Annotated in this window: 90 protein-coding genes, 2 pseudogenes and 1 riboswitch (2 of these 93 running past the window's edge); of the genes and pseudogenes, 44 read left to right on the top strand and 48 right to left on the bottom strand. The window is 66.4% G+C overall.

Features of this window, described 5'->3' with window-relative positions; genetic code table 11:
• Positions 1–562, top strand: partial view of an ABC transporter ATP-binding protein gene (locus LK459_RS11160; RefSeq protein WP_227923388.1) — the 3' portion only. The gene continues 1,358 nt to the left of window position 1, outside the view; the window shows 562 of its 1,920 coding nt (coding positions 1,359–1,920); its start codon lies off the left edge, out of view; it ends in the stop codon at positions 560–562.
• 66 nt (positions 563–628) lie between these two features.
• Here the strand turns inward: LK459_RS11160 and LK459_RS11155 are convergent, their stop codons facing one another.
• The 3 genes from LK459_RS11155 to LK459_RS11145 form a co-directional block, all read right to left on the bottom strand.
• Positions 629–871: a hypothetical protein gene (locus LK459_RS11155; protein WP_007239887.1), complete on the bottom strand. Its 243-nt coding sequence runs from the start codon at positions 869–871 to the stop codon at positions 629–631.
• Positions 868–2,055, bottom strand: a complete 1,188-nt coding sequence (locus LK459_RS11150; RefSeq protein ID WP_007239886.1) for an acyl-CoA dehydrogenase family protein — start codon at positions 2,053–2,055, stop codon at positions 868–870. Before LK459_RS11150 ends, LK459_RS11155 begins: the two co-directional genes overlap by 4 nt.
• A 105-nt stretch (positions 2,056–2,160) precedes the next feature.
• Complete coding sequence (locus LK459_RS11145; RefSeq protein ID WP_007239885.1) at positions 2,161–3,135, bottom strand: alpha/beta hydrolase; 975 nt, start codon at positions 3,133–3,135, stop codon at positions 2,161–2,163.
• 370 nt (positions 3,136–3,505) lie between these two features.
• Between LK459_RS11145 and LK459_RS11140 the strand changes: the two genes are divergently transcribed.
• Positions 3,506–7,438 carry a Pls/PosA family non-ribosomal peptide synthetase gene (locus LK459_RS11140; RefSeq protein ID WP_407648777.1) on the top strand — a complete coding sequence of 1,311 codons (3,933 nt, stop codon included), beginning with the start codon at positions 3,506–3,508 and terminating at the stop codon, positions 7,436–7,438.
• Positions 7,439–7,556: 118 nt separating this feature from the next.
• On the opposite strand, the gene LK459_RS11135 is transcribed toward LK459_RS11140, so the two are convergent.
• Entirely contained in the window at positions 7,557–8,132 is a 576-nt protein-coding gene (locus LK459_RS11135; protein WP_007239882.1) for an HdeD family acid-resistance protein, read from the bottom strand.
• A gap of 117 nt (positions 8,133–8,249) precedes the next feature.
• Between LK459_RS11135 and LK459_RS11130 the strand changes: the two genes are divergently transcribed.
• Together LK459_RS11130 and LK459_RS11125 are read left to right on the top strand one after the other, a co-directional pair.
• Positions 8,250–9,152 (top strand): thioesterase family protein, encoded by a 903-nt coding sequence (locus LK459_RS11130; protein ID WP_227923387.1) that lies wholly within the window; start codon positions 8,250–8,252, stop codon positions 9,150–9,152.
• 70 nt (positions 9,153–9,222) lie between these two features.
• A complete protein-coding gene (locus LK459_RS11125; RefSeq protein ID WP_227923385.1) occupies positions 9,223–10,323 on the top strand; it encodes a DUF4185 domain-containing protein in 1,101 nt (366 codons plus the stop codon).
• Positions 10,324–10,426: 103 nt separating this feature from the next.
• Here LK459_RS11125 and LK459_RS11120 read toward each other — a convergent pair whose 3' ends face one another.
• From LK459_RS11120 to LK459_RS11110, 3 genes are all read right to left on the bottom strand, one after another.
• Entirely contained in the window at positions 10,427–11,116 is a 690-nt protein-coding gene (locus LK459_RS11120) for a DUF305 domain-containing protein (RefSeq protein ID WP_227923383.1), read from the bottom strand.
• 124 nt (positions 11,117–11,240) lie between these two features.
• On the bottom strand, positions 11,241–11,672 hold the full coding sequence (locus tag LK459_RS11115) for a hypothetical protein (protein ID WP_227923381.1): 432 nt from the start codon (positions 11,670–11,672) through the stop codon (positions 11,241–11,243).
• 70 nt (positions 11,673–11,742) lie between these two features.
• Positions 11,743–12,855 carry a phosphatase PAP2 family protein gene (locus LK459_RS11110; protein ID WP_007239877.1) on the bottom strand — a complete coding sequence of 371 codons (1,113 nt, stop codon included), beginning with the start codon at positions 12,853–12,855 and terminating at the stop codon, positions 11,743–11,745.
• Positions 12,856–13,141: 286 nt separating this feature from the next.
• Here LK459_RS11110 and LK459_RS11105 point away from each other — a divergent pair, with 286 nt between their 5' ends.
• The 4 genes from LK459_RS11105 (at position 13,142) to LK459_RS11090 (ending at position 18,262) form a co-directional block, all read left to right on the top strand.
• Complete coding sequence (locus LK459_RS11105) at positions 13,142–13,354, top strand: hypothetical protein (protein ID WP_007239876.1); 213 nt, start codon at positions 13,142–13,144, stop codon at positions 13,352–13,354.
• Positions 13,355–13,426: 72 nt separating this feature from the next.
• Complete coding sequence (locus LK459_RS11100) at positions 13,427–14,197, top strand: deoxyribonuclease IV (protein WP_227923379.1); 771 nt, start codon at positions 13,427–13,429, stop codon at positions 14,195–14,197.
• 310 nt (positions 14,198–14,507) lie between these two features.
• Positions 14,508–16,337, top strand: a complete 1,830-nt coding sequence (locus LK459_RS11095; RefSeq protein WP_227923377.1) for an acyl-CoA dehydrogenase — start codon at positions 14,508–14,510, stop codon at positions 16,335–16,337.
• Between the two features lie 230 nt (positions 16,338–16,567).
• The gene (locus LK459_RS11090) at positions 16,568–18,262 is read left to right on the top strand and encodes a hypothetical protein (protein WP_227923376.1); all 1,695 of its coding nucleotides are present in this window, start codon (positions 16,568–16,570) and stop codon (positions 18,260–18,262) included.
• A 42-nt stretch (positions 18,263–18,304) separates the two neighbouring features.
• On the opposite strand, the gene LK459_RS11085 is transcribed toward LK459_RS11090, so the two are convergent.
• From LK459_RS11085 to LK459_RS11070, 4 genes are all read right to left on the bottom strand, one after another.
• Entirely contained in the window at positions 18,305–19,516 is a 1,212-nt protein-coding gene (locus tag LK459_RS11085) for a cobalamin-independent methionine synthase II family protein (protein WP_227923374.1), read from the bottom strand.
• A gap of 151 nt (positions 19,517–19,667) precedes the next feature.
• A riboswitch (cobalamin riboswitch) is annotated at positions 19,668–19,808 on the bottom strand.
• Between the two features lie 132 nt (positions 19,809–19,940).
• Positions 19,941–20,717 carry an SDR family NAD(P)-dependent oxidoreductase gene (locus tag LK459_RS11080; RefSeq protein WP_005178341.1) on the bottom strand — a complete coding sequence of 259 codons (777 nt, stop codon included), beginning with the start codon at positions 20,715–20,717 and terminating at the stop codon, positions 19,941–19,943.
• A gap of 76 nt (positions 20,718–20,793) precedes the next feature.
• On the bottom strand, positions 20,794–22,497 hold the full coding sequence (locus LK459_RS11075) for a VanW family protein (protein ID WP_227923373.1): 1,704 nt from the start codon (positions 22,495–22,497) through the stop codon (positions 20,794–20,796).
• A gap of 236 nt (positions 22,498–22,733) precedes the next feature.
• Positions 22,734–24,029, bottom strand: a complete 1,296-nt coding sequence (locus LK459_RS11070) for an acetyl-CoA C-acetyltransferase (RefSeq protein WP_227923372.1) — start codon at positions 24,027–24,029, stop codon at positions 22,734–22,736.
• 175 nt (positions 24,030–24,204) lie between these two features.
• On the opposite strand from LK459_RS11070, the gene LK459_RS11065 reads away from it, so the two are divergent.
• Entirely contained in the window at positions 24,205–25,569 is a 1,365-nt protein-coding gene (locus tag LK459_RS11065) for a 3-oxoacyl-ACP reductase (RefSeq protein ID WP_227923370.1), read from the top strand.
• A complete protein-coding gene (locus tag LK459_RS11060; protein WP_007236907.1) occupies positions 25,569–26,471 on the top strand; it encodes a MaoC family dehydratase in 903 nt (300 codons plus the stop codon). The genes LK459_RS11065 and LK459_RS11060 overlap by 1 nt, the downstream gene beginning before the upstream one ends.
• A gap of 118 nt (positions 26,472–26,589) precedes the next feature.
• Here the strand turns inward: LK459_RS11060 and LK459_RS11055 are convergent, their stop codons facing one another.
• Together LK459_RS11055 and LK459_RS11050 are read right to left on the bottom strand one after the other, a co-directional pair.
• On the bottom strand, positions 26,590–27,219 hold the full coding sequence (locus tag LK459_RS11055) for a TetR/AcrR family transcriptional regulator (protein WP_007236908.1): 630 nt from the start codon (positions 27,217–27,219) through the stop codon (positions 26,590–26,592).
• A gap of 132 nt (positions 27,220–27,351) precedes the next feature.
• Complete coding sequence (locus LK459_RS11050; protein ID WP_227923368.1) at positions 27,352–28,557, bottom strand: glycoside hydrolase family 3 N-terminal domain-containing protein; 1,206 nt, start codon at positions 28,555–28,557, stop codon at positions 27,352–27,354.
• 14 nt (positions 28,558–28,571) lie between these two features.
• Here LK459_RS11050 and LK459_RS11045 point away from each other — a divergent pair, with 14 nt between their 5' ends.
• The 3 genes from LK459_RS11045 to LK459_RS11035 all read left to right on the top strand — a co-directional run bounded on the left by LK459_RS11045 (position 28,572) and on the right by LK459_RS11035 (position 34,014).
• Complete coding sequence (locus LK459_RS11045) at positions 28,572–29,177, top strand: universal stress protein (RefSeq protein WP_007236910.1); 606 nt, start codon at positions 28,572–28,574, stop codon at positions 29,175–29,177.
• A gap of 93 nt (positions 29,178–29,270) precedes the next feature.
• Complete coding sequence (locus tag LK459_RS11040; protein ID WP_007236911.1) at positions 29,271–29,468, top strand: DUF2613 domain-containing protein; 198 nt, start codon at positions 29,271–29,273, stop codon at positions 29,466–29,468.
• Positions 29,469–29,613: 145 nt separating this feature from the next.
• Positions 29,614–34,014 (top strand): alpha-(1->3)-arabinofuranosyltransferase, encoded by a 4,401-nt coding sequence (locus LK459_RS11035; RefSeq protein WP_227923364.1) that lies wholly within the window; start codon positions 29,614–29,616, stop codon positions 34,012–34,014.
• Positions 34,015–34,076: 62 nt separating this feature from the next.
• Here LK459_RS11035 and LK459_RS11030 read toward each other — a convergent pair.
• Positions 34,077–35,102: pseudogene (locus LK459_RS11030) on the bottom strand (acyltransferase family protein); the annotation flags it as partial.
• Positions 35,103–35,224: 122 nt separating this feature from the next.
• Here LK459_RS11030 and LK459_RS11025 point away from each other — a divergent pair.
• Positions 35,225–36,556, top strand: coding sequence for a DUF3068 domain-containing protein (locus LK459_RS11025; RefSeq protein ID WP_227923363.1), 1,332 nt, complete (start codon positions 35,225–35,227; stop codon positions 36,554–36,556).
• Here the strand turns inward: LK459_RS11025 and LK459_RS11020 are convergent.
• Complete coding sequence (locus LK459_RS11020) at positions 36,444–37,658, bottom strand: lipopolysaccharide biosynthesis protein (RefSeq protein ID WP_227923698.1); 1,215 nt, start codon at positions 37,656–37,658, stop codon at positions 36,444–36,446. The two genes, LK459_RS11025 and LK459_RS11020, sit on opposite strands and share 113 nt — an antisense overlap.
• Positions 37,659–37,819: 161 nt before the next feature.
• Here LK459_RS11020 and LK459_RS11015 point away from each other — a divergent pair, with 161 nt between their 5' ends.
• On the top strand, positions 37,820–38,782 hold the full coding sequence (locus LK459_RS11015) for an HpcH/HpaI aldolase/citrate lyase family protein (protein WP_227923361.1): 963 nt from the start codon (positions 37,820–37,822) through the stop codon (positions 38,780–38,782).
• A 35-nt stretch (positions 38,783–38,817) separates the two neighbouring features.
• The gene (locus LK459_RS11010) at positions 38,818–40,575 is read left to right on the top strand and encodes a hypothetical protein (protein ID WP_227923359.1); all 1,758 of its coding nucleotides are present in this window, start codon (positions 38,818–38,820) and stop codon (positions 40,573–40,575) included.
• Here LK459_RS11010 and LK459_RS11005 read toward each other — a convergent pair.
• Entirely contained in the window at positions 40,557–41,699 is a 1,143-nt protein-coding gene (locus LK459_RS11005; RefSeq protein ID WP_227923358.1) for a glycosyltransferase family 4 protein, read from the bottom strand. The genes LK459_RS11010 and LK459_RS11005 overlap by 19 nt on opposite strands.
• Positions 41,700–41,798: 99 nt before the next feature.
• Here LK459_RS11005 and LK459_RS11000 point away from each other — a divergent pair, with 99 nt between their 5' ends.
• Positions 41,799–42,527, top strand: coding sequence for a class I SAM-dependent methyltransferase (locus LK459_RS11000; protein WP_227923696.1), 729 nt, complete (start codon positions 41,799–41,801; stop codon positions 42,525–42,527).
• 38 nt (positions 42,528–42,565) lie between these two features.
• Here the strand turns inward: LK459_RS11000 and LK459_RS10995 are convergent, their stop codons facing one another.
• From LK459_RS10995 to LK459_RS10960, 8 genes are all read right to left on the bottom strand, one after another.
• Positions 42,566–43,411 carry a hypothetical protein gene (locus tag LK459_RS10995; RefSeq protein WP_227923356.1) on the bottom strand — a complete coding sequence of 282 codons (846 nt, stop codon included), beginning with the start codon at positions 43,409–43,411 and terminating at the stop codon, positions 42,566–42,568.
• A gap of 70 nt (positions 43,412–43,481) precedes the next feature.
• Positions 43,482–46,022 (bottom strand): ABC transporter permease, encoded by a 2,541-nt coding sequence (locus LK459_RS10990; RefSeq protein WP_407648794.1) that lies wholly within the window; start codon positions 46,020–46,022, stop codon positions 43,482–43,484.
• 15 nt (positions 46,023–46,037) lie between these two features.
• On the bottom strand, positions 46,038–46,925 hold the full coding sequence (locus LK459_RS10985; protein WP_007238436.1) for an ABC transporter ATP-binding protein: 888 nt from the start codon (positions 46,923–46,925) through the stop codon (positions 46,038–46,040).
• Between the two features lie 72 nt (positions 46,926–46,997).
• The gene (locus LK459_RS10980) at positions 46,998–48,029 is read right to left on the bottom strand and encodes an esterase-like activity of phytase family protein (RefSeq protein ID WP_227923352.1); all 1,032 of its coding nucleotides are present in this window, start codon (positions 48,027–48,029) and stop codon (positions 46,998–47,000) included.
• 44 nt (positions 48,030–48,073) lie between these two features.
• On the bottom strand, positions 48,074–49,900 hold the full coding sequence (locus LK459_RS10975) for a phosphoenolpyruvate carboxykinase (GTP) (protein ID WP_007238434.1): 1,827 nt from the start codon (positions 49,898–49,900) through the stop codon (positions 48,074–48,076).
• A 217-nt stretch (positions 49,901–50,117) separates the two neighbouring features.
• Entirely contained in the window at positions 50,118–50,456 is a 339-nt protein-coding gene (locus LK459_RS10970; RefSeq protein WP_007238433.1) for a DUF6802 family protein, read from the bottom strand.
• Positions 50,453–51,817, bottom strand: a complete 1,365-nt coding sequence (locus tag LK459_RS10965; RefSeq protein ID WP_227923351.1) for a hypothetical protein — start codon at positions 51,815–51,817, stop codon at positions 50,453–50,455. The genes LK459_RS10970 and LK459_RS10965 overlap by 4 nt, the downstream gene beginning before the upstream one ends.
• Positions 51,818–51,854: 37 nt before the next feature.
• Complete coding sequence (locus LK459_RS10960) at positions 51,855–52,700, bottom strand: hypothetical protein (protein ID WP_227923349.1); 846 nt, start codon at positions 52,698–52,700, stop codon at positions 51,855–51,857.
• A gap of 107 nt (positions 52,701–52,807) precedes the next feature.
• Between LK459_RS10960 and trmB the strand changes: the two genes are divergently transcribed.
• The 3 genes from trmB to LK459_RS10945 all read left to right on the top strand — a co-directional run bounded on the left by trmB (position 52,808) and on the right by LK459_RS10945 (position 57,907).
• A complete protein-coding gene (gene trmB, locus LK459_RS10955; protein ID WP_227923347.1) occupies positions 52,808–53,626 on the top strand; it encodes a tRNA (guanosine(46)-N7)-methyltransferase TrmB in 819 nt (272 codons plus the stop codon).
• Complete coding sequence (locus LK459_RS10950) at positions 53,623–54,384, top strand: NYN domain-containing protein (RefSeq protein WP_227923346.1); 762 nt, start codon at positions 53,623–53,625, stop codon at positions 54,382–54,384. The genes trmB and LK459_RS10950 overlap by 4 nt, the downstream gene beginning before the upstream one ends.
• Before the next feature lie 211 nt (positions 54,385–54,595).
• A complete protein-coding gene (locus tag LK459_RS10945; protein WP_227923344.1) occupies positions 54,596–57,907 on the top strand; it encodes an MMPL family transporter in 3,312 nt (1,103 codons plus the stop codon).
• Between the two features lie 90 nt (positions 57,908–57,997).
• Here the strand turns inward: LK459_RS10945 and LK459_RS10940 are convergent, their stop codons facing one another.
• From LK459_RS10940 to LK459_RS10930, 3 genes are read right to left on the bottom strand one after another with little or no spacing between them, the layout of a single operon-like run.
• On the bottom strand, positions 57,998–58,660 hold the full coding sequence (locus tag LK459_RS10940) for a response regulator (RefSeq protein WP_227923342.1): 663 nt from the start codon (positions 58,658–58,660) through the stop codon (positions 57,998–58,000).
• Positions 58,657–59,805, bottom strand: coding sequence for a MacS family sensor histidine kinase (macS, locus tag LK459_RS10935; RefSeq protein WP_227923340.1), 1,149 nt, complete (start codon positions 59,803–59,805; stop codon positions 58,657–58,659). The genes LK459_RS10940 and macS overlap by 4 nt, the downstream gene beginning before the upstream one ends.
• Positions 59,802–61,166 (bottom strand): AI-2E family transporter, encoded by a 1,365-nt coding sequence (locus LK459_RS10930; RefSeq protein ID WP_227923695.1) that lies wholly within the window; start codon positions 61,164–61,166, stop codon positions 59,802–59,804. Before LK459_RS10930 ends, macS begins: the two co-directional genes overlap by 4 nt.
• Positions 61,167–61,269: 103 nt before the next feature.
• Here LK459_RS10930 and LK459_RS10925 point away from each other — a divergent pair, with 103 nt between their 5' ends.
• Both LK459_RS10925 and LK459_RS10920 read left to right on the top strand, forming a co-directional pair.
• Positions 61,270–62,400, top strand: a complete 1,131-nt coding sequence (locus LK459_RS10925; RefSeq protein WP_007238424.1) for a lysylphosphatidylglycerol synthase transmembrane domain-containing protein — start codon at positions 61,270–61,272, stop codon at positions 62,398–62,400.
• 53 nt (positions 62,401–62,453) lie between these two features.
• Positions 62,454–62,897, top strand: a complete 444-nt coding sequence (locus LK459_RS10920) for a DUF3054 domain-containing protein (RefSeq protein ID WP_007238423.1) — start codon at positions 62,454–62,456, stop codon at positions 62,895–62,897.
• Here the strand turns inward: LK459_RS10920 and LK459_RS10915 are convergent.
• A complete protein-coding gene (locus LK459_RS10915) occupies positions 62,873–64,528 on the bottom strand; it encodes an NTF2-like N-terminal transpeptidase domain-containing protein (protein WP_227923339.1) in 1,656 nt (551 codons plus the stop codon). The two genes, LK459_RS10920 and LK459_RS10915, sit on opposite strands and share 25 nt — an antisense overlap.
• Positions 64,529–64,987: 459 nt before the next feature.
• Between LK459_RS10915 and LK459_RS10910 the strand changes: the two genes are divergently transcribed.
• The 7 genes from LK459_RS10910 (at position 64,988) to LK459_RS10880 (ending at position 74,112) form a co-directional block, all read left to right on the top strand.
• Entirely contained in the window at positions 64,988–65,806 is an 819-nt protein-coding gene (locus tag LK459_RS10910; RefSeq protein WP_227923337.1) for a pirin family protein, read from the top strand.
• Entirely contained in the window at positions 65,794–67,788 is a 1,995-nt protein-coding gene (locus LK459_RS10905; RefSeq protein ID WP_227923336.1) for a M13 family metallopeptidase, read from the top strand. Before LK459_RS10910 ends, LK459_RS10905 begins: the two co-directional genes overlap by 13 nt.
• The gene (locus LK459_RS10900; RefSeq protein WP_227923334.1) at positions 67,772–68,314 is read left to right on the top strand and encodes a potassium channel family protein; all 543 of its coding nucleotides are present in this window, start codon (positions 67,772–67,774) and stop codon (positions 68,312–68,314) included. Before LK459_RS10905 ends, LK459_RS10900 begins: the two co-directional genes overlap by 17 nt.
• A 135-nt stretch (positions 68,315–68,449) precedes the next feature.
• Entirely contained in the window at positions 68,450–70,672 is a 2,223-nt protein-coding gene (locus LK459_RS10895) for an MMPL family transporter (RefSeq protein WP_227923332.1), read from the top strand.
• Between the two features lie 89 nt (positions 70,673–70,761).
• Entirely contained in the window at positions 70,762–71,718 is a 957-nt protein-coding gene (locus tag LK459_RS10890; protein WP_007238417.1) for a R2-like ligand-binding oxidase, read from the top strand.
• Positions 71,719–72,161: 443 nt separating this feature from the next.
• Positions 72,162–73,019, top strand: a complete 858-nt coding sequence (locus LK459_RS10885; RefSeq protein ID WP_227923325.1) for an alpha/beta fold hydrolase — start codon at positions 72,162–72,164, stop codon at positions 73,017–73,019.
• Positions 73,020–73,392: 373 nt separating this feature from the next.
• Positions 73,393–74,112: a slipin family protein gene (locus tag LK459_RS10880; protein ID WP_227923324.1), complete on the top strand. Its 720-nt coding sequence runs from the start codon at positions 73,393–73,395 to the stop codon at positions 74,110–74,112.
• A gap of 217 nt (positions 74,113–74,329) precedes the next feature.
• Here LK459_RS10880 and LK459_RS10875 read toward each other — a convergent pair whose 3' ends face one another.
• A complete protein-coding gene (locus LK459_RS10875) occupies positions 74,330–76,501 on the bottom strand; it encodes a 3-hydroxyacyl-CoA dehydrogenase NAD-binding domain-containing protein (protein ID WP_039993856.1) in 2,172 nt (723 codons plus the stop codon).
• A 31-nt stretch (positions 76,502–76,532) separates the two neighbouring features.
• Positions 76,533–77,744, bottom strand: coding sequence for an acetyl-CoA C-acetyltransferase (locus LK459_RS10870; protein ID WP_007238413.1), 1,212 nt, complete (start codon positions 77,742–77,744; stop codon positions 76,533–76,535).
• A gap of 128 nt (positions 77,745–77,872) precedes the next feature.
• Between LK459_RS10870 and LK459_RS10865 the strand changes: the two genes are divergently transcribed.
• Both LK459_RS10865 and LK459_RS10860 read left to right on the top strand, forming a co-directional pair.
• Positions 77,873–79,090 (top strand): TetR/AcrR family transcriptional regulator, encoded by a 1,218-nt coding sequence (locus LK459_RS10865; RefSeq protein WP_227923323.1) that lies wholly within the window; start codon positions 77,873–77,875, stop codon positions 79,088–79,090.
• A 61-nt stretch (positions 79,091–79,151) separates the two neighbouring features.
• Positions 79,152–80,117 carry an adenylate/guanylate cyclase domain-containing protein gene (locus LK459_RS10860; RefSeq protein WP_227923321.1) on the top strand — a complete coding sequence of 322 codons (966 nt, stop codon included), beginning with the start codon at positions 79,152–79,154 and terminating at the stop codon, positions 80,115–80,117.
• Here LK459_RS10860 and LK459_RS10855 read toward each other — a convergent pair.
• The 4 genes from LK459_RS10855 to LK459_RS10840 form a co-directional block, all read right to left on the bottom strand.
• A complete protein-coding gene (locus LK459_RS10855) occupies positions 80,066–81,166 on the bottom strand; it encodes a sulfate/molybdate ABC transporter ATP-binding protein (RefSeq protein WP_007238410.1) in 1,101 nt (366 codons plus the stop codon). The two genes, LK459_RS10860 and LK459_RS10855, sit on opposite strands and share 52 nt — an antisense overlap.
• On the bottom strand, positions 81,163–81,945 hold the full coding sequence (locus tag LK459_RS10850) for an ABC transporter permease (protein WP_227923320.1): 783 nt from the start codon (positions 81,943–81,945) through the stop codon (positions 81,163–81,165). The genes LK459_RS10855 and LK459_RS10850 overlap by 4 nt, the downstream gene beginning before the upstream one ends.
• A 14-nt stretch (positions 81,946–81,959) precedes the next feature.
• Positions 81,960–82,757: a molybdate ABC transporter substrate-binding protein gene (modA, locus tag LK459_RS10845; RefSeq protein WP_227923318.1), complete on the bottom strand. Its 798-nt coding sequence runs from the start codon at positions 82,755–82,757 to the stop codon at positions 81,960–81,962.
• 65 nt (positions 82,758–82,822) lie between these two features.
• Positions 82,823–83,227, bottom strand: coding sequence for a TOBE domain-containing protein (locus tag LK459_RS10840; RefSeq protein ID WP_227923316.1), 405 nt, complete (start codon positions 83,225–83,227; stop codon positions 82,823–82,825).
• A 186-nt stretch (positions 83,228–83,413) separates the two neighbouring features.
• On the opposite strand from LK459_RS10840, the pseudogene LK459_RS10835 reads away from it, so the two are divergent.
• Positions 83,414–84,454, top strand: a pseudogene (locus LK459_RS10835) (ATP-binding cassette domain-containing protein); the annotation flags it as partial.
• 335 nt (positions 84,455–84,789) lie between these two features.
• Positions 84,790–85,638 carry an ABC transporter permease gene (locus tag LK459_RS10825; RefSeq protein WP_007238405.1) on the top strand — a complete coding sequence of 283 codons (849 nt, stop codon included), beginning with the start codon at positions 84,790–84,792 and terminating at the stop codon, positions 85,636–85,638.
• A 105-nt stretch (positions 85,639–85,743) separates the two neighbouring features.
• On the opposite strand, the gene LK459_RS10820 is transcribed toward LK459_RS10825, so the two are convergent.
• Entirely contained in the window at positions 85,744–87,060 is a 1,317-nt protein-coding gene (locus tag LK459_RS10820) for an ROK family transcriptional regulator (protein ID WP_227923314.1), read from the bottom strand.
• 515 nt (positions 87,061–87,575) lie between these two features.
• Here LK459_RS10820 and LK459_RS10815 point away from each other — a divergent pair.
• Positions 87,576–88,649, top strand: coding sequence for a sigma-70 family RNA polymerase sigma factor (locus tag LK459_RS10815; protein ID WP_227923312.1), 1,074 nt, complete (start codon positions 87,576–87,578; stop codon positions 88,647–88,649).
• Between the two features lie 106 nt (positions 88,650–88,755).
• Here LK459_RS10815 and LK459_RS10810 read toward each other — a convergent pair whose 3' ends face one another.
• Positions 88,756–89,184, bottom strand: a complete 429-nt coding sequence (locus tag LK459_RS10810) for a VOC family protein (protein WP_007238402.1) — start codon at positions 89,182–89,184, stop codon at positions 88,756–88,758.
• Positions 89,185–89,275: 91 nt separating this feature from the next.
• On the opposite strand from LK459_RS10810, the gene LK459_RS10805 reads away from it, so the two are divergent.
• The gene (locus LK459_RS10805) at positions 89,276–89,989 is read left to right on the top strand and encodes a histidine phosphatase family protein (protein WP_227923311.1); all 714 of its coding nucleotides are present in this window, start codon (positions 89,276–89,278) and stop codon (positions 89,987–89,989) included.
• A gap of 220 nt (positions 89,990–90,209) precedes the next feature.
• Complete coding sequence (locus LK459_RS10800) at positions 90,210–92,477, top strand: DUF222 domain-containing protein (protein WP_227923309.1); 2,268 nt, start codon at positions 90,210–90,212, stop codon at positions 92,475–92,477.
• A gap of 51 nt (positions 92,478–92,528) precedes the next feature.
• Here LK459_RS10800 and LK459_RS10795 read toward each other — a convergent pair whose 3' ends face one another.
• The 4 genes from LK459_RS10795 to LK459_RS10780 form a co-directional block, all read right to left on the bottom strand.
• Positions 92,529–93,542: a phosphotransferase family protein gene (locus tag LK459_RS10795; RefSeq protein WP_227923307.1), complete on the bottom strand. Its 1,014-nt coding sequence runs from the start codon at positions 93,540–93,542 to the stop codon at positions 92,529–92,531.
• The gene (locus tag LK459_RS10790) at positions 93,539–94,762 is read right to left on the bottom strand and encodes an acyl-CoA dehydrogenase family protein (protein WP_227923304.1); all 1,224 of its coding nucleotides are present in this window, start codon (positions 94,760–94,762) and stop codon (positions 93,539–93,541) included. Before LK459_RS10790 ends, LK459_RS10795 begins: the two co-directional genes overlap by 4 nt.
• 141 nt (positions 94,763–94,903) lie before the next feature.
• Positions 94,904–95,554, bottom strand: a complete 651-nt coding sequence (locus LK459_RS10785) for a TetR/AcrR family transcriptional regulator (protein WP_227923303.1) — start codon at positions 95,552–95,554, stop codon at positions 94,904–94,906.
• A 4-nt stretch (positions 95,555–95,558) separates the two neighbouring features.
• Positions 95,559–96,200: a TetR/AcrR family transcriptional regulator gene (locus LK459_RS10780; RefSeq protein ID WP_227923302.1), complete on the bottom strand. Its 642-nt coding sequence runs from the start codon at positions 96,198–96,200 to the stop codon at positions 95,559–95,561.
• Between the two features lie 66 nt (positions 96,201–96,266).
• Here LK459_RS10780 and LK459_RS10775 point away from each other — a divergent pair, with 66 nt between their 5' ends.
• A complete protein-coding gene (locus LK459_RS10775) occupies positions 96,267–97,151 on the top strand; it encodes an oxygenase MpaB family protein (RefSeq protein ID WP_227923301.1) in 885 nt (294 codons plus the stop codon).
• 15 nt (positions 97,152–97,166) lie between these two features.
• Here LK459_RS10775 and LK459_RS10770 read toward each other — a convergent pair whose 3' ends face one another.
• Positions 97,167–98,453 (bottom strand): alpha-hydroxy-acid oxidizing protein, encoded by a 1,287-nt coding sequence (locus LK459_RS10770; protein WP_227923300.1) that lies wholly within the window; start codon positions 98,451–98,453, stop codon positions 97,167–97,169.
• A gap of 124 nt (positions 98,454–98,577) precedes the next feature.
• Between LK459_RS10770 and LK459_RS10765 the strand changes: the two genes are divergently transcribed.
• Positions 98,578–100,806, top strand: coding sequence for an MMPL family transporter (locus tag LK459_RS10765; protein ID WP_227923299.1), 2,229 nt, complete (start codon positions 98,578–98,580; stop codon positions 100,804–100,806).
• Between the two features lie 7 nt (positions 100,807–100,813).
• Here LK459_RS10765 and LK459_RS10760 read toward each other — a convergent pair whose 3' ends face one another.
• Positions 100,814–101,323, bottom strand: coding sequence for a hypothetical protein (locus LK459_RS10760; RefSeq protein WP_227923297.1), 510 nt, complete (start codon positions 101,321–101,323; stop codon positions 100,814–100,816).
• A gap of 123 nt (positions 101,324–101,446) precedes the next feature.
• On the opposite strand from LK459_RS10760, the gene LK459_RS10755 reads away from it, so the two are divergent.
• Together LK459_RS10755 and LK459_RS10750 are read left to right on the top strand one after the other, a co-directional pair.
• Positions 101,447–102,637: a sensor histidine kinase gene (locus LK459_RS10755; RefSeq protein ID WP_227923296.1), complete on the top strand. Its 1,191-nt coding sequence runs from the start codon at positions 101,447–101,449 to the stop codon at positions 102,635–102,637.
• On the top strand, positions 102,634–103,281 hold the full coding sequence (locus LK459_RS10750; RefSeq protein WP_227923295.1) for a response regulator: 648 nt from the start codon (positions 102,634–102,636) through the stop codon (positions 103,279–103,281). Before LK459_RS10755 ends, LK459_RS10750 begins: the two co-directional genes overlap by 4 nt.
• A 25-nt stretch (positions 103,282–103,306) precedes the next feature.
• On the opposite strand, the gene LK459_RS10745 is transcribed toward LK459_RS10750, so the two are convergent.
• Positions 103,307–103,927, bottom strand: a complete 621-nt coding sequence (locus tag LK459_RS10745) for a LysE/ArgO family amino acid transporter (RefSeq protein ID WP_039994602.1) — start codon at positions 103,925–103,927, stop codon at positions 103,307–103,309.
• 70 nt (positions 103,928–103,997) lie between these two features.
• Here LK459_RS10745 and LK459_RS10740 point away from each other — a divergent pair, with 70 nt between their 5' ends.
• A complete protein-coding gene (locus LK459_RS10740; RefSeq protein WP_227923294.1) occupies positions 103,998–104,936 on the top strand; it encodes a LysR family transcriptional regulator ArgP in 939 nt (312 codons plus the stop codon).
• Between the two features lie 19 nt (positions 104,937–104,955).
• Here the strand turns inward: LK459_RS10740 and LK459_RS10735 are convergent, their stop codons facing one another.
• On the bottom strand, positions 104,956–106,272 hold the full coding sequence (locus LK459_RS10735; RefSeq protein ID WP_227923292.1) for a metal-dependent hydrolase family protein: 1,317 nt from the start codon (positions 106,270–106,272) through the stop codon (positions 104,956–104,958).
• Between the two features lie 220 nt (positions 106,273–106,492).
• Here LK459_RS10735 and LK459_RS10730 point away from each other — a divergent pair, with 220 nt between their 5' ends.
• Positions 106,493–107,164, top strand: coding sequence for a GAP family protein (locus LK459_RS10730; RefSeq protein ID WP_005177982.1), 672 nt, complete (start codon positions 106,493–106,495; stop codon positions 107,162–107,164).
• A 52-nt stretch (positions 107,165–107,216) separates the two neighbouring features.
• Positions 107,217–108,779 (top strand): SLC13 family permease, encoded by a 1,563-nt coding sequence (locus LK459_RS10725; RefSeq protein ID WP_007240995.1) that lies wholly within the window; start codon positions 107,217–107,219, stop codon positions 108,777–108,779.
• A 91-nt stretch (positions 108,780–108,870) separates the two neighbouring features.
• Here the strand turns inward: LK459_RS10725 and LK459_RS10720 are convergent, their stop codons facing one another.
• The 4 genes from LK459_RS10720 to ku are packed head-to-tail and all read right to left on the bottom strand — an operon-like array spanning position 108,871 to position 113,449.
• The gene (locus LK459_RS10720) at positions 108,871–109,617 is read right to left on the bottom strand and encodes an SGNH/GDSL hydrolase family protein (protein WP_227923291.1); all 747 of its coding nucleotides are present in this window, start codon (positions 109,615–109,617) and stop codon (positions 108,871–108,873) included.
• Between the two features lie 21 nt (positions 109,618–109,638).
• Positions 109,639–110,937, bottom strand: coding sequence for an MFS transporter (locus LK459_RS10715; RefSeq protein ID WP_227923290.1), 1,299 nt, complete (start codon positions 110,935–110,937; stop codon positions 109,639–109,641).
• 29 nt (positions 110,938–110,966) lie between these two features.
• Entirely contained in the window at positions 110,967–112,490 is a 1,524-nt protein-coding gene (locus LK459_RS10710) for a flavin-containing monooxygenase (protein ID WP_227923288.1), read from the bottom strand.
• Positions 112,487–113,449: a non-homologous end joining protein Ku gene (gene ku, locus LK459_RS10705; RefSeq protein ID WP_456071401.1), complete on the bottom strand. Its 963-nt coding sequence runs from the start codon at positions 113,447–113,449 to the stop codon at positions 112,487–112,489. The genes LK459_RS10710 and ku overlap by 4 nt, the downstream gene beginning before the upstream one ends.
• A 58-nt stretch (positions 113,450–113,507) precedes the next feature.
• Between ku and LK459_RS10700 the strand changes: the two genes are divergently transcribed.
• Positions 113,508–115,343: the 5' portion of an ATP-dependent DNA ligase gene (locus LK459_RS10700; protein WP_227923286.1), read on the top strand. 624 nt of this gene lie beyond the right edge of the window; the window shows 1,836 of its 2,460 coding nt (coding positions 1–1,836); its start codon is at positions 113,508–113,510; its stop codon lies off the right edge, out of view.

Below are 115,343 nucleotides of genomic sequence, written 5' to 3'. Positions count from 1 at the left end.
CAGCGAATCGGTGCACCGCACCGTCGGCCTGGTGACCCAGGACGGCCACCTCTTCCACGACACCGTCCGCGCCAATCTCGTTCTAGCCCAACCCGACGCCTCGGACGACCAGATCTGGGACGCACTGCGGCGGGCCCGCCTCGACCAACTCGTCGAGAGCCTGCCCGACGGGTTGGACACCATCGTCGGCGAACGCGGCTACCGACTCTCTGGCGGCGAACGCCAACGCATGACCATCGCGCGGTTGCTACTCGCCCACCCCGCCGTGGTGATCCTCGACGAGGCCACGGCACACCTGGATTCGACGTCGGAGGCCGCCGTCCAGGAGGCGCTGGGCGAAGCACTGCACGGGCGGACGTCGATCGTCATCGCACACCGCTTGTCGACGATCCGCGCGGCCGACGAGATCGTGGTCATCGAAGCCGGGCGCGTCGTCGAACGCGGTGATCACCGAGCACTGCTGGCGGCCAACGGTCGTTACGCACAGCTCTACCGCACGCAGTTCGCGGACGAGAGCTCCGAGAAGCAGTCGGAGTGTTGCCCGGAGACATTGAGCGCGTAGTGGTTTCGACACGGCTGCTCGCTGCGCTCGCGGCCTGCTCAACCAGCGGGACGGGCTGACCGGCGACTAGTCCTCGTCGTCGCGGCGATCCGGAATCGGCGGGGCGAGTTTGGCTTTGCGGAACGTCAACGCCACCATGGCGATGTTCACGACGATGATCACGATTCCGAGCACCACCCAGAGCCACTGCTGATTGTTCCACCAGTTGACGACGAGCAACCCGACGCACACCATCAGCACGACGGACCCGAAGATCACCATGCCGCGCGAGAAACCCTGTGCGGCGCGCTGGAATTGGGGATTGGTCACCGGAAGGCGTCCTGCCCGGTGAGTGCCTTGCCGATCATGAGCTGGTGCATCTCGCTCGTGCCCTCGTAGGTCAGCACCGACTCGAGGTTGTTGGCGTGACGCATGACCGGATACTCCAGCGTGATGCCGTTGGCGCCCAGCAGGGTTCGGCACTCACGAGCGATCGCGATGGCCTCCCGGACGTTGTTGAGTTTGCCGAGGCTGATCTGCTCCGGGGCTATCTTGCCCTCGTCCTTGATGCGTCCGAGCTGGATGGCGAGCAGAAAGGCCTTGCCGACCTCGAGCGCCATGTCGGCGAGCTTGGTCTGACTGATCTGGTACCCCGACAGCGGTTTGTCGAAGACCTCGCGATCGGCGGTGTACGACAGCGCACACTCCAGGCTGTCACGAGCAGCACCGACCGCACCGAACACGATGCCGAAGCGTGCCTCGTTCAGACAGCTCAACGGCCCCTTGAGCCCGGTCACGCCCGGAAGCATCGCCGACGCAGGCAGTCGCATGTCCTCGAAGGAGAGCTCGGCGGTGATCGATGCACGCAGCGAGAGCTTGTGCTTGACGACCATCGAGCGGAAACCCTTGGTGTCGGTCGGGACGACGAAACCGCGCACGCCCCGCGATCCCTCCTCCAGGTCGGTGCGCGCCCAGACGATCGCGACGTCGGCGACGCTGCCGTTGGTGATCCACATCTTGGAGCCGTTGATCACCCAATCGTCACCGTCGCGTTTCGCGACGGTCCGCATGCCCGCCGGGTTGGACCCGAAGTCGGGCTCGGTCAGACCGAAGCAGCCGATGGCGTCGCCCGCTGCCATCCTGGGCAGCCATTCCTCGCGCTGCTCGTCGCTGCCGAATGCGCGGAGCGCGAACATCGCGAGCGACCCCTGCACCGACATGAAGCTGCGCAGACCGGAGTCGACGGCCTCGATCTCGAGGCAGGCCAAGCCGTACTCGGTGGCCGAGGTGCCGGCACACCCGTAGCCCTCCAGGTGCATGCCGAAGAGTCCGAGAGCGCCGAACTCGCGTGCGAGGTCGCGGACGGGCAGTGTGCCGTTCTCGAACCACTCGCCGACGTGCGGACGCAAGCGCTTGGCGCCGAAATCGCGAACGGTGTCGACGATCGCCCGCTCCTGGTCGTTGATCAACCTGTCGAAGCCGAAGAGCTCTCCGACCGTCTTCGTCGCACTCACCGTTGTCCACCACCTGTTTCTCGACGCTGCGCGTGACGTCTCGCGCTTTCATCCACTATGGCAGTTCGCGGATGCGCGCATGTCGACGACCGCGAGTTGGGACCGTCAGCCGACCGCCTTGATGTCGCGATCGGCGTCGGCCTTCGCCTCGCGGACCGCCTGGGTGGTGAATGCGGCGGTCACCTCGACGGCGTGCAGCGTCTCAGCGTGACGCGCGTTCATGATCGGGAAGGCGTGGATCTGCCAGGCGTAGCTGTGTGCGACTGCCTCGACGCCCGCCTCGTCGAGGCGCTCGATGAGTTCGACGACGTCAGCTTCGAGCATCTCGTTCTCGGCCGTGATGATCACCGTCGGCGGGAAGGCGTCGGAGTCGACGTCGGCAGCCTTACGCGCACCCCGTAGCGGAACCGGTCCCCTGTTCAGCAGTGGGACGAGGCGCGCCATCTTCCTCATCGGCAGGTAGGCGTCTGAACGACTGCAGCGGTCGGGGTTGGTGCCGAGATCGAGGTCGAGCAGCGGGGAGAACCCCACTAGAGCAGCGGGCGCGGGCAGTCCTGCTGCTGCCGCGAGCTCGACGACCTTCATCGCCAGGAAGCCACCCGCCGAGTCTCCAGCGACCACCAGCCGCCGGTAGCCGCGGTCGGTGAGCAGTTCTCGGTAGGCGGACAGTGCGTCGTCGGCCGAGGTTCCGACGCCCACCTTCGGCAGCTGTCGGTACTCGAGCGAGAAGACGGGCAGTGCACACGCCTGGGCCAGGCGGGCCACGATCGACCTGTGGGTACCGAGGCCGCCGACGACGAAGGCGCCGCCGTGGAGGTAGAGGATGGCGGTGTCGGAGTCTCGACGAGACGGTCCGCTGGGCATCACGACCTCCGTGGGACGCCCGGCGAGCACCATCTGGTCGCGTACGACGCGCCGCGGTTCCGGCGCACTCGCGAACAGACGGTCGATCAGGAAGAGCCCGGCCATTCCGGGCTTGTTGAGCGGCCACAACGCGAGGGTGGGCTTCAAGAAGACGCGAGTCGCAAACCACAACGGGTACGAGAGCGCGCTGGCCTTTCGGTGATGCACAATTGGCATGCTGTTCCTCCTCACCCCAACCCAACCGCGAGAAAGTGATGCGCGATCAGAATCGTGTGGCGGCGTCGACGGCAACCACGGCCCCAGTCCCCCTGGCTAGTATTCCTGCCGAGAGCCCTCCAACGAGGAGGCTTCCTACAACGTGTTCGGAACCGATGACTGTGAAGCTACACCCGTTTCGGAAGACTTTCGGTCTCGTACCGGGAATTCCGAGCGCGAACTCACCGCTCGCGCGAATCAGAGAGCTAGGACACTCAACACCAGCCATGTCAGCGACACCATGCGATTCGTGTGATCTGTGTGACTCGTGTGCCTCCGATTCTGCTGCGCCCCCGCGCACGCTGGAGTCGTTCCCGCTGCGGCGGTCGGCGTGACCGACACACATCCGGCCACACAGTCGGCCGACACAGGGCTGCCCCATTCCATCCCCGCGGAGTTCCTCCTGTCGGCGCAGGCGGCCCCTCCCCGCACACTGTGCGACATCCTCGACGCCACCACGCAGCGCTATCCCGACGCTCCCGCCATCGACGACGGCGACCAGATCCTGACGTACGCACAGCTCAGCGCGGTGGTTCGTCGGGGTGCCGCCCGGCTGGCACACCTCGGTGTGCGTCGCGGTTCTCGGGTGGGCATCCGGATGCCGTCCGGTTCGCGTGATCTCTACACCGCGATCCTGTCGGTGCTCTACGCCGGCGCGGCGTATGTTCCGGTCGACGCCGACGACCCCGAGGAACGCGCGACGCTGGTGTTCGGCGAGGCGAAGGTCGACGCGATCGCCGACGCCGACGGCATACACGTCACGGCGGAAGCAGACGGCGCCACCTCTTCCGACGACTCCGCGGACGCGAACCGACCCACGCCCGGCGACGACGCGTGGATCATCTTCACGTCGGGGTCGACGGGCACACCCAAGGGCGTCGCGGTGACGCACCGCAATGCTGCGGCCTTCGTCGACGCCGAGGCGTCGATGTTCTGTCGCGACGCACCGCTGGGACCCGGTGACCGGGTCCTCGCGGGATTGTCGGTCGCCTTCGACGCGTCGTGCGAGGAGATGTGGCTGGCATGGCGACATGGGGCATGCCTCGTGCCTGCCCCACGCTCACTGGTCCGCAGTGGCATGGACCTCGGACCGTGGCTCGTCCAGCGCGACATCACCGCCGTCTCGACGGTGCCGACCCTCGCGTCACTGTGGCCACCGGAGGCGCTGGAGGCGGTGCGACTGTTGATCTTCGGCGGCGAAGCGTGCCCACCGGAACTCGCTGATCGACTCGCCGTCGACGGGCGCGAGGTGTGGAACACCTACGGCCCCACCGAGGCAACGGTCGTCGCCTGTGCGTCGCTACTGGGTGGGCCGGGTCCGGTGCGCATCGGATTTCCCCTGCCCGGTTGGGATCTCGCCGTGGTCGGCGCCGATGGAATGCCTGTCGCCGAGGGTGAGACCGGTGAGTTGATCATCGGCGGTGTGGGCCTCGCGCACTATCTGGATCCCGCCAAGGACGCCGAAAAGTACGCGCCCATGCCGACTCTCGGCTGGGAGCGCGCCTACCGCAGTGGCGATCTGGTCCGCCTCGATCGCGACGGCCTGGTGTTCGGCGGTCGCGCCGACGATCAGGTCAAGGTCGGCGGCCGACGGATCGAATTGGGCGAGATCGACAACGCGCTCCAGCACCTGCCCGGCGTGAGCGGCGCCGCCACGGCGGTACGGAAGACGGCAGCGGGCAACAGCGTGCTCGTCGGCTACCTCGTCTCCACCGATGACGACTTCGACGTCGCGAATGCGCACCGACTTCTCGCAGAACAACTTCCCGCACCGATGGTGCCCCGCCTCGCGCTCGTCGAGGAACTGCCCACCAGGACGTCCGGCAAGGTCGACCGCGACGCGCTGCCGTGGCCCCTACCCGGTACCGACAGCTCCGACGACGGCGACGTCGACGACCTCAGCGCCACCGAGGCGTGGTTGGCGGCACGGTGGACGGACGTGCTCGGCGCGACGGTGACGAGCGCCGCGACCGACTTCTTCGCCGAGGGCGGCGGCTCGCTGGCCGCGGCTCAACTGGTGACCGCGCTTCGCGAGCGCTATCCGGAGATCACCGTCGCCGACCTCTACGACCACCCGCGGCTCGGATCGCTCGCGGAGTACCTCGACGGCACCGTCCCCGCGCAGGCCGTCGATCCGCGCGTGGTGAAGCCGACACCTGCCGCGACCGGAATCGCACAGTTGCTGCTGTCGGTGCCGCTGTCGACGCTGACCGGGCTGCAGTGGGCGACCTGGCTCGGGGTGGTCAACAACATCGGCGCGTGGGCCGCATGCCGCCTCGATGTCTCCGTGCCCTGGCTCGTCGAGGTGAACTGGTGGGTCCTGCTCGCCGCGTTCGTCGTCTTCATCACGCCGCCAGGCCGGATGATCGTCGCGGCGCTCGGATCACGCATCCTGCTCGGGGGTGTCGCGTCGGGCACCTACCCGCGCGGCGGCAGCGTGCACATCCGTCTCTGGGTCGCCGAACGTCTCCTCGTCGCCAGCGGCGCCGCCAATCTGTCGGGCGCCCCGTGGATGATCTATCTGGCCCGCGCACTCGGCGCAAAGGTCGGGCGGGGCGTCGACCTGCACACCATTCCCCCGGTCACCGGCAAACTGACGATCGGCGAGGGAGCCTCCGTCGAACCCGAGGTCGACGTCGCGGGCTGGTGGATCGACGGCGACCTCGTGCACATCGGCGAGGTCGTCATCAAACGCGGCGCGACGGTCGGAGCACGATCGACGCTTGCCCCAGGCGCCGTGGTCGGCAAGGACGCCGAGGTCGGTCCCGGCTCGGCCGTGTTCGGTCGCGTCAAGGCCGGACAACACTGGGCCGGTTCGCCCGCCGTCAAGATCGGTAAGGCGACGCACTCGTGGCCCGACCACCGGCCCCGTCGTGCGAGTATCTGGGTGCCGGTCTACGGACTGTCGTCGATGGTGCTCGCAGCGATACCACTGATCTCGCTGGGCGTCGGACTACTCGTCATCGGGACGTGGGCGTTGCATGCCGATCGGTTGCGCGACGTCGCGGTGCGCTCGTTGATCCTGCTCCCCGTCGCTGCCATCGTCAGCCTCGCCGTGTTCGCGGCGATCACCGCGATCCTGGTGCGGGCTATGTCGATCGGCTTGACGAAGGGCTATCACCCGGTTCGTTCCCGTGTGGGGTGGCAGGTCTGGATGACCGAACGTCTGCTGGATTCGGCCCGGACCTACCTGTTTCCGCTCTACGCCGGACTCCTGACGCCGTGGTGGTTCCGCGTCCTGGGCGCGAAGGTCGGCAAGGGAACCGAGATCTCCACCGCCCTCGTGCTCCCCAAGTTCACGTCGATCGCCGACGGCGCCTTCCTCGCCGACGACACGATGGTCGCGTCCTACGAACTCGGCGGCGGGTGGATGCACATCGACGACGTCAAGATCGGCAAGCGCTCGTTCCTGGGCAACTCCGGGATGGCTGCGCCCGGTCGCAAGGTGCCCAAGAACGGTCTGGTCGCCGTGCTGTCGGCTGCACCCGACCGCGCGAAGTCGGGATCGAGTTGGCTCGGCAGCCCACCTATCCGGCTTCGGCGCACAGCAGCCGAGACCGACACGTCTCGGACGTTCGATCCGCCGACGCGTCTCAAGGTCGCCCGAGCGGTGATCGAAACGCTCCGACTGATCCCGGTGATGATCTCGTTCGGCCTGGGAATCTTCATGCTCCTGAGCCTGCAGTACATTGCGCAGCAGGCGAACTACGTGATTGCCGGACTGGTCAGCGGCCTCCTGTTGCTCTTGTGCGGAGCCATCGCGTGTTGCATTGCCGCAGCGGCGAAGTGGGCTGTCGTCGGCCGCATCAAGGTGTCGGAGCATCCGCTCTGGAGTTCGTTCGTCTGGCGCAACGAACTCTCCGACGCTTTCGTGGAAACCGTTGCGGCGCCCTGGTTCGCCAACGCGGCAACCGGAACCCCGATACTCAACGTGTGGCTTCGTCTGCTCGGCGCCCGGATCGGCAAGGGGGTCTGGTGCGAAACCTACTGGCTCCCCGAGGCCGACCTGGTGACTCTCGGTGCCGGTGCGACAGTCGAACGCGGTTGCGTCGTACAGACACACCTCTTCCATGACCGTGTGATGGCCATCGACCGCGTGGTCCTCGCCGACGGTGCGACGCTCGGCCCGCACTGTGTCGCGCTCCCCGCGTCGGGTCTCGGCGAATCAGCAACCGTGGGTCCGGCGTCGCTGGTCATGCGCGGCGATGTCGTTCCCGCGCACACCAGGTGGCAGGGCAATCCGATCGCGCCCTGGCACGACTGAACGGACGCCACCGAGCGAACAGCAACGTCCGACGCCCCGCCCGGCGCTCCGTCCAGCCACGAAAAAGGCGGTGGCCCCCGTATCGGGGAGCCACCGCCTCACGACGGAACGGGCGGGGTCAGACCGCCGGCTGGTCGGAGACCTTCTTGGGCAGATTGAACAGTGTGACGACCGAGATCACGATGAGCATGATTCCCGCGACCCAGACAAGCACGCTCAGCGCCCACATCGACGAGCCGATCAACAGCACGAGTCCTGCAAGGATCGAGATGACGCCGGTCAGGATCAGGTACCAGGTGGGTGCGTGCGCGGTCTTGGAGAAAGCCGTGACCAGATCACCGATGCCGTCGAAGAGCCATGCGAAACCGATGAACAACGCGAGGAACCACACGGCGTTCGCCGGACTGAACAGGGCGATGATGCCCATGATCAGCACCAGCAGGCCGAGTATGCCGGTGAGGACCCGCCAACCCGTGCCGAGCATCTTGGCCGAGAACGCCACGTAGATGCGGAACAGGCCCGCGACGATGAGCGCGATACCGAAGAGAACTGCGAGCACCACCACCGTCGCCGACGGCCAGACGACCGCGATGATGCCGAGCACGATGCCGATGATCGATGTCACGATCATCGCTGTCCGAATGGAGCCGATCAATTCGTCGGGAATCTGTTTCGCATACGGCGCAAAGGTCATGCGCTCAGACTATCCCCGCGATGGGCACTTTGACGGGATTAAGACACAACTGCGCACAAAACGCGTTGTCGGGGGCCGGTTCCGAGGACTCGTACGCTTCCGGGTAAGAGTTGGTTCGTGTCGAAAACCAGTGCATTCTTCACCCCGGGCGGTTCCGATTCGGTCTCCGACGAGGGATCTGCGATTCCCACCGGATACGCGGAGAGTCTCTGGGCGCCCGGCACACTCAACGGTCCGGCGGTGTGCGCGCTCGCAGCACATCGGGTCGAGCGACGATTCGGCGAGGACGGCTTCCGCCCCGCGCGATTCACGATCGACATGTTCAAGGTCGCCCGCGAGGTGCCGACGTTCACCCGAGGCAGACTCGTCCGCGCGGGTGGACGGATACGCGCCGCGGAGATCGACGTGGTGCAGCGGACCGACCCCGACCCCGGATCCGGTTCGCAGGACGAAGTTCTCGTCGCCCGCGCGACGGCGGTCTTCCTGCGGCCATCGCAGAATCCGCCGGGCGACCGTTGGCAACGACCGGCGGACGCCGTGACGTTTCGACCTCCCACCGAGGACATCGGCGATTCCGACGTCATGTCCCGATTCTCGTCGGAGGTCGCAGGGCCGGAGTCGGAACCCGTGTGGAACACCGACATGGGCGAGCACCAGAACGGCAGACGAAAACGCCTGTGGTCCCACCCGCTACCCACGATCGACGGTGAGACGACGACGCCGTTCGTGAGGGCCGTGACCGGAGCCGAGTCGACCAGCCTCATCACGAACTGGGGGTCGACGGGCATCGGTTTCATCAACTGCGACCTGACCGTCGAGCTCGCACGGCTGCCCGTGGGCGAGTGGGTCGGCGTCGAGGCGGACAGCCACATCGAACATGGCGGACTCTCCGTCGGCACCGCCGGATTGTTTGATTCGCACGGAATGTTCGGCATGGGAATTGTGACCGCGGTGAACAATGCTGCCGCAGAGATCGATTTCACGAGCGTCGACCTCACCGATCGGTATCGCGAGGCATAGCCGCGAATCAATTCGCACAATCGTCGAATAACGCCGCGAGATAACCATCAGGTGTTGATAGGGTCACGGCATGCCGTGGTCCTGGCGGGGGCGAAAGGCGAGCGTGGGGGCGCGTCGAAAACTCACGTCGTCACTCGTCGGTGTGGCCGCCACGGCACTCGTACTCGGCACCGTGACCTCGCCGCACGCCTCTGCACAGACATACGCGGCGGGCGCTGCTTCGATGGTTGCTCGACTGACCGGTCCGGGATCGATCAACGACACTCCCGGCCGCTACAACATCTACGGCACCGACCTCGGCACCATGTGGGACAACGGCAGAGGTGAGATTCTCGCCGCATTCGGCGACACCCAGACCTTCAACGGCTGGTCGTTGCTCTACGGACAGCTCTACTACTGGCAGTCCAACGCGCTACTGCGCAGCACCGATCACGATCTGGCCGACGGTATGGCGTTCACCGGCCACGCCGGTCCGCCGCGACAGGCCAAGCGACTGTTGAAACCCGACCTCCGCAAAGAGATCACGATCATCCCGACCGCGGGGGTCGCCGCCAACGGCAAGCAGTACATGAGCGTGATGTCGGTGCGGCACTGGGGACAGCCCGGCGTCTGGTACACCAATTGGTCGGGGCTCGTCGCGTCCGACGACAACGGGAACAATTGGCACGCGCTCAATGCCTTTCGCCCCAACGGCGGCGGCAACAAGAAATTCCAGATGGCCGCCTTCCTCAAAGTCGGCGACACCGTCTACACCTACGGCACCCCCGACGGTCGTTTCGGCGCGGTGTATCTCGCACGCGTGAACGCCAGGGACATCGAGAACCTGGGCGCCTACGACTATTTCTCGTACGGCAACTGGGTGCGGAACGATCCGTCGGCAGCAACGCCTGTGATGGGCGCGCCGACAGGCGAGATGTCGGTGGCCTACAACAGTTATCTCGGACGGTTCGTGTCACTGGGCCAGAGCGACAACGGCGTGGTGATGCGCACCGCCGACAATCCCGCGGGACCATGGACCCCGGGGGAACTCGTCGTGCCGATGAACAATCCACCGACGGGATACGCACCCTTCATCCACCCCTGGTCGCAGGGCAGCACACTGTATTTCACGTACTCGGTGTCCGTTGGCTATCAGGTTTACCTGATGCGCCTGCCGCTGCGCCGCGACTGACGGGCAAGGCGCGACTGACGCGGGCGAGGCGCGACTGACGGGCGAGGGTCCGCGAGCGCTGCACACCCGCCGACCCTCGACCCGGCTCACCAACGCGGCAGCATCACTGTCCGAGCATCGAGCGCATGCGGTCGATCTCGGTCTGCTGCGTCTTCTTGATCTGCTCCGCCAGCGCACGTGATCCCGGGTCGACCCCGTCGGCGAGTTCGGTGTCCGCCATGTCGATCGCACCCTGATGGTGGGAGATCATGCCCTGCAGCCACAGCCTGTCGAATTCTGCCCCACGGGCATTCTCGATGGCCGTCATGTCCTGGTCCGACATCATTCCCGACATTCCCATCGTCCCGTGCGCCGTGGAACCGGAAGCCATCGAACCGTGTTGCTGTGACCCGTGCTCCTGCGCACCCGCGTTCACATCCGGGGATACTCCCCACGACTCCAATCTCTGTGTCATCTGGTCGATCTCGGGTTGCTGGGCATTCTTGATCTGGCCGGCCAACTCGCGGACGGCGACGTTGTCGGTGCGTGACGGCACGAGGTCGGCCATGGCGACGGCCTGCTGATGGTGCGGGATCATCATCTGGTTGAAACTGACGTCGGCGGCGTTGTGCGCCGCCGCCTCGGCCGAGCTACCGGCCGTCGATTCCCCGCTCGTCTTCACTTGGCTCGAGGCGACCGCCTGGCTCGTCGACGACGCGCTCTCGGAGGTCGAGCATCCCGCGAGCGCGATGAGAGCTGCGGCGGCACCGCATGCGGAGAGCAGGCCGGTGCGACGAATGGTGTTGCTGGACATCGATGAATTCCTTGTCTGGGTGGTGATCTGCTGGTGGACCGGATACGTGGCACATGAGTGCGGCACCCGTATCCGGACACGACGACACGCGGTTCCGGTTCGAGCGGAACCCGACGTCGCCGACTCAGCAGCGGATCACCCCAAGCCGAAGGTGATCGCGGATCGCCCACGGCGGCGGCCGACCGAGTGTGCGCACTCCGGGACTGACGAGCGCGGCCATCGCGAACAGCAGCATCGCGAACACCAGGAGCGGCAGAACGGCCGGCTCGATGGCCGGGAAATCGATGGCACGCAAAGAGACACAGTGATGCCCGAGTACTGCGCAGTGGTCGCCCGAGGACATGTGCGCAGGGTCGTCGGTCGATGCGGTCATCTGCATACCCGTGTGCGCGGGTGGCATCGGGTGGGCAACTCGTGGGTGTACCGGTCCGAGCAGTGCGTGCATCGCGACAACAGCCGGAACGAGCAGCCCGACGAGCAGCAACCGCACGCGACCAGCCGTCGAGAGTCGTGTGAACTGTCGACGGCCATACGCTCGTCGACGCGAACCGGCCACGGACTCGAGATTACCGGGGCAACCGATCACCGACGCGACGACGACCCGTCAGTGGTCGATGCCGGGGAGGTCAGGCGCCTGCCGCGCCGAGGTCTGCGTCGTCGGACTGCAGAGCCTCCTGCTCCGCGGCTCGTCGACGCTGCCGCGGCAGGATGAACCGACGATCGACCAGCACGTAGACGGCGATCACGAACGCGGCGAGCGCCCATCCGAGCAGGACGTCGAAGACGTAGTGCTCGGCCGTGTAGACGAGTGTGAAGGCCATCGCGAACGCGTAACCCATGAACAGTGTTTTGCCCAGCGCCTTGACCCGGGGCCACATGAACAGCGCCAACAGCATGGTCAGCCCGGCATGGAGCGACGGGATCGCGGCAACCAGGTTGGCTTTACCCTGCCCGATCTCGATCAGACTCGACGCGACATGGATGTTCAGGTACTCCCAGCCGCGGGCCGAGATGCGCTCGACGTAGGGTTGCGCGCCGGGATGGCTCGGATCGGTGGTGCCGAGGATGCCGCCGGGCGTCGTCGCCTGCGGTGTCGTCATGCACTCGGCTTCACGCGGACCCTCCGCGACCTCCGCCGATGTGCAGCGCGCAGCGGCCCAGGGCGGCGCCGCGGGTACCAGCGTGTATCCGACGAGGCCGAGGAACGTCGCCGCGACGAAACATGCCGCGAACCGTCGCCACGACGACCTGTCACGCAGCCACAGCACCGCGGCTACCGCGTAGGGCACGACGAAGTACGACATGTACACGACGCTGGTGATGATCTCCCACCACGGAGCAGACGCCTCTTTCAGATGACCCTGGAGCCACACCGTCGGAACCACACCGAACAGCGCATGGTCGACGTCGGCGGCGAGATGCCAGTGTGTCGGCATGTCGACGATCCGCGCGACGTCGCGTGTCCAGTCGTAGAGGATCAGGATGAGCGCGAACGGCGCCCAGTCGATGATCACGGTGATCGCACGGCGTCGACCGATCGTCGCCGCGAACAGGCCAAGGCACAGCAGGACGATCAGTCGGGTGCGATCGAAGGCCAACCCGTACACGGAGAACTCGTAGATCATGAACGCGATCCACGCCGTGATCGCTATCCGACGGACGAGCGTCAGATCCCGACGCTTCTCCGGCTCCGGCTCCAACTCCGCTGCGTCAGCGAGATCGTCGAGAACCGGCGCCATGGTCGGCGGTTCGTCGGAACCGTCGTCACCTGCACCTCGCACCGGGGGTCGTACGGTGTCATCCACGCTCAAGCGGGTAATCCTCAAATCTCACAAGTCGAACGTGAACACGACACGGCCGACGAACACGATGAGAGCTGGTCCCACCCTTAACTGTTTGTCAGCCTAGTGAACACCACACGGTTGCGTGGTGTTTGCCATCCGTTGTCAGGGCATCCACAGCCAGAACTTCCTAGACTGGTGATGCGCATCACAGAGATGCGGCGCTCCGACGTCGGGAGGTTCCATGCCCAACCGTTTTCTCCGCTACGGCGATCAGCGCTACCTGATCACCAAGGAGGCAGAGGCCCGACTGAACCGCGCCCTCGACAGCGTCTACGAGCGGGGTTCCGGACACGAGTGGCTGCATCTCTACCGCGACACCGAAGCGCCCTGCCGATTGCTGATCGCCAGCGGAGTACCGATCACCATCGAGACCGAGCCCGGACTCGGCGACTGACAACGCAGACGGTCAGTCGCCCGACGGTCACCGGTCCGTGGCGCGTCGGAGGGTGTCACTATCGTTGTGGCCATGCGCATCGGAGCCCATCTGCGAGAAGACGCCCAGCCGCTCGAGACCGCCGAAGAACTCGACATCGACGTCTTCCAGATGTTCGTCACCGATCCGCAGAGTTGGAAGAAACCGCAACCACATCCAGAGGCCGAGCGGATCCGCGAGTCACCTATCGACGTCGTGGTCCACTCGAGCTACCAGATCAACGTCGCGAGTCTGAACAACCGGCTGCGTATGCCCTCGCGTAAGGCAGTCGAGCAACAGGCCGACGCCGCAGCCGAGTTGGGAGCGATCGGGCTCGTCGTCCACGGCGGTCACCTGCGCGACGGCGAGGACTCCGCTGAGGGATTTGCCAACTGGCGCAAACTCTTCGACCGCCAGCAGGACAAGGGCGGCTTCGGCGTGCCGATCTTCATCGAGAACACCGCGGGCGGCGATCACGCGATGGCACGGACGCTGGAGGCCATCGACCGACTGTGGGATGCCGTCGGCGACTTCGAGCAGGCCGGGTTCTGTCTCGACACCTGTCACGCCTGGGCGGGCGGTGAGGACCTCGTGGGTCTGGTCGAGCGCGTACGCGCCATCACGGGCCGCATCGATCTCGTCCACCTCAACAACTCGCGTGACGAGTTCGACTCGGGCCGTGACAGGCACGCGAATCTGGAGTCCGGCCACATCGATCCCGACGTCCTCGTCGAGGTGGCCCGTATCGCCGACGCGCCACTGATCCTCGAGACGCCGGCCGACGGCATTCCCGCCGACCTGTCCTATCTGCGCAAAGAGCTCTGAACCGGTCATCCTTCGGGATCCGGGACGTCCGACTCGACCAGAGTTCACTGCAGCGAACCCCACGCTTGCAATTGCGAGCACGCTCACATGCCGTGCGGTTGTGAGTGTGTGCGGCCACGCGGTAAACTGGGGTTACTGGCGAGTAACTTGGCGTTCGCGTCAACTTCGAAACACACACGATTTCCTCGCAGCGACTCTCGTCGCGGCAGGACTTTGCGGTGGATGAGGTTCTCCGACGCTCCGTCGATGCCCGCCCGAAGTTCGTCAGCCCGCGGCACAACAAGCCAGGTCTACTAGAAGGAACCAGACAATGGGTCATTACAAGAGCAACATGCGCGACCTGCAGTTCAACCTCTTCGATGTGTTCGAACTCGACAAGGTCCTCGAATCCGAAGAGTTCGCCGATCTCGACCACGAGACCGCTGTCGACATGCTCCGCGAGGTGAAGAACCTGTCCGAGGGCGTGATCGCGGAGTCGTTCGCCGAGGGCGACCGCAATCCCCCCACCTTCGATCCGGAGACGCACAGCGTCACGATCCCCGAAGCGTTCAAGAAGTCCTACAACGCCTACATCGAGGCTGGCTGGGACAAGGTCGGTCTGCACGAGGATCTCGGCGGCATGCCGGCTCCCCGCACGCTCTACTGGGCACTCGCCGAGATGGTCCTGGGCGCCAATCCCGCGCTGTTCATGTACTCGGCGGGCGCGGGCTTCTCCGAGATCTTCTACGACAACGCCACCGACGAGCAGAAGAAGTGGGCGCAGATCTGTGCCGAGCGCGGTTGGGGCGCCACCATGGTGCTGACCGAGCCCGACGCGGGTTCCGACGTCGGCGCGGGCCGTACCAAGGCAACGCAGCAGGGGGACGGCTCCTGGCACATCGACGGTGTGAAGCGCTTCATCACCTCCGGTGACCAGGACATGACCGAGAACATCTTCCACCTCGTGCTCGCCCGTCCCGAGGGTGCCGGACCCGGCACCAAGGGGCTGTCGCTGTTCTTCGTACCGAAGTTCCACTTCGACCACGAGACCGGTGAACTCGGCGAGCGCAACGGTGTCTTCGTCACCAACGTCGAGCACAAGATGGGCCTGAAGGTCTCCGCGACCTGCGAGGTCACCTTCGGTCAGCACGGCGTTCCCGCCAAGGGCTGGCTCGTCGGCGAGGTGCACAAGGGTATTGCGCAGATGTTCGACGTCATCGAGCACGCGCGAATGATGGTGGGCACCAAGGCCATTTCGACGCTGTCGACGGGTTACCTGAACGCACTCGACTACGCCAAGGAGCGTGTCCAGGGCGCCGACATGACCCAGATGACCGACAAGACCGCGCCGCGCGTGACGATCACGCACCACCCGGACGTGCGTCGTGCACTGATGACCCAGAAGGCATACGCCGAGGGTCTGCGCGCTGTGTACCTCTACACCGCGTCGCATCAGGACGAGGCCGCAGCGAAGATCGTGTCGGGCGCTGACGCGGAGACCGCACATCGGGTCAACGACCTGCTGCTCCCGATCGTCAAGGGCGTCGGCTCCGAGCGTGCGTACGGCACGCTCACCGAGTCCCTGCAAACCTACGGCGGCTCCGGCTTCCTGCAGGACTACCCGGTCGAGCAGTACATCCGCGACTCGAAGATCGACTCTCTCTACGAGGGCACCACGGCCATCCAGGCGCAGGACTTCTTCTTCCGCAAGATCATCCGCGACAAGGGCCAGGCCCTCGCACACGTCGCCGGTCAGATCCAGTCGTTCATCGACTCGGAGGCGGGCAACGGTCGACTCAAGACCGAGCGTGCCCTGCTGAAGACCGCTCTCGAGGACGTGCAGTCGATGACCGCTACGCTGACCGGCTACCTGATGGGCGCCCAGGAGGACTCGACGCAACTCTACAAGGTCGGCCTCGGTTCGGTGCGCTACCTCATGGCCGTCGGCGACCTGCTGATCGGGTGGCTGCTGCTCAAGCAGGCCGAGGTCGCGCTCGGCAAGCTCGATGCGGGCGACGACGCCGACAAGGCCTTCTACGAGGGCAAGATCGCCGTGGCGAGCTTCTTCGCGAAGAACATGCTGCCGCTGCTGACCTCGGTGCGCAGCGTCGTGGAGAACATCGACAACGACGTCATGGAGCTCGACGAAGCGGCGTTCTGATCCGCTGATCTATTCGACAAAGGCGGCCCCGCAACCCTACTCGGTTGCGGGGCCGCATTTGTCGAATCACGGTGTGAACACCGGAGGACAATAACTGAACACCGAAGGGCATACGCGCCCGATGTGAACGTCAGCGGATTTCCGTAACCGCAAACAACAACGGTGGAAATGAATATAGTGACATCGACAGTGCACGATCCCACTCATTCCGAGACTCGGAGACCACCGCGATGTCGAAGAGCTTCTACCGTGTATCGCTTGGACTGATCATTGCGGCGGCGCTCGCCATGGGACTGTCCCCGAGTGCACATGCCGACGAACGGCTCCCCATCGGCGTCCTACCGAAACCGGTCAGCTGCGCCTGGTTGACGTTTCCCGGACGTGCGGGCGCGTGGCCGGTTCCACTCCACGCGCCGAATCCCGGAATCGGGCTACTGACAATGCCGCGTGCCAACGACCGTGTACAGCGCGCTCTTCCACCGAGAATCCATCTACGGACGGACAAGGCGGGATTCAACTCGATCTGGCAGTACGCGCTTTTCGGCGGTAACCTCTACGCGAAATCTGCCAAGACACAGGGAGATTGGCGGATCGCGCCAGTTCCTCAGTGTTTACAGGGGCAGATGACCGGCTTGTCCGTCGACGGGAGTCGTCTCGTCGTTCTGGTGTACGGCGGCCGAATCGCCACCTTGGAATCAGCCGACGAGACACCTGAACTATGGTGGTGGACCACACGATTCGGTTCGCCGATCTGGCTCAACCCCGCCGGCAACAAGGTTCGACCCGACCAACGTGCATGGAGCTTTTCGTGGCTCGATCCGATCTACACATCGGTGATCCCTTTCCGCCAGGAGGCGACGTGGACAGACAGCGCGGGCCACAAGCAGCCTGTCGGTGGCGCAGGCGTCACAACTGTCTACACACTGTCCAAGAACGGTAACCGGATCCACATCCTCGATCCATGGTTGCCCGGCGCCGACCCGCTCAAACCCAGCGACAAGCGCTTCTCCGACGACTACAGCTACGAGATGCTGGGTCCGCTCGACGGACGGTTCGTATCGCGCAACCTGTCGTCGTCGGGTTCGACGACCTTCGTGATCAACGACTACGGCGACATGTACACACGCCTGTGGGATTTCGACATCTCGGGAGCTGACACCCTCTTCTTCTCCTACACCCCGCAAGACCAGGGAAAGCTACAGGGGGCTCCGAACAATTTCGAGGGCTTCTTCGCACAGTATCCATTCCTGCGCAGCGTTTTCCCGCAGGCCTACGCCAAGTTCCAACTACCTCCACCCGCCTGGGTCCGGCAACCGAAGGTGCCCGGCGAGATCACGTCGACCATCACCATCCGGCAAACCGGATTCTCGTCGGACAAGCGCGAACTCCGTGTCGAGGGACGACGGAACGGGCAGAACGGATACTGGTACAAGCCGATAGACCCGACCACGTCGTGGTCGTTCGCGCCGGTCAACGGCTACTCACTCGCGCGCCCCCTACTCGACAACCGGACGGGAGACACGAGCTCGCTCACGCTGGTTCCCGGCGCCGACGTGAACTACCGATACACCGACAGGTCGGGATGGACGCTGACGACGCGCAATTTCGACTACGCAACCGACACCGCTGACTACGACCTCTGCGTCGACGGCACGTGCGCCAGCATCATCGGCTACCTCGCACCGACGCCGCGGCCCGGTTGGACACCTGAGGGACTGACCTCGTATCAGCGTCTCTACCAGGGGATGCTGGTGCTCGACAGCAAGGACCGTCAACGTGTCGACGCGAATCCGCGGTTGCGCGCAGCAGTTCGTTCACTCATTCCCAATCAACGCATGGAGAACATCATCGCCACCGCGAACACGTCTCGGATGACGGTGTTCACCCTGGACCGAAAGATGGTGGAAATGCCGAGATTCCGATGAGCTGGCGCGACGAGGAGTAGTCAGGCCCCACTGATCGGCAGCTCAGGTCAGCCGGGCAGACGCCAACTCCGCGCCGCGCGTGAGGCTTTCGAGCTTGGCCCACGCTATCTGCGGATGGATACGACCGCCGAGTCCGCAGTCGGTCGATGCGACGACGTTCTCCGGTCCGACCAGCGTCGCGAAACGTTCGATCCGGTCAGCGACGAGTTCGGGGTGCTCGACCACGTTGGTTGCGTGACTGACGACGCCCGGTGCGATCTTCTTCCCGTCGGGGAGTGTGACATCGCGCCAGATCTTCCACTCGTGCTCGTGTCTGGCGTTGGCACCCTCGAATGAGTATGTGCCCGCGTTGATCTCGAGCATGAGGTCGACGAGGTGACGGAACTCCAGGTCGGTGGTGTGCGGCCCGTGCCAGCTTACCCAGCACAGGTGGAAGCGCACCTGCTCGGCCGGAAAACCCCGCAACGCATGATTGAGCGCCTCGACGCGGATGCGGGTGAATGCGAGATAGTCCTCGATCGTCGGTTCCGGGTTGATCTGATCCCAGTTCTCCGCGATCGACGGATCGTCGATCTGAAGGATGAGGCCTGCGTCGATGATCGCCTTGTATTCCTCACGCATGGCGTCGGCACAGGCCCAGATGAACTCTTCTTCGGTCGAGTAGTAGTCGTTGCCGATTCGCGATGCCGAGCCAGGCGAGAGCGATGTGATGAATCCGGTCTTCTGATCCGATTCGGCAAGCGCCGCTGTGAAATTCGCGATATCGGCTGCGATCGCGTCGTGACCTGTATAGGTGACCGGACCGGTAGCAGTCGGGAACAGTGCTCCGCGCTCTCCTACTGCGATGCCGCTTTCCGGATCGTGATAGGCGTCGGCGAAGATCGTCCAGTCACGACGATCCGGAAAGGTGGTGAGCCTGACGTGGCCCGGCGTCGAACGTTTCGGTTCGTCGGCGAAGGGGCCGCCGTCGGTCAGTTCGAGGCCACCGAGCCGGTTGAACGAATACGACCACCAGGCACCGTAATCGACGTTGCTGGACATCGATTTCCCGTATTCGCCGTCGCCGGGGATCGTGATCCCGAGGTCGACCTGGCGCTTCACCAGTGCGGCGACCTCGTCGGCGAGCAGCGACTCGAAGTCTGCGCTCGTGTGGAGTTCGAGTCCGTCGGCTGACTCCTGGCGTGCCTTGTTGGCATCGACGAGTCGCTTCGTGCGGGGAAGACTCCCTGCCTGGGACGTGGCTATACCAGTCATCGGGATACTGCACACTTTCGATCGGTTCGGATGGCGTCCGCCCTACGACCACGTGTGCACGCCCACGAACTCTTCTGCGCAAGAGCCCCACCCAAACCGGGTAGTCGGAGTGCCGCGCGCTCATCCTCGAGGCGGACAGACCGCCGGATACGGCGTATCCGGCACAGCGGCAGGTGATCGGACTCGTCGACGCGCGGGGCGTCAACTCACCGTTGCGGGACAGTCCCGGACTCGCACCGGGTTCCCCTCGACACATTGTGGTGTCTCGTCGTCCGCCCACACGTCGGGGCTCCACACGGCGGGACGGACGAACCGACTGCTCTCCGCAGGCTATCCGACGGCCCGGCAGCTCGGTGAACGCGGGTCGCGAACAGTCGGGTGCTGCTGGGCACCCGACTGTTCGCGACCCAGGGCAAGTGCCCGACTACTTCGGTGGCATCCGGATGCCGCCGTCGACGCGAACGACCTCGGCATTCATGTAGGAGTTGCTGACGAGTTCGATGACCATCGAGGCGAGCTCGTCGGGCTCACCGAGACGCTTCGGGAACAGGACGTTCTTGCCGAGGTTGGCCTTGAACGCATCCGAGTCGGGGCCCGAACCGTAGATCGGTGTGTCGATGAGTCCGGGTGCGACGGTGTTGACGCGGATGCCGACAGCCGACAGGTCTCGGGCGACCGGAAGGGTCATGCCGACGACGCCGCCCTTCGACGACGAGTACGCGGCCTGACCGATCTGTCCGTCGAATGCCGCGACGCTGGCCATCGACACGATCGCGCCGCGCTCTCCGGTCTCGGTGGGCTCGAGGCGGCTCATCGCGGTCGCGGCGAGACGGATCGCGTCGAAGGTGCCGATGAGGTTGATCGCGATGACCTTCTTGTAAGCGTCGAGGTTGTGTGCCGAGGCGAACTCGCCGTCCTTGCCGATGGTGCGCTGCGCCCACCCGATCCCGGCAGAGTTGACCAGCACACGCAGGGGCCCGAGCTCGCTCGCCTGATTGACGGCGGTCTCGATCTCGGCGGTGTCGGTGACATCGACCGAGACGAATTCTCCGCCCACCTCCTTCGCCAGCAGTCCACCCTTGTCGGCGTTGAGGTCGGCGACGACCACCTTCGCCCCCTTGGCGGCCAGCTGCCGAACCACGGCGGCGCCGATGCCCGACGCCCCACCCGTCACGATTGCACTTGCTCCGTTGATATCCACACCGGTCAGCCTACGACGGAGTGTGTCACGGGTAACAGTGGGGCCGAGCGATCGCTCGGGACTGTCGGGACGCGCGTCAGACGCAGCGGACCGTCGGCTCGGGGTCGTACTTGACGGTGCGCGTGTGCCTGCTGATCTCGTTGCCGCTCGCGGCGTCGGTGATCACCCTGGTGTTCGAGGTGGTGAACCCGCGAATTCCGGTGGCGGCTATACAGTCCTGACCTCGCGGCAACTCGACGACTGCGGGCGAGGTGTACCCGTAGCGGTCACCGGTGATCGACTCGACGTCGACCGTCTTGGTGCTCCACATCCGCACTGTGACCGACGACGGGGTCCAGTTGGTCTCGATGAGAATCCCGTTGCGCGTGTTGTTGCGGAAGACGAGGTCGATGGCGCCCTCGAATACCGTCGCCTCGCGCGCTTCGGGGTACCGCGAGATGTAGTAGCTGTGCTCGGTGTGGTCGACGTCCTCGAGTCCCGCGAAGTACGAGGCGTTGTAGAGGGTCGTCGCAAACTGTGAGATCCCACCGCCGACCGCCTTCGACGGCCTGCCGTGGTCGATGATCGTCGACGTGACGTACCCCTGAGCCTCACCCCGCGGGCCGGTGTAGGAGTTCAGCGAAAACGTCTCGCCAGGAAGGACGACGGCGCCGTCGACCTCCTGTGCGACGAGGCGGATGTTCTCTCCTGACGCCGACGAGAAGTCGCCGGTGGTGAATTCCGAGACCACTTCTTTGACACCGAGGCTCTTCGCTTTCTCGGTGGTGACCTTCGGTGTGCGCACCTGATAGGTGGCCTCCACCGATTCCGGACGGTCGTCGGCGAGCGCGGCGTCGAGGACTTTCCGCGTGGTAGCACGCCAGTCGATCCTGGCCCCGTCACGTGACGGCACCACTTCGGGGCTGCCACCGCGCAACCGGAAAGTCGCACTGAGCGGAGCGCGCTCGGTGCGGCCGAGTCCCGCGCCGACACGCGCGGCCACGGTCTTCTCGTCGGCGCGGGCCACCAGGCCACCGCGACCGTCGGCCTCGAACCGCAGGATCGCACCGAGAGCGTCAGGTGTGAGCGTCTGCCGCGCGCCGTCGACGCCCGTGACCACCAGGGAGGTCGACGTCGCACGGGTGGCGGGGCCGTCGACCGTCTGACGCACGGTCGCGGCGGAGACGGTGGGCGAGAAGGGTTCCATGGGCAGGTCGATCGGCCCGGCATCATCGAGCCAACGATCGGCGACGACGTCGGCTGCGCTTGCGCGTACGACGCGCAGCCCCTGGCTGGGCATATCGGCGACCGGGGTCGCGCCCCGATAGTGGACGCCACCCTCGACCGCAGCCTTCTCCAACTGGTCTCTGCGCGCATCGAGCGCCGCGGCGAAGCGTGCGCGGTCGACATGCACCACCGGTTCCACGTCGTGCGAACGTCCGAACAGTGCCGCGACGCGGTCCCACAGAGTGCGCGGTTGCCGCATCAACTTCTCGACGGTCGCGTCGGCGTCGAAGCTCAGTCCGAGCTCGTGGGCAGCAACTTTCTCGGTTCCCGACGGTGTGCGCAGCGTGACGGGCCGGACCGCCCGTTTCTGCAATTCGTCGAGCGCGGGATTCAACTCCGCGCGTGAATCGTTCCCGACATCGAGTCCGGAGATCACCGCGCCGCGCGCAGAGCGCGAATCGGTGACGACGAGATCGACTGCCAGCACCACCGAGGTGACAAGCGCCACACCGAGGACCAGTCGCGCGCCGACTCGCCGTCGGCGCGCGAACATCGAGAACACGCTGTCAGTCATACAGGACATTACGGACGCGGGCGAAACGTGCGCCCTGGGCAGAACCAGGTCGAGCGTGGCGGAAAATCACTTCTGACCTGGATAAGCAGACGCTCCGATTGAGCTGTCGGGTCGGGGGTCTGACAGCTCAACCGGAGCTAACACGTATATCTACCGTGCATCCGGATTCGTTACAGCCCGTTGAGAAAGCTTTGACCGAACTGGCAGGAAACCGGATTCGACGGGCTCAGCCCGGCTCAGCCCTCGATGATCGCCGTCACGCCCTGGCCACCGGCGGCGCAGATCGAGATCAGTGCGCGACCGCCGCCGTTGGCCTTGATCTGCTTGGCCGCCTGCGCGACGATCCGGCCGCCGGTCGCGGCGAAGGGGTGTCCTGCGGCGAGCGAGGACCCGTTGACGTTGAGCTTGCTGCGATCGATCGAGCCGAGCGCTCCGTCGAGGCCGAGGCGCTCCTTGCAGTACTCCTCGCTCTCGAACGCCTGCAGCGTCGCGAGCACGACCGACGCGAACGCCTCGTGGATCTCGTAGAAGTCGAAATCCTGCAGCGTCAGACCGTTGCGCTTGAGCAGGCGCGGAATCGCGTAGGTGGGCGCCATCAGCAGGCCGTCGGGACCGTTGACGTAATCGACGGCCGCGGTCTCGGAATCGACGAAGTAGGCGAGAACCGGGAGTCCCTTCTCCTGCGCCCATTCATCGGAGGAGAGCAGCACGGTCGACGCGCCATCGGTGAGCGGCGTCGAGTTGCCTGCGGTCATGGTGGCGTCGCCGAGCGAGACCCCGAAGACCGGCTTGAGCTTTGCGAGCTTCTCGACCGTCGAATCGCCGCGAAGGTTCTGGTCGCGGAGCAGACCCATGTACGGGGTGATCAGGTCGTCGAAGAAGCCCGCGTCGTAGGCGGCTGCCATCTTCTGGTGGCTCGCAGCCGCGAGCGCGTCCTGGTCTGCACGCTTGATGCCGAACTCCTTGGCGGTGATGGCCGCGTGCTCACCCATCGACATGCCGGTGCGCGGCTCGCCGTTCTTGGGGATCTCGATACCGAGCTTGGGCAGTGCCTTCAGGATGCCGAGGACCTGATCCTTGGGCGAGCGTGCCCGGTTGACCTCGAGCAGCGACAGCCGCAGATCCTCGGATACGCCGATCGGGGCGTCGGAGGTGGTGTCGACGCCGCCACCGACCGCGACGTCGTACCGACCGCGCGCGATGCCGTCGGCAACAGCGGTGATCGCCTGAAGACCGGTGCCGCACGCCTGCTGGATGTCGAACGCCGGGGTGTAGGGCGAGAGCGGGGAACCGAGCACACATTCGCGGATGAGATTGAAATCACGCGAGTGCTTGAGGACAGCGCCACCGGCAACCATGCCGAGCCGCTCACCCTGGAGGTTGAAGCGACTCACCAGGCCGTCGAGTGCTGCGGTGAACATGTCTTGGTTTCCGACCTCGGCATACGCCTTGTCCTGGCGTGCGAACGGAATGCGGTTGCCGCCGAGGATCGCGACCGGGCGTTCGTCGCGGGTCTTGGGTGTATAGGCCACTTGGATCTCCCAGGGATGAGGGTTGACACTGATAGCGTATTCTTACTCCAGAGTAAGTTAGATGTCGAACTACTTCGGACCCTGGGTCCGATGAAGTACCCGACACCCAACTCATCGATTCACCTGCATGAGCCGCACATCACTACAGCCGCACATCACTACAGAGGAGATTCACGTGGCTTCCAACGGAACCGCCGGTCTGTATTCGAGTTTTGTCCATTCCGGTCCCGGATCGTTCATCGCCAAGCAGGCCGGACTGCCGGTGCCGCCGACGCTGCGCCGGTACAAGCCGTCGGAGCCGCCGCTTCCCGGCCCGGTGTTGCTCGGTGGGGACGGTCGACTCGTCGAGCCGGTGCGCGAGATCCTCTCCACTCCTGATTACACGCTGATCCACAACGCGACAACGGGTCGCAGCGCCGACAAGTACGGCGGCCTGGTCTTCGACGCCACAGGCATCAAGAAGCCAGCCGACCTCAGCGCGCTCTACGAGTTCTTCGCACCGGTCATGCGGTCGACGGCAGCCTGTGCACGTTTCGTCGTGCTCGGCACCACCCCTGAGCTCGTCGACGACCCCGACGAGCACGTCGCCCAGCGCGCGCTCGAGGGCTTCACACGGTCACTCGGCAAGGAGCTGCTGAAGGGCTCGACCGTCCAGCTCGTCTACGTCTCCCCCGACGCCAAGACCGGCGTCACCGGACTCGAGTCGACGCTGCGCTTCGTGCTGTCGGCGAAGTCGGCGTTCGTCGACGCCCAGGTGATCCGCGTCGACGCCGACGATTCGGTCGCACCGGCGAACTGGGACAAGCCACTCGACGGCAAGGTCGCGGTCGTCACCGGTGCCGCACGCGGCATCGGCGCCACCATCGCCGAGATCCTCGCCCGCGACGGGGCCCACGTGATCTGCGCCGACATCCCGGCCGCAGGCGAGGCTCTCGCGCAGACAGCCAACAAGGTCAACGGCACGGCCTTCCCGCTCGACGTGAGCGCGCCCGACGCCGGCGAGAAGCTGGCCGAGCATGCACTCGAACGTCACGGCGGCATCGACATCATCGTCAACAACGCGGGAATCACCCGCGACAAACTGCTCGCCAACATGGACGAGAGCCGTTGGGATTCGGTGATCTCGGTGAATCTCGTTGCCCCGCAGTCGCTCGTCAACGCGCTGGTGGAGAAGGATGCGCTGCGTTCCGGCGGCGCCGTCGTGGACGTCAGCTCCATCGCGGGCATCGCGGGTAACCGCGGCCAGACCAACTACGGCACCTCCAAGGCCGGTGTCATCGGTCTCGTCGACGCGTACTCGCCGATCCTCAAGAAGAAGGGCATCACCATCAACGCGGTGGCGCCGGGCTTCATCGAGACCAAGATGACCGCCGCGATCCCGCTCGCCACCCGCGAGGCCGGTCGCCTGATGAGTTCGCTGCAGCAGGGCGGCCAGACGGTCGACGTCGCCGAGACCGTCGCCTACTTCGCCAATCCGGCGAGCAATGCCATCACGGGCAACGTGGTCCGCGTCTGCGGCCAGGGATTCCTGGGGGCCTGATGAGCAAGACGATCACCCTCGACGGACCGCCGAGCACCCTCGACGTCTACTCCAAGGCCGTCACCGCGCTGTTGCCGGTTGTCGGGAAGTCGGGGTCGGTTCGGGCCGACACCCCGCTGCCCGACAGGCGCTACCGCCTCGAAGACGTGCGGGTCGATCCGGAGCGGCTGCACGCGTACACCAGGGCCACCGGCCAGCAGTTCGGTCCGGTTCTGCCGATCACCTACCCGTTCGTGCTGCAGTTCCCCCTTGCGATGAAGATCATGACCGACGCCGATTTTCCCTTCGGCGCGGTCGGATCCGTGCACATCGCCGAGGAGATCCATCGGTACCGTCCGATCGGGATCGACGAGCCGATCACCATCGAAACCCATGCCGAGAACCTTCGCGAACACCGCAAGGGCATGCTCGTCGACATGGTGTCGGAGTTCAGCGTCGGCACGGAGCCCGTGATGCGACAGCTGGCGACGTTCCTCAAGCAGCAGCGCACCAGCCTGTCCGACGAGCCGCGCGGACCGGCTCCGCGCGAGCAGGCACCGCCCCCGCCGGACAGCATCCTGTCGGTCGATCTCGGTCGTATCCGCGAGTACGCCGCGGCGTCGGGTGATCGGAACCCGATCCACATGAGCGATCTGAGCGCCAAGGCGTTCGGCTTCCCCAAGGCGATCGCCCACGGAATGTGGAGCGCCGCAGCCGCTGTCGCGAACGTCGAGCCACAACTGCCCGACGACGTGACCTACAGCGTCAAGTGGGCCAAGCCGATCCTGCTGCCTGCGAAGGTCAACCTGTACGTCCACCGCATCGACGGAGTGGGTGGGAGATCATCCGGCAACTTCGACATCTCGATCCTCAACCGACGCAAGGGGTATCCGCACCTGACCGCCACCACTCGCGGCGCCTGACCGGAGTAGGTCTTCTGCGCAGTACTGCCGCCCACACTCACAGAGGTGTGGGCGGCAGTACTGTATCTCCACGTCGTGAACCTGCAACGCTGTCCGGGCCTGATCGGTTTCCGGACGGTCAGGTCGTACTCTCCTCGCCATCGGCCACGTGGTCTCGGCCGACGCCTTTCAGCCCGCGCCAGGTGATGCCGACGAGGAGGTCGGTGGCCGTGTCGATGTCGACGTCGCCCTCCGAGATCCGGTCGGCGACAGCCTCTCCCGCGCCGACGAGCGCGACCGCGGTCAGCTCGAAGTCGATGTCGCTCGCGCCCTCGATGGTGGTTCCGCGACGGATCAGTTCGGCAACCATGTCGGTGACGCGATCGCGACTGTCCCGCACGATCTGCGCGAAGTTGGCCGTGCCGATCGCCACGCGGTAGAGCACCTTCCAGGACTGCCGGTGCTGGTCGACGTACCCCAGGAACTCGCGGACCACGGTGCGTGCCTGGTCACGCTGACGCAGGGTGGGGTCGAAGCCGACGGCCATGGCGTCGATGAATCTGCCGGACTCGCGGGCGATGCACGCGCTGAAGAGTTCATCCTTGGAGCCGTAGTACAGGTAGAGCATCGGCTTGCTGATCTGCGCCTCGGCCGCAATCGAATCCATGGATGCCTCGCGGAAACCGTTCTCCGAGAACACCTTGACCGCGGCGTCGAGCATTTGTTGCTCACGAACCGCGCGTGGGAGCCGCTTGGTTCCGCCTGCCATCGTTCATCTCCTTTGCGACGCCGCGAACGTCGAGTATCCACAGAACCTTACCAGTGGGTAAGTTTCCGCGGCGGCCGAACCCTGATGCCGTCGGCGGGTCTTCCGGTGCCCTCGGCGGTCTTCCCGTCCGGCTCAGCAGTGCAGCACGCCCTTCGCGCGCAGGATGCGCACGACGGACCGGTCGACACGGGCCTGGGTGAGTGTGCCGGCTGTCACGGCGCGCTGCATAGCGTCGAGCACTGCGGAGACGCGATCGGTGGTGATCCACAGCGCGATGTCGCCACCCGCCTTGATCGACATCAGGGCGGCCTGCTCGATCGGATACCGCTCGCTGATCGCCGCCATGCCCGAGAGATCGTCGGAGAACACGACGCCGTTGAACGCCGGGCCCCCGTAGGGCTTGCCCGTCCGCAGCATGGTCATCGCACGGGGACTGATGCTCGACGGCGTCTCCTCGCCGGTCAGTCCCGGGACGATCAGGTGTCCGACCATGACGCCGGCGTTGCCCGGATCACGGAGAAGCGTCCGGTACGGCACGAGATCGCTGGTGATCAGTGACGACAGGGGCGGTGTGCGCACCACGCCGGTGTGCGAGTCGCCCGATCCGTGTCCATGGCCGGGGAAGTGCTTGTAGACGGGCATGATGCCCGCGTCCTCGAGGCCTGCGGCGAAGGCGCCCGCGTACTCGGTGACGACCTGGGGGTCGTTGCTGAACGAGCGGTCGCCGATCACTTCGTCTGCGCTCTCGTCACTGACGTCCGCGTCGGGCGCGAAGTCGACGGTGATGCCGAGTTCTGCGAGCTGTCGCCCGATCGACGCCGCCACCGTGCGAACCTGCCCGGGCGTCTTGGTCCGAGCCAGTTCACGTGCCGACGGACTGTCGATGCCCAGCGACGACAGCCGCGACACCCGGCCACCCTCCTGGTCGACCGTCACCATCAGCGGGATGGGCTGCGAACGCGACAGCCGCCGCGCCGCACCACTGGTCAGGATCGACTTGTCGGTCCAGCTTCCGACGAAGATGCCGCCGATGTGCTCGCGGCGGACCACCTGGGTGGCATCCTCGGTGCCCGTGACACCGACGACGATGAGTTGGGCGAGCTTCTGTCTCAGCGTCATTCGCGACAGCTCCGGCGCACCACACGCGTCGGCGGCGGCCGCGGGCGACGCTGGTGACGACACCGCACTGCTCTGCGAGGCAGGCGCCGAGGCGTAGGCAGACGTCACCGACGACGCACCCCCGGAAGAACCCGTTTGGCAGGCCGTCAACGTTGCGGCGACAGCGAGCACCACTCCCGCCGTCCGGACACCCGTGAAACGTCGTCGATCAAGGCGCATGTACCGAGTCTGGCATGTACCATTTCCCCATGGCTGCGGGGTCTTCGCCCTCCCCCACCGGCCCGGATGGTCCCGGTGGAGCTGAGCAGCGCGGTTCCGACAGACACCGTCGTTCCACACACGGGCAGACACTGATGATCGCCTACGACGGTTCACCCAACGCCGACCGCGCCATTCGGTACGCCGCCCGTTTCCTCCGGGCCCGCGTCGCCCACGTCGTCACCGCATGGGAGCCCGGAGCGATGAGCGCTCCCCGCGTCTCCTCGTTGGCGGCCGGTATGCAGCCGTATCTCGACACCCGCGCCGAGATCGAGGTCGACGCCGCATTGGAGCGCGAGGCCACCGAGACCAATGATCGCGGTGTCGCCCTCGCGACCGAATGCGGCCTCGAAGCCACCGGGACGCTCGTCGAAGCCGACTCGACCATCTGGTCGGCACTCATCGCAGCCGCCGACTCGCTCGACGTCGACCTCCTGGTCACCGGTACTCGCGGCGACACCGGCTTCAAGGCGTTGTTGCGGTCGTCCGTGGCCGAACGGGTACTCAAACACTGCTCACGGCCGGTGTTCATCGTGCCCGCGAAATGCGAGGCCGAGCCCCGACCCCAGATCACCATCTGACCCCGCTCCCCTCGAGACCCGCCGACGACCGGAATCGCCCGGTCGTGGCCTTACTGCGCGGACGTCGACCTGGGAAATGGTAGTTTCGTCCGCATGCGTAACAACCGCCTGATCGCCGGGGCAGTGGCCGGTATCGCCGGCATCATCGTTGGCCTGGGTGCGGTCTTCCTCGGCGGAGCGGTCGCCTCGCAGACCAGCCCGTCGACCGACGTGAACAACATCAATCCCAACAGTGGGTTCGTGCAGGGTTCCGTCGACTACGGCTCACGACAGACCGCCGACGACAACTGACCGTGCGTCGCATCTGACCGTGCCGCTCCGCTGACTCCACGCCACCGCGATTTCTGCCACCACCGCTCGCCGCGTCCACACCACCGCTCGGCCGGACGACCCTGAACAGACCCTGACTCGACGCGGCGTGGGTGCCGTGGCCCTCGTGGCACTGATCGTCAGCCTGCTTCAGTCGCCGGGACGGATCTCGGCCGACACCAAGCTCGACCTCACCGCCAACCCGTTGGGCTTTCTCGCGCGCGCCGCCCACCTGTGGTCGCCGAACGCCCCGATGGGCCAGGTTCAGAATCAGGCCTACGGCTACTTCTTCCCACACGGCGCGTTCTTCGCCGTCGGCGAGCTCGCGCACATCCCGCCGTGGATCACGCAGCGCCTGTGGTGGGCGGTGTTGCTGACGGTCGGGTTCGTCGGGATCGTGCGGCTCGCCGAGTTGCTGCGGATCGGGTCACCGGGTTCTCGGATGCTCGCCGCGCTGGTCTTCGTGCTGAGCCCCCGGGTGTTGACGACTCTCGGTTCGATCTCGTCGGAAACGCTGCCGATGATGCTCGCCCCGTGGGTGCTGATTCCCGTGGTCCGAGCTCTCGACGCCGACAGGCCGTCGCCGTACCCGCTCTGGCGTGACGCGTGCCGGTCGGCGGTCGCGGTCGCCCTGATGGGCGCGGTCAATGCCGTCGCCACCGCTGCCGCGCTCGGTGTCGCGGTGATGTGGTGGGTGATGTCGACGGGCTCGACCAGCGGGAGGGGCTCGAGCAGAGCGAGCATGCGACTCGAGACCACCCAGGGCCACCGTGGCCGCGCGCTTCGTTTCGGTGCGGCATGGGTCGGTGCGCTCGTGCTGGCGTGTGCGTGGTGGGTCGTGCCTCTGCTGATCCTGTCACGCGTCTCACCGCCTTTCCTCGACTTCATCGAATCATCCCGTGTGACAACGGAATGGACGTCACTGACGGAGGTGCTGCGCGGAACCAGTTCGTGGACCCCCTTCGTGTCACCGGAACGTGTGGCGGGCGCCGTGCTGACCACGCAACCGGCCGCGGTGCTGGCCACCGGCACACTCGCGGCGGCAGGACTGGCGGGACTGTGCATGCGGCACCTGCCGTTTCGCGGTCGGTGGGTCACCATCCTGGTGGTCGGCCTGGTGCTGATGTGTGTCGGCTACGCGGGTGGCCTGGGATCGCCGATCGCCGAACCGGTCCGTGTCTTCCTCGACGGCCCGGGCGCATTCCTGCGCAACATCCACAAGTTCGAACCGTTCATCAGGCTCCCGCTGGTCCTGGGCATCGCACACCTGCTCGCACGCGTTCCTCTCCCGGGCACGTCGTCGACGAGGGAGATGCTGTCGGCGTTCGCGCATCCTCAGCGTTCGCGTCCGGTGGCGGCGACGATGGTGCTCGTCGTCGCCGTGATCGGTGCGGGTTCGTTGGTGTGGACCGGCCAGCTGGCCCCGGACGGCACCTATCGGTCGATCCCCGCGTATTGGCAGCAGACTGCCGACTGGCTCGCAGCCCATGCAGACGGCGACGGTTCCGCCGGTGATCGGGCAGCCGGCGGTGACGCGGGCGGCCACCCCGGGCGGGCGCTCGTCGTCCCGGGTGCCCCGTTCGCCGATCAACTCTGGGGCCTCACCCGGGACGAACCTCTCCAGCCGCTGTCGGCGACGCCGTGGGCTGTGCGTGATGCGATCCCGTTGACACCGCCCGGCGCAATCAGGGCGATGGATTCGGTGCAGCGCGACATCGCTGCTGGTCGTGCGTCGCCGGGGCTCGCTGCCACGCTCGCCGGTCAGGGAATCGACTTCGTGGTGCTGCGCGCCGACCTCGACCCCGAGACGTCGCGCTCGGCCCGCCCGCTGCTGGCACAGCAGACGCTGACAGGCTCGCCCGGGTTTCGTCGTGTCGCGATGTTCGGGCCGCGGGTGGGACCGCCGTCTGCCCGCGGCGTGGTGCGCGACAACGGTTTACGACCGGACATGCCCGCGATCCAGATCTTCGCCGTCGACGCCGCCGGGGCGTCGGGATTTCCGGGCACCGGGCCGGCACTCGTCGACACCGACCAGACCAGCCGGATATCCGGCGGACCGGAATCCATTGCCGCGGTGCAGGATCTGCGTGCGCGCCTGGGGATGGGCCCCCTCGGACCGGCGCTCCTCGAATCCGACGCCCGCAGAGCCGGTCTCGACGACCGGCCGCTGGTCGTCACCGATTCACCCGCGAATCGCGAAACCGACTTCGGGCGGGTCGACGATCACAGTTCCGCCATCAGAACGCCGGACGATCCGCGCAGGACGCAGAACGCGGCACCCGACTACCCGGTCGAGGGGCAGCCGCTGGTGTCCGGGCAATGGTTGCTCGACAACCAGCCGGGGCAGGTGTCGGTGTCGACGTCGGGCTCGGCGTCGGATGCGACTCAGCCCGGCCAGACCTCGCCGGCCAACTCGGCGGCGGCCGCCTTCGACGGCGACACCTCGACAGCCTGGGCGAGCAGCGGTCTCTCGTCGGCGGTCGGACAGTGGATGCGCCTCGACTTCACCCGCCCGCGAAGCGATCTCGCGGTGCGGCTGACCACAGCGAAGGCCCTCGGACCGGATGTGTCGTCGATTCTGATCACCACGCAGGCGGGTACGACCGTCGCACAGGGCGTGGAACCGAACAAACCGGTGACGGTGACCGCGCCGAGCGGTCCTACGACGTGGGTGCAGATACGGGCGATCAGCACCGAGAACGGTACGGCCGGTAACCAGTTCGCTCTCGGGGAGGTGTCGCTCACCGATCTCGCGACGGGCGCACCGGTGTCGATCCGGCACCGCGTGGTGCTGCCGACGCTCCCGTCGGACGTCGAGGTGTCGAGCTGGGTTCTCTCCCAAGAGCTCTCGGGACGCTCGAGTTGCGTGCTCGACGACACACCCGAGGTCGACAACGGATCCGTCACCGGCACCGCGTCGATCGATGTCGTCAGATGTGCAGCGGGACTTGGTCTTTCGCCGGAGAATCCCGGCGTGATGACGCGCGCACTGTCGGTGCCGCGGGAAACCACTGTCGCGCCGGTGATGGTGCTTCGACCCAAACCCGGCGACGCTCTCGATGCCCTCCTCACGCGCGCGGGTTCGGTGACCGCCCGGGGCCCGTCGTCGGTGACCGATCCCCGCGGGTCGGCGCGGGCCGCGGTCGACGGCGACCCCACCACCGTCTGGACCGCCCGGGACGACGACAAGCCGGGACGTCACTCCCATCCCCGACTGGACATCTCGCTTCTCGGTGCGCAGCGTGTGGATCGACTGCGGCTGGTGGTGCCGCGCGACTACCCCGCGGCTCCGACGAAGGTGTCGGTCGATCTCGGCGACGGACCGCAGGAACACGCGGTGGGACGCGACGGCGTCGTCGAACTCACGCCCGCGACGACCGACCACATCGCGCTGACCGTTCTCGAGCGGCGCGACCTGATCGACGTCAACAGCCTCGGATTCACCAGTGTCGCACCGACCGGGATCGCCGAGGTTCAGGTGGAACCGACACCGGCGGCTTCGCCCGACGATGATCGCGCCATCTCCGTCGGATGCGATGCGGGCGTGGGCATCACGGTGTCCGGTCAGGTGATCGACATGCAGATCCAGACGACCGCAGGGGCACTCCGCTCAGGCGAGCCGGTCGTCGCACGGCCCTGTACCCCGACCGTCCGGCTCGGTGCCGGGGAACAGGAACTCTCCGCCAATCCGGGACAGGCGTTCACCGTCGACACCGTCGGTCTCGATGCCGGAGGGGGATACGGGTCGGGCACGACGTCGAACACCGCGGCTTCCCGGAGTACTACGCAGAATCATCCGGACGTGCGCAAGTGGGAGTCCACCTCCCGTGCGGTGCATGTCGGCGGCGCGGACGATGCCCGCCTGCTCGTGGTTCCGGAAAGCGAGAATCCGGGCTGGCGGGCACGGTTGGGGAACCTCGCGTTGCGCCCGGTCGTCGTGAACGGGTGGCAACAGGGCTTTCAGGTGCCCGCAGGTGCGTCGGGAACCGTTGCTCTCGACTTCGGCTACGACACCGGGTACCGGTGGTCACTGCTGATCGGGTTCGTGCTGCTGGCCGTGCTGTTCGTCGCCGCGATGGTGCCGACCCGCAGACGTGTTCGGCCCGAGGAGTCACCCGAGCGGTCGGCGGGGACGCCGTCGTCGGTCGTGATACTCGCCGCGCTCGGCTGGCTGACCACGTCGTGGCTGCTGACGGGCATCTGGGGGTTGGCGGTCTCCGTCGTCGTCGGAGCAGTCGTCGCGGTGCTGGAGCCGCGCGCGCGAGTGGTGCTCGCCTTCGTGGCGATGATGGCGGCCACCGTGGGCCTCGCCGCGGGCCCCTGGCACGCGGAAGCCGGATACACCGGTTTCAGTTGGTGGGTTCAGCTGCCCGCGTTCGTGGCCGTCGCGAGCACCGTCTGGTCGGCGCTGGTTGCGGCCGTGCCCGAGTCGACGCGCCGCTGGGCGCTCGCACGCCTACCCCGCGCGGAGCGCTTTGCTTCGCGTCGACGCAGCCAGGCACGCGACGGCTCTTCGACGAAGGCGTAGCTCGCCGCCGAGATGCCGACGCTGAGAAGTGCGGTGATGACCCAGACCACAGCGGTGTGGCCGGTGAACGGCACTATTCCGAACAGTCCGAACACCACCGCGAGTACCGCGACGTGCCAGATGAACAGACCGTAGGACCATCTGCCGAGGGCGAGCATCGGCGGCGAGGTCAGGAATCCGAACGGCCGGTCGGTGAATCGGGCACCGATGCCGCCCGTGCCGTCGCTACAGATCAGCGGGGCCAACAACGCGAATCCGCAGATCGCACCGAGCGCCATCTTCACGGCGAACTGCCAGGGCGCGAGCACTCCGAGCCCGGTCGGCCCGGCGATCGGCGTGCATGCGAGTCCGTACGCCACGACGAACACGACGGCCATCAACCGGCGACGCGCCCCGATCGCCGCGACCGCCCGGGTGACACGCGTCGACTGGCCGAGTTCGTCGGCACCGGCGACCTCGGCGAGCACGAGTCCCGCGACGAACCACGGCAGATGTCCGACCACCCAGTTCGTCGGTTCGACCCCGTCCGGCGTCGGGAGGATCTGCGCGATCCATCCCCAGCTCAGGCTGACCGCGCCGAGCGTGAGCAGCGCGGGGATGCGGGCGCCGACGCTGCGCCCACGCAGGGTGAACAGCGCGAACCCGAGGATCGGCAGGAGCAGATAGAACGCGACCTCGACCGAGAGGCTCCACATCTGCGTCAGGCCCGCGGTCAACGACAGCGGCACGAACACCTGGGTCAGCGTCAGGTTGGCCAGCCACACCGTCGCATCGGCGCCCTGCGCCTCGGGAAGCAGGGTCAGCACGACGACCACAACCACGACGTAGGCGGGCCAGATGCGGACGACGCGGTGGCGCAGGTAGCGGCGGATCGGTGGGTGGGCTGCCCGGGTCACTCTCCGCCCGCCGGACCATCCGTGTGCGCTCGCCACCCACCCTCGCCACAGCAGGAAACCCGAGAGAGCGAAGAACAGTGCGACCGCGAGGTCGAGTCTGCCGAGGATCGGCCCGATCACCGGGGTTTCCACAGCACCGGTCTGGAAGGCCACGTGCGTGGTGAGCACGCCGAGCGCGGCCACCGCGCGCATCCCCTCGAGCTGCGGGAAGAACCGACGGGCCGCGGCGCTCGGCGACGTCGATCCGGAAGACATCACACCACGATATAGCCACCGTCGCGGCAGCAGTCCGGTCGAACAGTAGTCTCGTGCCCATGTCGCAGGCCCCCGATGCACCCGTTCCGGGGACACCGCAGGAGCCAGCGTCAGCCGATCGATCACCGGAGGACCGGCAGTCCCCAGACGAGCGGTCGCCGAGTCACTTCTCCACCGCCGATCTCGTCGGTCCGACGCTCATCTTCGTCGGTGCGTTCCTCATCGCCGTGACGATCGCGCTGCCGACGCTGTTCGTCGACCGGCTGCGCACGATCCCGCTCAGTACCGACCAGACCACCGTCTCCACATCGGGCGTCTCCACATCGGGCGTCTCCACATCGGGCGACTCGCGCGCGCAGATCCTCGACAGATGCTCGCTCAACACCCCACGCGCGCGGACACTCGACGCGACCCTCGTACGGCAACAGCGAGTCGTGGCCGTCCGGCCCGCGGACTCGCGACGCGTCACGCTGCAGGCCGGGACGTCGGTGCAGGCCGACCGCATCCGGCTGGACGGGCGGGACACCGACTCCGACGCCGCACGACCGGGCAGCGAGGTGGCACCGGCGCAGGGGGCCGACGCCTGCACGTCGCCGACGGTGTCGGCGGTCAAGGATCGGGTCACCCTCAACCGGCATACCGCCCTGCCGGATCTCGGGGCGGTCGGCGATACGCGTGGCAATTCCGAGATCCAGTACGACAGCAATGCCGCGCCCGTCGCCGCGCCGGATCGTCGCGGATACACCTACGTGCTGCCGTTCGACCCTCCGACATCGGGCGCGCAGTACTTCGACGTGACGACACGACGGACCGTTCCGCTCATCGACGAGGGCTCCTCGCAGGTCGGTGGGCGGACAGCGATCCGCTATCGCGCCGAGATCCCCGACACCGATCTCGACGCGATCGGTTCGGGAACGCCCGCCGGCACCCCGGCCACCAGGATCACCCGACCTGCATCGTGGTTCGGCATCTCCGACGGTGACCCCGCCAGGCAGGTCACCGCGACGTTGCATCACCGCGCACGATGGGACATCTCGGTGGACGCGAAGACCGGCGTGATCGTCGACGAACGACTCGACGTCGAGCAGACGTACCGGGTCGGCGGCGCGGACACCTCGGTGACCAATCTCCGTGCCACATTCGACTTCGACGCGCCGACCAGACGCGCGATGGCCGACGAGGCGGCCTCGCGGGACCAACCCGTCGTGATCTGGGGCCGCGTGGTGCCGTTGGTCGCGGGCATCGTCGGTGCGCTCGCCCTCGTCGCGGGTGCCGTGCTCACGTTCCCCGGCCGCTCACGTCGGTGGGTTGACGGTCGGTGGGTTGACGGACTGCGCCGGGGCCGCCGGGATGCGCATGCGACACACGAAGACCCACAAGCGTCGTCGTGACCGCAGAGACGGTTGCCGCGACGGCGGCGATCACCGCCAGGCTCGTCACGCTGTGCCCGCACACGAGGATAGCGACGGCCTCGGCACCGAGGAGAACCCAGGCGAGCACAGAGATGCTTGTGCGGTCGTGCGCGATGGCGGCGAGCAGGGCGACCTGCAACACCGAGAACGCAGCGCCGGTGTAGGCGAACAGTCCGAGCAGCGGCGTCAACGGCCGGTACTCCTCGCCGACGAGGACCGGTACCAGCGGTCCGACGAGTGCGCCGAGCACCGTGATCACGAGTCCGATCGTCGCCACCACGACGATGGCCTGCCGGAACGAACGGCGTGAGGACGCCGGATCGGCGAGTTGCGGATAGAACACGACACCGACGGCCTGCGGCAGCCAGAACGCCACCTTCGTCGCGATGGCGCCGAAGGCGTACACGCCCGCATCGCGCGGATCGAGCACCGTGCGCGAGAGCAGCACGTCGAGTGATGCCGCGACGACGAGCACCAGCTGCACCTGCGAGGCACGCACGACGGTGAGCAGGTTCGCGCCCGGTGTCGCGGCACCCTGCAGGGCGGTTCCGGGGCTCACGAGTCGCCTCACCGCGAGACCCCAGACGAGGGCCGCGGCGAACGCGGTTCCGACGGCACCGGCGAGGAGTCCGCCTGCCGGACCCGCACCGGCGGCCAGCGCCCCGATCATCGGCCCGGTGCGCGCCAGCCCCACCACGGCGAGGACAGCGCCGAGTGTTCGGAAGCGTCGACGTCCCTGTAACACTCCCTGCCCGCCGGCGATGACGGTCAGCAGGGGCGCGGCCACCAGACTCGCGGCGGTGAGCGACCACGACGTCGACGCGACGGCCGACACGATCGGGACCGCAACCGCGCTCAGCAGGGCGACAGCGAGCGCACACCGGATGACCAGCCTCCGTAAGCGCTGATCGTCGCGGCCGTGGACCACCTCCCGCGCGACAACGGCCTGGAGTGCCAGCGCGGGGACGGTCAGTACCAACTGTGCCGACAGCAGTACCGCGAGTTCGCCGTACTGCGCCGGGGACAACCACCAGCGGCCCGCACCGAGGTGCACCGCATAGGCGCACACGTTCGCGAGCATCGACCCGACCGCCACCCAACCGACCGCATCGACGACGCCCTTCGGGGCACGGTCGACGGCGCGCGCCGGCTCGCGGCCGACGCTGTGGCGTCGTCGCGGCAGGTCGGGGGAACGCACCATGTGGTCAAGTGTGCCTGCCCGGTGTGGAACGATGGACACCGATGTATGACCAGAACACGCAGACCGACGTCGAGAGCGCCGACGTCGGCTTCCGCATCGATCCCGTCCTCGCGCGCAGCTGGCTGCTGGTCAATGGCGCCCAGTACAACCGTTTCGCTCAGGCTGCGCGGTCGCGCGCCGACATCGTCGTCCTCGACATCGAGGACGCGGTGGCACCGAAGGACAAGCTCACCGCGCGCGACAACGTCGTGCGGTGGTTGACCTCCGATCACGGGAACGCCACCGACGTCGACGCTGCCGACATCCCGGGCGGTGCCGGCGACTGGGTGCGCATCAACGGATTCGGCACCCCGTGGTGGGCCGACGACCTCGACGCACTGTCCCGCACCCCGGTCGGCGGGGTGATGCTCGCGATGGTCGAATCGGTCGACCACGTCACCGAGACAGCGAAACGGCTGCCGAATGTGCCGATCGTCGCGCTGGTCGAGACGGCACGAGGTCTCGAACGGATCAGTGAGATCGCCTCGGCGAAGGGCACCTTCCGGTTGGCGTTCGGTATCGGCGACTTCCGCCGCGACACCGGCTTCGGCGACAACCCCATGACTCTCGCGTACGCGCGGTCACGCTTCACCATCGCGGCGAAGGCCGCGCATCTGCCGAGCGCGATCGACGGCCCGACCGTGGGGTCGAGTGCGCTCAAACTCAGTGAGGCGACGGCGGTCAGCGTCGAATTCGGCATGACCGGCAAGATCTGCCTGACACCTGATCAGTGTGCGCCCGTCAACGAGGGACTCACCCCGTCGATCGACGAGATCACCTGGGCGAAAGAGTTCTTCGCCGAGTTCGAGGCCGACGGCGGCGAGATCCGCAACGGCTCCGACCTTCCCCGCATCGCACGCGCCACCAAGATCCTCGACCTCGCGCGCGCCTACGGGGTCACCGGCACCGAATACGAGGTCGATCCCGGCCACGCCGCGGCTCCGTCGGACACGTACCACTACTGAGTTCACCGGACCGAGTCACGCGGCACCCGATCGCCATGCCCCGGTTGCTGCCAACGCTGTACGCGGTCAGCGCGCTGCTGACCGCGCTGATCCTCGGTCCCCTGCTGCGTCCGGGATACCTGCTCTATCGCGACGCGGTGTCGACGCCACGGTCGTACGTCACCGACGGGGCGTTGGGCATCGGTGATCTCCCTCCGCGTGCGGTCCCCCAGGATTGGGCGGTGGCACTGGGGAGTTCCGTGGTCGACGGAGGGTTCCTCGTCACGGCGATCCTGTTCGCTGCACTGACCGTCGGCGGCGTGGGATACGGCAGGCTGGCCGCGCACCTCGTGCCGGGCGCGGGCCGGGCTGGTGCTGTCGCCGCGACGATCGTCTCGCTCTGGAATCCCTTTGTCGCCGAACGACTTCTGCAGGGCCATTGGGGACTGCTCGTCGGCTACGGTTCGCTCGGGTGGATCGCTTTGGCCGCGGGCGCCCTACGGACGAACCCGACGAGACGGCGGTGGTGCGCGCTCGCGGCGCTTCTCGCCGTCGCCGGATTCACACCGAGCGGTTCACTTCTCGGCCTCGTCGTCGCACTGGTCTGCGCACTCGCGGGCACGGCAACAGCAGGAACGGCAGCGAGGGCGAGGTCCGTGGGGGCCGTCTGGGTTCTGGTGGTGTGGGTACTCTCTGCGGCGCCCTGGCTCGTTGCCGCTCTACTCACCTCGGCGTCGACCGCCACCGACGGTCCGGCAGGGGTGCGGGCCTTCGGGTTACGCTCCGAACCCGCCCTCGGGCCGCTGGGCACGGTGCTGGGCCTCGGCGGCATCTGGAACGCCGACGCGGTCCCGACGAGTCGCACGATCTGGTGGGCCGCAGCGGCCACCGGATGTCTCGTGGTGCTCGTCGGAGTCGGCGCGATCACGCTGTGGCGCAGGCGCGAACGCCTCGTCGACGCGGCCCTCGTACGCGCTCTCGCGCTTCTCGCGTCGACCGCACTGCTGGTGCTGGTGGTGACCGCCGTCGGGCCGGGTCGAAGCGCACTGGCCGAAGTCGTCGACGTGGTTCCCGGTGGGGGACTGCTCCGCGACACGTCGAAGTTCGTAGCCCTCGCGATGCCGATGATCTCGGTGGCGGCTGCCGCTACGGTGTGGCGGCTCCGCGCGCTGGTGCCATCCGGTTTCGCGATCGCGGCGGTGATCCTGTTGGCGATGGCCCCGCTGCCCGACCTCGCGTTGGGCGTCGGTGGCCGACTCTCGACGGTGCACTACCCCGACGACTGGGCACGAGTGGCGCAACTCGTGCCGGACGACGAGGGAGATGTCGCGCTGTGGCCTCCGGGGACCGTCCGCCAGTACCCGTTCACCAACTCGCCGTCGCTCGATCCCTCGGCACGGCTGCTGCGCGCGCCGGTGCTCGAGTCGGGCGAACTCGTGGTCGACGGCACGGTCGTCGACCACGCAGCGCCGCGCGCACAACACGTGATCGACGTATTGGGCGCCGGCGGCGATCCGGGCGCCCTCGCGCAACTCGGTGTCGGCTGGGTGCTCGTCGAGCACCTCTCCGGCACCGGTGAACCCGACGTGCCGAGGTCTCTCGCCCTGCACGCGGAGCCCGTGTTCAGCGGGCAGGACCTCACGTTGTTCCGCATAGGTGCGCCCGCGGCCATCGGTGAAGCGTCGACGGCGGCGCGGGTCGCCGCGTGGAGCGCGCATCTGCTGTGGGCGGCTCTGATCGTCGTCGGCGGGCTCGTCGGGGCATGGCCACGGCGACGTCGAACACCCGCCGGGGTTCAGCGCGGCGAGAACTGATCGAAGACCGACACGAAGCCGTCGGCGGTCGCCGGCCATGAATAGCGTCGGGCACGCCGTGCCGCGGCCGTGCCGAGTCGGTGTCGCTCGGCCGGGTCGTCGAGAAGTTTTCTTGTCGCGGACAGCATTTCGTCGACACCGTCGACGAGGATGCCGGTCTCGCCGTCCTCGATCGATTCGGCGAGCCCGGTGGCGTGGCGGTAGCCGACGGTCGGCACACCCATCTGCGCGGCCTCGATCACCGCGAGCCCCCACCCCTCTTTACGCGACGGCATCAGATGCACGTCGGCGTCGGCGAGCAGTTGGTACTTGCGCTCGTCCGGCACATGCCCGTGGAAGGTGACCAACTCGTCGACGCCGAGTTCGTGTGCAGAGGCACGCAAGCGCGATGACCACCAGCCGTCGCCGATGATGTCGAGGTGCACCGCGCGACTGCCCTCACGATGCAGACCTGCCAGGATCTCGAGCGCGTCCTCGACCTGCTTGTGCGGGACGAGACGGGAGAGGACACACAGCTTGGCGACGTCACGCTCACCGCGGTGCTCGACGGCCACACCTGTGGGTACCGGGTCGATTCCGTTGTGCACCACGGTGATCCGGTCGGAATCGACACCGAGTTCGACCAATTCGCGCGCCGACGGCGCAGACACCGTCACATAGCGGTTGTGTCGGTGTACGCGCGGCGAGACCCTCGACTCCAAAAACCACCCCAGCTTGCCGAGCAACCGACCTGCCACGGGCCACTGTTCACGGTGGCAGTGGTGGACGAGGACGACGGTCGGCGCCGAAGCGACCAGCGTCGCGAAGAACGGGATCCCGTTCTGGGTGTCGACCACCGCGACCGGATCGATCCCGGCAAGCGGACCGAGTCCCAGCCGTCCCGCTGCCAGCATCGCCAGCACGCGCGGGTAGACGGTGATCCGACCGCCCGCGCGGAAAAACCGCATGCCGTCGCGCTCCTCGCGGCGTAGTGCTCCCGGATAGGAGGACGTCAGATAGGTGACCCGCATCCCGCGTCGCGCGAGTTCCGCCCCGACCCGCTCGAGATAGGTTTCGCTACCTCCGCCCTGTGGGTGGCGGGTATCGCGCCAGCACAGGAGCACGACGTCGGACGGAGGATTCATCGCCGACAATCCTACGCAACGCGCCGGGTAGCATCTCCTCCCGTGCCGCGACCGAGAAGGATCAGACCCGCCTCGACCACGACACGTGCGACAGTCGGCATGGCGCGCATGGCCACGCTGCGCCGGGCCGTCGGACTGCTCGGAGACTTCCGCTACGAGCAGTCCGATCCCGCACGCTTCTACACCGCGCTTGCCGACGACACCGCCGATCTCGTCGGCGCGTTCGCCCCACTGGCGGGAGCGGTGCTGCTCGACGTCGGCGGCGGCCCCGGATACTTCGCCGACGCGTTCCGCGCCCGAGGGGCGTCGTATCTGTCGGTGGAGCCGGACCCGACCGAAATGCACGCCGGCGGCCTCGACCACCGCGGATCGGTGCGGGCATCCGGTCAACAGCTGCCCTTCGCAGACGACTCGTTCGACGTCTGCATCTCGTCGAACGTGGTCGAGCACACGCCTGCACCGTGGGAGATGGCCGACGAGATGCTGCGTGTGACGCGCCCCGGCGGCGTCGTGATTGTCAGCTACACGCTGTGGTGGGGTCCCTTCGGTGGTCACGAGATGGGCCTGCGGCACTACGCAGGTGGCGCCAGGGCCGCGCGCTGGTACACGCGGCGCCACGGGCATCCGCCGAAGAATCTCTACGGGACGTCTCTGTTCGCCGTCACCGCAGACGATGGCCTGCGCTGGGCCCACTCACGACGCGGCAGGGCGCGACTCGTCGCCGCATTCCCCCGCTACCTGCCCAGCTGGGCCTGGTGGGTGCTTCGGGTGCCGCTCCTGCGCGAGGTGGCCGCGACGAACCTGGTGCTGGTACTCGAACCGTACTGATGAGCTCGCTGAGGCGCTGAGAGCGCTCCCTGCTGTCCTCACATCCCGGCGGTGCAGCGCAGCGTGCCTCCGTTACTCGTCGCCGAGGCCAGCAGTTCGTCACCGCGCAGGATGTTGCAGGTCACCGGGCCACGTACGACGACGGCGGTCAGTTCCGCGGCGTCTCCGGTGACGGTGGCCTGCCGCGACCAGGGTGTTCCCGTCGCCGCGACGATCTCGAAGTCGTTGCCCTTACGGAAGCGCAGTGCGACGACGTCGCCGTTGCCGGTGATCTGATAGGTGACCGCGCCCGCGGCCGGTGCGGCCGTCGTGGTCGTGGTCTCCTCGGTCGTGGTCGTGTCCTCGGTCGTCGTCTGTTCGGTGGTCGTCGGAGTGCTGATCGTGGTGGTTGCGGGGGCGGTGGTCGCAGCTGTGTCGCCGTTGGAACCCGAGCTGCGCACGATCGCGTACGCCACCACGGCGATCAGGGCGATGACCGCGATGATCGCGACCACGAGTATTGCGGTGCGTTTGCCGCCGCCCGAGGAGTTCGGGTCCTCGCCGCCCGACTGCTCGTCCCCGTAACCCTGAGTCCCGTAACCCTGACCCTCATAGCCCTGGTTGCCGTAGTCCTGGTTGCCGTAGTCCTGGTTGCCGTAGCCCTGAGCGTCATAGCCCTGGTTGCCGCCGTAGCCCCGGTCGGCGTAGCCGTACTGGTCGTTGCCGTACTGCTGGTCGCCGTAGGGCTGGTCGGCGTAGGGCTGGTCGGCGTAGGGGTCGTGCTGGGAGTACGCCTCGGTGCGGGCCGTAGGCTCTCCGACGGCCGACGGGTCCACGGAGGGGTCGAATGCCCGCGTCTCGTGATGCTCCTGCGGGTCGTTCGGGTCCTCGGGTGGTCGTGTCATGGCGCCGATTGTGCCAAACCGTGCCGAGTGCACGCACCGCTATGCGTCGTTGGATCGCGGCGGCGAACGTTCACGCCTCGGCGATCGCTTCGAGTGGCCGGGTGCGTGCGGCGCGGTTCGCGGGCCACAGTGCGGCCAGCACGCCGACGACGCCCGCGCCGATGAGCGTCACGATGATGAGCGTCCACGGCAGGACCGGGTCACCGAGGCCCCATCTCGCCAAGGTGCGCACGAGCGCCCAACCGACGACGACGCCGATCACCACGCCGACGAGGGCGCCGTAGATGGCGATGAACACCGACTCGAGATAGATACTGCGCCGAACCTGGGCTCGCACCATGCCGACCGCACGGAGCATCCCGATCTCTCGGCGTCGCTCGACCACCGACAGCGCGAGGGTGTTGACGATACCGAGGACCGCGATCAGCAGCGCGAGACCGAGCATCGCGTACAGCACCCCCAGCATCTGGTCGATCTGCTGGGACAGACTGTTCTTGAACTGTCCGCGATCCTGCACCTGCACGGTGAGGAAGGAGTTCGTGGCATTCTCCAGATCGGTGCGCAGCGCCGACAGGTCGGTTCCCGGTTTCGCTTTCACGAAGACCCCGACGCTCATGCGTGCCGGTTCCGGCATCAACGTCTCGTAGACCTTGCTGCCCACCAACCACGGCTGCAACGACTCGTTGTCGGCGTAGACCCCGTCGACCCGTGTCGCGACCTGCTGGCCGAGTGATGAGGTGAAAGTGACTGTGTCGCCACGCTTCCAGCCCTTGTCGTTACTCGTGCGCTGGCTGACGAACATCCCGTCGTCCGGGAGTCTGTCCGACGCGCCGTCGAGCATGTCGATGTTGGCGACGGTCCCGATCTGCCCGCCGAGCGGCGCGTAGCCGCTGACCTTGGCGCCGTCGGCGCGCGCCTGCGCAAGGCCGAGGCTGACGGAGTCGGCGACGCCGGGCACACCCTTCACGGCATCGGCGACAGCGGGTGAGATCGGCAGGTTGTTGGTGCCGGTCACGATGTAGTCGGCGGTGATGCCGGTGTCGACGGCGGTGTCGACCGTGCCCTTGAACGATGTTCCGAGAGTGCCGATCACGGCCACGAGCAGCAGACCGAGAGTCAGTGCGAAGGCGGTGGCGGAACTGCGTCGCGGATTGCGCATCGCGTTGGTGCGGGCGAGGTATCCGATCGAGCCGAACGGCGCGCCGATGACACGTCCCAACACGCCGACCACGGGCCGCAACAGTGCGGGACCGGCGAGCACCGCCGCGATGATCGCCGCGCCCGCGCCGACCCCCACGATCACCGCCCGCAACAGGCCCTCACCCATCGCGCCCCAGGCGATTGCGACGACGGCGATCACACCGAACACCGCGCCCGTGATGGTGCGGGTCCGCAACGACGACGCCCGCTCGGCATCGCTGGCACGCATCGCCTCGACAGGCGGTACCCGCGCTGCGCGGACCGCGGGGACCCACGCACTGACCATGGTCACCACCACGCCGACGAACAGCGCAGCGAGCACAGCCCAGACACTGACGTCGAGCGAGGCCTCCGGAAGCCCCGACGTCGCCGACGTGATCGCCTTGAGGGCAGCGGCGAGCCCGATACCGACGCCGAGGCCGACGAGACCGCCGATCACGCCGACGACGAACGCCTCGAACAGCACCGAGCGCGACACCTGGCGCTCGGTAGCGCCCACGGCCCGCAGCAGTGCCAGCTCGCGATTACGTTGCGCCACAATCATCGAGAACGTGTTGTAGATGATGAACGTGCCGACGACCAGGCCGATGGCAGCGAAAGCCAGCAGGATGCCGGTGAAGATCGTCAGGAACTGGTTGACACGGTCCTTCTCGTCCTGCCGCACCTGATCGCCCGTGCGGATCTTCAACGCGTCCGAACCGACGAGCTTCTGCACCCGATCACGCAGTTCGGTGTCGCTGACACCGTCGACCGCCGACATGTCGATCGTCGCGACGTGCTCGCCGTCGGAGAGCAGGTTGCTCGCCGCCTCGCGCTCGAACTGGACGTTCACGTAGCCGCCGGTGTCGCCCGTGAGCTGGCTGATGCCGACGACGGTGACGTCCATCGGTTGGCTCGATCCCTGCCCGACGACCACCTTGGTCGACGATCCGACCTTCAGGTCCGCCTTCTCCGCGGCCGATTCGTTGAGCACCACTTCCTGGTAGCCGACAGGTGCACGCCCACCCGGCAGGAGCTTTCCGTCGTCGGGGGACAGCGACTCGGCCGGCGGGACGTACGCGGAACCGAGGCTCGGTGCCCCGCCGGTCTGCAGCGCCTTGCCACGCGAGTCGGCGATGGTCACCAGTCCCGTGTAGTTGGTCGAGATCTTGTCGACGCCGAGTTCTTGTTTGTGCGACTTCAGTTCGTCGACAATCGAATTCGGGACGCCTGCGGAGTTGGAATCCTCCGGCGTCACCTCGACGGACACTCCTGGTGCGGCGTTGTCGAAGATCGAATTGAACGCCTGAGAGATGGTCGACGTGAACACGATCGACCCGGCGACGAATGCGGTGCCCAGCACGATCGAGAAGACGGTCAACGCCAGTCGCACCTTGTGTGCACTCAGATTACGCAGCGACACCTTCCGCATCACCGAGGCCATGGTTCAGCCCGCCTGCGACGGTTCGGCACCCGGATCGGTCTGCAGCGCGTGCCTACCGATTCCGGATTCTGCTGCCACAGAACCTGATTCATGCTTGTGGCCTGATATGGGCGTGGCATCGCCCGTCTCGGCCTCCGCGGACTTCTCGGCAGGCACGGTGTCGAGGTTCTTCATCACCTCGAAGACGTCGTCGGCCGAGGGGCGCGGAAGTTCGCGGACGATCTTGCCGTCGGCGAGGAAGACGACACGGTCGGCATACGACGCGGCGCGCGGGTCGTGCGTCACGATCACGACGGTCTGACCGAACTCGTCGGTCGCCGCACGCAGAATGGAGAGCACCTCACCCGACGATCGGGAATCGAGGTTGCCGGTCGGTTCGTCACCGAAGATGATGGCAGGCCTTCCCACCAGCGCACGCGCACATGCGACACGCTGCTGCTGTCCACCGGACAGCTCACTGGGAAGGTGATCGAGCCGGTCGGCGATACCGAGCCGATCGATCACGGTGTCGTACCACTCCTGATCGACCTTCCGGCCGGCGATGTCGGAGGGCAGCGTGATGTTCTCGGCCGCTGTCAGGGTCGGTACCAGGTTGAACGACTGGAACACGAAACCGATGCGGTCACGCCGCAGCAGGGTCATCTTCTTGTCGGAGAGGCCGGTCAGTTCCGTGTCGCCGATGTAGACCCGGCCGCTCGTTGCGACGTCGAGACCTGCGAGGCAGTGCATCAGCGTCGACTTGCCCGATCCCGAGGGCCCCATGATCGCGGTGAACTCACCCGATCGGAACGACAGCGAGACGCCGCGCAATGCGTGGACTTCCGTGTCACCGGATCCGTAGGTTTTGATGAGATCCTCGGCGCCCGCGCTCGCGCCCTGCTCTGATGTCATGGCTCAACCGTGCCAAAAACTGCAGCGCATTGCCATCGGGAGATCCACCCAGAACCCCCTGAGATCCGTTGATCAGCGCGGGAGTTGGACCTCGAACGAGTGCACCTTGGTCGCGCCCGCGAATGCGTTGTTCGTCACGACGAACAGGGAGCGTGTCCGGAAGTTCTGCCACGGCAGGTCGGGTTGCCAGTTGCCCCATGCCATCGCTGCCATGTTGCCGGTCGAGAGTCGGGGCGTGCCGTCGGTGTTGAAGATCGACTGCTTGGGCATCGCTTTCTCCGCCCCCGACAGGGATGCGCGGCCTCCCACCTGGTCGGCGCCGCGGGTGGTCGCCCAGTAGATGGCAGTGTTGCGTCCGGCACCGCGCTCGAGCACGAGGTAGTCGGTGTTGTTGATCGCGAGGACGTCGGCGGCGCTCTTACCCGGATCGGTGCGGTACACGAATTCGGAGTTGGTCTTGCCGAACGTCAGCAGCCGCGCCGAGGCGGCGGGGTCCTGCCGCAGACCGCCGGCCGTGATCACGCTGATCTGTCCGCGCGGCCCGACCGCGACACCGGTGAGGCCGCGCTGCCCGGCAAGGCCCGACTTCTTCGACGGCCGCCACGCCGACGGAAGCCCGAGGTCGCGGATGTAGGTGCCGACCGGCCCCGCGCTCTGCAGACGCACGAACTGGTGGTCACCGCCGCTGACGACGACATAGCCGCCACTGGTCGCGCGGATGCCCTCGTACTGCGCGGCTCCCGGAAGCGGCGGGATATTGCCCGGTCCGAGCAGCACTCCGCCGCCGTCGATTCCCGGGTTCGACGTGAATCCGGCGACGCCGGACGTGTAGTTGAACTGGCTCGTGTAGAACCGCGCGGGCCCGGCGCGGCCCACGTCGGTCGAGATCATCGCGAAGCGATTGGCGCCGATCCGGTCGATCCCGGAGATCGCCCCGAAGGTGGGCACCCCGTTGATGAAGGCGGTGTCGGTGTAGCGCGCGATGATCGGCGTCGCCGACCTCGCGACACCGGCGGTCACCCCGGAATAGACGGATGCGCCGAGGAACGCCGAAACACCTAGGAGCACAGAGACGATCGTTGCCCCCCACGAGCGGATACTCATAGGGGGCAACGATACCTCAGTTACAGGAGTGACAGAAGGTGAAGTCAGCCCAACCGCTGCTTGAGGGCGTCGAGCTCGTCCTGCAGGCTGGTCGGGAGCTTCTCGCCGACGAACTCGAACAGCTCCTCGATCAGCGGCAGCTCGCGACGCCACTCCTCCGGATCGACGGCGAGCGCAGCCTCGAGATCCTCGGTGGGCACGTCGAGTCCGGTGACGTCGATCTCCTCGGGCTTCGCGACGATGCCGACGGGTGTCTGCACACCCTCGTTCTCACCCTCGATACGGCCGATGATCCACTTCAGGACGCGACTGTTCTCGCCGAAGCCCGGCCACAGGAAGCGGCCGTCGTCGCCACGACGGAACCAGTTCACGTAGAACACCTTGGGCAGCTTCGACGCGTCGGCGTTCTTGCCCAGGTTGATCCAGTGCTGGAAGTAGTCGCCGACGTGGTAACCCATGAACGGGAGCATGGCCATCGGGTCGCGGCGCACCGTGCCGACCTTGCCCTCTGCTGCCGCGGTCTGCTCCGAGCCGACCGTCGCGCCCATGAAGACGCCGTTCTGCCAGTCACGGGCCTCGGTCACCAGCGGGACAGTCGTCTTGCGGCGTCCGCCGAACAGGATCGCCGAGATCGGCACACCCTGCGGGTCGTCCCACTCGGAAGCCAGCGACGGGCACTGTGAGATCGGGGTGCAGTAGCGCGAATTCGGATGGGCTGCAGGCTGATCGGAGTCGGGCGTCCAGTCGTTGCCGAGCCAGTCGGTCAGGTGCGCGGGCTTCTCGCCGCCGATACCCTCCCACCAGATGTCACCGTCGTCGGTCTCTGCGACGTTGGTGTAGAGCGTGTTGCCCGCGTCGATGGTCTTCATCGCATTCGGGTTGGAGTCCATGCTGGTGCCCGGTGCCACGCCGAAGAAGCCGAACTCCGGGTTGATGGCGTAAAGGCGGCCGTCCTCGCCGAACCGCATCCAGGCGATGTCGTCGCCGACGGTCTCGGCCTTCCAGCCGGGAATGGTCGGCTGGATCATCGCGAGGTTGGTCTTGCCGCAAGCGCTCGGGAACGCCGCGGCCACGAAGTAGACCTTGTTCTCCGGGCTGGTCAGCTTGAGGATGAGCATGTGCTCGGCCATCCAGCCCTCGTCACGGGCGATGACCGACGCGATACGCAGCGCGTAGCACTTCTTGCCGAGCAGCGCATTGCCGCCGTAGCCCGACCCGTAGGACCAGATCTCGCGGGTCTCGGGGAAGTGGGTGATGTACTTGTCGGGGCTGCAGGGCCACGGCACGTCTGCCTGGCCCGGCTCGAGCGGTGCACCGACCGAGTGCAGACCCTTGACGAAGAAGCCGTCGTCGCCGAGCAGTCGAAGCACCTCGGGACCGACGCGCGTCATGATCTTCATCGACAGGACGACGTAGGCGGAGTCGGTGATCTCGACGCCGAGCTTGGGATCGTCCGAGCCGAGCGGGCCCATACAGAACGGGATCACGTACATGGTGCGACCGCGCATGCTGCCGCGGAAGAGCGGGGTCAGGGTCGCACGCATCTCGTCGGGAGCAACCCAGTTGTTCGTCGGACCCGCGTCCTCTTCCTTCTCGGAGCAGATGAAGGTGCGCGACTCGACACGGGCGACGTCGGCGGGGTCGGACTTGGCGAGGTAGGAATTGGGCTTGCGGTCCTCGTTCAGTTTGACGAGGGTTCCGGACTCGACGAGTTCGGCGGTGAGGCGATCCCATTCCTCGTCACTGCCGTCGGACCAGACGACACGGTCGGGCTGGGTGAGTTCGGCGACCTCGGCCACCCATGCCAACAGCGCTTCGTGTGTGGTCGGAGCGGTGCCGGGTTCCAGGCCCGGAATCGTGGCGGCGGTCATGATTTCCTCCTCCGAGGTGGCGACCCGCATTGGCCGCCCTGTGTGGGTTGCTTCTCCCCAGGATACTGGGACCGAGCGTGCGCTAGGGCCTGGGGTTACGAGATGCGGTATAGGCCACATTCGCACACGTCAGGAGGGGCTGCAAGGTGGGCCCTGTCGGTTTTCCGATGACATGCAACCCACCGTCACCAGGACTTTCTCCCCTTGCCGGTGCGACTCAGTCCAGTCGGCCGGAGTCGGTGGCCACCCAGGTGCCGCTCTCGTGATCGAGTGATCGCGACGCGAACGAGCCGTCGGAACCCACCTGTGTGATCCGGTCGATCTGCCCATCCCGATCGCTGTCGGTGTAGACCGTCAGCCCTTCCGGGCCGCTGCGGGTGAGCGAGTCGGCGACGCCGTCCGCGTCGGTGTCGATGTCGGCGGGTCCGAGATCCCAGATCCGACCGTCGTCGTGCATCAGCAGGTTGTCGGCCGGAGAGTCGACGTCGGCACCCACCTCGTGTCCGTCGGTCCAGTCGTCGTGGCCGTCACCGAGGCCGAACGAGTCGATGTTCACTGTCCACTCACTTCCCTACCCGCTCGGTACAGGTCCCTACGCCGTTGATCGATGTCGGCGACCTCGTATGCGATTCGACGAGTCTGCCGGTCGTAGGCACGCATCACCTGGCCGCCGATCCGTGATTCGGCCTCGGTGAGCTGCATCGCCACGCGCCGTTCGGTGCGGGCACGGACGTCGGCGAGTACGTCGTTCACCCACGTTCGCAGTTGTGTGCGGAGGGTGGCCCCGCGCCGCATCCGGATCACCCAGATCGCCACCGCGACTCCGATCAGCAATGCCGCCGGCATGGCGATCCACTGCAACGTGTGCACCGACGACAGGGGTGCCACGAGGAGACGTCCGATGCCGATGCCCGTCGACGCCCCGAGCAACAGGACCATCGCGTCCTCGCCGGCGCGTCTGCCCGAGGGCAGCTCACGGCGCGCGAGAATCGGCTCGTCGTCGCGGTGTGCCGGCGGATCGTCGGCGTCGAGTCCGACGAGCGTCGAGGAGGCCACGGCGTCGAGTCGTTCCCGGGTCACGGCGTCGAGGTCGGCGACGAGTCCGCCGATCTCGCGGTCGAGCCAGGCGGCGTGTGCCTCGACGTCGGTGCGTGTCATCGCGGTACCGCGCTGGTCGAAGAGCGTGGCGAGCACCCGTACCCGAGTCGCGATGTCGGCGCTGCTCTGGGCGCGGACGTGTGCGATTCCCGCGCGGAGGGACGCGAGCCGGTCGGATCGTCCCCTGTCCCGGACCGCCAGCAGCCGTGTACGACGGGACACCAGCGCGTCGGCCTGCGCATCCGTCGATGCGCCTGTGCCCTGGATCGTGGTCCGGCCGACCTCCGCGCACGCCTGCCGTAGGCCCTCGTGGGGCCCGGACAGTTCGGAGGGCTCGGAGGGAGATGCGCACCAGTCGAGCAGGTCGACGACGCCCGAATCGTCGACCGCGCCCGCCAGCGCGGCCGCGGCAGACACCGCGAACACCGGCAACCGCTCACCGGGATCGAGCTCACTGCGGTAACCACGCACGATGCGTGGCCAGTCCCAGAACGACTCGATACGTCCACATACGATTCCGACGTGATCGACCGCGCCGGTCAGCTCGCGCAGCGCGGTGAGCTCGTCGTCGTCGACGACCGCGCACGCCGGATCGATGACCAGAACCGCGGCATGTGCGCCGACGAGAACACGACCCGGCTCGAATGCCACGAACTCGAGTGCACGACCCCCGTGCGACGAGGCGATCACCCGGCACGCCTCGAGCAGTTCATCGATGTCGACGCCCTGCGCCGCCGCCACGACAACGCGGGCGGGCGTCGCGGCCCGACGTTGCGCCTGCGTGCCGGTGACGTCGGCCCCCGAAGACCCTGGGGACACCGAAGATACCGGGGACACCGAAGACCCTGACCGCACGTCACACCCCTGCCGTACGCAGGAGCATCTCGACGACGTCGCGGGCGTCACCTGCCGCCGCGGTCACCTCCATGACCGCGCGCACCTGAGCGTCCCGGAACGCTGTGATCGCAGCGCTGCACGAGCGCAGCGCGTCGCCGAGAACGTCGAATCCGCTGGCTGCGTGGAGGCGATCGGTGAGTGTCGTCGCGTCGGCTGCGCCGGGATCGGCGGTCCGCAGCAGTCCCATCGCGATGTCGATACCGGTGGCGTCGAGCCGCTTGAGCAGCTCGGTCCGCATCTGCCACGCCGGCGACTGCGGCGCCGCGCCCGCGAGGAAGTGACCCGACATCGACGGCATCGCCTCGCCGCCGGCGACGAGCCTGCGCAGGAAGCCGAGCTCGGCGTCGGACATGTCGGCGCACGCCAGCAGCTGCGAGACCGCGACGACGGGCTGTCCGAGCGACTCGGCCGCCGCGCGTGCGCGCTCGACGGCGGCCGGTGCGAGGGTGTCGACCTTCCCGATGACGACGACGGTACGGCCGGGCGGCGCGGCGTCGAGGATCCGTCGGTCGGCGAGCCTCGGGGCCCCGGCGAGCAGATGCAGGTGAAGGTCGACCCCGGCAGCCGTGTCCGGTTCGTCGGCGACGACCGCCGGGAGGCCCCAGCGTTCGTGCAGCGCCCGGGCCATGGTGTCGCGGCCGACGCCCCGTCGACCGACCACCGCGACCGACCAGGGCCGCACGTAGCGTCGGGCCGCGGAATCGAGCGCGGTGAAAGCGGGCGAATCAGGCGCGATGAGGTCTCCGATCGACCCGGACGCCAGTGTGTGTGCGAGCGGACCCGACGGATCGATCACACCTCTCACCCCCGCTCCTGACCGGTCGATCTTCCCTGGTGGAAGGGTAGTCGCAGATGGGCGAGGCGGCGCAGTAGATTCCACAAGCGGGTGTCGGAGTATGCGCACCAGACCAGATGGGCCACCATGGACCGGTGAACACCTCCCCCGGATCGGCGGACGCCGGAGGCGACTCGTCACGCCTGTATCCCCGCGTGACCAGCTTCCGTTTCCGCCGCGGCACGCTGACGCCAGGCCAGCAGCGCAACTGGGACACGTTGTGGCCCGTCCTCGGTCGTGACCTTGCCACCGACCCGGCACAGACACCCGAACCCCCCATCGACTTCGACGCACTGTTCGGGCGCGAGGCACCGCGCGTCCTCGAGATCGGCAGCGGAACCGGCATCTCGACCGCTGCGATGGCCGCAGACGAACCCGACGTCGACGTCGTCGCCGTCGAGGTCTACAAGCCGGGACTCGCCCAGCTCGTCGGCCTCGTCGATCGCAACGAGCTGACCAACGTCCGGATGATCCGCGGTGACGGCGTGGTGGTGTTGCGCGAGCTCATCCCGTCGGGGTCGCTCACCGCGATCCGGCTGTTCTTTCCCGACCCCTGGCCGAAATCGCGGCATCACAAGCGTCGTTTCGTCCAACGGGGCACGATCGAACTCATGGCGGACCGCCTTCGACCGGGTGGTGTGCTCCACATCGCCACCGACCACCTGGGCTATGCCGAGTGGATCGCCGAGTTGTTGGCCACCCAGAACCCCGACCGGGTCCACGTCGTGCCCGCCACGTCCGCGGCCCCTGTCTCCCTCGAACGGCCCACCACCAAGTTCGAGGGCCGCGCCGAGCGCGAGGGCCGCGAGGTCAACGAGTTCGTCTACATCCGACCGGACGAGAAGGTCCGACCGCACGAGAAGTCAGACACCGCGACAGAAGGCGACCGATCATGACCGACAACGACGGCTCGGGCACGCGTTTCGCCGACACGATCTCTGGCCAGAGCGGAGCGCAACGCGTGCTGCTGGTCTGGGACGCACCCAACATGGACATGGGGCTCGGGGCCATCCTCGGCGGCCGGCCCACCGCCGCGCATCGACCGCGGTTCGACGCCCTCGGCCGATGGCTGCTCCAGCGGACCGCCGACATCTCTGCACAGGCAACGGTCGCGGCCTACGATCGGTCGGTCGGGGCAGATGACGGGGACGACGGCGACGGTGATGTCGGCGACACTCCCCGGGATTCGGACACCGCGGTCCAGGTCGAGCCGGAGGCGACGGTCTTCACCAACATCGTCCCTGGTAGTGCCGATGTCGTACGGCCATGGGTCGACGCACTGCGCAACGTCGGATACGCGGTGTTCGCCAAGCCCAAACTGTCCGAGGACAGCGATGTGGACTCCGACATGCTCGACCACATCGAGCTTCGCAGGCACACTGTTGGGTTAGCCGGGCTGATCGTCGCGTCCGCAGACGGTCAGGCGTTCCGGGATCCGCTGGTCGAGATCGCAGGCGAAGGCGTGCCGGTCACGGTCATCGGGTTCCGCGAGCACGTGAACTGGGCGTTGTCGACCGACGGGCTCGAGTTCACCGACCTCGAGGAGATCCCCGGGGTCTTCCGGGAGCCGTTGCCGCGAATCGGACTCGATTCACTGCCCGACGACGGCGCGTGGCTCACCCCGTTCCGGCCGCTGCGCGCGCTCCTGCGCTGACAGGACGCGGCCGGCACGGCCCGGGATGATCCAGCCGGCACGGCCCGGGATGGTCCGGCCGGTACGGCCCGGGATGGTCCGGCCGGTACGGCCCGGGATGATCCGAGCTGCACCGCTCGGCAATCACCCGAACCCCTGTCAGTCCAAACCTCAGCAAGCACTCAGGCACCACTGAAACAATCTCGGCGAGACTTTTCCGAAAGGAGTCGGCGTGTTCGGAGCCATCGGCACATTCGTCTACCGGATGCGCTTTGCCGTCATCGGGGTGTTGGTCGTCATCATGGGCGGCCTCGGACTCTACGGACTCGGTCTCGGCAACCACCTGAGCCAGAGCGGTTGGTTCGACCCGACCGCCGAGTCGTCGAAGGGCTCGGTCGTCGCCGACACCGCTTTCGGACGCGACCACCGCTCCGATGTCATCCTCCTCATCACCCCGCCCGCGGGCACCACGGTCGACGACAAGCAGTTCGGCGCGAAGGTGGAGAACATCGTCGACGAGTTGCTGCAGAAGTACCCGTCCGTGGTGCAGCGATCGGCGCAGGCTCCGGATTCGACCAACCAGGAGGCCTACGAACAGGCACTACGGAACAATCAGGAGATCATCGACCCCTTCTATCTGAAGGACAACACGGTCGCGCAGAGGGCCGCGCAGGACACCATCCGGTCGCGAACCTTCACCGCCGACAAGAAACAGGCCTTCATCAGCATCGGCGTCGCGGGTAACGACGACACCGCGGTGCTCGCGAACTATCAGAAAATCGAGCCGTTCCTGACGGGCGTCGTCGACGATCCGGGTAAATACGGGCTCGAGGGGACGAGGTTCCAGCTCGCCGGGCTCCAACCGGTCGCCGGTGCCATGGCCAGCGGCATGGACGAGGACATCCGTCGGGCCGAGGTGATCGCACTACCGCTCGTGGCGGTCATGCTGTTCTTCATCTTCGGTGGCGTGATCGCCGCCTGTCTCCCGGTGTTCATCGGCGGTCTGACGATCGCGGGCTCGCTGGGCATCATGACGATCATCGCCCAGCTGACCGAACTGAACATCTTCGCGCAGTCGGTGGTCACACTGATCGGCCTCGGCATCGCGATCGACTACGGCCTGTTCATCGTCAGCAGATTCAGAGAAGAGCTCGCCGAGGGGTACACCACCAAGGCCGCGGTCCGAAGAACCGTGATGACCGCGGGCCAGACCGTCGTCTTCTCGGCGACGATCATCGTCGCGGCCATCGCGTGTCTGCTGATGATGCCCCAGGGCTTCTTGAAGTCCGTCGCCTACGGCGCCATCTTCTCGGTGTCGCTGGCGGCGATCCTCTCGATCACCGTGCTACCCGCCATCCTGGCCATCCTCGGCCCGAAGATCGACGCCTTCGGCCTGCCCTTCCTGCGACGCACCAAAACCAAGGCGGAGATCGAGAACGGGTTCTGGGGCCGCCTGTCCGGCTGGGTCATGCGACACCCCGTGGCCACCGCTGTGCCCACGGTCCTGATCCTGTTGGTGCTGACCATCCCCATCGGCGGCATCAAGTTCGGCGGCATCAGCGAGGCCTATCTGCCGCCGGACAATCCGAGCCGCGTCGCTCAGGAGGACTTCGACAAGGCGTTTCCCAAGGAGCGCACCGAAGAGGTCAAGCTCGTCATCTCCTACGACGTCAACGATCCCGACAGCGGCGCCAAGATCCAGCAGATCGCCGACGAAGCCAACAAGATCCCCGGGTTCACCAAACAATTCAGCCCGTCGGCCGACAACGGCGCACTGACCGGCACCTACGGTTTCAACGGTCCACAGGTCATCCAGATGTCGGCGGGCCTCGTCAACCGCGACACCGCGGGTGAGGCGGTCAAGGATCTCCGCGCGATGCAGAAGCCCGCAGGCATCCAGATGTGGGTGGCGGGCACCCCGGCGCTGGTTCAGGACTCGATCGACGCACTCCTGACCCGACTGCCGCTCATGGCGATCCTGTTGGTGCTCGTGACCGGGCTCCTGATGTTCCTCGCGTTCGGGTCGCTGGTGCTGCCCATCAAGGCGGCGTTGATGTCGGCGCTCGGTCTCGGCGCCACGTTGGGCATCCTGACGTGGATCTTCGTCGACGGACACGGCGCATCGATCGCGAACTTCACCCCCGGGCCGTTGTTCGCGGCGGTACTGGTGCTCATCATCGCGATCGTGTTCGGTCTGTCGACGGACTACGAGATATTCCTGTTGTCCCGCATGGTCGAAGCGAGACAGAAGGGCGCGAGCACCACCGAGGCGGTGCGCGTCGGTACGGCACATACGGGACGGATCATCACGGCAGCCGCCGCGATCCTCATCGTGGTGACCGGCGCCTTCGGTTTGTCGGAGATCGTGATGATGAAGTACATCGCGTACGGCATGATCGCGGCACTCATCCTCGACGCCACGATCATCCGCATGCTGCTCGTACCGTCCACGATGAAATTGCTCGGCGACGACTGCTGGTGGGCGCCGAGGTGGATGAAGACGCTGCAGCGCAAGATCGGTCTGGGCGAGACCATTCTCGACGACGAGCCCGACGCGAAAGTCGCTGGTGTGGGCGCGGGTACACGGGGCATGCGCGCCGGCACGCTGATCTCAGAGGTGCCGACCACCGCGATGCCTGCGGCACCCCGGGCCGCGGCCACGGTCTCCGCGGGCGCGGCGACCCGTGCGATTCGCGCCGGATCAGCCCAGCGATGCACCACCGATCGCGAAGCGGCCCAACCGGATTCGCCCCGCTCATATGCGCAGGCAGCCCCGGCGTCCGGCGAAGCCATGGCACGCAGTGGGCCGTCGCAACCACCGTCGGATCGACGGCGCGCGCTTCGCGATGACCGCCCCGGCCAGACCCTCGACGAGATCGAACCCGTACGCGAGCGACCTGCACGCACCGCTCGCCCGACGCCGCGGCGCGCCAAGTCCGATCGTCCCGACACCGGCCGCTGGGCACTCGGCGAGGGTGGTATCCGTGTCAAGCGGCCCGCCCAGAAGCCGACCGCTCACAATCCCGCAGCTCAGAAGCCCGCTGCCGAGGCACCAGACGCCCCACGGCGCGCTGCTCCGCGTCCAGCGCCTTCGGGGCCGCAGACTCCGCAGCGACGTCCACAACAGCAGCCGACACAACAGCGGCCGACACCGCAGCAGCCCCCGGCTCAGCAGCAACCGACACCGCGGCGCGGCGTCGAAGGTCAGTCGCCGCTGGGTCGACGTCCCGATCTGGACCGGACGGGCAAGCGACCGCTCGCTGCATCGCTATCACCCGAGGGTGCGCGATCGGCGCCTCGGCAGGTGCCGGGCACCGCGTCGTCGCCGATGGACAGGGGTCTGTCACCCGACGTCGCGGCATCGCGTCGAGGCGCGCGGCCAGCACCCGGCGAGACCCACGACGAGCGGACATCTCCCCGGCGTGAGCGCTCGGACGACTCGTCGAGCCGTGCCGATCGCCATGCACGCGCCGAGGAGACGCCGGGCGAGAACCGACAGATCAGCGTGCAGGAGTTGTTGCGCCGCAGCCGTTCCGGCGAATAGATTCAGCCGTTCCGGCGAATAGGTTCAGCCGTTCCGGCGAATAGGTGTCAACCGTTCCGACGCGGTGAAGACGTCAGCGGCGCACCGGCGTCACTCGTCGATACCGTGCTCGATCGCGTACCGGGCGAGTTCCACTCGGTTGCCGAGTTGGAGTTTGCGCAGCGTCGACTGCACGTGATTCTCGACGGTGCGATGGCTCAGCGTCAGTTTTCGCGCGATCTGCTTGGCGCTCATACCTTTTGCGACATACCGCAACACCTCGGTCTCGCGTTCGGTGAGCACCGGCGCTGCTGCCGGACGGTCGGGTTGCGTTGACATGCGCCGGAACTCGCCGAGGACGAGTCCGGCGAGCCCCGGTGTGAACACCGCCTGACCCTGTGCCGTCGCGCGTACCGCGTCGATCAGTTCTGCCTTCGACGCACTCTTGACGAGGTAGCCACTCGCCCCGGCCTTCACGGCGTCGAGCACGTCATCCCGCTCGTCGGATGCCGACAGCACCAAGACCCGGGTCTCCGGCGATACCTCGAGGACCGCCGCCGTGGCCTCGGCGCCGTTGCCGTCGGGTAGCTGCATGTCCATCAGCACGACGTCGGGGAGCACCGCGCCGGCGCGACGTCCCGCGGCCCCCGCGGAATCAGCGGTCGCCACGATGTCGAACCCGGCGTCGGCCAGGTCACGTGCGACGCCGTCGCGCCACATCGGGTGATCGTCGACGACCATGACCCGCAATGCCACCTCATCTGTCTCGGTCATCTGTGCATCCTGTCATCCTTTGGCCGCGTCACCGGAACCGTCATCTCCCACTCTGTGCCGATCCCCTCGTCGGAGTCGAGTGTGGCGGTGCCACCGAGGGATTCGATTCTCCCGACGATGGACCGGGCCACGCCGATCCTGCCCTGACGACATGCCTCCTCGAGTCTGCCCGCGGCTATTCCGACGCCGTCGTCGCGGACACTGACGACCACCGTGTCATCGAGGTCCTCGAGGAGTACGAATGCGCGGGCGCCCGGCCCGGCGTGGTGGGTGACGTTGTCGAGCGCGTTGATCACCGCAGCACTGATCTCGCGGGCCGTCGTCGCATCGATCATCACAGGATCGGCGGGCGCGCTCACCGCGACACCGTCACCCGCTGCGGCGCGGAGCAGTGCCGCGAGATCGGCAGTCCCACATTCCGATCCGGTGTCGACGTCGACGTCGGCGATGAGTCGACGCAGCGCAGTCTCCTGGGTGGCTGCGAGGTCGGCGAGCTGCGCCGTCGGACCGCCGATTTCGCGGCCGCGTTTGGAGATGAACGAGAGTACCTGCAGCACACCGTCGTGCACTTCCCGGGACAGCCGCTCACGTTCGGCTGCAACCGCAGCGGCGCGCGCCGCCGCAGCCAGCTGGGCCTGTGCGCGACGCGCGCTGACCGCGGCCAGTCCCACGGCGAGACCCGAGGTCACCATCACGATGATCGTGGCGTTGCGGCCGAAATTGAGGTCGAGCCAGCCCTTGACGAATGCGCTCGTGCCGCCGACCCCCACGCCCGCGACCACTCCGACGACGGGTCCGCCGAGGATGGCTGCCGAGATCACCGCGTTGGTCGCCCACAGGGTCGTCGGCCAGGTCTGGTTGTTCAACGCCCACGATTCGGTCGCGACGTACGACGTCGACAGCATCATGCCGCAGGCGATCACGATCTCGGCACCCACCCAGTACCAGTTGCGCCCGACACCGACGTAATAGGCGACGCCGCAGGCCAGCGTCCACACCGTGAGGATGCCGAAGAGAAACCACGCGACCCCTGGATGCAGCAGGTCGTCGTCGATGGCTATCCGGAATCCCAGCGCGTAGAGGTACGACAACAGCCGTAACACCTGAGCACCACGCCACAGCGGGGCGACCGGATCACTTCTCATGACGATTCGTCGGCGTCCGTTCCGCCCGTGTTCTTCTCGTCTCCGGTGCGCTTCCGATCGTCCGCGTCCCGCGCGGCCGAACCGTCGTCCCCGTCGGCGTCATGCTCGGGCGCACTCCGCCGCGGTCGGCGCGCGCTTCCGTCGAGCCCGCGCTCGATGTCGGCTTCGGCGTCGGCGGGCGACACCCCGACGGCCTCCTCGACGGACAACCCGGCCGACGCCGTGGCGTCGTCGATACTCTTCGTGTCCCAGTGAGGATCGTCGGGCTGTGCGTAGTGGAAGGAGCCGTCGCCCTCGCTCACGGCGAGATCCCGATGCCCGGCCAGGTACCGGACAGCGGTATTGGCGAAGGCGATCACCGGCACCGCGAACAGTCCGCCGACGATGCCCGCGGCGACGATGCCCGCGGCGATCGCGAGGATCACCGCGACCGGATGCAGCCGGACCGACCGGCCGAGCAGGAACGGTTGCAGCACATGGCCTTCGAGTTGCATCACGCCGATGAGGATGGCGAGCACGATGACCGCGGTCAGCCACCCCTGGGTGACCAGCGCGATCACCACGGCGAGTGAGCCGCTGATCAGCGCCCCGACGATCGGGATGAAGGAGAACAGGAAGATCACCGTCGCCAACGGCAGTGCGAGAGGTACACGCAGGATGGCGAGGCCGATACCGATGCACACCGCATCGACGAGTGCGACGATGACGGTCGCCCGGACATATCCGACGAGTGTGCCGAACCCCGCCACACCCGCCGCGGCCACACGTCCGCGCGTACCACGCGGCACCAATCTGCAGCAGAACTCCCAGATCTGGCCGCCTCCGTAGAGGAAGAAGATGGCCAGGAAGAGCGTCAGTAGCGCTCCCGTGACCAGTTCGGTCGCCGTTGTGGCAGTGGCGAGAGCACCACCTGCCAGTTTGGCCTGGTTGTGCTCCATCAACGAGATGATGTTCGACCCGAAGTTGCGCACCTGCGATTCGTCGACACCGAGCGGACCGTCGACGAGCCATTGTCGGGTGCGGTCGATGGTCTCGGTGATCTCGGCGGTGAGGGCGGGGAAACCGTGGACGAACGCGCGCCCGACGAACGTCAGCACGGTGGCGACCACACCGAGCGCGAGGAGAAGCATGATGACGACAGCGAGCGATCGGGGTACGCGCCGCCGGTCGAGCCAGTCGACTCCGGGGACGAGGAACGCCGACACCAGGATCGCGAGTGCGACGGGGACAAACACCTGCTCGAACTCGAGGAAGATCCTGACCAGCAGATAGCAACCGAACAGGATGAGCACGATCCGCCACGTCCACTCCGCGGTGGCACGGACGAAGGGGTGCACCTTGGACCGGTCGACCTCGGCCAACGGCCGATTCGATGCCCTCGCGCCGGCGTCTTCGGGATATCCGGCGGTCGACGAGGCAGCAGGGTCCACGGAAGTCACACTAGCGGTCGTTACGCTTGGCCGTATGACGTCGGATACACCGGCGGTCCACGGTACCGCCACGCGCTCCCGCTTCTGGTGGGTGCGGTGGCTCCTCACGGTGATCGTGGTGATCATCCTCGCGGTCGAGATCGTCCTCATCTGGCCGAAACTCGAAGAGGCCGCGCACCGCATCGGCGACCTCGACTGGGTGTGGCTTTCCGCCTGTGTCGTCGCGGCACTGCTGTCGATGGACAGTTTCGCGCAGGTACAGCGGGCGCTGCTGCGCTCGGCCGGAGTCCGGGTCGCGGAGTGGAAGTCGTTGTCGGTGGTCCTCGCCGCGAATTCGGTGAGCCAGACGCTGCCGGGTGGTCAGGTTCTCGCGCCCGCCTTCACCTACCGGGAGACGCGAAAGTGGGGCGCATCCCCTGTCGTCGCCTCGTGGCAGGTGGTCATGTCGGGGCTGCTCGCGGGCGTCGGGCTCGCCGTCCTGGGATTCGGCGGCGCACTGCTCGCGGGTGCGAAGACCAGTCCGTTCTCGGTGTTCTTCTCAGCGGTCGGGTTCGTCGCGGTCGCAGTGGTGCTGCAATACCTGGCCAGCCACCCGGAGTCGTTGCAGTCCACCGGCGAGCGGGTGCTCGGCTGGATCAACCAGATCCGTGGCAAACCGTCGGATCACGGAATTGCCCGGCTGCTCGAGACGCTCGAACAGTTGCGCGCGGTGCAACTCACCCGCCGCGACACGTCGGTGGCGTTCACGTGGAGTCTGTTCAACTGGATCGCCGACGTCGCCTGCCTGATGTTCGCGTGCTGGGCCGTGGGGGCACACCCGAGCATCGCGGGCCTCATGGTCGCCTACGCCGCGGGCAAGGCGGTCGGCACCGCCATCCCGCTGCTTCCCGGTGGCATCGGAGTGGTCGACGCAGTGCTCGTCCCAGCGCTGACCAGCGCGGGAATGCCCGCCGCCGACGCGCTCACCGCTGTGCTCGTCTACCGCATCATCAGCTATGTCCTGATCGCCGCGATCGGCTGGGTCGTCGTCTTCTTCCTGTTCCGATCGCGGATTCGTCCCGACGATTCGATCGGCGAGGAGATCGATCGCGACATAGCGTCCGGAGATTTCAACCCTGACGCCGACCCACCCGAGACAGACGGCTCGACAGGATCACGGCCTTAACAACAGCACCCGAGCGACCACGTCGGCCGACGACCGCGCTACCGTGGATACCCATGTCGAAGTCTGACGTGACCGGTGCGACCAGCGGTCGATCCACGGCGACGTTCCCCCTCGCCGCGGCAGCGCTCTGCGACATCGTCGCAGTGGTCGTGTTCGTGCTGATCGGCCGGGCCAACCACCACGACGGTTTCGCGCTCCTCGGCGTGCTGCAGACCTTGTGGCCGTTCCTCGTCGGTGCCGCCGCGGGATGGTCGATCGCCTACGTCTACTCCCACGTCGGTTCCAGCGAGTGGTTCGGCAGCGACTTCCGACCGGCCCGCGTCGTGCCCGCCGGTCTTGTCATCTGGGTGTGCACCGTGGCGATCGGGATGGTGCTGCGGTATCTGCTCCACCAGGGTGTCGCGCTGAGCTTCATCATCGTGGCGACCATCGCGCTCGGCCTGTTCATGCTCGGCTGGCGTGCGATCGCCGGTTACGCGATGCGGAAGTACTTCTGAGCGACCTGTAGGGCGGCGGTGCCCGACTTCTCACCTTCGGTGTAGATCACGATCACCTTGCCGCCCTGAATTCCGACGAACCATCCCGGACCCTGCGGACCGTTTGTCCCGACCAGCGCTTTGAGGCCGGGTGCTTGCGTCAGATCGCTGGCGTCACCGGTCTTGGCGGTCGCCGTCATGGCCGACAGGATCGGACTGCTCACCGACTTGTCGATCGCGCCGAGTGCACCACCGTCGACCTTTGTCGCCGCGCCCTTGATGACCGTGGGCGCCACCGAACTGCCGGTACCTGCCTGCGCCCGAGCCATCGACACTCCGAGCGCGGCCATGTTCAGCATCGACGCGGTCGCCGACTGCGGCCGATAGTCGATGGTCGCCACACCCGACTGCGGCGTCGTCGGCGTGGAAGCGCCGGGGACGGTGAACCCGACCCCGAGTCCGAGCCTGTCGAGTGCGGTGTCCGACGACTGCTTGTTCGACGACTGCTTGTTCGACGATGTGCCCTTGTCGACGGCAGCGAAAACCGGATCGAGTGTCGCTCCGACCGGGTACGCCTGGTCGACACTGTTCTTGCGCTCGACCGCGTAGTCGTTCTGTGCGAGGCCGAGAATCGCCCCGCTCTGTGCGTCGAGGGCCATGATGGTCGCGGGCTGGCCGACCTCGACGGCCGCGTCGCCGAGGGTCAGTTGCACCTGCTGATTGATCGACGTCGCGACGTCGGGACCAGGAGGGCCCTGCTCACCGGCGAGTTTGCGTGGCTTGAGGCCGGGGCCGACCATCTGGACCTGCCACCCGGCAGTGGCGTCGCGAATGGCCTGCCAGTAGTTGGTCAACGCAGGCTCGAGCGGCGACGAGAGACGACGGTCCGCCATCACCAACATGTCCGTCTTGTTGATCGAGACGCCGGGAATCGCAGCGGGGCTGCTGTTCATCACACCCATGTCCGAGTCGCGCAGTGTCACCGCGACGATCGGTTTGTTCGGGGTGGCGGCGAGCTTGGCGTTGATCACCTCCGGCGTGATCAGCGGCGCGATGGGCGCGAGTGTGCGCGACAGTGCACGCACCGAACCCGCCACGTCGCGGGTCTTCGAGGGATCGAGAACGATCTCGTTGACCGGCTGGAGGATCATGAACGGTTTGCCGGACACACTGTTCACGGTCGGAGCGGGCGTCGCATCGGTGCGGATCTCGCGAAGATTGCCGCCGACCGGGAGTCCCTGGGCTATGACCGTGGGATCCCAGGTGACCTTCCACCCCGAACTCAGGTGCCGCGCGGTGCCCGACGTCGCCGACTCGTACGAACGGTCCTTGTCCCACCGCCAGGTGGTCCTGAGGTTGAACGACGCCGTGCCGTCGCTGTACTCCTCCGGCTTGTCCACGTTGACGTCTATCGAGTCCGGGTTCATAGCCGTGACGGTCTGCGTCAGAGCGTCGGCAGCCTGCCCGGGCGCGGTGGTGTACTCGGCGGCAGCCGCGGCGTCCTTCCTGCTCAACGCGCTGGCGAACTCCCTGACGGCAGCCGCCGCGCCGGTATCGGGGCCACCGGAGAGCATCCGCCAGGTCACGAATCCACCGGCACTGGCGAGGACGACGCAGGCGACAAGAGCCACCCACCGCAAGCAATACTTCATAGTCCCATTTTTCACTCTAGTCACACGAGTTACAGGGACCGCCGGGCTGCAGTCGGAACTCGGACTCGTCACGATCTCGTCTCGGCCGTCCGTTTTCCCAGCGTCCGCGCCGCTCGACGGCTCGGCGGCCTCGCCACTCGACGAGTCTGCGCTCTTGCCTGGCGACTCTGCACTCTTACGGCCTGACGACTCGGCATCCGAAACCTTCAGCGTCGCCGTGTCGAGACCTGGTGACCGCACACCGTTGGGCTTTCCGCCGTCCCGCGTGACGCCGGCGGCGCTCCCCTGCGTGGCGCGATCGGTCGGCGTCGGCATCGCACCATCGCCCGGGGAGGCGGGCTCGACACGGGGGACGCGTTCGAGCAGGAGGTCTGAACCCTCGGTCGTGTTGTCGCCGACCTCAGCGGCAGCACGATGGCGGCCTGCACTCCGTGACCTCGACGATGCCCATAATGGGTCATGGTCTTCACGGTGTTCCGGGCCGGAATCAGGGAGGTGACGTCGACCGATTGGTTGACCTCCCGTCATTCGTTCTCATTCGGCGATCATTACGATCCATCAAACACCCATCATGGACTTCTCATTGCATGCAATGAAGAAGTTTTACTGCCTGGACACGGATTCGACGCCCATCATCATTCGGATTCCGAAATCGTTACCTGGGTGATCTCCGGCACATTGGTGCACACCGATTCCGCAGGTCACGCCGGCGTCGTTTATCCCGGCCTCGCGCAACGCATGAGTGCTGGATCGGGGATCGAGCACACCGAGCGCAACGACCCGTGGCCCGACCGGGCCGATTCGGGTTCAACACCGGTGCATTACGTACAGATGTGGATCGTCCCCGACGAGTACGGCGTTACGCCGTCCTACGAACAACGGGACATCTCCGCGGCTCTCGACCGCGGCGGCCTGGTCGCAGTCGCCTCGGGAGATCCGGCCGTCGACGCCGCGATCACGATCACCAACCGCGCGGCGACACTGTTCGCGGTACGGATGGCTCCGGATTCGTCGGTGTCGCTTCCCGACGCTCGATTCACGCACGTCCACGTCGTCGACGGCACAGCCGTCCTCACGACTCGCGACGAGGACGACAGCGTCCGCGCACCCGGCATTCAACTCGCCGCGGGCGACGCCGCGCGGGGCGTCGACTCCACCGGTTCGACGCTGCATTCCCAGTCGGGCGCCGAGATCCTCGTCTGGGCCATGGACAAAGCACTCGGAGAGCCCCGACGCGGCTGTAACCGGCAGCGGGCCGTGACAGGATGGAAGTCGTGACTGCTTCGAAGACCGATTCCCTCCCCTCCGGCATCGACCTCGAGTGGGTTGACGATGCCGTCCGCGTTCAGGACGACCTGTTCTCCCACGTCAACGGCAAGTGGCTCGACACTCACGTGATACCCGACGACCGCTCGGTCGACGGCGCTTTCCACGTGTTGCGCGACCGCGCCGAGGAGAACGTCCGCGACATCATCACCGAATGCGCCGAGGCAGACCCGCCCAGCGGGTCCGACGCCCAGAAGATCGGCGACCTCTTCGGCTCGTTCATGGACACCGACCACATCGAGGCCCTCGGAATCGGCCCGATTCGCGGTGAGATCGAGGCGATCGAGGCCATCACGTCGACCGACGGGCTGTCCAAGCAGATCGGACGGCTGCAGCGGCACGGGGTCGGCGGGCTGTTCGGCTTCTATGTCGACACCGACGCCAAGCGCTCCGACCGCTATCTCGTACACGTCGTCCAGTCAGGCCTCGGACTGCCGGACGAGTCGTACTACCGCGACGAGACCCATGCCCAGACACGTGAGGCCTACCGCGATCACATCTCACGCATGTTCTCGCTCGCCGGCTACGACGACGCGGACGAGCGCGCCACGACCGTCCTCAATCTCGAGACCGCCATCGCAGGCCATCACTGGGACGTTGTTCGACGACGCGACGCCGATCTCACCTACAACCTCTTCTCGCTCGGCGAATTCGATTCACTCGCTTCGGGATTCAACATCCATGAGTGGTTCGGCGGACTCGGCACGGTCGGCGACGTCACCTTCGCCGAGGTCGTCGTCGGCCAACCATCCTTCGTCGACGACGCCACCACCCTGTTCACCGAGTCACCACTCGATCACTGGAAGACGTGGCTGACGTGGCGTCTGCTGCACTCGGCCGCACCCTACCTGTCGTCGGAGTTCGTCGACGAGAACTTCTCCTTCTACGGACGCACTCTCACCGGGGCCGAGACGATCCGCGACCGCTGGAAGCGCGGCGTCGGGTTCGTCGAGGGCGCAATGGGATTCGCGGTCGGCAAACTCTACGTCGACAAGCACTTCCCGCCCGAGGCCAAGGCCAGGATGGACGAGCTCATCGCCAATCTGGTCGCGGCATACCGCCAGAACATCTCCGATCTACCGTGGATGACGCCGTCCACACGCGAGCGCGCACTGGTCAAACTCGACAAGTTCACTCCCAAGATCGGTTACCCGGCGAAGTGGCGTGACTACAGCGCACTGTCGGTCGACCGGGGTGATCTGATCGGGAACTACGCTCGCGCAGCGTCGTTCGAGAACGAGCGTGAGTTCGCCAAGATCGGCTCACCGGTCGATCACGACGAGTGGTTCATGACGCCGCAGACCGTGAATGCGTACTACAACCCCGGCATGAACGAGATCGTCTTCCCGGCAGCGATCCTGCAGCCGCCGTTCTTCGACCCCGATGCCGACGACGCCGCCAACTACGGCGGGATCGGCGCGGTGATCGGACACGAGATCGGACACGGATTCGACGACCAGGGCGCGAAGTACGACGGCGACGGCAACCTCGTCGACTGGTGGAGCGACGCCGACCGCACCGAGTTCGCCAAGCGCACAAGGGCGTTGATCGAGCAGTACAGCGAATTCACACCCGAGGGTCTCGACGAGAAGTACAAGGTCAACGGCGAGTTCACGATCGGGGAGAACATCGGCGACCTCGGCGGTCTGTCGATCGCGCTCGTCGCCTACCGTCTCGCCACCGAGGGCACCGAACCTCCGACCATCGACGGGCTGACCGGCATCCAGCGGGTCTTCTACAGCTGGGCGCAGATCTGGCGCACCAAGACCCGCGACGCCGAGGCGATCCGTCGACTCTCCATCGACCCGCACTCGCCGCCCGAATTCCGTTGCAACGGCGTGGTTCGCAACATCGATGCCTTCTACGACGCGTTCGACGTGGCGCAGGGCGATGCGCTCTTCCTGCCGGACGCCGACCGTGTCCGGATCTGGTAGCCGACCACCCGGCGAGCACATTCGTGTTCCGCTCAGTGGTCGACGCCTCGCGAGCGCGCTGATCCGTCCCGCGCTCGCGGGGTGCGTCCTGCTGGTCGGCTACTTCCTTCTACCACTCGACCACACGAGCGACTTCAAGATGATCGGGTTCGTGGTCGACGCTCTGCTGCTGATCGCTTTCTGCGGCTGGGAGATTCGACACTTCATCCGCTCGCCGTATCCGATCGCCACCGCTCTCGAGATGCTGGCGGCGCTTGCGACCTTCTACATCGTCGCGTTCGCCACCACCTACTTCTTGATCTCCGAGTACGGCGCCGACGGGTTCAACATGAGGCTGACGAGAATCGACGCACTCTATTTCAGCCTGACGGTGTTCACCACAACCGGATTCGGCGACATAGCCCCCGCATCGCAGGCCGCACGTGTCGTTGTCTCGGTTCAGATGGCGAGTGCCTTCGTCATGATCGCGCTGGGCATCCATTTCCTCACGCTGCTCATCTCCGCGCGACGCAACACGGTTGACTGATCTTCGGCATGTGCAACGGTCGGCCCGTATCCCATCCAGGAACGTCGACGCACCGAAGACCCTCTCGGAGGCGGACCGATTCGACGATCCTCTCGCCTCCTGACCCCGGCAAATCCGACGTGCAAGGATGTGGACATGACGAGTAAGCAGCGGACCGCGTCGTCGACTCATCGGCTGCGTTGGCTCATCCCGGCGCTCGGGATTCTCGCCTGGGTCGTCCTCGGTTCCTTCACCGGTCCGTTCGCGGGCAAGCTCGCGTCGGTGTCCACCAACGACAACACGGCGTTCCTGCCCGCCTCGGCGGAGTCGACACAGGTCAATGACGAGCTCGCGAGGTTCCAGGACACCAGCTACGTACCGGCCATCGTCATCGCCGAGCGGTCGTCGGGTTTCACCGACGCCGATGCGACGTACCTCGCCGACACCACCAAACCGCTCGCGGGAGCAGAGGGTTTCGGCGAGGCGTTCTCGCCCGCCATCCGCTCATCCGACGGCCAGGCCGCCGAACTCATCGTCCCGATCTCCACCAAGGGTGAGCCGTCCGACACCGTCGAGAAGCTCCGCGATGCGCTGGCCAACCCACCGAACGGTCTGCGCGTCTACGTGACCGGTCCGGGCGGTCAGATCGCCGACCTCGGCGAGGCATTCGCTGGTATCGACGGGCTGCTGCTCCTGGTCGCCGGTGCCGTGGTGATCGTCATCCTCATCATCGTCTACCGCAGCCCCATCCTCCCGTTCGTGGTGATCATCTCGGCGGTCTTCGCGCTCGGACTCGCGTCGGGTGCCGTCTACTTCCTGACGAAACAGGGTGTGTTCGAACTCAACGGGCAGAGCCAGGGCATCCTGTTCATCCTCGTGTTCGGCGCCGCCACCGACTACGCCCTACTACTCGTGTCGCGCTTCCGTGAGGAACTGACCCAGACCGCCGACAAATACCGGGCGATCAAGGTCGCGTGGCGAGCGACCATCGAGCCGGTCGCCGCGTCGGCGGGCACCGTGATCCTCGGCGTGCTCTGCCTGCTGTTCTCCGACCTCAACTCCAACCGCAGCCTCGGTCCGGTCGCCGCGATCGGCATCGTGGCGTCGTTCCTGGCGTCGATGACATTCCTGCCAGCGGTTCTCGCGCTGCTCGGTCGCGCCGCGTTCTGGCCGGTCCGTCCCCGCCTCGAGCAACCGACGACGACGTCGACCGACACGGCTGACGGGGCTGACGGGGCCACCGACATGGCGGGCACGGGCACCCAGAATTCCACCCATCGCTTCTGGCACGCCATCGCCGAGAAGGTCGCCGCCCGACCCCGCGTCATCTGGGCCTCCACCCTCGTCCTGCTGCTCATCGGTGCCGCGTTCGCGCCGATGTTCAAGTCAGACGGCATCGCACAGACCGACTTCTTCCTCGGCAGCGTCGAGTCGGTCGAGGGCGCCGACGTCCAGGCCCGTCACTTCGACGCCGGTAGCGGTTCACCGACCTGGATCATCGCCGACGCCCCGCAGTCCACTGCTGTCCTGGACGCCGTGCGGTCCGTCGACGGCGTCGCCGAAGCGCAGTTCTACACCTCGAGTCAGAACCCGGCGGCCGACCAGGCTCCCCTCGTCCGCGACAATCGCGTCGCCATCCAGGCGACGCTGACCGACAATGCTGATTCGCTGGCCGCGCAGGACACCGTCGAGCGCATCCGAGACCGCGTGCACCCCATCGCCGACGCGAACGCAACCGTCGGCGGCACCACGGCCACCGACCTCGACACCAGGACGACCGCACAGCACGACCGCAACCTGATCATCCCGATCGTGCTGCTCGTGGTCCTCGCGGTGCTGATCCTGCTGCTGCGCAGCATCGTCGCGCCGGTGATCCTCCTCGGCACCACCGTGTTGTCGTTCGCGACGACGCTCGGCGTCGCCGCCCTGCTGTTCAACGGACCGTTCGGCTTCCCCGGCGCCGACCCCGTCGTGCCGCTGTTCGCGTTCGTGTTCCTGGTCGCGTTGGGGATCGACTACAACATCTTCCTGATGACCCGGGTGCGCGAGGAATCGAAGACGCACGGTACGCGCGACGGCGTGATCCGCGGCCTCACCGCAACCGGGGGTGTCATCACCTCCGCCGGTGTCGTACTCGCCGCCACCTTCGCGTCGCTGGCGGTGATCCCGCTGCTGTTCCTCGCCCAGGTGGCTTTCCTCGTGGCGTTCGGCGTCCTCATCGACACGCTCATCGTCCGGACCTTGCTCGTGCCCGCGCTCTCCATCGACATCGGCCGGTGGATCTGGTGGCCGAGTGCCCTGTCTCGCAAGCACGATCCCGACGATGAACCGACCCCCGACACGTCCACCGATCCCGTGCCGCAAGTGACGCACGAGTAACCTGAGAGTTCGCCGAAACAAACCGATCTTGGTCGATCTCGGAGCTAACGTCAGTTCATGAGTCCCGAACAATCCTTGATCGGTGCGTCATGACTCTCGCCGATCGTCAACGCGTCACCCGCGAGGATTTCGCATCTCTGCGACGTGGCGGCCTCAACTGGCAGTCACTGCCGTTGCGTCTGTTCATGAAGGGCAACGCGCGGTTCTGGGATCCCACGGCCATCGATATGTCCCGCGACGCCGCCGACTGGTACGAACTCGACGCAGAGCAACAACGCAGCGCGACGTTCCTCGTCGCCCAGTTCGTGGCGGGCGAGGAAGCGGTCACGCAGGACATCCAGCCGTTCATGAAAGCCATGGCCGCCGAAGGCCGGTTCGGCGATGAGATGTACCTGTCGCAGTTCTGCTTCGAAGAGGCCAAGCACACCGAGGTGTTCCGTCTCTGGATGGATGCCGTCGGCCTCACCGACGATCTCAACCCCTACGTCGCCGAGAACCCGTACTACCGCCAGCTCTTCTACGAAGAGCTCCCCGATTCACTGCACCGACTCGACACCGATCCGTCGCCGCTGAACCAGGTGCGCGCCAGCGTGACCTACAACCACGTCATCGAGGGATCGCTGGCGTTGACCGGCTACTACGCATGGCAGCGGATCTGCACGCAGCGCGGAATCCTCCCCGGCATGCAGCGGATCATCAAGTTCATCGGCGACGACGAACGTCGCCACATGGCGTGGGGCACGTTCACGTGCCGCCGCCACGTCGCCGCCGACGACAGCCTCTGGGAGGCGATCGGCGTCCGGATGGGCGAACTGATGCCCCTGGCACTGGGCATGATCGAGTGGGTCAACGCCCAGTTCGACGAACCGCCGTTCGGCATCGACAACTCCGAGTTCCTCTCCTACGCCGCCGACCGGGCGCAGCGTCGACTCAGCGCCATCGAATCCGCACGCGGCCGGCCCGTCGAGGAGATCGACCTCGACGTTTCTCCGGAACTCCTCGAGGAGCGGTTCGGCGAAGAGGACGCAGAGGCGCTTGGCACGTGAACCGACGCTGACCGTTCCGCGCGGCTCGGAGTGTTCCGCGGTTTTCTGCACGCGCGCGGACTCTTCCCCTACTTCGTGCGCCGCGAGGAGGACTCTTCCCCTAGTCTCGTCCACTTCCCCTAGCAACAACCCGCGGAAACGCACACAACCCGCGGAAAGCCCCCTTCCCCCACTTCCTGCGCCGCGCCGCACCCCTTCCCCTAGTTCCTGCACCGCGGCGCGGACTCTTCCCCACTTCCTGCACGACACCCCAGACCCTTCCCCCAGTTTCGCGCCCTTCCCCTAGCAACAACCCGCGGAAACGCACACAACTCGCGGAAAGCCCCCTTCCCCCACTTCCTGCGCCGCGCCGCACCCCTTCCCCTAGTTCCTGCGCCCGCGGCGCGGACTCTTCACCGCGCAACCCCGTGACAACAAACTAGAACACGTTCTACTCTGATCGGGTGGATGTCACCTACGACTCGACCAAACGCGAACTGAGCACCGACAAGGGAGTCCTGCGCTACCACGAGGCGGGTGATCCTTCCGCACCGCCGCTGATCCTGCTGCACGGTTCCGGCCCTGGCGTCACCGGCTGGCGCAACTACCGCGGCAACCTCGCGAGCTTCGCGCAGACCCACCACTGCTTTGTGCTGGAGTTCCCCGGCTTCGGCGTCAGCGACCCGTGGGAGGGAATGCCGGTGCTCACGGCGGGCAAGTCGGTGATCGCGTTCATGAACGGACTCGGCATCGAGAAGGCCCCGATGATCGGCAACTCGATGGGCGGGGTGGTCGGCGTCAACCTCGCGATCCGCACACCCGACCGGGTCGAGAAGCTCGTCACCATCGGCGGCGTCGGCCCCAACCTGTTCAGCCCGAGCCCCAGCGAAGGACTGCGGCTGCTGCAGGAGTTCGCCGACGACCCCGATCGCGACAAGCTCATCCGCTGGCTGCGCGCGATGGTCTTCGACCAGGAACTCGTCACCGACCAGCTCATCGACGAACGCTGGCAAGCGGCGATGAACCCCGACGCACTCGCCACCGGCCGCACGATGTACGGCTCGGCGTCGTTCGAGATGCAGCAGCAATTCCTCGCCACCTCCGACACCCCGCCCTACTGGTCGATGATGCACAAGATCGCCTGCCCCACTCTGCTCACCTGGGGCCGCGACGACCGTGTCAGCCCGCCCGACATGTCGCTGGCCCCGATGCGCCTCATCCCCGACGCCGAGCTGCACATCTTTCCCCGATGCGGGCACTGGGTGATGATCGAGGCCAAAGAGGCTTTCGAGTCGGTCGTTGGCTCGTTCCTCGCACGCTGACCGATCACACCGTGGCGTAAAACCCGTTGCGCCACGGACTCCCGTCCTGGCATCGTTGTCTCTCGCACGAGAGAGCAGCCGATCCCGGGGTACCGGCGATCACGTTCTGCGCGTTCGACTCTCGCGCTCAGTTCACTGCAATGGTAAGGCTCAACCAGCCGAGGTTCGACTCCTCATCTCGCACCGCCCCCGGGAACAAGGTCGACGCCGGTCCTGCGGTCGTCTCGTCTTCCGGCTCCGCCCGGTCGATGGGACGGCCCCACCGGCACGATCTCCCGCGGGCGGTGTCGGCCTGCCACCTGACGAACGGCACTGCAGCACAACCAGATACCGACAATACGACGTGCGCGACAATCGAAAGGAGGCTCGCATCATGTCTTATTCCACCGAACTCCGCCTGGCTTACACCAAGCCCGTCAAGCGGTGGTTCCCCACGATCACCGTGCCCATCGGGCACAGGGGGCTCGAGTACCGCGACGGCACCCTCTCCCGCGAGCTGTCGCCCGGCGACTACCGTGCACGCAGGCGTGCCGTGTACACCTTCGTCGACATGCGCGAGCGCGTGCTGACCGTTGCACCACAGGAGATCCTGACGTCCGATTCGGTGTCGCTGCGCGTCACGATGGCCATCCGTGCGGCAGTCGTCGATGCGGTCGCGTTCACCGAACGCACCAGCGAGCCGTGGACAGCGGTCTACCTCGCCGCGCAGGTCGCGTTGCGTGAGGTCTGCGCGACGGTGAGCGTCGACGAGGTGATCACCCGAGCCGACACAGTCAAGACCGAGCCGATCAAGGCTGCGACCGCGAATACCGGGCGGTCGGTAGGCATCGACGTACGCGACGTGGTGATCAAGGACGTGATCTTGCCCGCTGAGATCCGTTCTGCTGCCACTGAGTTGGTGACGGCGAAGGCACGCGGTCTGGCCAAGCTGGAGACTGCTCGCGCAGAGACCGCGGCGCTGCGTTCGTTGGCCAACGCGGGCCGGGTACTCGACGCCCACCCCGCACTGGCGCGACTGCGTCTGGTGCAGGATGCCCCGTACGGCACCAAGTTCGTGTTGGCCCTCGGCGACGCCGAGCCCGACACCGACTGAACGACAACCGACTGAACAACAACCGACTGGGCCAATCAGCGGCTGGTCAATCAGCGACGTCGGCCGCACCCGTGACACCGGGTTGCGGCCGACGCCGACTGAGCCGACCCCATCCGACGCCGTCCCTCCACACGACGAGGCCCCGACCGGAACACGTCCGGCCGGGGCCTCGTGGAGATCAGATGCGTACGAGACGAATCAGATCACAGGTCCTACCTCAGTACTTCTCGCCCTTTGCGGCCTTCTCGACCAGCGAGGCGGGCGGCTCGAAGTGCGAGCCGTACTTCTTGGCCAGCTCACGCGAGCGGTCGACGAAGCCCTGCAGGCCACCCTCGTACTGGTTGATGTACTGGATCACGCCACCGGTCCACGCGGGGAAGCCGATGCCGAAGATCGAGCCGATGTTGGCGTCGGCGACCGAGTCGAGCACTCCCTCGTCGAAGCACTTCACGGTCTCGAGAGCCTCGGCGAAGAGCATGCGCTCCTGCATGTCCTCGAACGGGATCTCGGTGCTGCCCGACTTGAAGTGATCGCGCAGACCCGGCCAGAGCCGAACACGCTTGCCGTTCTCGTCGTACTCGTAGAAGCCCTTGCCGTCCTTCTTCGAGGTCCGGCCCTGCTCGATCATCCAGTCGACGACGGCGTACGACCCGTGCTCCGGGTACTCCTTGCCCTCGGCCTTGGCGCCCGCTTCGGTCTCCTTGCGGATCTTCTGCATGAGGGTGAGCGTCAGCTCATCCGAGAGCTGCAGCGGCGCAGCGGGATAGCCCGCCTGCGTACCTGCGTGCTCGATGAACGCGGGCTCGACGCCCTCACCGACGGCGGCAAGCGCCTCGTTGATGAAGGTACCGATGACGCGGCTGGTGAAGAACCCGCGGCTGTCGTGGACGACGATCGGGGTCTTGCGGATCTGCAGCGTGTAGTCGATCACCTTGGCCAGCACCGCATCCGAGGTCTTCTCACCACGGATGATCTCGACCAGCGGCATCTTGTCGACCGGCGAGAAGAAGTGGATACCGATGAAGTCCTCGGACCGCTTGACACCCTCGGCGAGGATCGTGATCGGCAGCGTCGAGGTGTTCGAGCCGAGCACGGCGTCGGGTTCGACGATGTCCTCGATCTCCTGGAAGACCTTGTGCTTCACCTCAACCGACTCGAAGGCGGCCTCGATGACGAGGTCGACACCCTTGAAGTCCTCGGGATCGACGGTCGGGTGGATACGGCCGAGCAGTGCTTCGCTCTTCTCCTTGGTGGTCTTGCCACGCGAGAGAGCCTTCTCCTCGAGCTTCTCGGAGTAGCCCTTGCCGCGCTTGGCGGCGTCGAGATCGATGTCCTTGAGGACGACATCGATGCCCGCCTTGGCCGACACGTACGCGATTGCAGCGCCCATCATTCCGGCACCGATCACGCCGACCTTGGTGGCCTGCCACTTGGGGTATCCCTCGGGACGCGATCCACCGTTGTTGATGGTCTGCAGGTCGAAGAAGAACGCCTTGATCATGTTCTGCGCGACCTGGCCGGTCACCAGCGAGACGAAGTAGCGGGTCTCGATGAGATCGGCGGTGTCGACGTCGACGTAGGCACCTTCGATGGCTGCGGCCAGGATGGCGCGCGGCGCAGGCATGTTCGCGCCCTTGATCTGCTTACGCAGCAGAGCGGGGAACGCAGGCAGGTTGGCCGCGATCGACGGGTTGGTGACCGAACCACCGGGCATCTTGTAGCCCTTGACGTCCCACGGCTGCTGCGCCTCGGGGTTCTCCTTGATCCACGCCTTGGCGGCGGGCAGCAGTTCGTCGACGGAGCCGACGACCTCGTCGACGAGTCCCGCTTCCTTGGCCTTGGTCGGGTTGAAGCGCGGCCCCTGCAGGAGCACGTTCATCAGTGCGTTCTGGAAACCGAGCAGGCGAACCGTACGCACGACGCCGCCGCCACCGGGCAGCAGGCCGAGCGTCACCTCGGGCAGACCCACGACGGCGCCCTTGACGTCGGCGATGACGCGGTGCTGGGTGTGCAGCGCGATTTCGTAGCCGCCGCCGAGAGCTGCGCCGTTGATCGCCGCGACGACCGGCTTGCCCAGCGTCTCCAGGCGGCGCAGGACGGACTTCATTCCGTTGGTGCGCTCGGTGATCGCCGCGGCGACCTCTTCCTTCGACTGCGTACGCTCGGCGGTCATGTCCTTGAGGTCGCCGCCGGCGAAGAAGGTCTTCTTCGCCGAGGTGATGACGACACCGGTGATGTCGTCCTTCTCGGCCTCGAGACGATCGACGGTTGCCGCAATCGACTCGATGAACGTGTCGTTCATCGTGTTGGCGCCCTGCGACTTGTCGTCCATGGTCAGGACGACAACACCGTCGGCGTCCTTCTCCCAGGCAATCATGTTGTCACTCATTGCTTTTGCAAGTTCCTTTGGTAGTGCGGGATCAGAGACGCTCGATGACGGTCGCGACGCCCATGCCGCCACCGATACACAGGGTGATCAGGCCGTAGCGGCCGCCGGTGCGCTCGAGTTCGTCGAGGCAGGTGCCGAAGATCATCGCGCCGGTCGCACCCAGCGGGTGACCCATCGCGATGGCGCCACCGTTGCGGTTGACCTTCTCGTGCGGGATGTTCAGATCCTTCATCCACTTCATGACGACCGACGCGAACGCCTCGTTGAGCTCGAAGACGTCGATGTCCTCGACGGTCAGTCCGGCCTTCTTCAGCGCCAGCTCGGTGGCCGGGGTGGGGCCGGTGAGCATGATGGTGGGCTCGGAGCCGACCTCGGCGAAGGAGACGACGCGGCCGCGCGGGGTCAGGCCGTTGCGCTTGCCTGCCTCTTCGCTACCGACGAGCACCAGCCCTGCACCGTCGACGATGCCCGAACTGTTACCGCCGGTGTGGACGTGGTTGATCTTCTCCACGCTGTGGTACTTCTGCAGCGCGACGTCGTCGAAGCCCGCCATCTCGGCCAGCGCAGCGAACGCGGGCTTGAGCTTGCCGAGCGATTCGACGGTCGAGCCGGGACGACGATGCTCGTCATGATCGAGCACGATGACGCCGTTGATATCGCGGACAGGGACCACGGACTTGGCGAAATAGCCACCGTTCCATGCATTCTCGGCACGCGCCTGCGACTCCGCGGCGAAGGCATCGACGTCTTCGCGGCTGAATCCCTCGAGGGTCGCGATCAGGTCGGCACCAATGCCCTGCGGCACGATGTAGTGGTCGTACGCGGTGGTCGGGTCCATGAAGAGTGCGCCGCCGTCGCTGCCCATCGGGACACGCGACATCGACTCGACGCCACCGGCGAGTACCAGGTCGTCGAAGCCCGACGCAACCTTGGCCGCAGCGAGGTTGGTGGCCTCGAGACCCGACGCGCAGAAGCGGTCGATCTGGGTGCCGGGAACGGTCTCCGGCAGTCCGCTGTTGAGGGCCGCGGTGCGCGAGATCACGCCGCCCTGCTCGCCGACGGGCGAGACGACACCCAGGATGACGTCGTTGATGTCGGCAGGGTCGAGGCCACCGTGGCGGGCGAGGACCTCGTCGATGAGGCCCGACGCGAGGTCGACCGGCTTGATGCTGTGCAGCGATCCACCGCGCTGCTTACCACGCGGCGTACGGATCGCCTCGTAGATGAATGCTTGATCAGGCACGAAGATGTTCCTTTCACATGAACCAGCGATGGTTACCCTACGAGGCTAACGCGGCATCACTTATTTGGCTATAGCGGGTGGTCAATCACTCGCAATCAGTGTCCGACCTGAGCTAAGGTCGATTAACAATGTCTACTCCGAAAACCCCGCGACGCGACGTCGGCGCCACACGCAAGGGCTCGTCGACCACGCAGCGCTCGCGGCCCGCCGATCGTAAGAAGCAGTTGGTCGACCACGCGTCGACGCTGTTTCTCGAACGCGGCTATCCGCATGTGTCCGTCGCCGACATCGCGGGAGCCGCGGGTGTGACCGCTCCGTCGGTGTATCGACACTTCACTGACAAGCAAGCGTTACTGTCCGCAGCGGTACTGGCAGGCGTCGACGATCTGGAGGCCTGCACCGACCGCACACTCGGTGACGGTTCACGCCCGCTGGACGAACTCGTCGACGCGCTCTGCGACCTCGGTGTCCGACATCCGGAGTCGGTCTCGCTGTGGCGGTGGACGAGCAGCTACCTGTCCGAAGACCAGAACAAGCAGATGGTCATGCGGACCCGACAGGTCCTGACACGCTGGGCGGACGCCATCGTCGCCGACCGCCGCGAGCTGACCGACCGGGAGGGCCGCGCACTCGGTTGGGCGGCGTTGAGCGTCGTCGGCAGCCTCGCCGTGCACAACACCCGGATGTCGGCATCGCGCGCGCACGCCGAACTCGCCGTGCTCACCCATAGATTGCTCGAGTTGCACCCGTCGACGGCACCGGAGCTACCGGCCGTGCCGCAGATCATTGGCCTGACCTCGTCGCGACGCGACGAGATCCTCGACGGCGCGGCCGCGTTGTTCGCCGACCACGGCTACGCCGATGTCGGCGTCGACGACATCGGCAGGGCCGTCGGCATCACCGGGCCCAGTGTGTACAAACACTTTTCGTCGAAGCTTGCGATCCTGCTCGCGATCGGCCAGCGCAGCGCCATGCGGCTCGAGGCGGGTGTCATGGCAGCACAGGGTTCCACCGCAGACCCCGCAAAACTGCTGGGGCTTCTCGTGGACTCGTACGTCACCGTCATCACGTCGACCCCCGACCTGTCGGTGGCGTTCAACAGCTCGTCTGTGCTCGCCGGACAGGACCCCGCAGCAGAGTTGCTCGACGTCCAGCGTCGATACGTACGACGCTGGGTCGACCTGCTCGGGCAGGTTCAGCCAGAGGCCCGAGTCGATCAGCGCACGGTTGCCGTTCACGCCGCGCTGTCGATCGTGAACGACGCGGTACGCATGCGGCGTGGCGTCACCCGTCCCGATTTCGGTGCGGAGATGGCCTACCTGATGAAGGGCGTCCTGGGACTCTGAGCATGCGCAGCGACTACCGTTGTGGCATGCATGCACAGCACAGCGCGTTCGGGGGTGCGCGGTGAGCGATCAGGAACGTTCGGGACTCAGCGACCAGGATCCGCAGTTCACTCGGGACGAACTCGTCGAGCAACTTCAACTCTCACCCGACTACGCCGAGAAGGTGTGGAACGCCTTCGGTTTCGCCAGACAGTCGACTCCGGACAAGATCTTCACCGCCGCCGAGGTCAAAGCCCTCGGGCTCTTCGCCGATTCCGAGCACACCATGCCGCAGGCCGCGCAGGTGGCCACCGCTCGCGCGATCGGACAGACGATGTCACGCCTCGCGGAGTGGCAGGCCGACCAACTGACCGAGCTCGAGCGCAATCCGGACGTGCCGTGGACCCGCGAGCAGATGGCCAATGCGCTGGGGGTCATCCAACAGTTGATCTGGCGCAGACACCTCGACATGGCCATGACGCGGGACGAGACGAGGGAATCCGACGAGCGGATGGATCTCGTGGTGGGGTTCGCCGACATCGTCGGCTACACCAGTTTGTCGCGGCGCACACCGCTCGACGAACTGGAACTGTTGCTCGAGACGTTCGAGGACCGCACCTTCGACGTGGTGGGCGCCCACCGTGGTCACGTCATCAAGACCCTCGGCGACGGCGTCATGTTCACCTTCGCGACGTCCGAGCAGGCCGCAGAGGCGGCATTGGCGATCCACGACCTCAGCGACGACAAACCCATTCCACCGCTGCGGGTCGGCCTGGCACGCGGACAGGTGCTCTCCCGACTCGGCGACGTCTTCGGCGAACCGGTCAACGTGGCCGCCCGCCTGTGCGGCTCGGCCCGTCCGGGAACCACCCTCGTCAGCGAGGCCGTCGCCGACGAACTGGCGGACGACGAGAAATTCTATCTGCGCTCGATCTCCCCGCTCTCGGTGCGAGGATACCGACGGCTGCGGGCAAAGGTGTTAGAGCCCAACAAGTATTACAACCCTGACGCTGACGCGTCGGACTCGGCAGGTGAGGCGGCCTCGTAGATCCGCACCTCGTTCGCCTTGACCACCAGGTGCACTCGCGATCCGGTGTGCAGCGCGAGTTCAGCGACTGCGTTCCAGGTGATCTCGGCTGACACGATCTGACCGCCGACGTCACATCTCGCGATCGCGTGGTCGCCCTGGGGCACCACCTCCAGCACGTCTGCACCGAGAACTGTTCGCGGACTCCCCTGCGGCGCATCGAGATACACCGCGACCGCGCGCGGCGAGAAGGTTGCGGCCGCGGATACGCCCGCCTGTCGCACGTCGGCGGACACACCCGTGACACTGTCACCCCCGGCACCGACGACCGTCGCGGGCGGCTCGAACGTTCCGAGGAACATGTTGAGTCCGGCGAGTGCCGCTGCGAAAGCCGTGCCGGGATGACGCAGCACGTCCCGAGTCGGCCCCTGTCCGACGACTCGTCCATGCTCGATGACCACCACGTCGTCGGCGAGCGCCACGGCGTCGACGAGATCGTGCGTGACCAGTACCGTGACACCGTCCCGTTCCCGGATCAGCGAGCGCAGCAAGGTGCGCATCTGTTGCGCCACATCGACATCGAGCGCTGCGAACGGTTCGTCGAGGAGCAGGACGTCCGGCTCGGTCGCCAGAGCACGCGCGATCGCCACACGTTGCGCCTGTCCGCCAGACAACTGTTTGGGCATGCGGTCGGCGAATTCGGCGACTCCGACTGCGCTGAGCCACCGTTGCGTACGCGCCGCCACTTCGCGCCGCCCCACTCCCGCAGCCGCGGGGCCGAATCCCACGTTGCGCTCGACGGTCATGTGCGGGAACAGTCGTGGCTTCTGCGCGAGCAGGACCACTGACCGCCGATGCGCGGGCACGAACACCCCTGGCCCCTGCAGCGGCCGGTCGTCGTAGGTGATGGTCGTGTTCGACGTTCGCCGCAGCCCCGCGAGAATGCCCAGTGCGGTGCTCTTGCCCGCTCCGTTCGGGCCGAGCACCGCACACGTGTTGCCTGCGGTCACCTCGAGGTCGACGTCGAGAAACGGTGTCGCAGAACGAATCGTCGCGTGAAGACCGCTCACGCGGTCACCTCCGGTGCGCGCCGCAGGTGAACAGCGATGACGACCACGAGAGCGACCGCCATCAACACCAGCGACAACGGTAGTGCGGCCTCCGGATCATTGATCGAATCGAGATAGATCTTCAGCGGCGCGGTCTGCGTGGTACCCGGCAGGTTTCCGGCGAACGTGATCGTCGCACCGAACTCGCCGAGCGCACGGGCAAAGGCCAGCACCGCACCGGCCGTGAGTGCCGGAAAGATCAGGGGCAGCGTCACTTTCCACAGCGTTCTGCTCGGCGAAGCACCCAGGGTAGCGGCGACCTGCTCGTAGCCGGCACCCGCCGAGCGGAGTGCGCCCTCGACGCTGAGGACAAGGAACGGCATCGCCACGAAGGTCTGCGCCAGGACAACCCCCGTCGTCGTGAAGGCCAGCGTGATTCCTGCTTTGTCGAGGTACTGGCCGACGAGTCCGTAGCGTCCGAGTGCATAGAGCAGCGCGATTCCTCCGACCACCGGAGGAAGCACCAACGGCAGCAACACCAGTGCTCGCAGCACCCTGGTCCATACGCTGTTGTAGCGCGCGAACACGAATGCCATCGGTACGCCGAGAACCAGACACATCACGGTGCTGGTCAGCGCGGTGAGCACACCGAGCCTGAGTGCGTCGACCGACTCTGGCGCGGTGACCGACTCCCAGAAGTCACCCCACGGCATCCTGACGATGATGGCGATCGGGCCGATCAGGATGAAGCACACCCCGAGAACCGCGGGGATGTGCACCCAGAGCGGAACCCGACGCATCTACTGGCCGCGCCTCAGGAGCCCGCGGAGGCGAAGCCCGCAGCAGACAGGATCTCTTGCCCGGTCTGCCCGAGCACCATGTCCTTGAACTGCTCGGCCTGCTCGGAATGCTTGGTGCCCTTGACCGTTGCGATCGGATATTTGTTGACCACCTGCGCGAAGGCCGCGTCACCGACCGTGGCCACCTTGTCGCCCGCGGACTTCGCGTCTGTCACGTAGACGAGACCGGCGTCGGCCTCACCTGAGGTGACCTTGGTCAGCACCGCGGTGACCGACGCCTCCTGGCTCACCGGTGTCAGTTCGACTCCGGTGTTCTTCTCGACGGCCACCGTCGCGGCGCCACACGGTACCTCGGGCGCACAGACCACGGTCTTGGCACCGGAATCACGCAGACTTGCGAAACTGGTGATGCGCTTGGGATTTCCGGGTGCGGTGACAATGGTGAGTGTGTTGGTGGCGAAGATCTTGGGATCGACGGCCTTGTCGCCGAGTTTCTGCATGGTGCGCTCGTCGGCGGTGGCGATCACGTCGGCGTCGGCCCCCTGGTTGATCTGCGTGACGAGAGCCGACGATCCGGCGAAGTTGAGCTTGACCTCGACGTCGGAGTGCGCCTTCTCGAAAGCCTTCGCGAGTTCGGTGAAGGTGCTCTTGAGCGATGCCGCCGCGTAGACATTCAGTGTTGTCTTCCCCCCGGACGACTCCCCGCCCGAAGAACCGTCGTCGGACGAGCAACCGGCGACCGTGACGATGACCGCGACCATGGCTGCGAACACGGCCGCAATGCGCCGTACCGACACGAACTTCTGCGGCATGACCTTCTGGAGCACAAGACACTGGAACACAGGGGTTCTCGCTTTCTCTTGTCCGCGAATGCGGATCACCTGTTGGGATCTGGTCGTTCGACGATGACCGTGGTGGCCTTGACCACTGCCGTCGCGACGACTCCCGGCTCGAGTGCGAGTTCGCGAACGGCTTCGGAACTCATCAGCGAGGTCACCTCGAATGGACCGCACTGCATGGTCACCTGCGCCATGACAGTGTCGCTGACGACGTCGGTGACCAGACCGGTGAACCGGTTACGCGCCGACCGCAGAACGCCGGTGCCGTCGTCCTCGACCGTTCGCGCCCTTTTCCTGGCAAGGGACGCCAGCCCGACTCCGTCGACGGTCGCGACACCGTTCTCTGACCCCGGCTCGAGTTCTCCTGACGCCAACCACCGTCGAACGGTGTCGTCACTGACACCGAGCAGCATCGCCGCATCACGCACCCTGATCGCTGCCACGGGCGGAAGTGTACCCGCAGATGCGAGATAAGGGCGTCTGTATCCCCGCAGATACGTGCACTGGCTGCACAACCCGTGATGTCGTCGGTCGGTCGCGATGAGTTCGTGCGCCCATATTGGTCAACCCCCGCAGGCGATGAGAAACCCACTCGCCCATGTCCAACTCGCCCGATAACGTGGAGAAGCATGAGCCAACCAGCACCGCCGTCCGCAGCGACGGGGCCGGCACCGTCACCGACATCTCGCCTCGACGTCGCCGTCGAGGCGATCCACCTCGTCAAGAAGTTCGACGACTTCACCGCCGTCGACGACATCAGCTTCGTCGTGCCGACCGGCAGCGTGCTCGGTTTGCTCGGTCCCAACGGCGCGGGAAAGACGACAACGGTCCGCATGATGACGACACTGTCCGTGCCCACCAGCGGCACAGCGCGGATCGCGGGATTCGACGTCCGCGAGAATCCCGAACAGGTACGCCGCAACATGGGGCTGACCGGCCAGGCGGCGACTGTCGACGAGATCCTCACCGGGCGTGAGAATCTGCGCATGGTCGGCGGTCTCTACGGCATCACGCGCAAGGCGTTGGCTGCGCGCACAGATGAACTCCTCGACCAGTTCTCGCTCTCGGACGCCGCCGACAAGCAGGTGCGCGCCTACTCGGGCGGCATGCGTCGTCGGCTCGACCTCGCCGTCAGCCTGTTGGCCGCGCCGCCGGTCCTGTTTCTCGACGAACCGACAACAGGACTCGACCCGCGCAGCCGCGCAGAGCTCTGGGACGTGCTGCGACGCCTGGTCGCCGGCGGTACCACCCTGGTACTGACGACGCAGTATCTCGAGGAGGCCGACCAACTCGCCGACAACATCGTCGTCATCGACAAGGGCCGCATCATCGCCGAGGGGACCCCGTTGCAACTGAAGGAACGCGCCGGTGCGGCGAGCGTGGTGATCACCGTCTCCGACGCGACATCGCTGCCCGCCGCATCCAAGCTTCTGCGTCGCAACGGTGGCGAGGTGTTCGTCGACGAGACCGCCCGTACGTTGACGTCGGCGGCATCCGGTCTCGCCGACCTGACGCGAATCGCGGGCTGGTTCGACGAGTCCGGCATCACCGTCGACGACATCGGCCTGGCCCGGCCGAGTCTCGATGACGTGTTCTTGTCTCTCACCGGGCACCGTGCCGAAGGCGCGCAGAACGACCGTGCCGAAGGCGCGCAGAACGACCGTGCCGAAGGCGCGCAGAACGACCGTGCCGAAGGCGCGCAGAACGACCGTGCCGAAGGCGCGCAGAACGACCGTGCCGAAGGCGCGCAGAACGACCGTGCCGAAGGCGCGCAGAACGACCGTGCCGAAGGCGCGCAGAACGACCGTGCCGAAGGCGCGCAGAACGACCGTGCCGAAGGCGCGCAGAACGACCGTGCCGAAGGCGCGCAGAACGACCGTGCCGAAGGCGCGCAGAACGACCGTGCCGAAGGCGCGCAAGACGACCGTGCCGAAGGCGCGGCTGATACAGAAACCTCGGATGGCACAGAGCCCACTTCCACCGACACATCGAGCGGAGACCTCCGATGAGCACGACATCACTGGCATCCCAGTTGGTCGACCGTCCGCCGGTTCACCCGACGAACGTCTGGCAGCAAGCGTGGATCATGGTGAAGCGCAACATGATCCATACCCGGCGCATGCCGGAGATGCTCTCCGACGTCACCATTCAGCCGATCATGTTCGTCGTGTTGTTCGCCTATGTCTTCGGTCCGGCAATCAGCGCGGGCAATCCGGCGATCAACTACAAGCAGTATCTGCTGCCCGGCATCATGGGCCAGACGATCGTGTTCACCGCGTTCATCGTCGCCACCGGCATCACCGCCGACATCGAGAAAGGCATCATCGATCGCTTCCGGTCACTGCCGATCAGACGCTCATCGGTGTTGATCGGGCGCAGTATCGCCAGCCTGTTGCACTCGTCCATCGGCATCGTGGTGATGGCGTTGACGGGTGTGATCATCGGGTGGCGCATCACGACGTCGGTGTGGGACGGCGTCCTGGGCTTCCTGCTGGTGTTGGTGTTCGGCTTCGCGATGATCTGGTTCGGCGTGATGATCGGCTCGTGGTTGCGCTCGGTCGAGGCGGTGAACGGATTCATGTTCTCCGTCCTGTTTCCGCTGACCTTCGTCTCCAACGCGTTCGTGCCGACCACCGCGATGCAACCGTGGTTGCGCACGATCGCAGAGTGGAATCCCATCTCGTCGCTCATCCAGGCGATGCGCGTGCTGTGGGGCAATGGCCCGGCGGCCGGCGCAGATGCGGCACTCCCGCTGCGCTACCCGGAGTTGTCGACGCTCATCTGGGCCGTCGCACTCACGCTGCTGTTCATGCCGTTCGCCCTGCGGAACTACGCACGACGCACCGCAGACTGAGCCTCGGCCTCCGCGTGGAAACACGTGTTTCTGGCACCCTCTCGCGAAGCTTCGCTCGCTTGTGTCAGGAACACGTGTTTCTGCGGCTCCGCCCTCGGGTTGTGCTCACGCCGTCGCGGCGAGCGCCTCGAGCGGGTCGGTGTACACGGCGTCGAGCGACACCGCGCCGGCCGCCTGCTGCTGTACCGTCACGCCCGAATGCGAGACTCGCACATCACGTTTCGGCGAGACCGAGGTCTCGCGAATTGCCGCGGCGACCAGTGGCAGGGTCGACGGGTTGTCGGTGAACGCCTGCCCGCCGAGGATGATGTGGTCGGGGTTGAAGATGTCAGCCATGAGTGCGACCGCACGCCCGAGGACCGTCGCGCGTTCGTCGAGCAGTGCACGGGCAGTGGCATCGCCATTTCGGGCGAGGGTGTGTACGCCCTCGATGTCGGCGACCTCGAGGCCGAGTGCGACGGCAGCCTCGACGACCCCGGTGTCACTCGCGGTCGGCTCGAGTCGACCGGTGTGCTGTGGGTCGAGCAGGGTGGTGGCCCCGGTCGGGAAGTGCCCGATCACCGGCGGTCCGGCGGTCGGCGTGTGCACGGCGCCGTCGACACTGAATGCGATCCCGACCATCTCGCGCGCATAGAAGTAGAGGAAGCTCGACCGCTTGTCGCTCGGGTTGACGACGAGTTCGGCGGCGGCCATCGCCTCGACGTGCGACGCCACCGAGACAGGGAGGCCGACCGCCTCGGCGATCACGGTACCCACAGGCGCTCCCGACCAGCCGAGACGCGGATGGTCGACGAAGCCACCGGGGGCGACGCGACCGCCGATCGCCACGCCCGCCCACAGCACCCGACGATTCGACCAGCGTCCGACGAATCGACGGGCGCTGTCGCCGATGGCCACCAGTGTCTGTTCGGGCGACTCGGCGATCGGCGTCGGGATCTGGATCGCACCCACCACACGATGGAGCAGGTCATGGGTGGTGATGGAGGTGACCTTGTATCCGATGTGGATGCCGAGGGTGAGGTAGTCCGTCACGTTGATCTCGAACGGCAGCCGCGGTCGGCCGATCGCCCCGGCGGGCGCGAGGTCGGCACGCTCGCGTAGGAGACCCGCCTTCAGCAGTGCGCCCACCTGGCGGTTGACGGTAGAGATCGACAGTCCCGTGGCCTCGGCGGCGTCGTCACGGAAGATCGGACCGGACAGCCGGGCGGTACGCAGAACCAGTGCGGCGGGTTTGTCGGAGAGCTCGAGGCGCGGAGTCGCGATCTGAATCGGCCGCCCCCCTCTCCTGGCAGTGCGTGGTTCGAGCCCCGGCACCGGGGTCGGTCGCGCGGCCGATCGACGTGGAATCGGTCGCGGCGCCGGTCGCCGGACCGGTGAGGAAAGAGTAGCCGTACGGATGGGCTGATCAACTGTTGCAGTCATGGGTTCGTGTCCTGGTATCGGTGCAGGCGAATCCGGAAAGACGCGACATCATCGTTCTCACACGCGGCCGGCCGGGAGATCACGGCGCGCGGTCGACGACGATCGCAGGGGATTCGCGGAGAATGCGGATGGATTACTGAAAGTCAGATCTCGGCGTTCAACGCATTCGGCGGCAACACAGCACACGTGCGAACGGCAGACGGCAACCCAGAGCGGTGATCACGTAGGTCACCTCTGAGATCTGCGCCAAGGCGCCGTCGTGTTCGCTCGTCATGTGCTCGAAGCTAGCAACCGGGCGCAGTGGCCCGCAACTCCCCCACGCACCTCCCATCGCAGGTCACGGACCACTTCCGCGACGCGACAGGGTCGTCCACCGGCGAGAATAGGTGTGCGGGGAGCGCCCGTCGCGGGTTACGCGCACCCTGCGCGAAAGTCGCTCGCACCCAACGTGGGCGCCGAGCGGTCGTCCTGCTCATCCATGGAGGCTGTCAGTGGGCTGCCGTAACCTGAATCACATGCCACCGCAGGCCGCCACCACTGCGCAACCGACCGATTCCGACGCCGAGTTCCACGCGGCCACGGAGCCTTTTCGGCGCGAGATCCTCGCGCACTGCTATCGCATGATGGGGTCGCATCACGACGCCGAAGACCTCACCCAGGACACCTACCTGCGGGCGTGGCGTGCCTACGACAGGTTCGACGGCCGCGCGTCCGTTCGCACCTGGCTGCACAAGATCGCGACCAATACGTGCCTGACCGCCCTGCAGAGCAGACAGCGCAGGCCGCTGCCGTCGGGACTCGGTGGTGACGCTTTCGACCCCACCGACGCGCTCGACACCGACCGTGAGGTCCCCTGGCTCGAGCCCTTCGCGGGAACCGTGGACGAGATCTCCCCCGGCGACGACGCCGACCCGGCATACGTCGTCGGCGCACGCGAGTCCATCCGCCTTGCGTTCATCGCAGCGCTGCAGCATCTACCCGAGAGACAGCGTGCCGTGCTGATCCTCCGCGACGTCCTGCAATGGCGCGCCGCCGAGGTCGCCGACGCGATCGGTGTCACGACGGCGACGGTCAACAGTCTGCTGCAACGTGCACGCGAGCAGCTCAGGAACGCTGCACCACAACGTGATTCGCCCGGAGAGATCACCGACGACGCCAAGCGCGAACTGCTGGCCAGGTACGTGTCCGCGTTCGAACGCTACGACGTCGACGCCATAGCCTCCATGTTCACCGACAAGGCGATCTGGGAGATGCCGCCGTTCACCGGTTGGTATCAGGGTCCTGAGTCGATCGCGACACTCATCCGCGGCAACTGTCCGGCGGAGAAGGCGGGCGACCAGATCCTACTGCCGACCACCGCCAACGGGCAGCCCGCGTTCGGTCTCTACATGCGCGGACCCGACGGCGTGCATCGGCCGTTCCAACTCCAGGTACTCGACGTGGTCGCAACCGGCGCCGCCGGGACGGTCGAGGTCGCCCATGTCGTCGCGTTCTTCGGCGACGATCTGACCGAGGACTTCGCCCGCTTCGGTCTCCCCGCGACGCCCTACGATGCTCCTCCACAGGTGCAACCAAGCCCCTGGCACTGAGCGAATCCGACGGCTGCCCAGCTCGTGGGGGCTCGCCCCCCACCCGACTGATCTCCACGTCGACGTCTGCTCACGTCGATTCCTACACTCACTTCAATTCCTGAACTCACTTCGATGTCTGGGGAATGGCGCCGGGGTCCATCCACACGATCTCCCAGGCGTGCCCGTCGGGATCGCAGAAGGTGCGGCTGTAGGTGAAACCCTCGTCGGTGGGAGCGCGCAGCGTCGAACCGCCGTTGGCGAGCGCGGCGTCGGCAATCTCGTCGACCTCGTGACGTGAGGCCGCAGAGAACGCGATCACCACCTCGCGCACGGCTGCGTCCCCTCGACGGGGGTCGACCGCTGCCTCGCCTGCCGAGTATCCGGCAAACCGCTGCGTGGCGAGGAGCACGAGAACCGTGCCGTCGCTGATCGGCAGGCACAGCGTCCCGGCGTCGCAGAACACCTCGTCGGGTCGGAAGCCGAGGCTCTCGAAGAACCGCCGAGATCTCAGCGTGCTGTCGACGGGCAGTGTGATGAACAAGGTGGACACCATGCAAGGACCGACCGACGCTGGAGCGCGAAGTCATCGGTTGCGGTCGAGGCCGCCGATCGATCGCCGGGTCGACCGCATAGGCTGACCGAGCATGGGAGTCATTTACCTCGTGCGACACGGTCAGGCCAACCCGACTGCCTACGGCGTCACCGACAGCGATCCCAGCGCGGTCGAGACCGGTCCCGGCCTCACCGACATCGGGCGGGTTCAGGCAGGCCTCACCGGCACCTTGTTGTCGGCACAGGTCAGCGGTGTGACCGCTGCGATCAGTGGCGACCTCGCGCGACAGACCGAGACATTGGCGGGGGTGCTCGCGCGCCTCGACGCAGCGCCGGAGCCGATCGTCGACCCGTCGTGGAACGAGTACGAACTCCCGTCGCTCGCCGGCGCTGCGAACGCCGACGAATTCGCCGATCAGAAGTCCTACCAGCAGCGGCTCGATGCCGGACTCGCCCACTGGATCGACCAGACCTCCATGGCCGACGCAGAAGGCGACGCACGGCCATCCGGATCGGGCGAGACCTACCCCGAGTTCCGCTCACGGGTGACCGGGGCAGGCGAGCGCGCTGCCGAGTTGGCCGGTAGTGGTCAGTCCGTGCTCGTGGTGTCGTCGGCGGGCACCATCACGCAGGTGATCGCCGAACTGTGGGGTGTTCCGCCGCACCGCTGGCCTGCGATGGCCCGCACCATGGTGAACGCCTCGGTGACCAAACTTCTCGTCGGGCGCAGCGGCGTCTCGGTGATGTCGCTCAACGAGCACGCGCACCTCGTCGACCGAGAGGGCGGGGTGGCGACCTTCCGCTGAGTGCAGCCGCGCATGTGGTGCCGATCGACGAATGTGGTTGCTACAGAACACATACTGAAAATCGACTTACATCCACGCCGCACACTCGCCGGCCGGCGGTTCGCTGATGTCGGTTTCAAGCGTTGATTCTGTGCCCCGATTCCGCAGTCGGATTTCTTGTCGGTGGCCGGTCGTAGTATGGGTACAAACGTTCGATCCGGCGAGGGTAAGGGGGTGTGGGATGTCGATCGAGTCAGTTGGCCCAGGCGCCGATTCTGCTGCGGGAGGTGATGATTCGGGACGATTCGATCCGACGTCCGATGCTGTTCAGTCGGATTGGGCCACGGGCGTGCCGCTCGGGTTGTTGGGTGGTGTCGATCCCGCCGCTCCGGAGGGTTCGGACACGGTTGCCGTACTAGAAGGTTTGACCCGATTGCGGTGCGGTGAGGCGTTTGTGGCGTGGGCGCGGTATCAATCGATCGGGGTGCTCTATGACCGGCTGGTCGCTGCGCGTGCCGAGACTGATGGCCTGATCGTCGACGGCTTTTCCGATGCTGCAGCACGCATCTCAGGGATCTTCGCGGTGTCACGTCCGCAGGCGGAACGCATGATCGACGAGGCGATCGTGCTGCGGGATGATCTGCCGCAGGTGTTCGGCTGTCTGCGCGAGGGGATCGTGTCGGTCGAGCAAGCGCGACTGGTCATCTCACGCACCGACCTGGTGCGTGGGCCGGGCACCCCGCCCGAGGTGGTGGCCGCTGTCGACGAGCAGATCGCGACCACGCTACGTACCCGGCGGGGGTCGTGGAAACGACCTCGCCTGCGGGACATGGTGGATCGGATCGTGTTCCGCCAGGATCCCGATGCGGTGCGTGAACGTCGTGAACGTGCTCTGGACAAGCGGGGTGTGTTCACCGACAACTGTGGTGACGGGGTCGGGGAGATCACCGCCGTGATGTCAGCGGAGAACGTGCGGGTAGCAGTCGCTGCGGTACGGCGTTTGGCTGACGCGGTGTGCGGCGGTGATGGGCGGACTCGTCAGCAACGCGCCTCGGATGCCATGTTCGCGCTCTTGAGCGGTTCCCGATTCGAATGCGCCTGCGGCAGTGACGACTGCACCGCCCAGATCCCCGAACCCGGCACCGTACCGCCTGCCGATCCGCGGTTCGTCATCCACGTCGTGTGCAACGAAGGCGCCTTCACCCCACCCGAAACCGCCGACGGCACCCAGAATCGCGCCGACAGCACCGCTAAGCACGCCGACAGCACCGGCGATTCCGCCGACGGCACCAAGAGTTGCGCTGACGGGACAGGGAATCGCTTCGAGGGCACCGCTGGTTTCGCCGACGGCACCGGGAAGCCCGCCGACGGCACCGCCGCTTCCGCTGACAGCACCGCAGATCGCGCCGACAGCACCGCCGCTTCCGCTGACAGCACCGGGAATCGCGTCGAGGGCATCAGAAGCCGCGCCGATAGCACCGCCGCTTCCCCTGACGGCACTGGGAATCGCGCCGAGGGCACCGCGGATTTCGCCGACGGCACTGCAGATCTCGCCGATAGCACCGCCGATTTCGCCGACGGCACCGCGGGAACCGCTGACGGCACCGCAGAAACCGGTGGCGGAGTAGCGGATGCGGTTGACAGCGAGGCGGATTCGTCGTCTGGTGGCGTCGCTCATGGCAGCAACGCCGACGGCACGTCCGGCGGTGACGCGTCCGACGATGACGTGTCCGGCGATGCCGCCGGTGGCCGACGACCCGGGTTGCGTTATGCGCGCAAAGACGGTCACCGGACCGCCCAGTCGCCCGAGGCTGTGCCGGTCGGGTTCATGGACGGCTACGGCATCATCTCCGCCGAACACGTCCGCGACATCGCCGCCCGCCCAGACACAGTGACCCACCGCGTGGTCCCGACAAACACCCCCGAAAACGCCGACGGCACCTACACCCTGCCCGCACACGGCACCGACCCCTACCGCCCGTCGACTGCGTTAGATGAGGCGGTGCGCTGTCGCGACGGCTACTGCGTCGATCCCGGCTGCGCCCATTCGGCGTGGACCGCCGACAACGATCACGTCACCGAATACGACCACCACAACCCCGTAGCTGGTGGGCACACCAGCTACGAGAATCTCAACACCAAATGCCGATACGGGCACATCCAGAAAACATTCGGCAACTGGATCGATGACCAATACCGCGACCCGGCCACCGGCCGGCTGGTCACCGAATACATCACCCCCGAAGGCTTCGTCATCCCCGGCGACGCCGAAACCTTCGAAGACACCTTTCTCGGACTACGCCGACTCCGCTTCACCCCACCAACCACCGGTGAACCACCACCCCGACCACCAGGAACGCCATCACCGCAGGCACCAACGCGCCACCGAACACGCGCGGCGAACAAACACGCCCGACGCCGCGCCGAACGACACCGCAACCGCCAACGCCGACTCGCCCGCAACGCCGACAAACCCTACGCCGACGTCGCAGGACCACCACCGTTCTGACACGGCCGACCGAGCTAGAGCAGACGTACTCCGGAAGTCGACAGTCAGTTGCTACTTGAGTGCTGCGAGTCCGGCGGCGATGAACTCTCCGGTTGCCTCCCCGGCGTGCTCGGCGCCCTCCGACGCCGCGCCTGCGCGGGCGCGATGGCTGATACCCTCCGCAATCACGCCCAGTTTGAGATTCGCCAACCCGAGATAGAACGGCCAGTCGCCGAGGTCGTTTCCGGTCAGTGCCGCGTAGCGCTGAGCCATGTCGTCGGCGGACGGGTATCTATCACTCGTCCACGCACCGTCGAACCCGAGCACCCTGTCGAACACGGGCGTCCTGTACACACACATGAGCGCAACGTCGGTGATCGGATCGCCAAGCGTCGACATCTCCCAGTCCACCACCGCGGCAACAGTTCCCGGGTCATCAGTGGCAAGAATGGTGTTGTCGACGCGGTAGTCGCCGTGGACGATCGTCGCGCGCGCATGCTCCGGCACGCGCGCACCAAGCGCCTCGACGAGTGTGTCGACATCGGGCAGGTCACGACTGCGCACATGCGACCACTGCCGAGCCCACAACTTCACCTGCCTACCCGCGAAACCCGCCGCCCTGCCGAACTCTCCGAGCCCGACCGCCTCGTAGTCGACGCCGTGCAAAGCAGCCAGTGTCGAGATCAAGCCGTCGGCATTGCGCGCCACCTCGTCGTCGGACAATGCGGACAGGTCGTCGCCTGTGCGTATCACCGTTCCGTCGACGAATTCGACGATGGTGCACGGCGCCCCGAGTACCGAGCCGTCGGAGTCGAACGCCACCGGTGCCGCAACCGGGACGTCGGTACGCGCGAGCGCAGACGTCACCGCCCACTCGCGCCCCATGTCATGCGCCGACGGCGTCAGCCCGCCGGTCGGGGGCCGTCTGGCGACCCAACGATGCACACCGTCACTGACCATGAAGGTGAGATTCGACTTCCCGCCACTGATCAACTCGACGTCGAGCGGCCCGGCAACGTCGACTCCAGTGTCCACCAGGAACCGCTGCAGCGTAACGGGATTCAGAACGGATTCGACGGTGCTCATGCGTGCTCCCCGGCATCCGAGGAGGCCTGACGTTTGCGCGCACGTCCTATCGCCCTGCGCGCGATGGCCCAGCGGTGCACTTCGGACGGCCCGTCGTAGATCCGGAACGGTCGGAGTTCTCGCTGTAGTCGTGCGAGTGGCAGGTCGTCGGAGACACCGAGCCCCCCGCACATCTGGATGGAACGATCGACGATACGTGAGTATGCTTCGGCAGCAAACGTTTTTGCGATTGATGTCTCCGACGACGCATGGTGACCTTCGTCGAGTTCGTAACAGGCCTTGACCAGGAGTGCGCGCGACGCCGCGAGATCGATCTCGTTGTCGGCGACCATCTGTTGGATCATGCCGAGGTCGCCGAGTGTCCCGCCGAATCCGTTGCGTTGGGCGACGTACTCGACGGCGATGTCGTGGCAGCGTACGGCGATCCCGAGCCAGCGCATGACGTGTGTCATACGCGCAGGGCCCAATCGCACCTGGGCGTATCGGTAGCCCTGGTCGACCTCGCCGAGCACGTCGGCGTCGGGGACGAAGACGTCGGTGAAGCGGACCTCGCAGTGGCCGCCGATCATCGCCCGGTCGGTGGTGTGGATGTGTCGCGTGACCTCGATACCGGGGGTGTCGCCCGGAGCGAGGAACATCGTCGCACCGCCACGGTCGCCGGGCGCTCCGGCAGTACGCGCCATGATGATGTAGAAGCCGGCCCCGTCGGCTCCCGTGATGAACCGCTTCTCGCCGTTGATCTTCCAGCCGCCATCGACCTTGGTCGCCGCGGTGCGCAGTTGGTTGGGGTCCGAGCCAGCTCCTGGCGCCGGTTCGGTCATCGCGAACGCGGAGCGGACGTCACCACTGGCCAACGGCGCAAGATATTTGAGCTTCTGCTCGTCGTCTGCGATGTGGGCCAGCATGTGCACGTTTCCCTCGTCCGGTGCCCCGATGTGCAGAGCTGCGGGACCGAACGTCGAATAGCCACCGGCTTCGAAGACCGGAACCCGATCCGACATCGAGAGTCCGTGACCGCCGAACTCGACAGGCGCATGTGGTGCAAAGATGCCCAACTGCTTGGCCTTCTCGTTCAGGTCGCGCCGTAGATCGTCGCCGCCCGCCGCGGTGATGTCCCCGTCGTTCGCGTTCTCGATCGGCAGCACGACGTCGGCGATGAATGCGGTTGTCTTCTTGACGAGGTCCGTCACGTCGGACGAGTAGCTCAGTTGCACTGCCATCAGGTCTCCGTACTCGAAATTGTCGCCGGGACTCTCCGAATCCCGGTGAGTCGATCACCACGCGCCGACCGAGCGTTCGTTCGGCGACCCCAGAGTGCCAGAAGTGCGCTGCCCGGGTCAACCGATCAGCCGAGCACGACCTCAGCGCTCAACGTATCCGACGGTGGCCCTCGAGAGATCCAGATTGCGTGCGATCAGCTCGTCGGGGCCCAGTTCGCCGTCGGGCTTGAACCATGTCGAGACACCGACGCAGATCGTCGTGACAGCGCGCGCGGCGTCCTTGGGATACCTGGTACGAAAGTCGCCGGCGTCGACTCCGGCGAAGACGATCTCGTCGACCATCCGCTGTTGACGGTCGCGTAACCCGATGTAGGTCTGCTTGTAGCTGCTGTCGAGGCTGCGGATCTCGGTCGATCCGACGAACGCCTGCTCACGGCGATACATGTGGAAGCGGAGAAGCGATTCGACGACGGCGTCGAATTGGTCGACAGGCTCTGGACCGGCCTCGGTGACAGCCTGTTCGGAGCGGGTGAGGAGATCGGTCATCGTCCTCTCGAGCAGCCCCTGCAGCAGCGATTGCTTCGACGGATAGTGGTGATAGAGCCCGGGAACGGACAGGTTTGCCCGTGCGGCGATCTCGCGCACCGACGTGCCGTGGTAGCCGTGCTCAGCGAATGCGGCCAGCGCCGCAGCGAGTGGAACGGGCAACTCGGGCTCGCCGAAATCACGCCAGCGCCCCGTCTGCTCCCCCACTTCCGCATCGTCGACGCCGCTACTCATGGCATCCAACATATCCTCATCCACTTCCCGTCACCGCAGGCACCAGCGACATCATCAACGCGACGCCCAGATCGACCACCTCGTCGGGGCCCATCGGGACATCGTCGTCGAGCCACGCCGACAACAGTCGTGCCAGCCCGCCCACCTGGAACTGGGCGGCTCCCATGACCCATGGGCCGGGTGGCGTCTCGAGTGCCGCGGATGTGGCCTCGAGGGTGATCGACGCGAAGACGGCGGTGGAATCCCGGCGCTTGTCGGCCAGCACAGGGCTGGTGAGCATCGGCGAGAACAGCAGTCGCCCCTTCCTACGGTCGGAGTCGATGATCGCGACGATCGCCGCGACGGCAGCGCGGACCTTGTCAGCGACGCCCGAACCCGTGCTGAATGCGGACAGTGCGTCGCGCGAGATCTCGTCGATCACGCGGTCGTAGGTCGCAGCCACCAGGGCATCGATCGTGTCAAAGCTCTCGTAGAAATAGCGCGGATTGAGCGACGTCGCGCCGCACACGCCGCGAACCGTCACAGACTGAGGCGGCTGCCCGCCGAGCAACTGCAGGGCTGCGTCCATCAGGGCGGTACGGCGGCGCGCCACCCGTTCGTCGCCCTTGACCCCGCTATAGGTGCGAAGTCCCTCGCTCACGTCGCTCACGTCGTCCATCTTGACATCCGTGACGGGTCGGGCGTTGAATCAGGAAACAGCCGTTACCAGATAGGAGTCGCCGCGATGCCGGTGCCCGACATCCGCCCGAACGCCGTGGAGAACCAGCACGGGCAGGACCGACGAGTGGACGACAGTCGCGGGCGCGACGAGATCGACAGTTCCGACCTGGTCATGCTCGGCGCCGCTGCGCTCGCCGGTCCTGCGAACGTGATCATGCAACTCGCGCTCCCAGCGGTCGGTTACGGCGTGTACGAGAGCCGCGTGGACTCCGGCAATCTGTTCAAACATCCGGTCAAACGCACGCGAACGACGTTGAGCTACCTTGCCGTCGCCGCGATGGGATCACCGTCCGACCGTCAGGCGTATCGGCGCGCCGTCGGTCGGGCACACGCCAGGGTTCACTCGACACCGCAGAGTCCAGTGTCGTACAACGCGTTCGACCCGAGTCTGCAACTCTGGGTGGCCGCATGCCTGTACAAGGGCTGGGAGGATGTCCAGCACGTCTACGGCGATCCGTCGATCATATCCGAGGAGACCTACCGAGCGGGCGCGGTCATGGGCACCACCCTGCAGGTGCCGCCACACATGTGGCCCGCTACCCGCGCCGACTTCGAAACCTACTGGCAGGACACACTTTCAACACTGGTGATCGATCCTCCGATTCGGGAGCATCTGCTCGCGATAGCGCGCATGGAGTTCGCGGGCCCGATCGTCGCCCGCATCGGGGGCTGGTGGTCGTACATCATGACGGTCGGGTTCCTCCCCGACGACTTTCGCGACAAGATGGGTGTCGAGCTCGCGCCGTGGCAGCAGACGGTGTTCGACGTGCACAACGTCATCGTGCGTCATACGGTGCGTCATCTACCGAAACCGTTGCAGCAGTTCCCGTTCAACCTTCTACTCGCCGACGTACGGCGCCGCGTCCGGACCGGCAGACCGCTGGTCTGACATCGTCCCGGGCGCTCACCCGACGGTCGCGAGAGCCTCGGGTGTGAGGTCGTCGACGCGCGTGTGTCCGGCGAGACCGAGTGTCAGGTCGAGTTCGGCGACGATGTTGGCGACCGCGTCGCGGGCGCCGTCCGCACCCGCGAGGGCGAGTCCGTACATGTGCGGTCGTCCGATACACACCGCATCGGCGCCGAGCGCGAGCGCCTTGAAAACATCTGCGCCCGAATAGATTCCCGAGTCGATCAACACAGCGATTTGGTCCTCGACGGCTGGGCCGATGGCAGCGAGCGCGTCGATCGAACTGATCGCGCCGTCGATCTGACGCCCCCCGTGGTTGGAGACGATGATCCCGTCGACGCCCGTGTCGACGGCGCGACGCGCGTCGTCGGGATGCAACACACCCTTGAGCACGATCGGCAGGGACGTTCGCTCGCGGAGACCCTCGATCTGCGCCCAACTCAACGAGGGTCGCGAATAGATGTCGAGGAAGGTCTGCACGCCGACGCGGGGCTCCGGTCGGATGATGTTGCGCAGCAATGCTCCCGGAGTGTTCCTGGCGATGGAGATCAGGGTGCGCAATGCGCCGACCGAGATCTCTCGGCGATCGTCGCCCGCCACCGCGGCTCGCTCGGCGACGATCTCACCGAACCGGGGATCCGAGGTGTACTGGGCGATCCCCTCCGCGCGGGCGAACGGCAGTGACCCGAGATTGAGATCGCGCGGACGCCAGCCGAGCATCGTCGTGTCGAGGGTGACCGCGACGGCCGACGCCCCGACGCGTTCCGCGCGCTGCAGCAGGCTGTCGACGAGGTCGTCGTCGGTCGACCAGTAGAGCTGGAACCATCGAGGTGCGCCGGGCCGGACGCGATCCATCTCCGCGGCGACCTCTTCCATGGGCACGCCACCTTGATTGGAGAAGATGTAGGGCAATCCCAACTCGGCGGCCGCATGGCCGATCATCCGGTCGGCGCCGCGCGCGACGAGGTCGCCCGCTCCGACGGGAGCGAACAGGATCGGCGCGGGCAGTCGGTCACCGAAGAGTTCGACCTCCAGCGTTCGCTCCGCGACATCACGCAGCACTCGCGGCACGATGGCGCGGCGATCGAGCGCTGCGCGGTTCGCGGCCATGGTGCGACCGCCACCCGCTCCACCCGCGATGTACGCCCAGGCGCGCTCGGACATCTTTTGGCGGGCGCGTCGTTCCAACTCGTCGAAGTCGGTCGGCACCACAGGTGTGCGACCGTGGATTCCCGCTGAGTAGATGTCGTTCTGACGGGCGCGACCGGAGAGTGGTGACGGCATACTCCTCAGCGTATGACCCGCCTCACAGAACCCGACCACCGGTCATGGCCGTGATCACAACCGACGCCCAAGCGCGACCCTCGCTACTCTGGCGGGCGACCGGTCGGGAGATCAAAGGGATCACATGGCTATCTGGTTGTACAAGCTCGGACGCGCCGCGTTTCGCCACAAGTGGATGGTCATCAGCGCGTGGGTCGTCGTCCTGATCGTCTTCGGTGGACTGGTCGGGTTCTTGAAACCGACATTCGCGACCAACTTCGAATTGCCCGGCACCGACTCCGATCGCGCGATGTCGGTGATGAAGGAGGACTTCCCAGCCGCCAACGACCAGTTGCTGAAGTCGTCGACGTCGATCCTCGTCGCCGCCGACGACGGACTCGAGAACCACATGGGCCAGATCGACGCGCTGGTCGCCAAAGCGCGCACGCTGCCCAAGGTCATCGAGCCGCAGACCGTCGTCAACCCGGTGACCGCGGCGAAGGCGAATCCCGCCATCGCACCGAAGGTCCTCGGCGACAACGGCAAGGTCGGACTGATCCAGATCAAGCAGGACATCCGTGCTAACGAACTGACCAACGACGACATGACCCAGTTCGAGAACCTGCTCGCCGAGTTCCGCGGCAACGGGCTGCAGGTCGAGGGCACCGGATCGTTGATGCAGGTCTTCCAACAGGGCGGAGTGTCGGAACTGTTGGGCTTCGTGATCGCGTTCATCGTCATGATCATCGCGTTCGCATCCATCGTGGCCGCCTTCATCCCGATCATCACCGGCATCTTCGGCGTGGGCATCACCATGCTGCTCGTCACGTTGAGCGCCAAGATCTTCGACGTCCAGCAGAGCGCCACCACGATCATCACCATGCTCGGAATCGCGGTCTCGATCGACTACGCGTTGTTCATCGTGTCCCGCTACCGATCCGAGCTGAATCTCGGCGGGTCCAGGGAAGCCGCCGCGGGCCGAGCCGTCGGCACCGCCGGGTCGGCAGTGGTGTTCGCGGGTCTGACGGTCGTTGTCGCAGTGTGTGCGCTGAGCGTCGTGGGAATCCCGTTCATCACGCAGATGGGTATCTCGGCCGGTCTTGCGGTCATCGTCGCCGTGCTCGGCGCCATCACGTTGATCCCCGCGCTGCTCGGCGCGTTCGGCAGGTTCGCGTTCAGTCCCCGCATCCCCGGACTGCGTCACGGCGACGAGCCCGATTCCCAACCGTCGAACGGCCTACGGGTCGCACGCTTCATCACTCGATTCCCGCTCCCGGTTGCACTCGTGGGCCTCGTGCTGCTCGGTCTCGCGGCGATCCCGATGTCGAACATGCAGCTCGGCATGGACTCCACCGGTGACAAGGAGTACGCGGCAACGAAACTGCTCGAACGCGGCTTCGGTGAGGGTGTGAACGGTCCGCTGCTCGTCGTCGTCAGCGACGCGTCGGGCGGCGACATCGCACCCGCTGCCGATGCGGTTGTCGCTCATGTGAAGACGCTGCCGAATGTGGCCAACCCGGAGCAGGTCGTCTGGGTGGGCAACGGCAGCAACCGCCAGGGAGCGACAGCTGCGCTGATCTCGGTGACACCTCAGAAGTCCCCGTCGGGCCCGGAGACGCACACCCTGATGGATCAGATCCGCGACTACGGGTCGTCGAAACCCGGTGGCGCGACAGTCAACGTGGGGGGCCAGACGGCCATCATGTCCGACATCTCCAGCAAGCTCAGCAGTGCGCTCCTGCCGTTCCTGATCGTGGTGGTCGGTCTCGCCTTCGTCATTCTGACCATCGTGTTCCGTTCGTTGCTGGTGCCGCTGACCGCGACCATCGGGTTCCTGTTCTCCGTGTGCGCGACGTTCGGTGCGACGGTCTGGATCTTCCAGGAGGGCCACCTCGGGCTGATCGATCACACGAAGCCGATCATCTCGTTCCTGCCGATTTTCCTGATCGGCGTCGTGTTTGGACTCGCCATGGATTACCAGGTGTTCCTGGTGACACGAATGCGCGAGGAGTACGTGCACGGTCTGTCGGCGAAGGACTCGGTGATCGTCGGCTACCAGCACGGGGCGCGCGTGGTCGCGTCTGCCGCGGTCATCATGATCTCGGTGTTCTCGGCGTTCATGCTCGCACCCGACACCATCGCCAAGGAGATGGGTTTCGCGCTGGCCGCAGCGGTCTTCTTCGACGCATTCATCATCCGGATGGCCGTCGTGCCCGCGGTGATCGCGATGATGGGCGATTGGGCATGGAAGATCCCGCGCTGGCTGAATCGCATCCTGCCCAACGTCGACATCGAGGGCACCGAGATCCGCAAGATCCCGATCGACGACGGACCCGCCGAGACGCGAGAGGCCGTCCCGGCGGGGCAGAGCTGAACGTCGCTCACCGCGTCATGGCGCTGTGCGTCCGATGATGGTCTGCGACCTTGCCGCTCGTGACGAGTGCCTGCACGCCGAGGCTGATCGCCAGGTAGATCATGATGCTCGCGCCGTCGAGTCCGCTCATGCCGTGCTGCAGACCGTCCCCGAAGAAGGCGGGAACCACCAGGCTGATCCCGACGTGTGCCGCGATCGCGACGACCCACAGCACGACGGTGAGCGCACCTCCCTTGCGGACCATCACCCCGGCCGGATTGCGATAGACCTGCATGCTGTGGGCTCGCGGCACGGCCAGAATCGCCGCGACGACGAAGCCGACGAGAACCGCGACCACCGCACCGACGGTGACGTGGTGACCTCCGCCGAGGTACTGCACGGTCTCGAAAACCCCGATGATCCCGATGATGAGCGGCAACTTGAACAAGTTGTCCTTGAGCGGCCGCTCCCGTATCTGGCGGTACAGGATGAGGACGAATACGAGAACGGCGATGAGCGCTGTGCTTGCGATGTTCATGCTTCGAGCATCGGCGCGCGGAGCCCGCGACACATCAACCCGAGGGTGGAACCGGGGTGGAGATCGGGTGGATTGCCACGACTCGTCCCCACCGATCGCCCCGCCCGAGATTACGGTGGCGATGTGTCAACAACCCGAGATCCGGTGTCGACGGATCGCTTGCTGATCCGCGGGATCGTCGCTGCCGCGGTCGTCGTGTCGGCCGTCGCCGATACCGGCGGACAGCCGCTCTGGGCAGCTGTGGTCGGCTGGGTAGCCGTCTGCGTCGTGGTGGCGCTGTTGGTGCGTTCCGTACTGCGCGACAGGAACGCACAGAGCTGGGGCACCCAGGTCTCCACACTGCACGCCACCTCGCTGATGGCGGCGTCGGTCGTCGCAGCGTGCGCGTTCCATGGCGGTGCGACCGTCTGGCTGCCCTACGTCGGAGTTGCCGCCGCGGCGATGTCGCAGACCCCGGCACTCGTCTCGGCACTCATCGCACTGCCCTCGGTGCCCACGCTGGGACTGTTGATGTGGTTGCAGACACACAACGCCTGGGCTGTCTGCATCAACATGGCAAGTGCCGCTGCGGTATTCGTCTTCGTCCAACTCCGTCGCCGCCAGCGTGAGGCCGCCGAACTCGCGGCGAGCCAGCGCGAGATCATCGCGGCGGAACGCGCACGAACCGCCGTCGCCGATCAGCAGCGCGAGATCTCGGCGCAACTGCACGACGTCCTCGCACACACGCTTTCCGGCCTGATCATCACGCTGCAGGGCGCCACCCTGATGGCGCAGCGCGAATCGTCCTCGGCGGAACTGACCGACACGCTGCGTACCGCAACGACACTCGCGCGTGACGGGCTCGGCGAAGCGAGAGCCGCCGTCGAATCGCTGCGTGACGACTCGATGTCCGACCAGCCGGAAGCCCTCGCGCCGTGGCTCGCCAAGACCCTGAGACAGCTGCGTTCGGGAGCAGGCCTCGACGTCATGGTGTCCGGCGACGTCGAAGATCTCGCTCCGCGCTGGCGTGATCTGGCGCGGTCGGTGCTGATGGAGGGTCTGACCAATTCGATGCGTCACGCCGCAGGAGCCCCGGTACGTATCGTGCTCACGAAGGACGTGGTGCACGTGACATCGATCGGTGATCCGACGCGGTTCGTCGATCGCGGCCACGCGAGCGGTAAGCGCGGATTGACCGGTCTGGCCGAGCGGGTCTCCGCAGCCGGCGGGACGCTGCACTACGGTTCGACCGCAGCGGGTTTCGAGCTCAGCATGCACATGGGTACAGGACGCTCGGAAACCGGGCCGGTGGACACGGGACGGGTGGGCACATGACGGTACGGGTGGTGATCGCCGACGACCAGACCGTCGTGCGAGAGGGACTGCGGTCAATGCTCGCACTGTTCGATTCCCTCGACGTCGTCGGCGTCGCGGCGTCGGCAGAGGAGGCACTCGCACTCGTTGCCGAACAGTCGCCCGACGTCCTACTCACAGACCTCCGGATGCCGGGAATCGGTGGCATCGAGGGGATTCGACGACTCGTCGCGTCGGGATCCTCCACGCGCGCAGTCGCGCTGACCACCTACGACGACAACGTCACCATCGTCGAAGCACTCGCCGCCGGGGCCGTCGGCTTCTTGAACAAGGACGCCGACCCCGACGCCATCGAAGCCGCGCTGGTCTCCGCGGCCACCGGCCGATCCCTTCTCGACGAAAAGGCCATGCGCGCACTGCTTTCCCGATCAGCGGACCGCAGCGACGAGTCCGGATCAGCCACCGGGACTCCTGACGGCCTCACCGACCGGGAGACCGAGGTGGTCGCGCTGATCGCCGAAGGGTTGTCGAACCAGCAGATCGCCCGACGACTGGTGGTCGGTGTGAGCACCGTCAAAACCCACATCAATCACATCCTCGCCAAGACGGGGTGTCGCGATCGGGCGGCCGTGGTGTCCTATGCGTACCGGCACAGGTTGGTCTGATACGACGTCACGCCGAAACAACACGTCACGCCGAAACAAGCAGTGCGGCACCCATTCCCACCATGATGACCGCAACGACTCCGTCGAGCACCCTCCACGCACGCGGCCTGGCGAACACCGGCGCAAGCCTGCGGCCACCGCGGCCGATCAGCGTGAACCACACAACGCTTGCCATGCTCGCGCCGATCGCGAAGGCCCACTTGCCATTTCCGTGACTGTTGGCGATCGCGCCCATGGTGAGCACCGTGTCGAGGTAGACGTGCGGATTGAGCCAGGTCAGCGCGAGCGCGGTGCCGATCGCCACCCACCGCGAGGCTGTCCGTACCTCGTCGGGGTTGGCCGTGATCGCCTCGCTTGACCGTAGGCATCGTCGTGCGGCAAGCAGCCCGAGAATCACCACGTATGTCCCACCTGCGATCTTCGCGACCGTGACCACCGTGGGATGCGCCGACACCAACGCGCCGAGACCCGCCACTCCCGCAACGATCAGCACCACATCCGAGAGCGCGCACACCGCGATCACGGGGTTCACGTGCGCACGACGCACACCCTGCTGGAGCACGAAGATGTTCTGCGGGCCGACGGCCACGATCAGGCCGGCGCCGGTCAGGAGTCCCGCAATGGCCGCGAGCAGATACGTCGTCATGCCACGAACGTACGAGTCCACTATCGACAAGTACAGCGAATGTTTCTGATGAATCATTAGAGTGTCTTATGTGGATTTGGGATCAGACGCGCTCCGGACGTTGTCGGCGGTGCTCGACGCCGGCACGTTCGACGCCGCGGCGGAGCAACTGCACATCACTCCGTCGGCGGTGAGCCAGCGGATCAAGGCACTCGAGGTCTCCGTCGGCCGCATCCTTGTCCGAAGGACCAAGCCGATCACGCCGACCCGCGACGGCGAGGTCCTCGCGCGTATGGCAAAGCAGTGGGACCTGCTCAGTCGCGAGGCCCAACTCGAACTCTCCGGCGATCTCGGCCTCTCCGGTGATCTCGACGACGTCGCGGCCGCACCGTTGGTGGATCGGCCGCGTGTGCACCTGCCCATCGCGGCGAATGCCGACTCGTTGGCCACCTGGCTCCTACCGGTACTCGCACGCTTTCACCGCGAGAATCCCGTCGCCGTCGAGGTGATCCGCGACGACGAGGCGGTCAACAGCTCGCGGTTGGTGACCGGCGAGGTGATGGGCGCCATCACCTCCGACCCGCTCGCCATCCGTGGCACCACCCTCCGGGCGCTGGGGACCATGCGCTATCTGCCGGTTGCGACTCCCGAGTTCCTCGATCTCTGGATGCCCCGCGGGGTCGACGATGCCGCGCTCGCGAAAGCGCCCATGGTCCAGTTCGACCGCAACGACGAGTTGCAGCGAAGGGTGCTGGCGATGATGTCGGGTGAGGTACTCGATCCGCCTGCCGTCTACATCCCGGCGTCGACCGAATACCACAGGGCCATCGAGTCCGGGATGGGTTGGGGCGCAGTACCGCTGGCTCAGGTGACCGATGCGCTCGAGGACGGCCGGGTGGTCACCCTGACCGACCTCTACGTCGACGTGCCACTGTACTGGCAGTACTGGACGCTCGGGTCGTCGCTGCTACGCACACTCACCGAGATGATCGCCGACGGTGCACGAGAGCACCTGCTGCCCCCTGCGTAGCTCAGCGCGTGGCCCAGTGTCAGAGCGTGTCGAGTTGCTCGTCGATCTCCGGAATGCGTGTGATCTGCGGGTGGTCGATGCGTTCGCCGCGGACGACGACCATCCACGGCGATTCGAGATTCCGAAACGACTCGAGCGGATTGTCCTCCAACACAACGAGATCGGCCGATTTTCCGGGCTCGATCGAGCCTGTCACGGAATCGATCCCGAGGATGGCGGCGTTGACCGCCGTCGTCGCGTGCAGCACCCCTCTCGTGTCGAGATCCGTGTAACGCACCAGGAAGTCGAGCTCGCGCCAGAAGTTGGAGTGCGTGACGTAACTGACCGCGGAGTCGTTGCCGACGCCCATCGCGATGCCGTGCTCGACGCAGGTCGCGATTCCCGACACCATCTCGTCGAGCACGAGCTTGGCGTTCTCCCTGACGACGTCGGTGGCGCCACTCACCGACTGGTCGAGCTCAACAAGGGGCAGACACGCCTGCACGGTGGGGATCATCGCGCTGTATCCGCGCAGCGAGTTCGGGTTGTCGAGGAACAACTCGACGACCGCGTCCGACATCTGACTGCCGTGCTCGATCGTGTCGACGCCCGCGCGAAGCGCCGAGAGAACCCCTTCTTCACTCTGCGCGTGCGCCGCGACGATCACCCCGACCGCGTGCGCCTCCTCGCACACCGCGCGCATCGCCTGCTCCGACATCTCCGGCTTGCCCGCGTAGCCGACTTCTTTCGCGTCGGTCACGCCCGCGGTCGCGGAGATCTTGATGGTCTGTGCTCCGCGTCGAAGATTCTCGAGGGTGTTGTGCCGCGCCTGCGCGGGTGTGTCACTGGTGAGCGAGATCTGCGGCGCACCGTGACCGTCGGTGATCGCCAGCAGCGGACCCGAGGGCAGGATCGTCGGGCCGAGATAGTCGCCTCGCTCGATGGCGTCACGGACGGCCATCACCTCGTAGCGCACGTCGCCGACGCTGCGGATCGTGGTGACACCGCTGTGGAGTTGATTGATCGCATTGGCCTTCGTGCGCCTGGTGGTCAGCCACCTGCCCGCGGGTGAATGCAGAACCTTCGCGACGAGATGTTTGGTGCGGGGCCCGGTGAGCAACGGCGCGAGCGGTTTGCCGTCGGAGAACAGGTGCGCGTGCGCGTTGATCAGCCCGGGGATCACGAACTTTCCTTTTCCGTCGACCACCGCGCGACTGCCGAGTTCGATGCTGCCGGACGGACCGGCGTGTTCGATCGTTCCGGAGGCGTCGACGACGACCGTCCAGTTCTCGTGAACGGTTCCGTGTTCGTCGCCTGTCAGGACGGTGATATCGGTCAGTGCGAACGGGGTGATCATCGGTGTGACTCGGATCCTCTCGGGAGTTCGGTTGCGCCGCAGGCTGTGACGCAGCAGGCAGGCATCACCTGCGCACGGCGCCGAAGGCGCCACTGCACACGGCGTCGACGACGCCACTGCACACAGCGCCGAAGGCGCCACTGCACGCAGCCTAGCCCTTGCCACTATCGTCGTGCCGTACAACTGATCGGCCGTCCGACCCGGAGAGGAGCGCCCACGCATGTGGTCAGCAATAGGAGACACGCTGCCGTTGGCCGTGGGTTTGGCGCTCAGTCCCGTGGCGCTCGCGACCGCGGTCATGCTTCTGCTCGGCAGTCGTGGACGGCTCAAGACAGCACTGTTCGGTGTCGGCTGGTTCGTCGTGCTGCTGGTGATCACCGCGATCGCGGCGGCGATCGTCGACGTCGCCGACGATGATGCGCCCGAGGCGACCACGGACGGGGTCGACATCCTCTTGCTGGTCATCGCGGTGCTGTTCGCCGTCCTCGCGATGGTCGCCTGGAGGAAGCGCCCGAAGGAGGGCGACGAGGAGAAGCCGAGCATCCTCGACCGACTCGACGGACTCAGCGTGTGGGGCGCCCTGGCGATGGGCGTCGCACAGGGAGTGATCGTCATCAAGAACATACCCCTGGCAGTCGCTGCGGGAGCACGGCTCGGGGAGGCAGACCTCGACACCGCACAACTCGTCGTCGGGCTTCTCGTGTTCGCACTCGTCGCCGCATCCGGGGTCATCGTTCCCCTCGTCCTCGCAGTCCTCGGCGGCGAGCGTGCGGCACCGACTCTCGCTCGATTCCGAGACTGGTTGAGCCACAACATGACCACGATCTCGATCGTTGTCCTCGTCGTGCTGAGCGCTTACTTCTTCGGGCAGGGCATCGGAATCCTCGACTGATGCACACCACGGTCGCGGACGGTCCGACACAGAGCAAGGAAGGTGCGCGTCGATGACGCTGAACCCAGAAGTCGCCACCGTCGTCATCCTGCTCGTGGCGATCGTCGTGTTCATCTGGAACAGGGTGTCGCCCGCGATCGTCGCGCTCGGCGTGACGATCGCATTGTTCGCCACCGGCGTCGTCGACTTCGGCGAAGCGATTTCGGGTTTCGGCGACCCGCTCGTCATCTATCTCGCCGGACTGTTCGTCGTCAGTGAGGCGCTCGACGCGTCGGGGGTGACCGCCTGGGCCGGTGCGGTGCTCACTCGATGGGTGGGTCAGAAACCCGCGGCGATCATGAGTGCCGTGATGGTGCTCTCCGCTCTGCTCGCAGCGTTCATCACTCCGAACGGAGCAGTCGCCGCGCTGATTCCGGTGGCGGTGCTTCTCGCCGCGCGCATCGGACAGGCACCCTCGCGCATGCTGATCCCGCTTGCCTTCGCGGCGCACGCCGGGTCGATGCTGACGCTGCTCGGTACCCCGATCAACGTGCTGGTTTCGGAGTTGGCCGAGGAGAACGGCGCGCGGGCATTCGGATTCTTCGAGTTCGCGATCGTCGGTGTACCCCTGCTGGTGGGCGTCGTGCTGATCTGTGTGACCCTGGGTCCACGACTGCTCCCCGAGCGGTGGCCTGCCAACGCCACCCACGATCTGAGTCGCTATGCACAGACGATCGCCGCCGAGTATCAGCTGTCGGGATCGAAGCACGACGTCGACGAGGACAACGGCATCATCGAGGTTGTCATCCCTCCCCGGTCACCGTTCCTCGGTGACGAGGTGTATCCGGGTATGTTCACCGAGGACGGCGACCTGATCATCACGGCCGTGCACCGCAACGGCAAGCTTCTCGACCACGCACACCTCGAGGTCGGCGACGTCCTCCTGCTACACGGAACGTGGGATGACCTGCAGACCAAGGTGACCGGGGGTGGAATCCTCAGCGTCAACGAGCCGGATCTGATCCGACGGCAGACGGGGCATCTCGGAGCCCGCGCGTGGATCTCGTCGGCCGTGCTGGTGATCATGTGCGTGTCCCTGGCGCTCGACGTGGCACCCCCGGCCATCGTCGTCCTGTGCGCAGCGGCGGCACTCGTGGCGATGAACGTGATCACGGTGCCGCAGGCCGAGCGCTCGATCTCGCTGCAGACCCTGATCGTGGTCGGCGGGATGGTGCCGATGTCGATCGCGATCCAGACGAGTGGTTTGGCGCAGCGGATCTCGACATGGATGGTCGACACGCTCGGCGGAGGCAGCCCGCTACTGCTGCTGGCCGCGATCGTGATCACCGTCCTGGTGTTGGGGCAGTTCATCAGCAACCTCGCCACCGTGCTGGTGGTGGCACCGATCGCGGTGACCGTCTCCCACACGGCCGACATCTCGGTGCTGCCGATGATGATGGCCATCACGGTGGCGGGGGCCGCCTCGTTCCTCACTCCTGTTGCGACCGCGGGCAATCTGATGGTCCAGGGCCCCGGTGGTTATCGCTTCGGCGACTACTGGAGGCTCGGACTTCCGTGCATCGCGCTCTTCGGCGCCGTGGCGATCTTCATGGTGCCGCTGGTCTGGCCGTTCTGAGAACATCCCCTTCTGAGAACATCCCCCGCTGAGAACATCTCGGTGTCTGCGGACCCCAGTCACCCGGGCCTGCTGCGTCTCGCGGACGGGGTCAGCGGAGCGTGGATGCGCCGTCGCGCGGGGGCTTCAGTGCGGCGCAGATCTGCTCGGCGTAGATCGCGTGGAACGCCGCCGAGGGATGGAATCCGTCGGCGGCGAACAGGTCGTCGCCCGGAGGGGCGAAGCGGGTGAACCTGCGGACTCGCGGGAATCGGGCGACCACGCCGTCGGCGACCTGATCGAAGGCGGCGGCACGTGCACCCAGCACCCGAGCGAGCGAAGCGGGCAATGCCGGGCACATCTGCAACATCGGCACGGGCAGCAGGACGATCTCAGCCCGGCTCGATCCTGCGCACACGGCGGCGAGCAGAGCTGTCAGATCGTCGCGCCATCGGCGCGCCGTGTGCATGTTCTTCACGTCGTTGGCACCCACCGAGATGATCACCACATCGGCCTGCGCCAGCGCTGCGTCGTCGATCAGCGTGAGCGCCTGGCCCGCGGTGAATCCTGTCCGTGCCGCCACCAACCACTGCACCGGCACGTGTCGGCCTGCCGCGAGCCGCGTGGCGACACCGCCTGCGAGGGTGTCGAGATGGTGGCCTACACCGACGCCACCTGCGAGGCTGTCGCCGAGGACGACCACCCGCAGACAGCTCGGGTCGGAGGGGTCTCCGACAGTGCCGACATCGCCGTCGGCCTGCGGCAATCGCACGACACTCCGCTGTGCGCGGAGTCCCTGCCAGGCGATCACGGGTGTCCGCCAGGTGGCAACGCCTGCCAGGGTCACGATCTCGCGCATGTCGACCATTGTCACCGATCGCTAGGCGGCGGCCGGTTTCACCACCACGGCGTCGTCGAGCGGATGCTCGATCTCGTCGTGCCAGAGTCGCGCCGCGACGTAAAAGGCGATGGCCACGGGAACGGGAAGGATGCCGCCGATCACGAACACCGCGGTGAGACCGATGACATTGCTCAGCGGAGCGGCGATCGCCATCGACACGGGCATCAGGACGACGGCGACGAAGAAGTCGAGGCTCGCCACCCGTCCCAACAACTCTGGCGGTACCCGACGCTGCAGCAGGGTGCCCCAGAGCACTGACGGGGCGTCGAACCCGAATCCCAGCAGCGCGCCGGCGACGATGAACAGCCACGTGTGTTCGGCGACGCCCATCACGACCAGCGACAGACTCGACAGTCCCCAGATGACGAACATGACGGTGAGGTAGCGCCGCGGCATCCGGATCGACGCGAAGTACGCCGATCCGATCGCAGCTCCCACCCCGTACGCGGCGAGCACCAGCGCATGGTCGCCGGCACCGCCATGCACGCGCTCACGCAATGCGAATGGCACGAGTACCTCGATCGGACCCATGGTCGCCAGCACCAACAGCGTCGCGAAGAACAAGGTCGCCCACAGCCACGGCGTGCGCAGAACGTAGCCGAACCCCTCCGCGAGATCGGCGATGACCGCTCGAACGGGGTTGCCCCGCAGCACTTCTGGACGTCGCGGCAGCTGGTTCATCGCGAGGTAGCACGCCCCGGAACCGATACTCGCAAGAGCAGCGACCACAACGGCGGGCCCGGGGGCAGCGGCAGACACGATCAGGCCCGCCACCATCGGTCCGATCGCCTGGAAGACGACGGGACGGGCGAATCCCTCGATGCCGTTGGCTGCCTGCAACTCCGACGCCGAGACGATGCGCGGCAACAGTGCGGAGTACGCCGGGTAGTACATGCCGGTGGTGACGCCGCCGAGCAGCGCGGCGAGCACCATCATGGACAAGGTGAGCAGACCGAGCATCGACAGCACGCCGACGGCCCCGAACACCAGCATCTTGACGACCTCGAGTGACACGATGATCGACCGTTGCGATACCCGGTCGGCGAGAACTCCGCCCGCGAGGGTCGAGACCACCATGCCGACCGCAGAGACCCCCGAGGCCCACGCGACCTGAGTGGGACCACCGCCCAGTGCGATGATCTGCCACACCAGCGCGATGGCCCAGACCCCGTCCGAGAACAACGCGAGTATCAGCCCGATGACCAGGCGCCGGAACTGCGCACCGGCCAGCGGGCGCAGAGCGCGCGGCAGCTTCGACTCGACGATCGTAGAACTCACCCCACGATGATGCCGCCTCCGGCAGCGTGTCAGCCAGCGGTTTTCGTCGGCGCCGAGTCCGCGACCGTGTGAAACTCCATCGCCTCGGTCACCTCATAGCGACGAGAGTCGATGGCGTCGAGCACCAGGTTGTGTCTGACCTGCCAGGGCGCCTGATTCGACGACTTGGGCAGCGCGACGGCCCCGCGGCGGACATAACCTGAGTCCAGCGCGAACAACATGTGCTCGGGCAGGGTTGCCGAACCGATCGTCGGTGCTGCCGACGTGTAGCCGTGTTCCCGCATATAGGCGATGAGATCGCCGACGGCCTTGCTGGTGAGATCGACCCGCAATGTCCACGATGCATTGGTGTACCCGATCGACCACGCCAGATTCGGGACGTCGCTGAGCATGTAACCGCGATACGCGAACTTCTCGTGTGGTTTGAATTCGACGCCGTCGATCGACAACTGCGCCCCGCCGAACGCGAGCAGTTCGAGTCCGGTTGCGGTGACGATGATGTCGGCGGGTAGTTCGGTGCCCGACACCAGCTTGATCCCGTCGGGTGTGAAGCGGTCGATCTGGTCGGTGACGACGTCTGCACGTTCGGAGCCGACCGCCTTGTAGAAGTCGGCGTCGGGAATGATGCACAGCCTCTCGTCCCACGGTTCATACCGTGGACGAAAGTGTGTGTCGACGTCGTAGCCCTTCGGTAGGTTTCGTATCGCGATCTGCCGCAGCAGCTTTCGCGATGCTCGCGGAAATCGGCGTGCGAAGAGGTAGATCGACAGCGTGACGAGCGCATTGCGATAGCGGATCACGTCGTGCGCCCACTGCCTGGGCAACAGTCGCTGGATCCACGGCGTCGTCGGTTCCTGCCAGCCCACCGGGAACAGGTACGTCGGCGAACGCTGCAGCATCGTCACATGACCTGCGCGATCGGCCATGCTCGGGATCAGGGTGACAGCCGTTGCACCGCTACCGATCACGACGACGTTCTTGCCCGTGTAGTCGAGATCCGCCGGCCAGAACTGGGGGTGCACGATGGTCCCGGAGAAGTCTTCGGTGCCGGCGAAATCGGGGGTGTACGCCTCGTCGTATCGGTAGTAACCGGTACACAGGTAGAGGAATCGGGTTGTGTAGGTGCGTGTGTCGTCACCCACGCGGGTGGTCACGGTCCAGGTGTCCGACGCGGTGTCGAAGTCGGCAGCGGTGACGGTGATGCCGAAGTCGATCTGATCGAGCACCCCCGTCTCACGGGCCGTCTCTTCGAGGTAGTCACGGATCTCCGCACCCGACGCCATGGTCTTGCTCCCCTGCCACGGGCGGAACGGAAAGCTCAACGTGAAGATGTCGGAGTCGGAGCGCACGCCCGGATAGCGGAACAGGTCCCAGGTCCCGCCGATGCGTTCACGCTGCTCGACGATCCGATAGCGCAGACCGGGATTGCGTTCGGTGACACGGTAGGCGGCGTCGATCCCCGACAGGCCCGCGCCGACGATGAGCAGATCGAGAACTCCGTCAGGTGTGCTCGAGTCAGGTGTGCTCGGGTCGGGCGTGCTCGGATCCGTCAACTCGCCGCTCGCTTTCGTGTCGTCTTCTTGGCTGCGGTCTTCTTGGCCGGCTCCTTCTTCGTTGCAGCCTTCTTGGCCGGTTCCTTCTTCGCAGCCGTCTTCTTCGCGGGCGCCTTTCGGGGAGTAGTGCTGCTCTTCTCCGAAGCGCTGCTCTTCTCCGAGGCGCTGTCTTTCGCCGTGGAACTGTCCTTCACCGAGGCACGCAGTGCGGCCAGCAGGTCGGCGACGTCGGAGTCCTCGTCGGCGGTCTCCTTTTCCTCCGCCTCCGGGAATGCCTCACCGCCTTCGGCTTTCGCCTCGATCAACTTCGACAGCTCGTCCTGATAGGTGTCGGAGAATTCCTCCGGGTCGTAGTCGGTGGCCATCGAGTCGATGAGCGACGACGCCATCTTCAGTTCCTGGTCGCGGATCTGCACGTCCTCGCCGAGGAAGTCGAAATCGGGCTTGCGCACTTCGTCGGGCCACAGCAGCGTCTGCAGGGTCATGACACCGGGTTCGATGACCCGCAGCGCAGCCATGCGTGTGCGGTTACGCAGCGTGAAGGACGCGATCGCCAGGCGATCGGTCTCCTGCAATGCCTTCGCCAGGAGCACGTATGCCTTGGGAGACTTCGACGACGGCTCCAGGTAGTACGGCTTGTCGAAGTAGATCGGATCGACCTGATCGACGGGAACGAATTCGACGATCGAGATCTCCGGGCTCTTCTGTACCGGCAGCGAGGCGAGATCTTCTTTAGTCAAGATCACCGAGTCGCCGCTGTCGGTCTCGTAGGCATTGGCGATATCGGAATAGTCGACCTCGGTGTCGGTTCCCTCGCGCACCCTGCGGTAGCGGATGCGCGCACCGTCGGACGAGTCGACCTGGTACGACTTGCGGTCGTGACTCTCCGTCGCCGAATACACCTTGACGGGCACGTTGACCAGGCCAAAGCTGAGATCGCCCTTCCAGATAGAGCGCATGGGCACCATTGTGCCATCGGTCACGTCACGGTGGTGCTCACGTGGGCACAATGGACCCATGGGACCAGCGCAGAGCCTGGAGATCGACGGATACACGATCGCTCTCACCAATCTGGGCAAAGTGCTCTATCCCGCAACGGGCACGCGCAAGGTCGAGGTCGTCGACTACTACACACGAATCGCCGACGTCATGCTCCCCCATCTGCGTGGCAGATTGATCACCCGCAAACGATGGCCCAACGGCGTCGAGTCGACGCCGTTCTTCGAAAAGGACCTACCCGGCGGGGTTCCCGAATGGATTCCCCGGTACGCCGTCGCCCACAGCGGCCGCACGATCACCTACGCGATGGCGGATTCCGCGGCGGTTCTCGTGTGGCTTGCCCAGATGGCAGCGCTCGAACTCCACACTCCGCAGTGGGTCGTGCCCACCGGGGGTGCGCAGCCCGATCCGACGACGCCGGGCGCCAGGGGTCTCGGCGACATCCGCGCGAACCGCCTTGTCCTCGATCTCGATCCCGGCCCCGACGTGTCGTTGGAACAGTGCGCCGAGGTGGCTCTGATGATGCACGGGATGCTCGACGCCGCCGGGCTTCGGTCGTACCCGGTCACGAGCGGGGGTAAGGGGATCCACGTCTATGCACGTTTCGATCGCCCCGTCGCACCCGATTCCGCGCGGACCGTCGCGCGCGAGATAGCCACGACACTTGCCGCGGCGCACCCGACGACGATCACCGCCACGATGTCGAAGGCGCAGCGCGGCGGACGTGTGTTCGTCGACTGGAGTCAGAACAGCGCGTCGAAGACGACTCTCGCGCCGTACTCGATGCGCGGGCGCGAGGAACCCTGGGTCGCAGCGCCACGCACATGGGACGAGCTCGCCGAATCCGGGTTGACGCAACTGCACTTCACCGAGGTTCTCGAACGCGCCACCGACGGGGATCTGCTCGACGGCCTCGACGATCCGTACGAGCCCACCGGCGGAGCCGGGACACCGTCAGAAGACGCCGACGAACCGCGCGAGGGCACCGGGTCTCGCCCGGTCATCGACCTCAGCGCCTATCGCGCCAAGCGCGACGCGTCCAAAACCCCCGAGCCCTTCGGCGACGACGAGCATCGTCGACGTCGCGCGGGGTCCACCGACGACGCGGCCACCAGCGACGACACGGCCACCAGCGACGACGCTGCCGGCGCGGCGTCGACCGATCCGATCTTCGTGATCCAGGAGCATCACGCGCGGCGGCTGCACTACGACTTCCGCCTCGAACGTGACGGCGTACTGGTCTCCTGGGCCGTGCCGAAGAATCTTCCGACCGATCCCGATCAGAATCGGTTGGCCGTGCACACCGAGGACCACCCCCTCGACTACGCCGACTTCTCCGGCGACATACCCGGCGGCGAATACGGTGCGGGACATGTAGAGATCTGGGACCACGGAACCTACGAGACGGAGAAGTGGCGCGAGAAGGAGATCATCGTCCGCCTGCACGGCGAACGGATCCAGGGACGCTACGCCCTCATCAAGACCGGCGACAAGAACTGGCTCGCGCACCTGATGAGTGACGAGCCGCGACCGATCCTGCCCGACAGCCTCGCCCATCCTCGCCCCATGTTGGCCACCGACGAGACCGTGACCGGACTCGACGGGCGCGACTGGGCATTCGAAGGAAAGTGGGATGGATTCCGAATCCTGTTGCGCTACATCGATGGCGACTTCCGACTCACGTCCCGATCCGGCATCGACATGACCGACGACTTCCCAGAATTACGTTCTGTCACAGATCAGTTGGGACTGATCGACGTCGTCCTCGACGGTGAGGTCGTTGCCATCGACTCGGCAGGACACACCAATTTCACACTGCTGACGTCACGGAACTCCACCTCCGAGGACTACTCG

This window comes from Gordonia otitidis (assembly GCF_020735545.1).
Classification (GTDB): Bacteria; Actinomycetota; Actinomycetes; order Mycobacteriales; family Mycobacteriaceae; genus Gordonia; species Gordonia otitidis.
Note: the sequence above shows the minus strand (reverse complement) of the source record. Positions and strands in the feature narration are given on the sequence as shown.

Excerpts from the sequence above, each read along its gene's own strand:
- LK459_RS11005 (WP_227923358.1), bottom strand. The coding sequence starts at position 41,699 with ATGAATCCTCCGTCCGACGTCGTGCTCCTGTGCTGGCGCGATACCCGC.
- modA (WP_227923318.1), bottom strand. The coding sequence starts at position 82,757 with ATGCCGCAGAAGTTCGTGTCGGTACGGCGCATTGCGGCCGTGTTCGCA.
- LK459_RS11095 (WP_227923377.1), top strand. The coding sequence starts at position 14,508 with ATGGGTCATTACAAGAGCAACATGCGCGACCTGCAGTTCAACCTCTTC.
- LK459_RS10725 (WP_007240995.1), top strand. The coding sequence starts at position 107,217 with ATGACGCTGAACCCAGAAGTCGCCACCGTCGTCATCCTGCTCGTGGCG.
- trmB (WP_227923347.1), top strand. The coding sequence starts at position 52,808 with ATGGGCCACCATGGACCGGTGAACACCTCCCCCGGATCGGCGGACGCC.
- LK459_RS11040 (WP_007236911.1), top strand. The coding sequence starts at position 29,271 with ATGCGTAACAACCGCCTGATCGCCGGGGCAGTGGCCGGTATCGCCGGC.
- LK459_RS10880 (WP_227923324.1), top strand. The coding sequence starts at position 73,393 with ATGTCTTATTCCACCGAACTCCGCCTGGCTTACACCAAGCCCGTCAAG.
- LK459_RS10820 (WP_227923314.1), bottom strand. The coding sequence starts at position 87,060 with ATGACTGCAACAGTTGATCAGCCCATCCGTACGGCTACTCTTTCCTCA.
- LK459_RS10720 (WP_227923291.1), bottom strand. The coding sequence starts at position 109,617 with ATGCGCGAGATCGTGACCCTGGCAGGCGTTGCCACCTGGCGGACACCC.
- LK459_RS10815 (WP_227923312.1), top strand. The coding sequence starts at position 87,576 with ATGCCACCGCAGGCCGCCACCACTGCGCAACCGACCGATTCCGACGCC.
- LK459_RS10985 (WP_007238436.1), bottom strand. The coding sequence starts at position 46,925 with ATGACATCAGAGCAGGGCGCGAGCGCGGGCGCCGAGGATCTCATCAAA.
- LK459_RS11105 (WP_007239876.1), top strand. The coding sequence starts at position 13,142 with ATGCCCAACCGTTTTCTCCGCTACGGCGATCAGCGCTACCTGATCACC.
- LK459_RS10925 (WP_007238424.1), top strand. The coding sequence starts at position 61,270 with ATGACGTCGGATACACCGGCGGTCCACGGTACCGCCACGCGCTCCCGC.
- LK459_RS11110 (WP_007239877.1), bottom strand. The coding sequence starts at position 12,855 with ATGGCGCCGGTTCTCGACGATCTCGCTGACGCAGCGGAGTTGGAGCCG.
- LK459_RS10875 (WP_039993856.1), bottom strand. The coding sequence starts at position 76,501 with ATGAGTGACAACATGATTGCCTGGGAGAAGGACGCCGACGGTGTTGTC.
- LK459_RS10775 (WP_227923301.1), top strand. The coding sequence starts at position 96,267 with ATGCCGGTGCCCGACATCCGCCCGAACGCCGTGGAGAACCAGCACGGG.
- macS (WP_227923340.1), bottom strand. The coding sequence starts at position 59,805 with ATGAGAAGTGATCCGGTCGCCCCGCTGTGGCGTGGTGCTCAGGTGTTA.
- LK459_RS10980 (WP_227923352.1), bottom strand. The coding sequence starts at position 48,029 with ATGAGTATCCGCTCGTGGGGGGCAACGATCGTCTCTGTGCTCCTAGGT.
- LK459_RS11085 (WP_227923374.1), bottom strand. The coding sequence starts at position 19,516 with ATGACTGGTATAGCCACGTCCCAGGCAGGGAGTCTTCCCCGCACGAAG.
- LK459_RS10915 (WP_227923339.1), bottom strand. The coding sequence starts at position 64,528 with ATGAAGTATTGCTTGCGGTGGGTGGCTCTTGTCGCCTGCGTCGTCCTC.
- LK459_RS11125 (WP_227923385.1), top strand. The coding sequence starts at position 9,223 with ATGCCGTGGTCCTGGCGGGGGCGAAAGGCGAGCGTGGGGGCGCGTCGA.
- LK459_RS11135 (WP_007239882.1), bottom strand. The coding sequence starts at position 8,132 with ATGACCTTTGCGCCGTATGCGAAACAGATTCCCGACGAATTGATCGGC.
- LK459_RS10800 (WP_227923309.1), top strand. The coding sequence starts at position 90,210 with ATGTCGATCGAGTCAGTTGGCCCAGGCGCCGATTCTGCTGCGGGAGGT.
- LK459_RS10780 (WP_227923302.1), bottom strand. The coding sequence starts at position 96,200 with ATGGACGACGTGAGCGACGTGAGCGAGGGACTTCGCACCTATAGCGGG.
- LK459_RS10825 (WP_007238405.1), top strand. The coding sequence starts at position 84,790 with ATGAGCACGACATCACTGGCATCCCAGTTGGTCGACCGTCCGCCGGTT.
- LK459_RS10940 (WP_227923342.1), bottom strand. The coding sequence starts at position 58,660 with ATGACCGAGACAGATGAGGTGGCATTGCGGGTCATGGTCGTCGACGAT.
- LK459_RS10795 (WP_227923307.1), bottom strand. The coding sequence starts at position 93,542 with ATGAGCACCGTCGAATCCGTTCTGAATCCCGTTACGCTGCAGCGGTTC.
- LK459_RS10890 (WP_007238417.1), top strand. The coding sequence starts at position 70,762 with ATGACTCTCGCCGATCGTCAACGCGTCACCCGCGAGGATTTCGCATCT.
- LK459_RS11015 (WP_227923361.1), top strand. The coding sequence starts at position 37,820 with ATGTATGACCAGAACACGCAGACCGACGTCGAGAGCGCCGACGTCGGC.
- LK459_RS10730 (WP_005177982.1), top strand. The coding sequence starts at position 106,493 with ATGTGGTCAGCAATAGGAGACACGCTGCCGTTGGCCGTGGGTTTGGCG.
- LK459_RS11055 (WP_007236908.1), bottom strand. The coding sequence starts at position 27,219 with ATGGCAGGCGGAACCAAGCGGCTCCCACGCGCGGTTCGTGAGCAACAA.
- LK459_RS10850 (WP_227923320.1), bottom strand. The coding sequence starts at position 81,945 with ATGCGTCGGGTTCCGCTCTGGGTGCACATCCCCGCGGTTCTCGGGGTG.
- LK459_RS11060 (WP_007236907.1), top strand. The coding sequence starts at position 25,569 with ATGAGCAAGACGATCACCCTCGACGGACCGCCGAGCACCCTCGACGTC.
- LK459_RS11045 (WP_007236910.1), top strand. The coding sequence starts at position 28,572 with ATGTACCATTTCCCCATGGCTGCGGGGTCTTCGCCCTCCCCCACCGGC.
- LK459_RS10735 (WP_227923292.1), bottom strand. The coding sequence starts at position 106,272 with ATGATCACCCCGTTCGCACTGACCGATATCACCGTCCTGACAGGCGAC.
- LK459_RS10920 (WP_007238423.1), top strand. The coding sequence starts at position 62,454 with ATGTCGAAGTCTGACGTGACCGGTGCGACCAGCGGTCGATCCACGGCG.
- LK459_RS11090 (WP_227923376.1), top strand. The coding sequence starts at position 16,568 with ATGTCGAAGAGCTTCTACCGTGTATCGCTTGGACTGATCATTGCGGCG.
- LK459_RS11050 (WP_227923368.1), bottom strand. The coding sequence starts at position 28,557 with ATGCGCCTTGATCGACGACGTTTCACGGGTGTCCGGACGGCGGGAGTG.
- LK459_RS10750 (WP_227923295.1), top strand. The coding sequence starts at position 102,634 with ATGACGGTACGGGTGGTGATCGCCGACGACCAGACCGTCGTGCGAGAG.
- ku (WP_456071401.1), bottom strand. The coding sequence starts at position 113,449 with ATGCGCTCTATCTGGAAGGGCGATCTCAGCTTTGGCCTGGTCAACGTG.
- LK459_RS10810 (WP_007238402.1), bottom strand. The coding sequence starts at position 89,184 with ATGGTGTCCACCTTGTTCATCACACTGCCCGTCGACAGCACGCTGAGA.
- LK459_RS10745 (WP_039994602.1), bottom strand. The coding sequence starts at position 103,927 with ATGACGACGTATCTGCTCGCGGCCATTGCGGGACTCCTGACCGGCGCC.
- LK459_RS10975 (WP_007238434.1), bottom strand. The coding sequence starts at position 49,900 with ATGACCGCCGCCACGATTCCGGGCCTGGAACCCGGCACCGCTCCGACC.
- LK459_RS10950 (WP_227923346.1), top strand. The coding sequence starts at position 53,623 with ATGACCGACAACGACGGCTCGGGCACGCGTTTCGCCGACACGATCTCT.
- LK459_RS10805 (WP_227923311.1), top strand. The coding sequence starts at position 89,276 with ATGGGAGTCATTTACCTCGTGCGACACGGTCAGGCCAACCCGACTGCC.
- LK459_RS10995 (WP_227923356.1), bottom strand. The coding sequence starts at position 43,411 with ATGACACGACCACCCGAGGACCCGAACGACCCGCAGGAGCATCACGAG.
- LK459_RS11000 (WP_227923696.1), top strand. The coding sequence starts at position 41,799 with ATGGCGCGCATGGCCACGCTGCGCCGGGCCGTCGGACTGCTCGGAGAC.
- LK459_RS11100 (WP_227923379.1), top strand. The coding sequence starts at position 13,427 with ATGCGCATCGGAGCCCATCTGCGAGAAGACGCCCAGCCGCTCGAGACC.
- LK459_RS11145 (WP_007239885.1), bottom strand. The coding sequence starts at position 3,135 with ATGCCAATTGTGCATCACCGAAAGGCCAGCGCGCTCTCGTACCCGTTG.
- LK459_RS10990 (WP_407648794.1), bottom strand. The coding sequence starts at position 46,022 with ATGCGGAAGGTGTCGCTGCGTAATCTGAGTGCACACAAGGTGCGACTG.
- LK459_RS11120 (WP_227923383.1), bottom strand. The coding sequence starts at position 11,116 with ATGTCCAGCAACACCATTCGTCGCACCGGCCTGCTCTCCGCATGCGGT.
- LK459_RS10765 (WP_227923299.1), top strand. The coding sequence starts at position 98,578 with ATGGCTATCTGGTTGTACAAGCTCGGACGCGCCGCGTTTCGCCACAAG.
- LK459_RS10790 (WP_227923304.1), bottom strand. The coding sequence starts at position 94,762 with ATGGCAGTGCAACTGAGCTACTCGTCCGACGTGACGGACCTCGTCAAG.
- LK459_RS10865 (WP_227923323.1), top strand. The coding sequence starts at position 77,873 with ATGTCTACTCCGAAAACCCCGCGACGCGACGTCGGCGCCACACGCAAG.
- LK459_RS10785 (WP_227923303.1), bottom strand. The coding sequence starts at position 95,554 with ATGTTGGATGCCATGAGTAGCGGCGTCGACGATGCGGAAGTGGGGGAG.
- LK459_RS11075 (WP_227923373.1), bottom strand. The coding sequence starts at position 22,497 with ATGACTGACAGCGTGTTCTCGATGTTCGCGCGCCGACGGCGAGTCGGC.
- LK459_RS11025 (WP_227923363.1), top strand. The coding sequence starts at position 35,225 with ATGTCGCAGGCCCCCGATGCACCCGTTCCGGGGACACCGCAGGAGCCA.
- LK459_RS10895 (WP_227923332.1), top strand. The coding sequence starts at position 68,450 with ATGACGAGTAAGCAGCGGACCGCGTCGTCGACTCATCGGCTGCGTTGG.
- LK459_RS10760 (WP_227923297.1), bottom strand. The coding sequence starts at position 101,323 with ATGAACATCGCAAGCACAGCGCTCATCGCCGTTCTCGTATTCGTCCTC.
- LK459_RS11020 (WP_227923698.1), bottom strand. The coding sequence starts at position 37,658 with ATGCTCGCGAACGTGTGCGCCTATGCGGTGCACCTCGGTGCGGGCCGC.
- LK459_RS10905 (WP_227923336.1), top strand. The coding sequence starts at position 65,794 with ATGGAAGTCGTGACTGCTTCGAAGACCGATTCCCTCCCCTCCGGCATC.
- LK459_RS10770 (WP_227923300.1), bottom strand. The coding sequence starts at position 98,453 with ATGCCGTCACCACTCTCCGGTCGCGCCCGTCAGAACGACATCTACTCA.
- LK459_RS10910 (WP_227923337.1), top strand. The coding sequence starts at position 64,988 with ATGGTCTTCACGGTGTTCCGGGCCGGAATCAGGGAGGTGACGTCGACC.
- LK459_RS11010 (WP_227923359.1), top strand. The coding sequence starts at position 38,818 with ATGCCCCGGTTGCTGCCAACGCTGTACGCGGTCAGCGCGCTGCTGACC.